Origin of the sequence: Nesterenkonia lacusekhoensis (assembly GCF_017876395.1) — a bacterium.
In the GTDB taxonomy this organism is placed as follows: domain Bacteria; phylum Actinomycetota; class Actinomycetes; order Actinomycetales; family Micrococcaceae; genus Nesterenkonia; species Nesterenkonia lacusekhoensis.
This window is the reverse complement of sequence record NZ_JAGINX010000001.1, coordinates 1,951,358-2,060,336: the sequence shown is the minus strand read 5'-3', so window position 1 is coordinate 2,060,336 and position 108,979 is coordinate 1,951,358. Positions and strand designations below refer to the sequence as shown.

Genomic DNA, 108,979 nt, shown 5'->3' with positions numbered 1-108,979 from the left:
TGCCGATGACCGGGCTGCCGGTGAAGGCTGGACTGCCCGCGACGCCGACGCCGGCTCGCCCCCGAAGGTGCCGCTGGTCCCGCTCTTCGTCCTGGGGTTCCTTGCCATGGTGGCGGTGCGCTCCGTGGCGCCGCTGCCTGAGGAGCTCTTGGACGCGGCGTCGCTCGCCGCCACATGGCTCCTGGCCGGAGCCATGTTCGGCCTCGGAGTGGGCATCGACCTGAAGTCCCTGGCGAGGACCGGCGGCCGAGGCGCCGTCGTCGGGGGTGCGTCCACTGCAGTGATGGGCGCCGGAACGCTGGCTGCGGTGCTGCTGGTGGTCTGATGCTCTGCTGGTGGTGTCAGGCCTCGATTGCCGCGAGCTTTCTGCATTGCCGCGGGATATAACGCGCGGCGGAGTCGAAAGCTCGCGGCAGATCGGCCGCTGCTGCCCGGTGCAGCCGTCCGCTGACGCGCGTCTAGGACTTCACCAGCCGCCTGATCGCGGCGCTGGCCTCGGCGATCTTCTCCTCGGCGTCCTTTCCGCCGTGCTCAACGGCGTGGGCCACGCAGTGGGTGAGGTGGTCATCCAGCAGGGCCAGGGCAACGTTCTCCAGTGCTGAAGTCGTGGCGCTGATCTGGGTCAGGATGTCGATGCAGTAGGTGTCATCCTCGATCATCCGGTGGATGCCGCGAGCCTGCCCTTCGATCCGCCGCAGGCGGGCGAGGTACTTGTCCTTGTCGCTCATATAGCCATGCTCTGAGTCCATGGCAGAGATTATACCCCTGTGGGGTATGAAAATGTACCCTACAGGGGTATATTGAGCGGTGAAGCCACAGACACCCCGTCCGAAGGAGTCCCACATGTCGGAGACACGGCGCTACACAGTCACCGGAATGTCCTGCGCACATTGCGAGCAAGCTATCCGTCAGGAGCTCTCTGAGCTCTCCGGCGTGGAGGAGGTCCAGGTCAGCGCTGCAGACGGCGCCCTCTCTGTGACACTGGACGCTGGCTCCGCCCCTGATGATGCTGAGATCCTGGCCGCAGTGGACGAGGCCGGATACCAGGGGGTGAGAGTTCCATGACGCGTACTGCAGAGCCCCAGCACCTCGAGCTGGAGATCGGCGGCATGACCTGCGCGGCGTGTGCCCAGCGCATCGAGAAGAAGCTCAACAAGCTCGACGGCGTCAGCGCCACCGTCAACTACGCCACGGAGAAGGCCTCGGTCACCGGGGATGCTGAGGTTCAAGACCTCATCGCGGCAGTGGAGAAGACCGGTTACACCGCGCAGCTGCCCACGGCTCCCGATGAGGAGCCTGCTGGGAAGTCCGTGGCCGAGAAGGATCTGTCGCAGCTGCGGCTTCGTCTGGTGATCGCCGCAGTGCTCAGCGTCCCCGTCGTGCTCGTGGCCATGCTGCCGGCCCTGCAGTTCCCCTACTGGGCCTGGGTCTCATTGGTGCTCAGCCTGCCGGTGGTCCTCTGGGCCGGGTGGCCCTTCCATCGCTCGGCTGCGCTGAATGCCCGCCGGGGCGCCGCCACGATGGACACTCTCATCTCCCTGGGCACTCTGGCGGCGCTGATCTGGTCGCTCTACGCGATGCTCTTCGGCCATGCCGGGGACCCGCACCTGCGTCATGAGTTCGTGCTCTTCGCCGAGCCCTACTGGATGTCCGGGGAGAGCGCTGGATCAGCCAACGTCTACTTCGAGGTGGCCACCGCCGTCACCTCCTTCCTGCTGCTGGGCCGTTACTTCGAGAAGCGCTCGAAAGCTCGGGCCGGGCAGGCTCTGCGCTCTCTGCTGACCATGGGCGCCAAAGAGGTCTCCGTGCTGCGTCCGGGCGCGTCAGGGGCGCCGGAAGAGACTCGCATTCCCGTGAAGGACCTGGCCGTGGGGGACGAGTTCATCGTCCGCCCGGGCGAGAAGATCGCGACCGATGGCGTGGTGATCTCAGGAGCCTCGGCGGTGGACATGTCCATGCTGACCGGCGAATCCGTTCCTGTGGAAGTCGCCGAAGACGACAAGGTCATCGGCGCCACCGTCAATGAGTCCAGCAGGCTGCAGGTGCGGGCCACCGGAGTGGGCTCCCAGACTCAGTTGGCCCAGATGGCTCGCTTGGTGGAAGAGGCCCAGTCCGGCAAGGCCGAAGTTCAGCGGCTGGCCGACCGGATCTCGGGCATCTTCGTGCCGATCGTGCTGGGGATCGCCGTGGTGACCCTGCTGGCCTGGCTGCTGCTGGGTGCACCCGCGGAGGCCGCCTTCACCGCCGCCGTCGCGGTGCTCATCATCGCCTGCCCCTGTGCGCTGGGGCTCGCGACGCCGACGGCTCTGTTGGTGGGCACCGGCCGCGGCGCCCAGCTCGGGATCCTGATCAAGGGACCCGAGGTGCTGGAGTCCTCGCGAGGCATCGACGTCGCGGTGCTGGACAAGACCGGGACGGTCACCACGGGGGCCATGCAAGTCACTGCGCTGCACAGCGCCGGACGCACTGACGTCTCCGACGGCTTCGACGACCTGACCGTCCTGAGGCTCTCCGGAGCGTTGGAGTCTTCCTCGGAGCATCCCGTGGCGCGGGCCATCACCAATGCTGCCCGGGAGTCGCTGGGCTCGCGGGCCGGCACCCTGTCCGTGCCCGAGGAGTTCCGAAACCATCAGGGCTACGGAGTCAGCGGAGTGGTCCGCGGCCGGTCGGTGCTGGTGGGCCGGCGTCGCTTCCTGGCGGATCAGGGCATCGAGGTGCCTCCGGAGGTCGGGGGGCTGCTCAGCTATGCCGAGTCCCAGGGCAGCACACCGGTGCTGGTGGGGATCGACGGTCATTTCGCCGGCGTGGTCATCGTGGCCGACACCGTCAAGGACAGTGCCGCCGGCGCGGTGGCCCAGCTCAAGGAGCTCGGCATGGAACCGGTGCTTCTGACCGGGGACAACCAGGGCGCTGCCCGCCGCGTGGCGGATGCCGTGGGTGTGCAGCGGGTGATCGCTGAGGCTCTGCCCGGCGACAAGGTCGAAGTGATCAAGGAGCTGCAGGCCGGGGGTCAGTCCGTGGCGATGGTCGGCGACGGTGTCAACGATGCCGCCGCACTGGCTCAGGCAGATCTCGGCCTGGCGATGGGGACCGGCACCGATGTGGCCATCGACGCCGCCGACATCACCATCATCCGCGGTGACCTGCGGTCTGTGGCCGACGCCGTGCGTCTGTCCCGCCGGACGCTGCGCACCATCCGGGAGAACCTGTTCTGGGCCTTCCTCTACAACACGGCCGCGATCCCGCTGGCCGCCGTCGGGCTGCTCAACCCCATGCTGGCCGGGCTGGCGATGGTGCTCAGCTCGCTGTCAGTGGTGGCGAACTCGCTGCGGCTGCGCCGGTACCAGGGCGCGTGATCCATTTCTCTACCGGGTCAGCGACATCTCACGCGTCACAGCCGGGTGGAGATGTCGCTGACCCGGCAGAGACTGCCTTCAGCGATGGCTGGAGCGCAGTCAGGGCGCAGGGACTGGTCACGTCCGGGGATGCTCATGCCCGCTCCCAGGGCTCGACATCTCCCTCCACCACGCGGAAGAGCGGATGAGCTGCTGGCACTGCATCCTGTGGGAATCCATCGAGCAGATGCGGGGAACGCTGTGCCAACTTCGTGTGCAGGTGGTCACGTTCAAAGGCCAGCTGACCACTGGTGACACTCATCTGCGGCATGGCGCTGAGGGCAGCACTCGGGTCATCTCTCATCAGCTCCGAAGGGGCGGGAGGATGGGCGATGCGTGCGGCATCGAACCGATAGCCTCGACGCTGCGCTTCCGCATGAAGCTGCGCCAGATACGCCCCGATCGCTGGTCCCGGCTCGGAATGCTCCCGGAACCGTTCCAGCTGTGGGTGTCGGGTGTACCCGCGTGTGCGGCCCAGCAGAACTGCCTGCGCGAGGAGCGACTCCCGCCAGCACGCGATGAGCCCCTGGCGGTCCAGCAGGGCCGGGTGGAGAGACCACAGGCGCATGCTCAGATCATCCCCGTGCCGAGCAGCAGCAGGATGGTCAGCGCAGCTCCTACCGCGTAGTTGATCCAGAGGAAGTGCCGCCATCCGTTGTGCGCCAGGTCCGCCTCCCCATCGTGCAGTGAGCGGTAGGGGGCCCCTGCCGCGAGGTAGGGTGCGACCAACACGGCGGCGAGCGACCATGGCCATCCGGTCCCCAGCACCAGCAGGCCGGCTGCCGCCCATAGGGCCAGCGCCAGGCGGACCGTGGTTGCGGCCCCCAACGCTGTAGCGATCGAACTGATGCCGGCCTCACGGTCCGGGCCGATGTCCTGTACCGCCCCGAAGGCGTGGCTGGCCATGCCCCAGAGCAGGAACGCCCCCAACGCGCACACCAGGACCACGCTGGCCTCAGCTCCAGCCAGGGCCGCACCATAGGCCGCAGGGGTGACGAAATGCAGACTCGAGGTCAGCGAATCCAGCACCGGGATCTCTTTGGTGCGCAGCGGGGGCGCTGAGTATGCGACGAGCGCCAGCATGCTCACCGCAAGGATGACCCAGGATGCGAGACCTCCCATCGGGATCAGGACCAGGAGGAGCGGGATGACCAGCGCTACGCTGGCGATCAGGACCGGCCGGTGCAGAGTCGTGTCCAGCAGGGCGCCTTCTGCTCCTCCCTTCCGAGGGTTCGCCATGTCTGACGCGTGGTCGAAGACGTCATTGATGCCGTAGAGGGCGAAGTTGTAGGGGATCAGAAAGAACAGGGTCCCCACGACCAGCGCAGGTTCCCAGCCTCCACCGGCCAGCAGCCATGCGGCCGCGAAGGGGTAGGCCGTGTTGATCCAGCTCAACGGACGTGAAGAGCGCAGCATGTCAGTGATCATTGTTGCTCCTGTCGCTGCGCAGGGGTGCGAGCAGAACCCATAGTGAAGGCAGCAGGATGACCGCAGCGATCGGATAGGCGAAGTCCTCGATCGGCGCCATTCCGAGGCGCAGCCCTGAGATGACCGATTCCGCGTACTCGAACAGTCCGACGGCGATCATCACGTTGTCAAAGACGGCGGTGAGCAGCAGCAGCGCGGCAGCGGCAGCGGCCGCGGAACCAAGCAGACGTCCAGGCCGTTCTGCTCTGCCGCGCACGTGTGCCGCCACAAGCGCCACAGCCACTGCACCTGCGACGAACCCTGCACTCAGGATCAGGTAGGTGTTGGCGCCCATCATGCCTCACCTCGGCTGAACAGGCGTTGGAACCCGAGCACCAGGACCATGGTCAGATGCGAGAGGAAGAGGAGGAAGACCAGTTCCTCCAGGGGGAGTTCCGGAGCCAACATGATGCCGGTCATATAGGGAGCCGGACCGTGGAGGAAGATTCCCAGGGAGATGGCTGCCAGGTCCCACGCGAGGAAGAAGAAGAGACCGGCTGCCAGCACCAGTGCGGCACGAAGCGGATCCCGGAAGAGGAACAGGCCGAAGCGTCGGTCGATGAGGAGCATGCAGCCGAATGAGACGAGAAGAGCCGTGAGGTAGGCCAGGCTGATCAGCGGTTCAGGCATGTCGCACCCCCTGGGCGGCCGTTCGGTGGTCGAAGAGCCGGCGCAGAGATCTCCTCGGGCCTCGGCGAACAGAGGTCCGGACCAGTTCAGCGCTGATGAGGCACATCGGCACGCCGATCCCCGGCATCGTCGTCGAGCCCGCGTAGTACAGCCCATCGAGCTTCGAAGAGCGGATCGGCCCTCTCAGGAAGGCGCTCTGCCGCAGAGTATGTGCCGGCCCCAACGCGCCCCCGCGCCAGGCCCCGAACTCCCGTTCGAAATCGGCCGGTCCGAGGCTGCGTCGCACGGTCACCCGTGACGACAGATCCGGAATGCCTGCCCAGGAGGCGATCTGGTCTATGGCCTCGTCCACGAAGCGTTCGACGGAGGGGGAGCCGGACCCGTCGATGCCCCCCGCTCCGGTATCAGGATCTGCCCGGACGGGAATCAGGACGAAGAGATTCTCGTGGCCCGGCGGGGCGACCTCCGCATCCGTGGCGCTGGGCCTGCAGACGTAGAGGGACCGGGGAGGCCCTGAGGCGGGGAGCCTGCCCTCGATCTCTTCGAACCCCCGTTGCCAGTCTTCGGTGAAGAAGAGCGAATGATGAGCCAGTTCAGGCAGTTCACCCTCAACGCCCAGCAACGCCAACACTGCCCCGGGCCCCGGGTTCCGTCGCTCCCAGGCAGCCGTCGAGCGGCTGCGAAAGCGCGGTGCCAGCAGCGCCGTATCCGTATGGTGGATGTCTGCGCTGGAGACGACGATGTCGGCGGCCAGACTGTTGTGTTCGCCCTCTGGGGTGGTGAACCGCACCCCCGCAGCGTTCCTTCCTTCTGTGATCACCTCCGTCACCCGATGCCCGGTGCGCAGATCCACACCGTGCTGTCGTGCCAAGCGGGCGATCGCTGCGACGACCGCGCTGAACCCTCCGCGCGGATACAGCACGGACTGATTGACGTCCAGATGACTCATCAGGTGGTAGAGGCTCGGTGCTGCTTTCGGCGAGGTTCCGAGGAACACCGCTGGGTACCCGAGGATCTTCTGCACCTGGGGATCCGAGGTGTGCCGACTGATGAAGCGGTCCATCGGTTCGAAGAGCAGGCGCAGCAGCCGGGGCAGACGTCGGAGAAGCCCAGGGTCTGCGAAGTCCCGCAGAGAATCGTAGGAAGAATAGAGCAGTCGGTCCGTCGCGAGCCGGCAGGTCTCCTCTGCGGATCTCATATAGGCGGTCAATGACCCCGGGGTCTGCTCCCACTCCTGAAGTGCGCCGAGGGAGTCCTGGTCTGGTAGGTCGAAGGGCTGGCTCTGCTCCTCGAAGAAGACCCGATAGGCAGGATCCAGCCGAATGAGCTCCAGCTCATCGGCCGTGGTGGTTCCCATCTCTTCGAAGAAGCGATCGAAGACTTCAGGCATCAGATACCAGGATGGGCCCGTTTCGAAGCGGAAACCCTGCTGATGCCATTCACCTGCGCGTCCGCCCACGGACTCGTGGGCTTCGAGAACAGTCACGTCGACACCGTCACGAGCCAGCAGCGCCGCGGTGGCAAGACCGGAAAAGCCTGCTCCGATGACGACGGCGGTGCGGGCCTTGCCCCTGCGCTCCGTCATGGCCGCCCCCTGAAGTTCATCGGCAGCAGTGTCTTCAGCAGAAGGTAGGTCTTCCTGCGCCGGGGGACTGACACACGGCGGTGCAGGATCTCGGCGGCAGGCGTTCGGCGTAGCCGGAGGGCGACATCCTCAAAGAGGTGAGCGGCCAGCAGTGTAGCCCGACGCGGGCCGGGGGGCAGCTGGGCGATGCCGGTCTTCGCTGCGGCCAGATCCTCGTCTATCTCATCGAGGATGTCCGCCTTCTCCCGCTCGCTGAGCTGTCCTGGCAGTGCTCCGGGAAAGTAGGCCCGGCCCAGTTGGGTCGCGTCGTCGCCGAGGTCGCGCAGGAAGTTGATCTTCTGGAAGGCTGCGCCGAGACGAGCGGCGCCATGCTCGACGGGCTGGAGCCGTTCGGCATCCCACGCGTGGCCGCTGAGGAAGACACGCAAGCACATCAGCCCCACGACTTCGGCCGAGCCGTAGACATACTCCTCATACTGTGTGCGGCTCAGGCGTTCGACTGGGCTCAGGTCTCGGCGCATCGAGTGGAAGAAGGCTGTGATCAGGGGCATCTCAATGTCCGCGGCGCGGGCGGTGACGGCGAACGCGTGCACCACCGGGTTGGCGCTGAATCCACGTGCTGTTCCCAGAAGAACTTCCTGCTCCAACGCATCCAGTACGCTGCGCTGCTGGTCCGCCGTCAGTCCTGCCTCTGCGGCTGTCCCGTCGACGATCTCGTCAGCAGTGCGGACAAGAGCATAGATGTTCCGGATCCCTCGGCGGCAGTCAGGCGGAAGCAGATTCGCCGCCATGCCGAACGACGTCGAGTAGGCACTGATCACACGAGCGGCAGCTTCCGTGGATGTGCGGGTGTAGAGTTCCAAACCGTTCATGAGTCAGCAGCGCCGATGGACGGTCGGGCTTGTGTCCTGTACACGTCCATCTGCGGGACCTGGAGCGAGAACCATGGGCTGAACGCCCAGGGAGCATGGTGGATCGCCCGGGAGACATCATCTGGGGCAGACCATGCGATCTCCATCGCTTCGCTCGGGTCCGGCTCGGGCCGGGATGAGGTCACCGCGGTGAACACCGGGCATATTTCGTTCTCGACCACGCCTGAGGCATCGGTGGCGCGATAGCGGAAATTCTGCAGGACGAGGGACAGGTCGGTGAGCTCGAGCCCCAGTTCGTCGAAGCCGTGCCGGGCCACTGCGTCTGCCCAGTCTTCGCCGGGGGCAGGATGGCCGCAGAAGGTGTTGGTCCATACCCCCGGCCAGGTCTGCTTGGTCAGGGCGCGCCGAGTGACGAGGACCTCTCCTGAGGGGTTGAGGACGTGGCAAGAGAAGCCGAGGTGCAGCGGCGTGGCGGCGCTGTGCACCGACCGCTTGGACTGAGTTCCGAGCGGCTCGCCGTCTGGGGCGACCAGCACCACCTGCTGAGAGTCCTTCTGATGCATCTGCTGCCCCTTCTGTAGTTTGCCTATCTAATAACTAGCTTAGGCAACTTTAGTGTGTGTCTCCAGCCAGATCGCACGACGCCGTCAGTGCCGTGCGGGACCTGCCTCCGCCTCCAGTGCGAGCCGCGCGGCCATCTTCCGAAAGATGACCGCGTGGAAGGGCGTCAGCGCCAGCCAATAGATGCGCCCACCCAGTCCAGACGGGAAGAAGACCGCACGCTGAGTGCATACTGAGCCTTCGCCGTCGGGCTCGACGAGGAACTCGAGCCACGCCTGCCCAGGCACCTTCATCTCTGCGCGCAGTCGCAGCCGCTCCCCGCGGTCCAGCCTCTCCACTCGCCACCAGTCCACTGCGTCACCGAGCTGAAGCTGCCGGCGGCTGCGGCGTCCTCGGCCGAGCCCCACTCCGCCGACGAGCTTGTCAGCCAATCCTCTGGCCCTCCAGGCTCGCGACAGGGCGAAATAGCCCCTGTCGCCTCCGATGCTCTCGATGACCGCGAAGACGGCTTCCGGTGAGGCTGAGGAGCGCACCCGGCGCTCATCGGTCAGTACGGTGCGGCCTGCCCAGTCAGGATCGGAGGGCAGCGGTTCCGACGGTGCGTCCAAAGGATGCGATCCGGCCCAGGTCGTCTCCACGCGGTCCGCTGAGATCTTCTCCAGGGCCAGGTCCACTGCCGTCGGATAGTCCGTCAGGCCGGCGTCGGGAGGAGGGAGTAGATCGTCGATGCTGCGGTCCTGGACCACACAGTCGTGCTGCAGGGACTGGACTAGGGGCACGGCCAGAGAGCGCGGGATCGGAGTGACCAGGTTGACCCATTGGGCCGCCAGCCACGGTGTGAGGACCGGCACCGGAAGGACAGTGGGTTCCCGGAGGCCCGCAGCCCGCGCGTAGAGCTTCATCAGGTCCGCATATGTGTGGACGTCCGGCCCTCCGATGTCATACCGCCGGCTCTCCTCCCATTCCACATCCGCGGCTCGGCTCAGGTAGTGCAGCACATCGCGCACGGCGATAGGTTGCACACGGTTGAGCACCCAACGTGGTGAAGGCATGACCGGCAGTACGTCGGTGAGATGGCGGACCATCTCGAAGCTGGCAGATCCGGAGCCGATCACCAGCCCGGCCTGCAGGGTGAGCGTCGGAACGCGGCTGGACTCCAGGATCTCCCCGACCTCGACCCGCGACCGCAGGTGCGGGCTGAGTTCTTCGTCGGGGTGAAGTCCGGAGAGATAGACGATTCCGCCCACCGCGGCCTCCGCGGCGGCAGTGGCCACCGATTCCGCGCATCGCTTGTCCAGGTCAGCGAAGTCTCTGCCGCCGCTCATGGAATGCACGAGGAAATAGACCACATCCACGTCGTCGCAGAGTCTCCGTGCTGCCGACGCGTCCGAGAGGTCTCCTTCAAGAACCTCGACCTCGTCGCGCCAGGGAACATCCCGCAGCGATTCGGCCCGGCGGGTCAGCACCCGGACCCGGTGCCCTGCCTTCAACAGCTGAGGCACCAGGCGTCCTCCGATGTAGCCTGTGGCTCCAGTCACTGCGATGTTGGTCATGGGCTGTCCTCTCGTTCAGCGACCACGATCGTCGGATTCGGCGGTTCGGACTGTGGCCTGGTCGTCAGTTTCACACTATCTCCCCACGGCGACGGTGGCAGCAGGGTGCAGAAACCTCATCCGCCGGGGGAGTGTTCCGCAGGCGTAGTCGTGACGTGATGTCCTTGTGAGGCTGATTTCGCCCGATTCGCCGTATCCACGCCGCTCGAAGCGCTGACCGATGAGTGGGACACCACCGGATCGATTCAACCGGCGAAAAGTGCAGAGGTCGAGTACAGCGCTGACTAGGATGAAGGCATGCCTGATCCGATGAGCCCGTACGCCGCTGCCCGGATCAGCGCAGAGCAGGCTGAGGTTCAGCTACTCGGCACGGAGTATCTGCACCGGGGCAACCCTCGCCAGCGTCGGGCCGCGGCGCTCTTGGAGGAGCTCGGTGTCGGGGATCTTCCGGGATTGCGCGAGTGGGCTTTGGCCGGGACGATCCCGCTGGGGGTGGACCTGCCGGAATCGGATCTGGACGTGCTGGTCTGCACCTCGGAGGTGGCTGCGGCCCGAGAGGAGCTGACCGAACAGTTCGGGCAGCTGTCGCAGTTCGCCGCCTGGGCGCACAGCGCTGAGGCAGGGGCCTGGTGCGTGACCTTCGAATCCCAAGGCTTCCTCATCGAGTTCTTCCTGCAGGATCGGGCGCTGACCGAGCAGCGCGCCTTCCGGCACCTGGTGGCCGAATACGTGCTGCTGCAGCGTCACGGAGCGGCGTTCCGGCAGGAGATCTTCCAGCTCAAGCTCTCCGGTCTCAAGACTGAGCCGGCCTTCGCCCAGGCGCTGAACCTCGACGGCGATCCCTACCTCGCCCTGCTGGACCCGGCGCTGCTGGACTGATCAGCGGGGAGTCCCGCGAGGTTGGGCCCCTCGAGGCAGGCATGACGCACCCTGGGCGGGCGTGCAGGGCCGCCTGAAAATGTGGTCTACTGCACATAGCCTGATCCCGCCCGATGAAGGAGAACTCTGTGTCTGCCGAACCGACTGTGATCGTCGCAGGAGCCCGCACACCCATCGGGAAGCTCATGGGAGGCCTCTCCTCCCTCTCCGCGGCCCAACTGGGATCTGCCGCGCTGAGCGGAGCGCTGGAGAAGGCCGGAACAGAGGCGTCTGAGGTCGAGTACGTGATCATGGGGCAGGTAATCCAGGCGGGTTCCGGCCAGAACCCTGCTCGCAGCGCAGCCCTGGGTGCCGGGATCCCGGCCCACATACCGGCCATCACGGTCAATAAGGTCTGCCTCTCCGGGCTGAATGCAGTGGCCACAGCGGACCAGATGATCCGCGCCGGCGAATGCGAGGTGGTCCTGGCCGGCGGCATGGAATCCATGTCCCAGGCTCCGCACCTGCTGCCCGGATCCCGCAGGGGGTTCACCTATGGGGACACCGCCCTGGTGGACTCCATGGCCTATGACGCCCTGTATGACCAGGCCACCCGCCAGTCCATGGGCGCCTTGACCGAGTCCTGCAACACCGGTGAGGTCCAGGTCAGCCGGGAGGAGCAGGATGAGTTCGCCGCGGCCTCGCATCAGCGGGCGGCGGCCGCCTGGGAGGAGGGTCTCTTCGCTGAGGAGGTCGTCTCCGTCCACGTGCCCCAGCGCAAGGGCGACCCGGTCACAGTCAGTCAGGACGAAGGATTCCGCCCCGGCACCACAGCCGAATCGATGTCCCGGCTCCGCCCGGCCTTCGCCGCCGACGGGGCCATCACCGCCGGAACCTCCTCGCAGATCTCCGACGGAGCCTGCGCCCTGCTGGTCATGTCCAAGCGCAGGGCTCAGGAGCAGGGGCTGAGCTGGATCGCCGAGATCGGCTCCCACGGGATGGTCGCCGGCCCCGACTCCAGCCTGCAGCTGCAGCCGGCCAACGCCATCGTCCAGGCCTGCGCCAAGCAGGGGATCGCCGCAGAATCGTTGGATCTGGTGGAGATCAACGAGGCTTTCGCCGCGGTCGGGCTGGCCTCGTCGCGCCAGCTGGGCATCGACCTGGAGAAGGTCAACGTCAACGGCGGCGCCATCGCCCTGGGCCATCCGGTGGGAATGTCAGGCGCTCGCGTGCTGCTGCACCTCGCACTGGAGCTCAAACGGCGCGGCGGCGGAACCGGAGCCGCCGGACTCTGCGGAGGCGGAGGCCAGGGCGACGCCCTGATCCTGACGGTCTGATCAGATGGTCTGATCAGACCTGGGCGGCCCCGCCCGACGCCGGTCGCTCACCGTGCCGGCTCAGACTTCACCTCTTGGTGGAGCCTCCATCTCCTCCGGCTCCCGCAGGTCCACCCGCTGGTCCAGCTGCAGCTCACGCAGGAACCGTTCATCGTGGCTGACCACCAGCAGCGCACCGGAGTAGGCCTGCAGAGCGTGGGTCAGGTGAGCCACGCTGGCCAGGTCCAGGTTGTTGGTGGGCTCATCCAGGATGAGCAGCTGCGGCGTCGGCTCGGCCAGCAGCAGGCAGGCCAGTGTGGCCCGCCAACGCTCCCCGCCGGAGAGCGACCCGGCCGGCTGGTGGACGGCGTCGCCGCGGATCAGGAACTGGGCCAGTCGATGTCGAGCCTGAACCGGCGTCGTGGTCGGCGCGAAGCCCTGCATATTCTCCAGGACGCTGGCACCGTCGTCGAGCAGCTGCAGATTCTGCGGCAGACAGCGGAACGGCACCGCGACGCCGGCGCTGCCCTCCAGCGGCTGCGCCTCCCCCGTGATGCAGCGCAGCACTGAGGTCTTCCCGACGCCGTTGGGCCCGGTCAGCGCCACGCGCTGCGGTCCGCGCAGGTGGAGGTCGACCACAGCGGTGCCGTGCGGCGGGCGCAGTCCGACCACCTCCAACACCTCGCGACCCTTGGGCACCTCGGCGCCAGGGAGATCGAGATGGATCTGCTGATCCTTACGGACCTGCTCCTCGGCCTGTTCCAGTGACTTCCGCGCCTCTTCCAGCCGGGTGTGGTGGGCCGCCGAGGCTCTGCCGGCGTTGGCCTCAGCCTTGGACCTCCGGGCATTGGCCAGGATCTTGGGCATGCTCTGGGCACTCTGCTTCCCCTGGCGGTCGCGGGCGGCGTGCCTGCGCCGCTGTTCGGTCAGCTCGCGGCGCTGCCTCCTCACGTCAGCCTTGGCCTGGGCCACCTGTTGGGCGGCGGCTTCGGACTCAGCGGCGATGATCTCCTCGTAGAGCGAGAGTCCGCCGCCGAACCAGCGCAGCGATCCGCGGCGCAGCTCCCCGATGGAGTCGACCTCTTCGAGCAGGTCACGGTCATGACTGACCACCAGGACAGTTCCTGAGAACTGATCGAGGATGTCGCTGAGTCGCCGTCGGGCGTGCGCATCCAAGTTGTTGGTGGGTTCGTCCAGGATGAGCAGCGATGGTCGACGCAGGACGAGTCCGGTGAGGCTGAGCAGGATCAGCTCGCCTCCGGAGAGGCTTCTGGCCGTGCGGGAGAGCTCGATCCCCTCCAGTCCGGCACGTGCTAGGGAGGCGAGGATCTGTTCGCGGATGTCCCAGTCGTCTCCGACGGCGTCGAAGTGCTCCTCCCTCACCGATCCGGCTTCGATGGCCGCCAGGGCGTCCAGCGTCTGCTGGACGCCCAGCAGCTCAGCCACGGGGACGTGTTCATCCACGGCCGGGTTCTGCTGAAGGTGGGCGAGGTCGCCGTCGAGCTGGACCGTCCCGGAGGAGGGCGTGAGCTCACCGGTGATGAGCTTCAGCAGGGTCGATTTCCCGGCGCCGTTGTCACCGATCAGAGCGTGCCGGCCGGGCGTCAGTCCGAAGCTGACCTGGTCCAGGACGGTGCGACCTTCGGGCAGGCGATAGGACAAGGAATGTGTGGCAAGTATGGGGGCAGGCATAGGTCTCCACAGGCAGAAGCGGTCGATGACGCGTGGAGACGCTGCGCAGATGCCACGGGTGCAGCCGGAACGGCGGAGAATCGTGAACTTCTGATCGGTCGGAGAGCACAGCGCCGGGCCGGACGCCATCAGGACGTCGCGGGCAGACTGCGCAGGTCTCAGACCTCAGAACTTCAACGGGCACCTCGTGGTCGGGAACAAAGACGCTTTCAACTGTAGCGCAGCCCGGCGGGATTCGCGCCCGCACCACACAACCCGAGCAAGTAGATTCTCCTCATGACCTTTCTGTCGCTGATCCTGTTCGTCGTGGCCGGGGCCGGAACTCCGGGGCCGAACAACACCATCGTGATGGCCTCCGGGGCTGTCTTCGGCTTCCGGAAGTCCGTGCCGGCCATCGCCGGGATCAACGTCGGGTTCCCCGTCATGATCGTGCTGGTGGGTCTGGGCCTGGGCGGGGTCCTGGCCCAGTGGCCCTTCCTGCTGGACATCATCCGCCCGCTGGGCGTGGCCTACCTGCTGTGGCTGGCTTGGAGGATCGGCACCGGCCCCACCGACCTGAAGGCTCGGCGGGAGGGAAGTCCGCCGGGCTTCGTGCAGATGGCGCTGTTCCAGTACGTCAACCCCAAGGCCTGGACTCTGGCTCTGGCCGCACTGTCGACCTTCACCGGATTCTGGGACTCCTTCCTCACCGAAGTCCTGGTGATCGCAGCCTTCGCTCTGGTCTTCGGGGCCCCATGCACCATCGCCTGGACGGTGCTGGGCGTGGGCGCCGGCAGGCTGATCGCGCGGCCGCGTCATATGCGGATCTTCAACATCGTCATGGCCGGGCTGCTGGTGGTGTCAGTGGTCCCTGCGATCATAGAGACATGGGAATCGATCCAGCCGCTTCTTCCGTGATCATCCGTCCCGCCGCGGAGGCCGACGCCGACGCCGCCGCCCGGGTCCTCGCCGGTGCCTTCGGCGATGACCCGCATATCGCCGGACTGCTGCCGCAGGACCGCAGGCAGGACCGTATGGAGCAGATGTTCCGCTTCGAGGCGCTGAGCAACCTGCGCACCGGCGGTCACGTCTACGTGGCTGTGGACGGCGCCGACACCAGCGCGGAACCGCTGGGTGTGGCCTATTGGGGCGCGCCCGGTCAGGAGGCGGGATGGCGCGAACAGCTCACTGAGGCTGTGGCGATGCGACGGATCTATGGCCGCCGGTTCAAGGACGTGAAGCGGACCTACCGCGAGGTCGCCCGCTACCGGCCCAAAGCTCCCCACTGGTACCTGAAGGTGATCGGAACTGCCCCCGAAGCGCGGGGGAGGGGAGCCGGCTCAGCGCTGATCCGCCATGGGCTCGCCCAGGCCGACCGAGCCGGCGTCGGGGTCTACCTGGAGTCCTCCAAGCCGGAGAACGTGCCGATCTATGCGCGCTACGGCTTCGCGGAGATCAGCGAGATCCCAGCGTACGGCACCACGCCGCTGATCGGCATGTGGCGTCCGGCCGGCGGGCAGAGCTGAGGACGCGGCAGAGCTGAGGCTCCAGCAGGGCCGACCGCCCAGCAAGCTCAGCTGATCAGCCCCGCCATGCGGCGTCCCACATCCACCAGGGAGACGCGCTTGAGTCCCTCGATCTGTTCCGGAGTGAACCAGGCGACGTCATCGGTGGACCCGTCCTGCTCCGCGGTCATCTCACCGTCGGTGATCCGTGCCCGGTAGATGATCCGCAGCGCCTGCATGGGCGTGCCCTTCTTCTCCTCGGAGAGGCGGCGGTCGCCCGGGATGACCATATTGTCGATCCCCAGCAGCTCCAGCACCTCTGCCTCATAGCCGGTCTCTTCGCGGATCTCTCGGATCACGCCGTCGGCCGGGTCCTCGCCCGGGTCGATGCCGCCGCCGGGCAGAGTCCATCCGCCGGGCCCCTGGTGCCAATGAGGCAGCAGCATGCGGCCGGCGTCGTCGGTGATCACGGCATAGGCGGCGACTCTGAGATCCACCCGTGCACTGTAACAGGGGTGCATCCTGCATCCCGCACCTCTGCAGTCCTCCCCGCTCAGGGCCTGGTGAACTCTGCCCGCGCCCGCTGAACCGGCTCGCGGAGGATGCAGCCGTGGACGTGGTCGTTGAGCAGGCCCATGGACTGCATGAAGGCGAAGGCCGTAGTCGGCCCGAAGAACCGCCAGCCCCGCCTCTTCAGCTCCTTCGCCATCGCGGTGGAGGAGGGCGAGACCGTCAGCGTCTGCGGCTCGGCCAGCTCCTCGGCCGGCGGCTCGAACCGCCAGAGGAAGGCCGCCAGGGAGCCCTCCTGGGTGATGAGCTCCTCGGCCCGCCGGGCGTTGCCGATGCAGGCTTCGATCTTGGCGCGGTTGCGCACGATGCCGGCATCGCAGAGCAGGCGGGCGAGGTCCTCCTCCCCGAAGCGGGCCACCGCGGAGATCTCGAATCCGGCGAATCCTGCGCGGAAGGCCTCCCGCCTGTTCAGGATGGTCCGCCAGCTCAACCCGGACTGGAAGGACTCCAGGCAGAGCTTCTCGAAGAGCCGCTGGTCCTCGCCCACGGGGAAGCCCCATTCGGCGTCGTGATAGGCGGTCAGTTCCGGGGCGCCGGTGCTCCAGGGGCAGCGCGACAGGCCGTCGGAGGCGGTGGTCTCAGCGGAGAGGCTCATCATCACAGGCTACTGGGCGCAGGCTCTCGGACCCTGCGGATGAGGGCGTGCTCAGGGAGACCTCTTATGCTGGATGGACCATGAGCCTGCCCAGAACCCCGGACCTCGTCGCTGCCCCTCAGGAGCAGCCCTACCGGTTCCCGTGGGGGCGGATCTTCGGCGAGCTGGACCAGCACAGCGAGGAGACCCGCTGGCCGGATCACTTCCACCCCACCCACGAACTGCTGTGGGCCCACGGCGGAGCGATCACGGTGCTGGTGGGCCGCAGGCTCTGGACGGTGGCCGGGTCGCAGGCCCTGTGGATCCCCGCCGGGACCGTCTATTCCGGGACGGTGCCCGCCGGTGTCACCTCCCGGGTGACGTTCTTCGATCCGGAGCACACTCCTGCGCGCAGCGAGGAGCCGGCCAGCGTGGAGATCACCCCTCTGCTGGGTCAGCTGCTGGAGCATCTGCGCACGGAGGACCTCGACGACGGCGAGCGCCACCGTGCTGAGGCGGTGGTGATGGATCTGGTCAAGCCGGTCCCGCAGCCGGTCATCCTGCAGATGCCCACCCATGAGCTGATCGCCGGTGCCGCGGAGGAGATCTTGGCCGACCCTTCGGCCTCCCACGGGTTGGACAGCTGGGCGGAGCGCCTGGGTGTGAGCTCCCGGACCCTGACCCGTCTGTTCCGCAGCGAGACCGGCCTGGGATTCCGCGGCTGGGTGACCACCGCCCGGGTGAAGTGCTCCATCGAGTCGTTGGCCGAGGGAGCCAGTGTGGCCGAGGCGGGCCGCACCGTGGGCTATGCGACGACTTCTGCCTTCGGAGTGGCCTTCCGGAGGGTCACCGGGATGACTCCCGGAGAGTTCCGTCACGGGTGAATGCTCTAATTCAGCACGAGGTTCTACTATGGTCGCCATGACCTACCGCCTCGCCGCTGAGCGGCTCAGCTCCGGCTATGACGAACGTGCCGTCCTCGCGGAGCTCGACATCGTCATCCCGGACGGCTCCTTCACCGTCATCATGGGCCCCAACGCCTGCGGAAAATCCACACTGCTGCGCAGTCTGGCCCGGCTGATCAAGCCCAGCGACGGGCAGGTCCTCCTCGATGGGGCCTCCATCTCAGCAATGCCCACCAGGGAGCTGGCCCGCACAGTGGGCCTGCTGCCGCAGTCGGCCATCGCCCCGGAGGGGATCACCGTCTCTGATCTGGTCTCCCGCGGACGGCACCCGCATCAGAGCATGTTCAAGCGTTGGAGCGCGGAGGATGAGGAGGCGGTCCGCCGGGCCCTGGAGGACACTCAGATGACCGAGCTGGCCTCCCGCGAGGTCGACTCCCTCTCCGGCGGGCAGCGTCAGCGCGCCTGGATCGCGATGGCCCTGGCCCAGCAGACCCCGCTGCTGCTGCTGGACGAGCCCACCACCTACCTGGACATCGCCCACCAGATCGAGGTGCTCGAACTCTGCGCCCGCCTGCAACGCGAGGGCCGCACCTTGGTGGCCGTGCTGCATGACATCAACCAGGTGCTGCGCTACGCCACCCACATCGTGGCGATGAAGGACGGGCGGATCGCCGCGGAGGGGACGGCCCACCAGGTGGGGACCGAGGAGACCATTCGCGAGGTCTTCGGGGTGGACTCCCGGGTCATCGAGGACCCGGAGACCGGCAAGCCGCTGATGATCCCGCGCGCGCCCGCCGCCTGAGGCAGTGGTCGGCCAGGGCCAGCACGGCCCCGTACTGCAGGCCCACCACGTCCTTGACCGGAAGCGGCTGGAAGTCTCCGGACTCGTCAGCATCGGTCTCGGCCAGCCAGCGGCTGAAGACCTCCTCGGTCTCCTCTCCGACGCGGCGCAGCGCCGCGGGGGCGGTGCCGGCGGCGATCTCAGCCTGGACCGCGCGCAGGAAGATCGCGCCGAAGCGCAGCCGCAGCATATGCAGCAAGCCGCGCAGACTGTGCTTCTCGGAGACGGTGGCCGGACGCCGGCTCTCCGGCTGGGCCGCCCGGGCCCGGTGGCCCTCAGCCGCCCGGGTCAGCGTCGGCAGGAAGGAACGGCTGGCGCGGAGGAACGGGGTCTCCATGCTCAGATGCTCCTCGGCCCGGGCCAGCAGCCCGGTCAGGATGTCCCCAGCCTCCTGGAGGGCCACGCTCTCCTGCTCCAGCAGTGCTGAGTAGCTCTCCTGGGTCTCGGCGGTGTCATCGGCCTGGGCATGGGTCCATATGGGCATCTCCGCGATCAGCGAGAGACTGCCGTAGCGGCGGGCATAGCCGGTGGAGGCCTCCCCGGCGGCGCCGGGATGGACGGGGTCCAGGCCCAGCTCTTCCATCCAGTCGTAGACGGCCTCCAGGCTGCCCATGGCGAAGATGCCGTCGTCAAGCTCTTCGAAGTGGCCGGCCTCCGGCTCCCCGCGGTGCAGCGGGATGCCCAGCTGTTCGGGCAGCCGGTGTAGGATCCCGTAGAGCTCGGGCGCAGGTTCGGAGAGGTAGTAGTAGGCGCCTCCGGACTCGGCGTTGTGCAGGGGGACGTAGAAGTCCGGACGGGTCAGGTCGATCGCCCGCTGGAGGGCCTGGGTCTCAGGCATCATGGCGTCGAAGTAGGCGCGCTTATAGGAGAAGGGGAAGGTCCATTCCACCTGCTCGCGCCCGGCGGGGCGGTAGAAGTTCCGGAAATAGGTCTCACGGTCCTCGGGGCGGGCGAACCAGCCCTCGTTCAGCCGCATGGCGTCCGGGTCGGCGCAGGGGACCAGGTGCCAGACCGTCCCCAGCCGGCGGGCCAGGTCCGCGTCTTCCGTCAGCTCGCGGACCAGGTGCACGATGGTCCAGGAGCCGATGGGCTCGTTGGGGTGCACGCCCCCGGCCAGCAGGCCGGAGAGCCGTTCATCTCCCGCCGAGCTGCCCTCTCCGGCGGGGGTGAGGGTATAGAGATGGATGGGTTCGCCCAGCCGGGAGGTGCCGATCCGCTGTGCGGTGAGCTGCTCGGGATGCCGATCGCGCAGCGCCTCCAGCTCGGCCAGCAGGGCGTCCACGGTGGGATAGCCGCTGAACTCCGGGACCGACGCCGCGCGGTACAGTATCTCCTCGATGATGCGGACCTCCTCAGACACAGAGGATGAGACTACCGGAGGGCCAGAGGATGCGGCACAACCCCGACTACGCCGTCGACGGCGCCGAGCTGATCGGCATGGTGAAGGACCTCATCCGGGAGAACCCCTGGTGCACCTTTGTCTCTCACGTTCCCCCTGTTCAAGGGGAGAGCGCTGCCCCGGGGGACGGGCCCGGCCTGGGAGAGAGGCCCAGCCTGGTGGCCTCCCACTACCCGGTCATGCTGGAGGAGGACGTCTTTCCCGAGCGCGCGGGAACGTGCGACTCTGCTGATGAGATCGTGCTGCTGAGTCACGTCGGCCGGCCCGATGAGCAGAGGCACCAGCTGGGCGGACATGAGCTCCTGGCCGTCATCCAGGGCCCGCACGGCTACATCTCCCCGGGCTGGTACGGAACCCGCCCCAACGTCCCGACCTGGAACTTCGCCGTCGCCCACCTCAGCGGGATTCCGGAGATGCTTCCGGACGCCGAGAACCTCGCTGTGCTGGACCGCTTGGTGGAGCACTTCGAGAAGGTGCTGCCCGGTCCTCACCTGCTGCACGCCACCGAGGAGAACAGCGACTACGCCTACCGGATCGTACGCGGCACAGTGGGCTTCCGAATGCGGATCACCCATATCGAGGCCAAGGAGAAGATGAACCAGGACAAGCCGGCCGACTCGGTGCGCAGCGTCATCGGGCACCTGCGCGGAGACGGCCCCTATGCCGATGCCGCGCTCGCCGATCGGATGGAGCGTGTGAACGCCCAGAAGCTGGAGGCCGATGATGACTGATACCCCTGATGCCCGATCCGCCGCACCGGGTCTGCTGCTCAGGGATGCGGCCCTCCCCGGGCGGGAGGGGCGCTATGACGTCCTGGTGGAGGACGGCACGGTCCGCGCTGTCCTCCCCGCGGGGGAGTCTTCCCCGGCCGCGGCGGAGGTCCGTGACCTCGGGGGCCGCTTCCTGCTCCCCGGGCTGTGGGACAACCACGTGCACTTCTCCCAGTGGACCACCCAGCGGCAGCGCCTGGACCTGGGTGGCACCACCAGTGCGGCCGAGGTACTCCAGCTGGTGCGTGAGGCCCTGGCCGCTCCCGAGGCCGGCGGCTCAGGTCCCAGCGCACCCACACCGTTGGTGGGCTACGGCTTCCGCGACGGCCTCTGGCCCGATGAGCCTGGCGTGGCCGAGCTCGACGCCGTCTCCGGTGACCACCCGGTGGTGCTGATCAGCGGGGACCTGCACTGCGGCTGGCTCAACACCGCAGCCTCTCAGCTGATGCAGGCCCAGCCCGACGACTCCGGGCTGGTCCGGGAGGACGCCTGGTTCCCCGCCATGGAGCGTCTGCAGAACGGCACGGCGCTGAGCACCGCCGACTACCGCGCGGCTGCCGAGGCCGCGGCGCGCAGGGGAGTGGTCGGCGTCGTGGAGTTCGAGAACACCGACAACATCACGGCCTGGCCGCAGCGCGTGGACGAGGGCGTGGACCAGCTGCGCGTGGAGGTCTCCGTGTGGCCGGATAAGCTGCAGGACGCGCTGGCCCGAGGGGTCAAGAGCGGCGATCCGCTCGATGAGCGCGGACTGGTCACCATGGGGCCGCTGAAGGTGATCGTGGACGGGTCGCTGAACACGCGCACCGCCTGGTGCTGGGACCCCTATCCGGGGATGGACCCGAGTCATCGGCATGCCTGCGGGGTGGAGGCGGTGCCGATCGCGGAGCTGGAGTCCCTGATGCGGACCGCCCGCGACGGCGGGCTGACCGCGGCCATCCACGCCATCGGCGACCGCGCCAACACAGCAGTGCTGGACACCTTCGAGAGCCTGGGCATGACAGGCGCCGTCGAGCATGCTCAGCTGCTGCGCGAGTCAGACATCCCGCGGTTCGCCCAGTTGGGGCTGACCGCCAGCGTCCAGCCCGAGCATGCGATGGACGACCGCGACGTCGCCGACCGGTTCTGGGAGGGACGGACTGACCGGGCCTTCGCGCTGAAGACGCTCGAGGAGTCCGGAGCTGTGCTGCGCCTGGGCTCGGATGCGCCGGTCGCGCCTCTGGACCCCTGGGTCTCCCTGGCCGCAGCCGTCACCCGCAGCCGCGACGGCCGGGAGCCCTGGCATCCGGAGCAGCGGATCTCTTCCCGCTCTGCCCTGGCTGCCAGCACCCGTGGTCGGGTGGAGGTGAGTGCAGGGGACGTGGCGGATCTGGCCGTGGTCGATGCCGACCCGCTGGACCCGGCGCTGCTGACCGACGGCGGCGCGCAACTGCGCACCATGCCTGTGGCGGCGACCCTGGTGGGCGGCCGGTTCACCTTCGAAGCTCTCTGAGGCCCGTGGCTCAGCGCTCGCGGCGCCCGTCGCTGATCAGCAGGAAGCACAGGTAGGCGCCGCCCAGGATCACCGTCACCATGCCCACCGGGATCGGCTGGGCCAGGGCCTGCTGGGCCACCAGATCGGCTCCCAGCAGCAGGAACGCCCCGGTCAGCGCCGAATGGGTCAGCGGGATGCCGGTGGAGCGGGCCAGCCGGCGGGCGATCTGCGGAGCGGCCAGCGCCACGAAGGCGATGGGTCCGGCCGTGGCGGTGACCAGCGCGGTCAGCAGCACGCCCACCCCCAGGATCAGCAGCCGGGTGGGTTCGACCTTCACACCGTGGGAGGAAGCGACCTCGTCGCCGAGCTCCAGCTGCCGCATAGGCCGTACGCTGGCCAGGAGCAGCGGCAGCGCAGCCAGCACGACGCCGACTGCCGGCACCACATCCGTCCAACTGGTCAGGCCCAGCGAGCCCGCACCCCAGATGGCGGCGCTCATCGCCACCTCGGTCTCGGCGCGGATCAGGATCCATGAGTTCACCGCGTGCAGCGCAGCGGTCACCCCGATGCCGACGATGATCAGCCGATACCCCTGGACGCCCTTGCGGTAGGCCAGCAGGTAGACCAGCAGCGCGGTGCCCAGTCCGCCCAGGATCGCTCCGCCGGTGGTGCCCACGAAGGCCCCGCCGAAGACCACTGTCGCCAGGATGACCCCGGTGTAGGCCCCGGTGGAGAAGCCGATGATGTCCGGAGAGCCCAGCGGGTTGCGGGTCAGCGTCTGGAACAGTGCGCCGGCCACGGCCAGTGCGGCCCCGAAGACCACGGCGGCGGTGATCCGCGGCAGCCGCCATTCGAGCACCACAGTGGAGGAGAAGTCGGGGGAGTCGGAGACCAGCGGCCCGATCAGGGCGCTCAGCACCTCCGCCGGGGAGAGCGGATAGTCGCCCAGGCCCAGCGCCAGGACCACCAGCGCTGCGGTGGCCGCGGCCAAGGCGGCTCCGACCACCGTTGGGCGGCTGAGGGCCGCAGACGTTCGAGGAGTCACAGCCGCAGCGCCTTCCGCCGGCGGATCAGCATCACCAGCACCGGGGCGCCCACCAGGGCGCTGACCAGTCCCACCGGCATCTCCCCGGGCCAGACCAGCAGGCGGGCCAGCACATCGGCGAAGATCATCAGCATCGGGCCGAAGACCAGGGAGAGCCGCAGCACCCAGCGCTGATCCGCGCCGGCGATCCACCGGGCCGCATGCGGGACCATCAGCCCGATGAACGCGATGGGCCCGGCGATGGCCGCGGCCCCGCCGGCCAGAACCGTGATCGCCAGGATGGCCAGCACGCGGGTCCGCACCAGAGAGACCCCCAACGACGCCGCCAGCTCATCACCCATGGCCAGCGTGTTCAGCGATTTGCCCAGCGGAAGGGCGACCAGCAGGGCGAGCAGGATCAGCGGCAGCACGGTCAGCGTGATCTCCAGGTCTCGGCCGGCCAGCATCCCGGCCTCCCAGACCTGCAGCGCATTGAAGGTCTGCGGATCGGACAGGCGCAGCGCACCGATGATCCCGGAGAGCACAGCTGAGAGCGCGACGCCGGCCAGGACCAGTCGGATCGGATCGATGCGGCCGGTGCCCGTCCCACCGATCAGCGCCACCGCCACAGTGGCCACCAGGGCTCCGAAGAGCGCGAACCAGATGTAGCCGGCCGCGCTGGTGATCCCGAAGACGGCTATGGCCATGGCTACGGCGAAGGCCGAGCCGGCGGAGACGCCCAGCAGTCCGGGTTCAGCCAGCGGGTTGCGGGTCAGCGACTGCATGAGCGCACCGGCCACGGCCAGAGCGGCTCCGACGACGGCGGCCGCGACGGTCCGCGGCAGGCGCAGCCCCATCACCGCGTGGTGGTCGGGGCTCGGGACGCTCCCGCCGGAGAAGATCTCCCACAGGGTGCTCGGCGGTACGGCACGGCTGCCCACCGCCACGCTGACCAGGGCCAGGACCATCACCAGAGCCAGACCCGCGCCGAGGGCGAGCCAGTGACGCCGAGGCGCACTGTTCTGGCCGGCGCGGCGCTGGATCCGGCCGCGACGCGCTGAGCCGCGCGGACTGCTCGCGGGAGGGACTGATGGTGCGTTCATGCCTGGATTAGTCTAGCCTTACTTGATAGTCGCATCTTACGCTGACGTTTATTCTTCTCGAGGAGACCGCCTATGTCCGCTGCGCTGACACCCCATACTCGCCTGTACACCGGCCTGGCCGCAGGAGCCGTCGGCCTGCTGGCGCTCAGCGCCTGCGGTGAGGGTGACGCCGGCGGAGCTCAGGACTCCGAGGATGCCTTCGCCACGGTCACCACCGAGTTCGGGGACGTGGTGATCGAGGAGGAGCCCGAGCGCGTCGTGGCCCTGGGCTGGGGCGATGCTGAGATCGCCCTGCAGCTGGGCGTGGAGCCTGTGGGAGCGGCCGACTGGGTCGGCTTCGAGGATGAGGACGGCCTGGGCCCCTGGATGGAGGAGGGCTATTCGGAGTCCCCGGAGATCCTCGGCACCATGGAGCTCTCCTATGAGGCGGTGGCCGAGCTGGAGCCTGATCTCATCCTCGATGTGAACAGCTCCGGGGACCAGGAGCGCTACGAGCGCCTCGAGTCCATCGCGCCCACCGTCGGCGTCGGGCCAGGGGGTGCGAACTACATGACTGATGGTGACGAGCAGCTGAGCATGATCGGTGAGGCCCTGGGCAGGACGCAGGAGGCCGAGCAGATCCAGGCCGAGTTGGACGAGTCCTTCGCCGAGGTCGCCGAGGCCCACCCCGAGTGGGCGGATCGGGACGTCACCGTTGCCACCCGCACCTCCGAGGGCTGGGGCGCCTACACCCATGACGGCCGCGTGGAGTTCCTGGAGGACCTGGGCTTCACGAACAACCCGGAGATCGAGGAGCTCAGCGAGGAGGATGAGTGGAGCGTCGAGCTCTCGGATGAGCAGATCGATGTCTTCGACGCCGACCTCATCGTCGCCTTCCCGATCTGGATCGACACCGAGGAGATCACCGAGGACGCCGGCTGGAACTCCATCGAGGCCGTGGAGGAGGAGCGCGCCGTCGTCGTCGACGGTGAGATCTCCGATGCCTTCTCCCTGGGCACTCCGGCGGCCAAGGAATATGCACTGGAAGAACTGACCCCGATGATCGAGGAAGCACTGGATGACCAGTAGCGCCACTGCGACGGCGGTGACCCCCTACCGCGCCTATTTCACACGCGTGACCGGGATCCGCCGGCTCTCCCCACACTTCATCCGCTTCACCCTTTGGGCCGAGGACCTGCACCTCTTCGACCCGGGCGGCATGGACCAGCGGATCAAGCTCTTCCTGCCCCGCGCGGACGGCACTGTGCCGGACGTGGGCTTCGGGCGGGAGCCTCAGCCCTCGATGATGGAGTGGTACCAGCAGTGGCGTCTGCTGGATGAGGCCGAGCGCAACCCCATCCGCACCTATACGGTCCGGGACATCCGGCCGGCGGACTCGGAGATCGACGTGGACTTCGTGGTCCACGGCACCGAGGGGCCGGCCTCGGCCTGGGCGATCGGCGCCGCCTTGGGTGATGAGCTGATCGTCATCGGCCCTGATGTCCGGGCCGAGCAGGCCGGCGGCGGCATCGAATGGAACCCCGGCACGGCCCGTGAGGTCCTGCTGGCCGGCGATGAGACCGCCGCGCCGGCGATCTGCGGGATCCTCGAAGGCCTGGCCGCCTCCGAGGAGGCCAAGGTCTTCTTCGGGGAGACCTACATCGAGGTCCCCACCGCGGAGGACATCCTCGAGGTCGACGCGCCCTCGGGCGTCGTGGTCCGCTGGCTGCCCCGCGACGGCGCCCCGCTGGGGGAGATGCTCGGCCATGCTGTCCGCGACTGGGGCCGACGCCGCCAGATCATCTTCGAGGCCCGCCGCGCCGCCTGGGCACCTGGGCTCACCCCGGTGGGTGCTCCCGCCGGCTCCTCCGGCTACGAAGAGCTGGGCCCGGACGAGCAGCTCTGGGAGGTCGCCGAGCCCGACGGGTTCCGCGAATACGCCTGGCTGGCCGGTGAGGCCGGAGCCATCACCGGCCTGCGCCGCCACCTGGTCAAGGAGATCGGCCTGAGCAAGAAGCAGGTCTCCTTCATGGGCTACTGGAAGAAGGGCCGAGCCAGCGCCTGAGCCGGATCAGCCCGATCCAACTCAGGAGTCGCGCTGCTGGGCGCGCAGGGCACGCTGCAGCTCATCGCGACCCTCACCCAGCATGCGGGCCAGGGAGGGGTGCTCCTCCTGGACCTCGTCGATGGTGGTCTCCGCCAGCGTCAGCGTCTCCTCCGAGGCAGCCCAGGTGGGGAACAGGGCGGTGACCACGGTCATCGCCAGCTCCTTGGAGGCTTCGGCCCAGACGGTGGGCACCTGCTCGAAGAAGGCCGGAGCGTATTGCGCCAGCAGCTCCTTGTCCTGGACCCGCTTGAATCCGGCCACGGCCCTGCGCTGTTCCGAGTTTGTGTAAGGCTGTTCAGAATCGGCGTCAGGCTGCTCAGAATGTGAGCGGGTCAGCCCGACGACGGCGGCCTCCCAGACCTCAGCCTTCACCTGGGCATCCGGCCGGGCGGCCAGCGCCTCCACCCGGGCCAGGTGCCCGTTGGCCGTGGCGTCCTGCTCTGCGGCCTCAGCGATCAGCTCCTCGGCTCCGTCGATGCCGTGCGAGGCCAGAGCGGTCAGCAGCTCCCAGCGCAGATCCGTATCCGCCTCAGCCCCGCTGAGCGTGCGCCCTGCGATCACGGCTTCACCGGAGGCGAGGTCCTGCAGGAACTGCACCTGCTCACCCTCGGCATGGACCATCAGCGCCTTGAGGTACTGCAGCTGGCGGTCCGATTCCGGCTCGGCGGTCTCCAGCAGCTCCTTCAGAGTCGCGGAGAGCCGACGGCGGACCTGCTGGGTCTTCTCCGGGTGGACGTAGAGGCCCACAGCGGTCTCGGACTGGCGCAGCAGCGTGCGGATCACTGAGGAGTCGGTCTCCGCGTGCAGGTGCCTGATCAGCAGCTCCACGAACTCGCTGGCCGGCATCATGCCGTCGCGGACCGTTTCCCAGAAGGAGGTCCACAGCAGCGTCCGCGGCAGTGAGTCGGCGATCTCGCTGAGCCGCGCCGCCGCTGCCGCGGCCGACTGCTCATCCAGACGGATCCGGCAGTAGCCGAGGTCGCCGTCGTTGGGCAGGATCAGCTCACCACGGTGAGACCCCACCAGCTCGGTCACCTCGGTGAGCGCCCCGTCCACATCGAGCTCGGCATAGCCGGTGCGCACCAGTCGGCCGTGTTCACCGGTTCCGTAGATCCCGACGCCGACCCGGTGCGGACGCAGCAGGCCGTCGGCGGCGTCGGGGAGCTGGCGCAGCCGCAGCGAGGTGATGAGCCCGGCGTCGTCGGTCTCCACCTCGGTGACCACTGTGTTCACACCCGGGGACTGCAGCCAGGCCTGGGTCCAGGTCTCCAGATCGCGGCCCGAGGCCGCGGTGAGGTGGCGCATCAGATCCGGCAGTTCGGTGTTGGACCAGGCGAACTCTTCGAAGTAGCTGCGGACTCCCGCCATGAAGTTCTCCTGGCCCACCCAGGCCACCAGCTGGCGCAGCACGGAAGCACCCTTGGCGTAGGTGATGCCGTCGAAGTTGACCGCCACGTCGTCGAGGTCGCGGATCTCAGCCATGACCGGGTGGGTGGAGGAGAGCTGATCCTGCTTATAGGCCCAGTTCTTCTCCAGGGCGGCGAAGGCGTTCCAGGCCTCGGTGAAGTCCTCGGTTCCCTCGGCCGCTGCCAGGGTGGAGGTGAACTCGGCGAAGGATTCGTTGAGCCACAGGTCGTTCCACCAGCGCATGGTCACCAGGTCACCGAACCACATGTGGGCCAGCTCGTGGAGGATGGTGATCGCCCGGGCATGGACCATGGCCTGCGGGACCGCGGAGCGGAAGACGTAGTTCTCCAGGAAGGTGACCGCGCCGGCGTTCTCCATGGCACCGGCGTTGAAGTCCGGGACGAAGATCTGGTCGTACTTCTCGAAGGGGTACGGGACGCCGAACTGCTTCTCATAGAAGGCGAAGCCCTCGCGGGTGACCTTCAGGATGTCCTCGGCGTCGAGGTGTTCGGCCAGCGAGGCTCGGGCGTAGACGCCCAGTGGGATCTCCCGGCCCTCCGAGTTGGTCAGCGTGGACTCCGTGCCCCGGTAGGGTCCGGCGATGATCGCGGTGACGTAGCTGGAGAGCACGGGGGTGGGGGAGAAGTCCCAGCGGGAGAGCCCCTCGCCCGCGGAGGTGGGGGCCGGCGTCGGGGAGTTGGAGATGACCCGCCAATGCTCCGGGGCGGTCACGGAGAAGCTGAAGTGGGCCTTGAGGTCCGGCTGTTCGAAGACGGCGAAGACCCGGCGGGAGTCCGGCACCTCGAACTGGGTGTAGAGGTAGACCTCGCCGTCGGCCGGGTCGGTGAAGCGGTGCAGGCCCTCCCCGGTGGAGGAGTAGAAGGCGGTCCCCTCCACGGTCAGGACGTTGTGCTCCTTCAGATGTGGCAGCTGCAGGCGGGTGCAGTCGTAGAGTTCCGCCGGGTCCAGCCGCTCCCCGTTCAGGGTGACTTCTTGTAGGGACTCGGCGATGAAGTCGTTCCATGTCCCCGCGGCCAGCGCGATGGCGTCCCCCTCCGCGCAGAACTCCACCGTGGTGCGCGACCCGAAGGTGGTGGTGCCCTCCTCCTGCCGGCTCAGGTCCAGCTCCACGCGGTACTCGCTGACGGTGATGAAGGAGGCCCGCTCCTGGGCCTGTTCACGGCGGATGTTCTCGGCTGCGCTCATGGGATCAGTCTATTGCGCGGGCGGCACCGCGGCGGAGCGGGAGGCCTCCGGGGTCTGACCTCGAGTCAGGTGGGCGAAGAACGCATGAAAGGACGCTGATTTCGGCCGGATTCGTGCGTTCTCCGCCCACACAACGTGAGGACGCCGGAACATGGGACACTGGAAGGGATGTCGACTTCGAAGAACCCGTCGCCCGAGCAGGGCGGCGAACCCCGCATCTCTGCCCCGAAGATGGCCGCTGCCCGCAAGGCGGCAGGCGCTCCCGCACCGGCCGCCCCCTCCCAGGACGCCCGGCCCCAGGTCAGGCCCAAAGCAGAGGGGTGGACGCAGGCGGTCGACGCCGAAGGTCGCCCCAAGCTGCAGTTCGCCCAGTCCAAGCGGGTCAAGCAGCCTCCGCAGCACCTGGCGGATATGACCCTGGATGAGCGGATCGCCAAGGCCAAAGAGATGGGCATCCCCGGCTTCCGGGCCAAACAGCTCTCGGTGCACTATTTCCAGCACTACACCGCCGACCCGGCAGAGATGACCGACCTGCCCGCCGCCGAGCGGGAGAAGCTGGTGGAGGAGTTCCTTCCTCCGCTGCTCACCGAGGTGCGCCGGCTGAAGACCGACGACGGCGCCACCATCAAGTTCCTCTGGCGGCTCTTCGACGGAGCCCTGGTGGAGTCGGTGCTGATGCGGTACAAGAACCGCATCACCCTGTGCATCTCCTCCCAGTGCGGCTGCGGCATGAACTGTCCCTTCTGCGCCACCGGCCAGAACGGGCTGACCCGCAACATGTCCACCGCTGAGATCGTGGACCAGATCGTCCAGGCCAACCGGGTGATCGCCGCCGGCGAGCTGGACGCGCCCAACGCGCAGGAGATCGCGGAGGAGGCCGACCACTCCGGGCTGGGCGAGGAGGCCGACTTCGCCGAAGGCGAGGGCACGCCGTCGTCATACTCTCCCTCCGGTCCTCAGCGGGTGGGCAACATCGTGTTCATGGGAATGGGCGAGCCGCTGGCCAACTATAAGCGCGTGATGAACGCCGTGCGCCGGATGGTCGACCCGGCCCCGGAAGGCCTGGGCATGTCCGCCCGCGGCATCACCATCTCCACTGTTGGCCTGGTCCCAGCCATCCGGAAGCTGGCCGATGAGAACTTGCCGATCACCTTCGCGCTGAGCCTGCACGCACCGGATGACGAGCTGCGTGACGAGCTCATCCCGGTCAACGACCGGTGGAAGGCCGATGAGGCCATCGACGCCGCGTACTACTACTACAAGACCACCGGGCGCCGGGTCTCGATCGAGTACGCGCTCATCAAGGACATGAACGATCACCCGTGGCGCGCCGACCTGCTGGCGGAGAAGCTCAACGCTCGCGGTCGCGGCTGGGTGCATGTGAACCCGATCCCGTTGAACCCCACTCCGAACTCCGTGTGGACCTCCTCCGAGCCGCAGGTCATGCGGGAGTTCCTGCGCCGCCTCAACGGTGCCGGTGTTCCCACCACGCTGCGCGACACCCGCGGCAAAGAGATCGACGGGGCCTGCGGTCAGCTGGCCGCCGCCGAAGACTGAGACACCCTGCCGGCGGATCTGCACCTACAGGCGCCGGCACCGAGCAGAAGGACTCTGATGACTGAGACTGTGACCGAACAGGCCCTTGCCCAGACGGAGGGCGCTGCGCCGGCCGCTGCCCGGAAGGCCCCGCGCGGAGGCCTGGGCTGGCAGAGGTTCATGCGGATCGCCTTCCACGTGGTGGCCATCGTCGAGGCCATCACCTGGACCGGGCTGCTGTACGGCATGTGGATGCGCTACATCGTGGGCGTGGGTGAAGAGGCCGACCCGGTGCCGCTGTGGGGCATGCTCCACGGCGTTGCGTTCATGGTCTTCTGCGGCGTGGTGGTCCTGGCCGCCTGGACCTTCCGGTGGAGGATCAGAGAAGCCCTGGTGGCTCTCGCGGCGGCGGTGCCTCCGCTGGGCACCATTCCGCTGGAGATCTGGTACTCGAAGACCGGGAAGGTCAAGCCCCGGGGCTGATCGGGTTCGGCCAGAATTGAGATCGCCCCGGGCTTTCCCACGGTCAGCTCCTGAGAGGCGCTGGGCGGGAGAAACCCGGGGCGATCTCGTCTCGGTCTCTCCCTCAGAGCACCATCGCGGCGACGATGCCGCCGGCGAAGATCAGCACGTTGTAGTGCAGGAACGTGGGCACGCAGGTGTCCCAGATGTGGTGGTGCTGTCCGTCGGCGTTCAGGCCTGAGGTCGGGCCGAGCGTTGAGTCTGAGGCCGGCGCGCCGGCGTCGCCGAGTGCACCGGCGGAGCCGATGAGCGCAGCCGTGGCCAGCGGGCTGAACCCGACGGTGGCCGCCAGCGGCACGAAGACCGCCGCAAGCACCGGCACTGTGCCGAAGGAGGTGCCGATGCCCAGGGTCACCAGCAGCCCCACGGTCATCATGACCACTGCGGCGAGGATCTGGCTGTCACCGATCCAGCCCGCCGCCGAGGAGACCAGGTCGTCGACAGAGCCGGTCTCGGTCAGCACTGTGGCGTAGCCGGAGGCGACCAGCATGATGAAGGCGATGGTGCCCATCATGCCGACACCGCGGTCCACGATCGGGTCGCCGTCGGTCCACCGCTCGCCGCGCAGCAGGAAGATCACCACGACGCCGGCCAGCGCGGCCATCACCAGGGATCCGTAGACCAGCTGCAGCACCAGAGTCACGGCCAGCCCCAGCAGCACGGCCACGTCTTGGCGAGTCCAGTGCAGCTCCTCCTCCGAGTCCAGAATCTCGAGTGGTGAGCCGTCCATCCCGGCCAGCGGCCTGCCGGGGACGTAGTCGCGGTCCTTGCGGTAGGTCACCAGGATCGCGATGGCCAGGCCCACGGCCATGGCCGCCACGGGGAAGGCCATCGCCAGCGGGATCTGGCCCAGAGAGATCTCCATGCCGTGCTCCTGCATGGAGTCGACGATGATCCCCTGGAAGATCAGTCCGAAGCCCAGCGGCACGATCAAATAGGGCGCCTTCAGCCCGAAGGTCAGTGCCACCGCGATACCGCGGCGGTCGATCTTCATCCGGTCGAAGCCAGCCAGAAGCGGCGGGATCAGGATGGGGATGAAAGCGATGTGCACCGGCACCAGGTTCTGTGAGAAGCAGGCCAGCCCCGCAATGGCGAAGAGCACCACGGCTCGGGGCCCGCGCAGCAGCGGCATGACCCGGCGGATGAGCTTACGGGTCAGCCCGGAACGGGCCACCATGACTGCCAGAGTGCCCAGCAGGATGTAGCTCAGTGCGGTCTCTCCCTGGCCGCCGAGCCCTTCGATCATCGTGTCGAAGGTGCCTTCCAAGGACAGTCCGCCGGTCAGCCCGCCCACGACGGCGGCGATCAGCAGAGCGATGACCACATTGACGCGCAGCAGACTCAGCGCGACCAGGGTGAGGACAGAGAGGATCACGGGGTTCAGGAGATCGAGCACCGAGCAATTCCATCACATCTGAGCCTGCGCTCAGACCTGTCCCTGCTCAGCTGTGATGAGCGCATCCTGCGGGCCCGGGCTGTTGCACCGGCTCGGGGACACTGACTAGGTTCGGGGGAAGGCCCCCTCGCTGTCGCCGAATCCCTTGGGGAGGCGAGGTCCTCCCCGGAAAGGAGCACCATGCAGGCCGAAGCAGCACACGCCAGTACAGGGATCGAACTCAGCAGGTTCCGTCCTGTCTACGAGGCTCAAGGACCCTTCGCCACGGTCTACCTGGAGGCCCGTGACCCCTCTGAGGATGCCGCGGACCAGGTGCGGCTGCGCTGGGACGCCCTGAAGCGTGAACTCAGCGACGCCGGGGCGCACGAGCAGGCCGTGGCAGCGCTGGAGGACGCCCTGCTCATCGAGAACATCACCGAAGTCCAGACCGAGGGGCGCGTGCTGGTTGCCAACCAGGACGGTCTGCTCCTGGAGGAGCACTGGGATGCGGCACTGGGCCGCGGTGACTATGCGGTCCTCGGCGAGCCGGCCGAGCTCGGCTCCTACCTCCGCGAGCGTCTCCGTTCGGTGCGGGCGCTGGTCGCTGTCGCCGACCAGGAGGGCGCGGTGCTCCGCCGTTTCGTGCTGACCTCCTCAGAAGTCCTGCACGAGGGTGCTGAGGAGAGCGTCTCCGGGTCGGCGGTGGAGTCGGTGCACAAGCCTCGTGAAGGTGCACTGAGCCATAAGCAGATCCAACGCACCGCTGATGAAGCCGCCAAGCAGAACATCCGTGATGTCGTCGAGCGACTCTCGTCAGTGGCCAACCGTTGGCAGCCCGACGTCGTGGTGATCGCCGGTGAGGTCCAAGGCCGCAAGCGGCTGCAGGAAGAGCTGCCGGACGATCTGAAAACCATTGCTGAAGAGGTCGAGTCCGGCGGCGGCATCCCCTCGGGAAGCGCCGACAGCGGTGCCGAGGATTCCCTGGTGGAGGATCTCGGCGCTGTGGCGCGTGAGATCGTCATCGCCCGTGCTCAGCAGCAGACCGATCGTTTCCACGAGCTCCAGGCGGCCGGCCGAGCCGTGGAAGGAGCTGAGGAGATCCGCAAGGCCGTGCAGCTGGGCGCAGTCGAGACGCTGCTGCTGCGCTACGGCACCCGCGGTGAGGAGGAGGACGAGCTGCTGCGACAGGCCGCCGAGATCGACGCCCAGGTAGGCCTGGTCGGTGCCTCGGTCAGCGGCGACATCGCCGCCACCCTCCGCTACGAAGCCCCGGTCGACCAGATCAGCTGACTCCCGGACTGTCGAGCCTCTGGCGCAGACCCTCAGCTGCGTTGTGTGGGCACTTTACGGTGTTATGAGCGCCGGCAGCGCTCTCATTCCGTCAGAAAGTGCCCACACAACGTGTCTGCGTATCGCCGGGTGAGGGCCCGACGCCGGTCGGTAGGATGCTGAGATGGTCTGGTACTGGTTGTTCGCCGTCGTGGGGGCGGCTCCATGAGCCTGGCCGAGCGGTTCCAGAGCATCTTCGTCGCCCTGGCTGCCGTCGTCGGGCTCTGCGCGGGCCTGATGTTCCCGCAGGCCCAGCTGGCCGAGCATGTGGTGCTGCCGGCGCTGCTGGTGATGCTCGCTGCGATCTTCCTGCAGATCGACCTGGCGCAGTTCGCCGCGGCGGCCCGGGCGAAGAGCCTGGTGGCGGCCAGTCTGGTGCTGAACTTCGTGGTCACTCCCGGTCTGGCCTGGGCGTTGGGTGCGGGGCTGCTGGGCGCGGAGCCGGATCTGCGGATCGGGCTGCTTCTGCTGCTGGTCACGCCCTGCACCGATTGGTATCTGGTGTTCACTGCCGTGGCGCGCGGCCACACCGGGATCGCCGCTGCTCTGCTGCCGATCAACCTGGTCCTGCAGCTGGCGCTGCTGCCGCTCTACATCCTCCTGCTCGGCGGGGAGGGTGTGGGGTTGGACTGGCGTCTGCTCTTTGAAGCGGTGCTGCTGGTCCTGTTCTTCCCTGCTGTTCTTGCCAGCATCCTGCGTCGCGGCCTGCCACGGATCATCGGACGCCAGGCCATGCAGCGCCGCGTCACGGCCCCAGCCTCAGCCGCGGTGATCCCGCTGCTCTGTCTGGCAGTGGGAGCGATGTTCGCCGCCCATGCTCACACGGTCGCCGAACACTGGGATGCGCTGCTCCTGCTGCTTCCTCCGCTGTTGATCTTCTTCACGGCGCTTCCGCTGCTCTCCGCCGGCGTCGGGAAGGCGCTCCGGCTGCCTGCCGACCGCCGGGTCACATTGATCATGACCACGGTGGCGCGCAACTCGCCCATTGCGTTGGCGCTGGCGGTGGCGGCCTTCCCGGACCGGCCGCTGATCGCCGTGGCTCTGGTGATCGGCCCGCTGATCGAGCTGCCCATCCTGGCGCTGCTGGCTCAGATCGTTCGCGTCAGAGAGCCCGACGCCGCCCGCTGATGCACGCCGGTGCCGATAGGCTGGGCCTATGACCCGCCGCTCTGCCGCCGCCCGTTCTGATGTGCCTGGATTCAAGGTCATGAGCATCGTCGCTCAGCTGGAGCGTATGCGGGCTGCCGGGCGTGATGTTGTCTCGCTGACCGCCGGGGAGCCGGGATCCGGCGCCCCGCCGGCGGTGAACCGGGCGGCCGCACAGATCCATGAAGACAACACGGTGCTCAACTACAGCGCGGGATTCGGGATCCTGCCGCTGCGCGAGGCTCTGGGCGAGCACTACCGCAGCTGGTACGGCGTCGAGCTGCCGGTTGAGCGGATCGCCGTGACCACCGGATCCTCCGGGGCCTTCGTGCTGAGCTTCCTGGCCGCCTTCGACCCTGGGGCACGCGTTGCGCTGGCCCGTCCTGGCTATCCGGCCTACCGCAACATCTTGGCCAGCTTGGGCATCGAAGTCGTGGACCTGGACTGCGGCCCGGAAGTCCGCTTCCAGCCCACGGTGGAGCAGCTGGAGGCAGAGGTCGCCCAGAACGGTCCGCTGGATGGGCTGATCATCGCCTCACCGGCCAACCCCACCGGCACGATGATCGGCCGGGAACAGCTGCGCAGCCTGGCCCAGTGGTGCACAGACCACGGCGCCCAGCTGATCAGTGACGAGATCTACCACGGCATCAGCTTCGGTGAGCCGGCCGTCAGCGCAGCCGAAGTCACCGACGACGCCGTGATCATCTCCTCCTTCTCCAAATACTGGGGCATGCCGGGCTGGCGGCTGGGCTGGACTGTCCTGCCCGAGTACCTGGTGGACCCTGTGGCCCGGCTGGGCGGCAACATCGCGCTGTGTGCACCGCACGGCTCCCAGATCGCCGCCGTGGAGGCCTTCGGCGCAGAATCCATGGACTTCGCGCAGTCACAGGTGGCCGAGTATGCCGCTGCCCGTCACCTGGTCCTGGATGCCTTGGACGACCTCGGATGGGGCCGCGTGGCCCCGGCCGACGGCGCCTTCTACGTCTACGCCCATCTCGGGGAGCATCTTCAGCGCTTCGACAGCTCAGAGGACTACTGCGCGGCGCTGCTGGAGGAGGCCGGCGTCGCCGTGGTGCCCGGCACAGATTTCGACCCGGTCCACGGTGACCAGTGGGTGCGGCTCTCCCTGGCACCGGGCAAGGAGGCGGTGGAGGAGGGTCTGCGCCGGATCAAGGCCTTCCACGCCGCGAGCCGGCCAGCCCGATGACCAGCAGCGCGGCCAGCACCAGCAGCAGCGAGAGTGCCACGGCCGCCTGCGGGTCCGTCTCCCGCTGCAGATAGATCTCCAGCGGCAGTGTCCGGGTGACGCCCTGGAGGCTTCCCGCGAAAGCGATGGTGGCCCCGAACTCTCCCAGGGATCGGGCGAAGGCGAGGATCACTCCCGAGACCAGGCTGGGCAGGATCAGCGGCAGCGCCACGGCACGCAGCACCATGGTCCGCCCGGCACCGTCCATCACGGCAGCCTCGATCATCTGCCGGTCCAGGTCGCGCAGCGCCGTCTCCACAGTGACCACCAGGAAAGGCAGCGAGACGAAGGTCTGAGCCAGCACCACGGCCACGGTGGAGTAGGCGATCTGCATGCCCAGCACCTCCAGGGCACCGCCCAGCAGACCTTGCCGGCCGAAGACGGTCAGCAGCGCAATGCCGCCGACCACCGGCGGCAGCACCAGCGGCAGCAGCACCAGCCCACGCAACAGGCCCACCCCTCTGAAGCGTGCCTGGGCGAGGACCGCTGCCAACGGGACGCCGAGCAGTAGGCAGAGCGCCGTGGCGGAAGCCGCAGTGCGCAGACTCAGCAGCAGAGCATCCACAGCAGACTCTGAAGTCAGCAGCGAAGGCAGATCTGACCAGCTGACCTGCAGGAACATGGCAGCCACGGGCAGCAGGACCAGCAGCGCCCCGAGCCCAGCCGGCAGCAGCAGCCACCGGGGCAGCCCTGAGGGAGTCAGTGGACCGCGAGTCGCTCGCCTGCGTGCGCGCAACGGGCGGTTCGGCGTCGCAGCGGAGCTCACCAGCCGTCTTCACCCGTCCGGAAACCAGCCTCGTGGAGCAGTTCGGTCGCCTCGGGCATGGCCAGGAAGGCGAGGAACTCAGCGGCTTCCTCGGGAACCTCAGCCGACTCCAGCACGGCACCGGGATAGCGGTTGAGGTGATCCTCGGCGTCGTCGATCTCGATGGTCTCCACGTCCTCACCGGCGGCCTGAACATCGCTGGCGTAGACCAGGCCGGCGTCGGCCTCAGCCGAGCGCACTTTGCCCAGCACATCGGTGACCGAATTCTCCTCGCTGGCCGGTACAGGCTCGACGCCGGCTGCTGCGGTCAGTTCCCGGCTCAGCGCCCCGCAGGGGACCTGGGGAGCACAGAGCACGGAGATCACGTCCTCGCGCTCCAGATCCTCCAGGCCGGTGATTCCGGCGGGATTGCCTGCCGGGGTGGCCAGCGCCAGGGTGTTGGCGGCGAAGACCTGCGGAGTCTCGGCCAGCAGCTCGTCCTCCGCGGCTCGGCTCATCGTCTGTTCATCGGCGGTGACCAGCACGTCGGCCGGGGCGCCCTGCTCCAGCTGGGCCAGCAGATCGGCCGATCCGGCGAAGCTGAACTCCACCGCGGTGCCGGTCTCTTCGGTGTAGAGATCGCCGATCTCCTCGAAGACCTCGTGCAGGCTGGCCGCCGCGTAGACCGTGATGCGCTCCTCGGTGGCGTCGGTTCCGCAGGAGGTCAGCGTCAGCGCCCCGGCGCACGTCAGGGCCAGGGCGGTGCCCTTCAGAATCGGCATGACCTCCAGCATAGATCTGCGCTCGAGAAATCGCGTACCGGCGGAATCGTGTACCTGGTCGTTGAGAATGCGGGGGCCGAGTACCCCATTGTCGAGAATCGGGTACGCAATTCCCGCGGGAGCGGGGAGAGAGTGGGGAGGCTCTGGGCAGGCTGAGAGCTGTGATCCTCCTCGGCCTCGGACTCCTCAGCCTGCTCCTCTACGTCGTCTTCCGCCGTCAGGACCGGCGCATGCTGCGCAACGGCGTCGCGCTGGTCGTCGGTGTCCTGCTGGTCCTCGCCGGCACACTGGACCTGCTCTGGGAGGAGATCCCCGCTCTGCAGTGGCTGCTGGCCAAGGCCATCCTCCTGGCGCTGGCCGGCATGCTGCTGCTGGGCGTCTTCCTGATCGTCAACGGCATCACCATGGCCCGACGCGAGGGCAGGAGCCTGGGCAACCTGCTCTCCCTGCTGGCGGGACTCGGCATCTTCGTCTCTCCGCTGGCAGTGATCAACCTGCTCAACGCGGGCACGCACCTGGCCGTGGTCACCGTGCCGCTGGCAGTGCTGATCTTCTTCGGGGTGGGCTATCTGGGCCTGGTCTTCCTGATCTTCCTGACCTACGCGGTGATCTATGGCAGAACTCGGAATAAGACCCGGCCCGCCGCCGTCGTGGTGCTGGGATCCCAGCTGATCGAGGGCAGGGTGCCGCCGCTGCTGGCCTCGCGGCTGGACCGGGCCTTGGACATCTACCGTCAGACTCCTGAGCCCAAGCCCCTGCTGATCCCCTCCGGTGGTCAGGGCGAGGACGAATCCCGCTCCGAGGGTGAGGGAATGGCCGAGTACCTGATCGACCACGGTGCGGACCCCAGCCACATCATCGCTGAGACCCGAGCGGCCAACACAGAGCAGAACCTTCGGTTCTCTGTGCCGATCTATGACGACGCCGTCCGGCGCGGTGCGGCTCAGCCGGGTCCGCTGCTGGTGGCCACCAGCAACTATCACGTGCTGCGCGCCGCCCTGCTGGCCCGCCGGCTGAAGCTCGACGCCGAAGTGGTCGGGGCCCGCACAGCCGGCTACTACGTGCCCAGCGCGTTCCTGCGGGAGTTCGCGGCCATTCTGCGGGGCCACGTGTTCCTGCACGCGCTGCTCTTCGCCCCCTTCATCGCGCTGGCCGTCTACTTCTTCGTCATCTTCCTCGGCTGAGGCCTTTCGGACTGCGGGCGGGGCGGGCGTCGGCTCCGCACCGTTGAAAGAGTCTGACCCACTGTTCAGCGGTGAGGTGCTTGGGCAGGGCCGAGGCTTGGATGCTGGCCTCGCCAAGCCTTCTGCCCGCCTGAACACGGGTCAGACCGTGTGTCCGCTGGAGAATCTGGCCGATTCCTCGTCCGGGTCCGGTGAACAGCCGGTGGACGAATCCCGCGTAGGCGCTGCGATGCTTCCACGGCAGCAGGGGATCGCGCCGGCGGGTGACTGTGAGGATGCCGCCGTCCACCGCTGGGGCTGGGGAGTAGGCCTGCGCGGGAACTCGGCCCTGCAGTTCGAACGAGTAATAAGGAGCCCATTGAGCCGTCATCATCGAGGACCCGCCCACTCCTGCACGACGCCGAGCGACCTCCCACTGTGTGATCAGGACGGCCTGCTCCCAGTGGGGGTGGTGGAGCAGTCTGCGAAGGATCGCTGTGGTCAGGTGGAAGGGGAGGTTGCCGACCACGGTATGCGGCGTCTCGGGGAGCCGGTGACGCAGGAAGTCTCCATGGATGATTGACGTTTCGCCCCCGCAGTGTCGGCTGAGACGCTGAGCGAGTCGTTGATCGATCTCCACAGCGGTCATGGGTCGCCCCAGCTCTTCCAGAGGGAAGGTCAGGGCGCCGCGGCCCGGGCCGACCTCGAGGATCGGTCCCTCAGTTCGGGCGGCCAGATCGGTCATCCGGCGGATGGTCTGTTGGTCGCGGAGGAAGTTCTGGCCGTGCTCATGACGGCCGTCGGTATAGGTGCGCATCGGTTCTCCCGGAATGCTGAAGATGTCCCCGGGCAGGCACGATCAGAGGTGCCGCCCAGCTGTTCGGTGAGCTGGTGCGGCGACGCACGGGCAGGCGAGCACCCCAGGTGTGGGTGCCCCAGAGCAGCGGGAGCCTCAGAAGAGCTCGACTGACGGCGCTGAGAGGCCTCAGCGGCAGATCAGACGGCGAGTGCTCCGGCGGATCGCGGAAGAGAGATCAGCAGTGCGGCGCCGCGGCGTCCGTCCAAGGACGCGCGACCTGCTGAAAGATTGCATGAATGCCCATGACGCTCAGTGTACGAGATCAGGACAGCAGTGTGAGCATTCCGCTATGCTCCGGGGAGAAGGAAAGGGGCTCATATGGGGGACGAGCCGCACAGCGAAGAGGTGCGCCGACGCGTCGAACCGGCGCCGCCTGCTGGCCGTGCTGTCCACGGAGTTCTGGCGGCAGTGACCGGCGTCGGGCTGGTGACGTCGTTCTGGATCGGGTGGCACCACCCCACCGGCATCCCCACCGGCGCCACCTTCGAAGGCGGGATCCCCGCCGGATGGATGCATATCCTCAACCAGCCGGTGCACTTCACGTTCATCTCCGCCGCGATGGTCTTCGCCACCTCTCTGGCGCTGATGCTGCGCCCCCATATCGGCTGTGGCACCCGGTGGGGGACCGCTTTCCATGCACTGCGGCTCTCCGGCATCGTCTGCATGATCCTCAGCGGCTTCCTCTGGAATCTGCTGCTGCGCACTCCGGACCTGCTGGACGGGGTCAAGCTGGTCAATGATTCGATCTACCATCTGATGCTGCCGGTGCTGGTCCCGCTGGTGTGGCTGATGGGCGGGCCCCACGGTCGGATCACCGGCACTGTCGTGCTGCTCTCGCCGGTGCCGCCGACCCTTTGGTTCATCATGACTCTGGTGCGGGGCCCCGGCCTGGACTGGTACCCGTACTCGATCCTCGACGTGCCCCGCCTGGGCTACCCGGCCGTGCTCGGTGTGGCCGCAGGTGTGTTGGCGGTCTTCCTTGCTGTGGCCTGGATCATCTGGAAGGTGGACCGCATGATGTACCGCTATGTGGGCCGCCTGGAGATCCGGCCCGGAGAGACCACCTGAGTCCGACGCCGGCCCCCGCCCTTGCCGAGGCCGACTCCGGATCGCCCTCAGGCTGACTTAACTGTACGATTGGTATAGTTTCTGGGCCCTCTGCAGAGTGCCCGTCCGCCGTCGTCAGTGCCGTGGGTGAGGAGTGTGCGATGAGCGCTGCAGAGTGGTGGGGGATCCTGGGGATCTTCCTGGGCGGAGCGACTCCTTGGCTGGAGGCTCCCATCGTCATCCCCGCCGGCCTGATCGCGGGCCTTCCTGCAGCGCCGGTGCTGCTGGCCGCGATCATCGGCAACCTGCTGACCGTGGGCATCGCCGCGTACTTCGGCGAGGCGATGCGCAGCTGGTTCTCCCGTCGCCGAGAGCGCCGCCGTCGGCAGCTCGACGTGGAGGCGGAGGCACACCGCCGAGCCAAAGCGCTGAAGCGACGGGCTCGGATCGAGAAGGTCATGGACCGCGGAGGGCTCCCGCTGTTGGCTCTGGTGGGCCCGGTGGGATTGGGCACCCAGGTCTCGGCCGTGGTCGCTGTGGGCCTGGGTGTGCGTGCCACCTCGTCGTTCCTCTGGGTCAGCGCCGGCACAGTGCTCTGGTGCGTGGTGGCCGCCTACGCCACCTCGGCCGGCGTCGAGATCCTCGGCTTCGGCGGGTAGCGCAGTCTCGCAGAAGTGCCCGTGGCAGAATCTCCACGTGAGCACCGCTGAGACCACACCGAAACCCTCGCAGAGCACGACGCCGGTCCGTCTGGTCCACGCCGCGGTGGCGCTGCTCTGTGCGGCCGGGCTGACCAGCTCGCTCTACCTCGGGTGGACACGGGGCACCGATCTCCCCACGGGCGCCGGATTCGCCGGGGGATTCTCGGCCGGGTGGGACCATATGCTCAACCAGCTGGCCTACTTCACCTTCGTCTCCGGGCTGCTGGCTGCGGCGACGTCGGCGGTGCTGGCGTGGCGGCCGCAGATCCGCTCAGCCGCGTTCCACGCCCTGCGCCTGGCCGCAGTGGTGTGCGTGATCATCACCGGCGGGGTGTTCAACCTGCTGCTGCGCGGCGATGACGTGCTGCGCGGCGCCCAGTTCTTCAATGACACCGTGCTGCACCTGATTGTGCCGGTGCTGGTCCCTCTGGTGTGGGTGGTCATCGGTCCGCACGGACGGATCGGCGGCCGGGCGATGCTGCTCTCGTTGCTGGTCCCGATGGCCTGGCTGGGCGCGACTCTGGCACGCGGCCCGGCGCTGGACTGGTACCCCTACGAGATCCTCGACGTGCCGCGGATGGGCTATGCCGGCGTCGGGGTCTACCTGGTCTGGATCATCGCGGCGTACGTGCTGATCGGACTGCTGCTCTGGGGCCTCGACCGGTTGCTGTCCCGGCGTGGGACCTGCGATTCGAGCGGGGTTTAGGCCCTTATGAGCCGTCTGGAGCCTCCAAAAGGGCTGAAACCCCGCTCGAATCGCCTGAAGGGCTGAGCCTCAGCGGCTGAACTGCTTGGCCAGCGACGCCGCCAGCCCGGTGTACTGATCCGGGGTCAGGTGCTTCAGCCGCTCCTCGGCCTCGGCGGAGAGACCCAGCCCGGAGACGAACTCCTTGAGCTTCTCAGCGTCCACACGGCGGCCGCGGGTCAGCTCCTTGAGCCGCTCGTAGGGGTTCTCCAAACCTTCGACGCCGGCGATGGACTCGGCACGCATGACGGTCTGGATGGCCTCGCCGAGGACCTCCCAGTTGGAGTCCAGATCTGCGGCGATGACCTCATCGGCCACATCCAGCTGCTTGAGGCCCTTGGTCACATTGGACAGCGCCAGCACCGAATGACCGAGCCCGGTGCCGATGTTGCGCTGGCCGGAGGAGTCGGTGAGGTCGCGCTGCCAGCGGGACTCCACCAGGGTCGAGCCCAGGGCATCCAGCAGAGCGTTGGAGATCTCCAGGTTGGCCTCAGCGTTCTCGAACCGGATCGGGTTGACCTTATGCGGCATCGTCGAGGAGCCGGTGGCGCCAGCCACGGGGATCTGCTTGAAGAAGCCGATGGAGATGTAGGACCAGATGTCCACGCACAGTCCGTGCAGGATCCGGTTGAACCGGGCGATGTCCGCGTAGAGCTCGGCCTGGAAGTCGTGGGACTCGATCTGGGTGGTCAGCGGGTTGAAGGTCAGTCCCAGCGTCTCCACGAACCGCTGGGCGATGCCGGGCCAGTCGGCCTCGGGAGCGGCCGCCAGGTGTGCTGCGTAGGTGCCGGTGGCGCCGTTGATCTTGCCCAGGTATTCCTGCTGTTCGATCCGGCGGACCTGGCGGCCCAGCCGGTGGACGAACACGGCGATCTCCTTGCCCAGCGTGGAGGGAGTGGCGGGCTGGCCGTGGGTGCGCGAGAGCATCGGCACCTCGGCGGCCTGCTCGGCGAGGCTGGAGAGCCCGTCGAGCGCCTGCCGGGCGGCGGGCAGCCAGACCTGCTCGACGGCGTCGCGGATGCCCACGGCGTAGGAGAGGTTGTTGATGTCTTCGGAGGTGCAGGCGAAGTGCACCAGCGGGGTCAGCTCGCCCAGCCCCAGGCCGTCCAGACGACGGGCGATGAAGTACTCCACAGCCTTCACATCGTGGACAGTCTCAGCCTCGATCATGCCGAGCTCGGCGATCTCCTCGGAGCCGAAGCTGGTGACGATCCCGCGCAGCCCATCGATCTGATCCGAGCTCAGCTCCGGCAGCCCGGGCAGCACCTGCTCGCGGCAGAGATGGATGAACCACTCGACCTCCACGTGGATGCGGTTGCGGTTCAGCGCGGCTTCGGAGAGGTGGTCCACCAGAGGCGCGACGGCGCTGCGGTAGCGCCCGTCCAGCGCGCCGAGGGCGATCGTGGGCTCGGCCGCGGCGAGGGAGACGCGGTCCTGGTCAGCAGAGAGAGCAGTGGAGTTGGCCATGCGGCTCATTTTGTCACGTTTCCTCCACACCCCTGGGCTGAGTCACGACGCCGCGCCCGGTCCTCCACAGAACCGGGCGTCTCCGGCTGCGGTCCGGTCCGCGCTCTCTAGCGTGGAGGGCGGAGAGACCAGCGGATCAGGCGCATCGACAGAAGGGGCCAGAGCATGTTGAGCTACGCCGCCACGGAGTTGGACCGGACCGCCTCGGTCTATGAGGAGATGGCCGCTGCTCTGGGGAGGGTGGACGCCTTGGCCGGTCCCTACGACTCGGCGGTGGCCCGGGCGGAGGGCTGCGCCTGGGACTCCAGCGCAGGGGAGGCCTTCAGCGCGGCAGTGGGCTTCGTCAGAGGAGAGGGAGTCTTCGTCGGCGGGGAGGCTGCGGAGCTGGCCCAGGAGGCGCGGACCATCGCCGGGGAGCTGCGCGAGGCTGCCGAGCTGGCCAGAACGGTGGCCCACCTGGTGGGGGCCGCCGTCGGCGTCGCGGTGGATCTGCTGCCCGACGTTGTGACACGGGCTGCTGACGCAGTGGGGGACCCGGTCAGCTTCATCCGTTTCTTGGAGGAGCACGGCGGAGTTCCCCCGGTGCTCTACACGCTCGAGGAACTGATCTCCTCCCTGCCGGGGACCGACTGAACTTCCGGGCCTGCAGGCCTGACCGCTCCACGATGAGACAGGAGAGAGCATGACCGTCGAATACGCCCAGGCGCCCGGAACCGTGATGGTCCCGCACGTTGGGGCCTCCGGGTTCAGCGTCACCAGCTCCGGCGGCCCCACTCAGGTGAATCTCGCCTGGGAGCAGCTGCTCAGTGCCACGACCCATCTGGGCGAGGCCACGCACATCAGCGGTGAGCAGCTCAGCACTGTCCAGAGCGCGGCCGGGCAGCTGGCGACCGCGCCGCTTCCGCTGCATTGGCGCATCCCGCTGTTCGCAACACGGATGAGCCTGCTGGGCGTTCGGATGATCGCGGTCAAGGAGGCGGTGGAGCAGGGGCGCATCGCAGTGGACACCGCCCATGAGGTCTACCGGGGAGCGGAGGGTGCGGCGCGGCGGTGGATGGACCTGGGCGTTCTGGTCAGCGACGCCGGATTCGTCCTGCAGAATCTCGCGGGCGCTCCACTGGGCATGGGTGACCCGTGGGTGGCCTACGACTGGGCCACCGCCGCCACTGTGCTGGGCGGCGGGATGCTCCACCAGCACGCCGGAGGCGCGTGGCCGCTGGTCCGGATGGGGCAGCAGCTGAGTCAGGACGCCTTGGCCCAGGAGGAGCTGGAGAGCCACCATCTGCAGCTGGGTGAGCAGACCACCGCGTTCGAGCATCAGGGTGATCAGTCCATCCAGCACTTCTATCAGGAGATGGGCCAGGTCAGCGCGCAGGGTGACGTGGCCGTGACGGTCACCCGGGATGCGGCGGGCGAACCGGTCTATATGGTCTATCTGCCCGGTCTGGACGTGGACCCCACCGATATCAATCGGGAGGATGGGCGCGGATATCTGGGATACCTCGACGCCGCCCTGAATGATTCTGACCAGCTGGCCGGAGTCGTCGATCAGGCGCTGGCCGAGGTCGGAGCGGATCCGGGCGCGGCCGTGGCGCTGAGCGGCTACAGCCTCGGAGGGATCGGTGCCACCAACTTGGCGGCCAGCCGGACTCTGCGGGAGCGTTACAACCTCCGGGCAGTCAGCACGATCGGCGCCGCGGGGCAGTCCCGCACGCTGCCGGCAGGCACTTCTGTGGTCCATCTCCAGGACAGTCGGGATCCGGTCAATCACATCCTGGGGCAGGCCCATCAGGAGTCCAGCGATCGTCTGGCCATCACCTACGACTTCCACAATGAGGACGTCGGCTGGGCCGGTCCCTTCGGCGGGGCTCACGATTATGGGCACCACATGGAGGCGATCGGACGCCTGGAGGAGACCCCTCAGGAGCACCTGAGTCCGGAGGAGCAGGCCATGCTCGCCGAGTTCGGACAGCTCTACTCCGGTCAGGCGCAGACCTACGTCTTCTCAGCGGACTGGGAACAGGCCGCCGCAGAGACTGAGACGGAACCTGCCGGCTGAAGAAGACGCCTCAGGCTCGGGACGAGACCACGAACCGGTTCAGCAGCGCGGAGACCAGCGCCACGATGATGCCGCCGAGGACGGCGTCCCAGAAGAAGCTGGGCACCTGGAAGGTCGGGATCAGCGAGACCAGAGAGGTCAGCCAGCCGGTCAGCATCAGCATCGCGGCGTTGATCACCAGGGCGAAGAGCCCCAGCGTCAGGCAGGTGATCGGCAGGGCCAGCAGCGAGACCACCGGTTTGATGATCACGTTGACCAGCCCGAAGACTGCGCCCACGGCCAGGTAGGACAGGATCAGGGTCCCGGTGTCGCCCGCACCCTGAGGGATCCCGATGCCGGGAACCAGGAAGGCGGCCGCTCCGAGAGCCAGTGCGTTGAGGATGATCGCCAGTAGGATTCTCACAGGACACATGATCTCACGTGCTGTGTGAGAAGACTCTGAGAAGGAGACCGGCCCATGCCCGTCACCCCGCGGGAGACGCTGAAGACCCTGCCTGCCTACGCCGCCGGAAAGCCGCCGACGCCGGCAGAGGGCCTGACCCCGTATAAGCTCTCCTCCAACGAGAACCCGCTGGGGCCGGTGCCCGCAGTGGCTGAGGCCATCGCCGCCGTGGACACCCTGCACCGGTACCCGAACCCCACAGCGGAGAGCCTGCGGGGAGCCATCGCGACCACCTATGGCGTCGACGCGGAGGACGTGGTGGTCGGCACCGGCAGCCTGGGAGCGCTGAGCCAGATCATCAGCACCTTCGCCGGCACCCGTTCCGACGGCGGCCAGGATGAGGTCATCTACGCCTGGCGGTCCTTCGAGGCCTATCCGATCGTGGTGCGCACCGCCGGTGCCAAGGATGTCATGATCCCGGTCACCGAGGACGGGCGTCATGACCTGGCGGCCATGCTGGAAGCCATCACGGACGAGACCCGGGTCATCCTGCTCTGCACCCCCAACAATCCGACCGGGCCGGCTCTGACTCACACGGAGGTCGCTGAGTTCCTGGCTCAGGTGCCTGAGGATGTCGTGGTGGTCATCGATGAGGCCTATCAGGAGTTCGTGCGGATCGAGGATCCGCTGGACTCTCTGGCGCTCTACCGCAGCCATCCGAACGTGGCGGTGCTGCGCACCTTCTCCAAGGCCCACGGTCTGGCCACGCTGCGGGTGGGGTATTCCATCGCGAACCAGGAGATCACCCAGCACCTGCGCGTGGTGACCGTGCCCTTCACCGTCTCCACTGTGGGGGAGGCCGCCGCCGTCGCCTCTCTGCAGCATCTGGACCAGGTGGAGGAGCGGGTCGCCCACCTTGTAGAGGAGCGACAAAGAGTCCACACTGCCCTGCTGGAGGCCGGGTGGCGGATCCCGGAGGCCCAGGGCAATTTCCTGTGGCTCCCGCTGGGGGAGAGGTCCCTTGATTTTGCGCATGAGGCCGGGGTGCAGGCGCTGGCGGTGCGGGCCTTCGACGGCGACGGCGTGCGGGTCACCATCGGTGAGCCTGAGGCCAACGATCGCCTGATCGCATTGTGCACTGGCTACACACGCGCAGAGTGAACGGAGCTGACAGAATGAACGCTGTGCAGCCCATACAGCTACTCGCGCCCGAGGGGAACCTCGTCGAGGACGAGACCTACAGCCCCTACATCGCCGCGCTCAGCGACGACGACCTCCGCAGCCTCTACCGGAACATGGCCCTGGAGCGTCGTCTCGACGCCGAAGCTACGTCCCTGCAGCGGCAGGGACAGCTCGCCCTCTGGGTCCCCGCCCTGGGTCAGGAGGGTGCCCAGGTCGGCACGATCGCCGCGCTGAAGCGCAGCGACATGGTCTTCCCCACCTACCGCGAGCACGCGATGGCGCTCTACCGGGGCATCACACCGGTGGAGCTGATCACTCAGTTCCGCGCGGTGGCCCACGCCGGCTGGACCCCCGAGAAGTACAACTTCCACCTGTACACGGTGGTCCTCGGTGCACAGACTCTGCATGCGGCCGGCTGGGCCATGGGCATCGCCCAGGACCAGCGCACCGGATCGGTGCCTCGCGGTCGCCAGGAGGATGAGATCGTCCTGGCCTGCCTGGGTGACGGCGCCTCCAGCCAGGGTGATGTCCACGAATCCATGGTCTTCGCCGGCTCCTACGGGCTGCCCATGCTCTACTTCATCCAGAACAACCACTGGGCCATCTCTGTGCCCAGCTCCACCCAGTCCAAGGCTCCGCTGGCCGCCCGCGCCGGCGGCTACGGCTTCGAGGGCGTGCGGGTGGACGGCAACGACGTGCTGGGAAGCTACGCCGTGGCCGCCCATATGGCTGAGCAGATCCGCGCAGGCCAGGGCCCCAAGCTGATCGAGTCGGTGACCTATCGGATCGGCGCTCACACCACCGCCGATGACCCCACCAAGTACCGCAGCGCCGATGAGGTGGAGCGGTGGAAGGCCCAGGATCCGGTGGATCGATACCGGAACTGGCTGACCGCCCACGAGACCGCGGGCGAGAGCTTCTACGACCAGGTGGACGAGGAGGCCGCGGATCTCGCCGCCGAGCTGCGCCGGGCCACACTGGCCATCCAGGCGCAGCCGTTGGAGGAGGTCTTCGACACCGTCTATGCCGAACCGCACCGGCAGGTCGAGGTGGAGAAGGCCTGGCTGAAGGACTATGAGGCGGGCTTCGCCGAGGACGGGGATAAGGCATGAGCGCTGAGCTGAGCACAGAGCAGCAGGCACAGCAGCCTGAGGAGATGGTGCTGGCCAAGGCCATCAACGCCGCCCTGCACGATGAGCTCACCGCCGATGAGAAGACTCTCCTGATCGGGGAGGACATCGGAGCTCTCGGAGGGGTCTTCCGGGTGACCGACGGGCTGCAGGCCCGCTTCGGCACCGACCGCGTGATCGATTCGCCGCTGGCCGAATCCGGGATCGTGGGCACCAGCATCGGGATGGCCATGCGCGGCTACCGGCCGGTCGCTGAGATCCAGTTCGACGGATTCGTCTTCCCCGGCTTCAACCAGATCACGACTCAGCTGGCCAAGATGCACAACCGGTCCAACGGCGCCATCACCGTGCCGGTGACCATCCGGCTGCCCTATGGCGGGTCCATCGGGTCCATCGAGCATCATTCGGAGTCCCCGGAGGCGCTGTTCGCCCACACCGCCGGACTGCGGATCGTGACCCCGTCCAACCCGCATGACGCCTATTGGATGACCCGTCAGGCCATCGTCTGCGAGGACCCGGTGATCATCCTCGAACCTAAGCGGCGCTATTGGCTCAAGGGCCCGGTGGATCGGCAGAACCCGGCCCCGGACGCCTTCAGCGCCCAGGTGGTCCGCGAGGGGACCGATGCCACCATCGCCTGCTACGGCCCCTTGGTCCCGGTGGCTCTGGCCGCTGCTGAGGCCGCCTCCCAGGACGGTCGCAGCATCGAGGTCGTCGACATCCGATCCATCAGCCCCCTGGACGATGAGACGATCGCCCGTTCGGCGGCGAAGACCAGTCGGCTCGTGGTCGCCCATGAGGCACCCACCTTCGGCGGATTCGGCGCAGAGGTCGCAGCCCGGGTCGCAGAGAAGGCCCATGGCCGGCTGCGTTCGCCGGTGCTGCGGGTGGGCGGCTTCCACATGCCGTATCCGCCGTCGAAGCAGGAGCACCGCTACCTGCCGGACATCGACCGCATGCTCGAAGCCGTCGACCGCAGCTTCAGCTACTGAGTCCGCTCACCACCTATCCGAGGAGAGTCCACCATGGCTGAGACCTTCAACCTTCCCGACGTCGGCGAGGGCCTCACAGAGGCCGAGATCGTCGCCTGGCGGGTCGCCGTCGGGGATACCGTGGGCGTCAACGACATCGTGGTGGAGATCGAGACCGCCAAGTCGCTGGTGGAGCTTCCGATTCCCTTCGCCGGCACCGTCGAGGAGCTGGTGGTGCCCGAGGGCGAGACCATCGAGGTCGGAAGCCCGCTGATCCGCATCGCCGCCGAGGGCGAGGTGTCTGCGGCGCAAGACTCGGCATCCCAGGTCCCAGCTGCCGAGGCTGAGCAGGCTCAGCCGGAGCCGAAGGAGCAGAAGCCGCAGAAGGGTCAGCGGAAGGCCTCGGAGAAGAAGGGTCAGCAGCAGAGGAGCGCCGCCAAGGCCGCAGGAGAGAAGCCCGCCGACGCCGAGGGCGACGCCTTGGTCGGCTCGGGGCCGAAGGCCGACGCGGCCGTGCGCCGCCCCAGGACCCGCCATGCTGAGCCGGAGTCGGTGGACGTCTCCGACCTGGGCCTGCCGGACCCCGTGCTTCCGCTGGAGGGCGGGGGAACCAGCTCATCGGCTCCGGATATCGCTGACATCGTCTCCAAGGCGAGCCCGCCGGTGCGGGCGCTGGCCAAGCGACTCGGCGTCGCGGTCTGGGAGCTGGTCGGATCCGGCGGCAACGGCAAGATCACCCGCGACGACGTCGAACGCCAGGCTGAGGAGAAGAAGGCTCGGCGCTCTGCCGGAGGAGCTCCTGCTCGCAGCCTGCCGGTGACCGCCTCGCCGCGGCCTCCGGCTCCGGCCGAGCAGGGACTGCTCTATGAGGGTCCGCGGGAGGAGAAGATCCAGGTCCGGGGGGTCCGCAAGGCCACAGCCGCCAACGTCTCCCATATGGCGGCCAATGTGCCGCATGTCTCGGTCTTCAAAGAGGTGGACGTCACCCGGACTATGGAGCTGCGCGAAGCGCTGAAGAAGGACCCCTCCTTCGAAGGGCTGAGCGTGTCCCCGATGCTCTTCGCCGCCAAGGCGATCATCTGGGCCGCACGGCGGAACCCCCAGGTCAACGCCTCCTGGCATGACACCCACTACACGCTGAAGAACTATGTGAACCTCGGCATCGCCGCCGCCACGCCCCGTGGTCTGGTGGTGCCGGTCATCCACGAGGCACACACCTTCAACACCCGCGGGCTGGCAGCGGCGATCACCCAGCTGACCGTCGACGCCCGCGACGGGCGGACCACTCCGGCCGAGATGCAGGGCGGAACCATCTCCATCACCAACGTCGGCAGCCTGGGGCTGGACGGGGGGACGCCCATCCTGCCCCCGGGCCAGGCCTCGATCGTGGCCCTGGGGCGGGTCCAGAAGAAGCCCTGGGTGGTGGACGGGCAGATCGTGCCTCGGGACATCATGACCATCGGCGGCTCCTTCGACCACCGTCTGATCGACGGCGAGCATGCGGGTCGATTCATCTCCGACGTCGCCTCAGTCCTGGAGCAGCCGGGACTACTCCTGGACTGAGGCTCAGCCGCTCAGAACAGGTGCGTCCACTGGGCATGCTCCAGCAGAACCTCCTCGCGACGCCGTTCGGCCGCCAGGCGGTGTTCGCGCGTCAGGAGGGCGCGCTCCCTGCGCTGCTGTGCACGGAGCTCTGAGCGCTCGGCGCGGGTCTGCGCCCATTCCACCAGCGACGTGCCCAGGGTGACGACGAGCCGGTACACGGCTGAGGCGGGAACAGGGTGACTGCTGATAGACATACGTGTCCTCATGAATGTCGAAAAATGGCAGGACGAAATAGGGTTATGACCCGCAAAAGAATGGGTTATCTAGGTTGATGCATTCCGTGTGACGGACGGAAGAAGGATCGGCTGCTGAGGATTCTCTGCCATGGCCCAGAGCTCTCCGGTCCGGCTGACCTTCAGAAGGTCATGGGTGGATGCGGTGAGGCAGGTCAGAGCGCGAGGGCGCGGTGAGGCGGAGGCTCAGATGCCGAGGAGAGTCCTGTGTCTGTGCGGCTCAGTGGGCGGCGACAGAGAGATGGAAGCGACCGGTGAAGAGGGGTCGGTCCGCAGTGGCGGCGCCTACAGTCCGCAGGATCATATTCTCCGCGGTCTTCATGGATGTGAACTTCATGGTGCCCCTCCTTCCAGCAGGCTCGCTCCGTACAGTGACAATCACGAAACTATCACGGGAATTGCAGGAGCGGAACCCTCAGAAAGGACTTTCTTCTCGAATTGATGAGAACCCTCCGCGGCAGACAGCCCGCGGGAGCCGGGCGGCTTCGGCGTCTATACCGATAGCGATATGCGCGCGTTCAGTGGTGAGTGACCTCGTGGATCTCCAGCGGGGCATCCATCGGAGGGAGGTCGAGCTCTTCGGCCAGGGGAGCGCCGTTGAGCAGCACCTCGCTGACCTCGGCGCCGGTGGCCATGCGGGCGGTGGTCTCCACCTGAGCCAGGACCTGCCAGGATTCGCAACCGCTGCGGGGCGCGGGGTCTCCGCTGAGCTCTACGGTGACGGTCTCGCCGTCGGTCTCCACGGAGTCCACAGCAAAGTCCGCCGAGGCGGCGAGAGCATTGATGAACGCTGGGTCGCCGTGATAATAAAGCGGGTCATTGATCAGGTATTCCAGTGCCGCCTGGGCGGGATCGTCGGTCACCACGGGGACCGTTCGGATCACGCTGGCGGTATCCTCGCAGCCGAACTGGTCTGTCCGCGCGACTTCGATCTGGTGGGTCTTGTCCGGATCGGCTTCGAAGAGCTCGTTGCCTTCTTCGTCCACCGGGGCGCCTGGAGCCTCTGTGCCTTCGAGCGTCCCATCGTCACCGAGTGGCGCGCCTTCGGAATGTCCGTCGGGAGTCACCATGGCCACCGGCAGTCGGATGGTGTCGTCGTCCTCGAACTCAGGCTGCGGAATGGTGTTGGCCGGGCTGTCGTTCTCGGTCTGATCCTCGTCACCCCAGCCGCAGCCAGTCAGGATGAGTGTCAGAGCCGCGGCCGCGCCGGTGAGTCGGAGGGGGCGGGAACTCATCGTTCCAGAATACGAGCTGCGGCTCGCCAGGACGAATCGCAGCTCGGCTGCGGTCAACCGTCCGGAAAGTGCGGGGTCAGCGCCTGTGCCCTTCTCAACACGTCTGAATCGGAAACATAGCGGCCGCGGACGATAGGCTGTGTCTATGCCGATTCGGAACCGTCGCGCCGCCGCACTCCCTGCCAAGCTTTCCCGCTCCTGGCTGCTGATCAACGCCGCCAAGGAAGGGGACTTCGCCCCGAGTCTGGCCAGTGAGGCGGACTCGGTGATCTTCGACCTCGAGGCTTCCGTCCCGGATGACCAGAAGGCCCGTGCCCGGGACTCTGTCATGGAGGCGCTGAACGGCGGTATGACGGCTTGGGTGCGCATCAGTCCCACCACCTCGGAGCACTGGGAGGACGACGTCGCCGCCCTGTCGAAGGCTGACGGTCTGCGCGGCGTCATGCTCGCTGAGACCGAGCGGCCGGACCAGGTGACCTACACAGCGATGCGTCTGAAAGCCGGCACCCCGGTCATCGCTCTGGTGGAGTCAGCTCTGGGCGTGGAGAACGCCACGCAGATCGCCTCGGCCCCGGGCACGTTCCGTCTTGCCTTCGGCACCAACGACTTCCGTAAGGACGTGGGTGTCTCGGCGGATCCCATGGCTTTGGCCTATGCCCGTTCCCGACTGGTCATCGCCTCCCGCGTGGGTGGTCTGCCCGGTGCCATCGACGGCCCCACTCCGGCGGATGCCGACGACGCCGCCACTGCGGAGGCCTGCGAGGTCACCGCATCTATGGGTATGACCGGCAAACTCTCGCTGAACCGTGCTCAGGTCGAAGCTGTGAACCAGGGGCTCAGCCCCTCGGAGGACGAGCTGAAGTGGGCTCGCGAGCTCATCGAGGCGCACGAGTCCGGTGCCTCCATCGGCGACGGCTCCTATCTGCCGCGTCTGACCCGAGCCCGCAAGATCGCTTCCCTCGCCGACTCCTACGGTCTCTGGAACGCCTGAGCAACCCCCTGGGGGCCTGAGAGAACACGCCGACAGGGTTCCCTGATCACCGGCGGCGATCGAGGGCGGCGTGTGAACGCTACCGAGGAGACCGTGCGAGAGGTAACGTCTCTGGCATGGGAAAAGAGACTTTCGCAGGCGATGTGGCCTTCGAACACCGCGGCCGCTTGGGGATCATCACGCTGAACCGGCCCAAGGCTGTCAACTCGCTGACGGAGCTGATGTGTGAGTCGGTCCTGATCCAACTTCAGGAGTGGGCTGAGGACGACGACGTCCTGCAGGTCCTCGTCCGAGGGGCGGGGGACCGCGGACTCTGTGCTGGAGGTGACGTCGTCGGGGTCTATCACGACATGGTGGAGAAGCAGCCTCAGGATGGAGGGGCTCTGCTGCCTGAGGGCACCCCGGCCTATCAGGCTGACTTCGCCGGCGAGCGGTTCTTCTCCGTGGAGTACGCGATGAATCGCTATATCGCCGCCTACCCCAAGCCCTATATCGCCCTGATGGATGGACTGGTCCTGGGCGGGGGCATCGGCATCTCCGCGCATGGTTCCCACCGTCTGGTCACCGAGCGGACCCGTGCCGGAATGCCGGAGACCACCATCGGATTCGCCCCGGACGTCGGCGGGAGCTATCTGCTCGCCCGTGCCCCGCAGAATCTCGGCCTGCACGCCGGGCTGACCGGGGCTCATCTCGATGCTGCCGATGCGCGCGCCCTGGGCCTTGCTGATGCGCAGATCGCTTCCGAATCGATGGACGAGCTGATTCAGGTGCTCTCTGAGGAACCGGTGGAGCAGGCTCTGCCGCGTTTTGTGGTGGAGCCCGAGCAGTCGGCCTTGGCTGAGGCCGCTCCCTGGATCGAGCAGGCCTATTCCGGCGTCACTTTCGAACAGATCCTGGCTCGTCTGGACGAGTTCGGTGCTGACATCCCTGCGGCTGCTGAGGCTGCGGACACGCTGCGGACGAAGTCGCCGACCTCGCTGAAGCTGGCCCTGCGTTCCATCCGCGGTGCCGCTGAGCTGAGTCTGGAAGGCGCCCTGATGCAGGAGTACACCATCGGAGTCCACGCGCTGCGCTCGCACGACTTCCGTGAGGGGATCAGGGCGCAGCTGGTGGACAAGGATCGTGACCCGCAGTGGCAGCCGGCCACGCTGGAGGAGGCGGACGAGGAGCTGATCGACCACTACTTCGTCCCGGTTCCGGGCAGACTCCTCAGCTTCTCCTGACGACGCAGCCGGCGTGTTTCGCTTTGTGTCTGGACCTGGTGCCTTCCCTCTGGTCACGACGTAGCATCAGTGACGCATAAGCATGTCGAACGGTGGACCTGCGGGCCGCCTGACACGGAGGAGAAGCACCGGTATGTCTACTGAGAACGCCTCGCTCGGCGGTATCGACGCCGAGGGTCTCGAGAATCTCGCTGCCAAGAACATCGAGAAGCCCGAGCACGGCCACAAGGTCGTCAAGGCCAAGACCGTCTGCGAGTCAGGCTTCCGCAACCAGAACTACGTCCGGGATCACCAGCCCTTCCTGATCTCCGAGCCTCACAAGCTGCTCGGCGACGACGAGGCTCCCAACCCCACTGAGATCGCCCTGGGGGCTGTGGGCTCCTGCATCTCCGTGGGCCTGATGGCCAACGCCACCAAGCGCGGCGTCACGCTCTCGAAGATCGAGGTGGACGTGGAGGGCGACATCGACATCTCCGCCACCTGGGGTGTGGGCGACCTCGACGAGGACAAGCGCCTGGGTGTGTCCCACCTGCGCATCAACGTGAACCTCGACGGCGACGCCGATCAGGCCACACTGCAGGAGATCACCGATTCCGCACTCAAGTGGTCCCCGGTGCTGAACACCTTCACCCGTCCGGCCAGCTACGAGTCCACCCTGGCCGTGGGCGGATGAGCGTCACCGCGGCTGAGAACCCGCTGGTTGAGGCCGGGATCCCGCATGAGCTGCTGACCCGGGTCAGCGCGGCCGCCGCGGCCGTAGATGCCGGGGAAGCCCATCCGCGTGAGGTTTTCCCGGCGTTGGCCGCCGCGGGTCTGATCGATCTGGGCGCTCCGGCGAACACAGGCGGTGAGCTGCTGCGCCAGGCCGCTGTGGTGGAGGCGCTGGCGGAGCGTTCGCTCTCCACCGCCTTCGCCTTGTGGGGTCACCGGATGAGCATCGAGTACCTGGCGGCCGCCGGCGGCGAGTACGCCGAGGGGCTGTTGGCTCAGCTGCGCACCGGTGAGGTCCCCGGCGTCTCCGGAATGGCCTCTGCCTTCAAGACCTACGCCGGGGCCGGATCGCTGGATCTCACCGTGGACCGGGCTGAAGACGGCGGGCTCACCCTCTCCGGGCGCCTGCCCTGGGCGTCCAACCTGTACCCCGATGCCGTCGTGCTCTCGGCCGCCTACGGGCCCGCCGATGACCTCGACGCCGCGGGGGAGCGCAAGAAGCTCATCCTCGCCTTCCGGATCTCCGATGAGGGCGTGGAGGTCGGTCGAGACCTGAATCTGTTGGCCCTGCAGGGGACCACCTCCACCTCTGTGAAGGTCGAGGGCCTGCGCCTGGAGTCCCAGCAGATCCTGACCGAGGACTTCGACGAGTTCATGGGCCGCTGCCGGCCCACCTTCGCGGTGCTGCAGTCCAGCTTCTGCCTGGGCCTGGCCACGGAGAGCTTCCGTCAGGCGCGCGCCAATCTGCCCGGGCTCAATGAAGTCTTCGAGGAAGACTTCATGCAGCTCGGTCATGACCTCGGCGCGGCCAAGGAGCAGCTGGCCGACTTCGCCGTACGCGTGGCGGGTGAGGAGCCGCCGGGTCGCCGCGACGTGCTGGCCCTGCGCCTGGAGGCCGGTCGGCTGGCCGTCGCCCTGGCCACGCTGGAAGTCAAGACTGCCGGCGGCAAGGGCTTCATCGCCGACTCGGCCCCCAACCGCCGCTTCCGCGAGGCCACCTTCATCCCCGTGCAGTCGCCCTCGGAGGCACAGCTGCGCTGGGAGCTGGCCGAGGGGAAGTAGGCGCTGTCATGCACAGGAGTTCGGCTGCGGCCGTGCCCTCGGTCCGCGCGCTGACACGACGCCGTTTGGTCGGTCTGGGTGCCGGCGCGTCGGCCGCCGCCCTGTTGGCCGCCTGTGGGCGGGCGGGGAGCAGCTCCGCCGTGCACGCGCCCGAGTTCGAGCCCGCGCTGCCGGCGCCCGACGGTCTGGAGCAGCGTGACATCACCATCGGCTTCGTGCCGATCACCTGCTCCTCACCGATCGTCAACGCCGCGGCGTTGCGCATCTACGAGCACTACGGGCTCAACGTCACGCTGCGCCGGTTCACCGGCTGGGCGGAGCTGTGGATCGCCTATGTTGCCGGTGAGCTGGACGCTACGCAGTTCCTGGCGCCTATGCCGTTGGCCATCCATCACGGATTCGCCGACGGCCAGCGCGACACCCGGCTGCCCTATGTCACCAACATCAACGGCAACGGCATCAGCGTCTCCCAGGAGCTGCAGGGCCAAGTGGAGGGACCCGAAGACTTCGCCGGGCTGCGCCTGGGGCTGCCCTTCGACTACTCGGTGCACAACCTGCTGTCCCGGGACTATCTGGCTTCCGGCGGGCTGAACCCGGATGAGGACGTGGACCTGCGCATCATGCGCCCGGCGGATATGGTCACCGCGCTCTCCGTGGGCCAGATCGATGCCTTCTGCCTGCCGGACCAGTTCAACCAGCGGGCCGTGGCCGAAGGTGCCGGGTTCATCCATACCCTCACCAAGGACCTCTGGGGGGATCATCCCTGCTGCAGCTTCGCCGTGGCCGATGATTTCGCGGCGGCCAACCCGAACACCTACACCGCCCTGCTGCGCGCGATCGGGGACTCCGCCCTCTACATCGATGACCCGGACCACCGGGCCGACACCGCCTCTCTGATGGCCCAGCCGGCTTATCTGGGACTTCCCGAGCCGGTGCTGACCGCCGTACTGACCGGTGAGTTCCCCGACGGCACCGGTCAGCAGCGCTCGGTGCCGGACCGCATCGGCTTCCAGCCCTACCCGCATGAGTCCTACGGCGTCTGGATGGTGGATGCCATGCAGCGCTGGGGCCTGACCGGGGATCAGAGCTTCAGCACCGCGGAGGACTACTCCGCCGCCGTCGAAGCGGTCTTCGACGCGGAGGCCGCCCACGAGGTGCTCGAAGAGCTGGGCGGCGTGACTGAGGAACGGGCCGCGGAGACCGTCCTGGGTGAGACCTTTGACCCGCAGAACCCCGCAGAGTGGAATGAGCAGGTGACCCAGTGACCATATCGACACCGCAGGTGCTTCAACAACGCGCCGCGAAGGAGCGAGCCGGCTACCGGCTGAAGACCGCGGGGCTTCTCCTTGCCTTCGCTGTCGTCTTCTTGGGGCTGTGGCAGCTGGTCACTGCGGGATTCGACGACGGTGGGCTGGCGCCCACTCCGGCGGCCAGCTGGGACCGCCTCGTGGAGGTGCTCTCCACCGCCTTCGTGCACAATCCGCCCAATGAGGTGGGTATCTTCTTCCACCTGCTGGCCTCTCTGCAACGGGTGCTGCTGGGCTTTGGCCTGGCCGCGCTGATCGCCATTCCGCTGGGCGTGCTGCTGGGCACCAGTCGGGTCATCAACGACTCCCTGGACCCCTTCATCCAAGTGCTGCGCCCTGTCTCCCCATTGGCCTGGCTGCCCATCGGCCTGGCCGTGCTGCGCGACGCCGAATGGACTGCGGTCTTCGTGATCTTCATGGCCTCACTGTGGCTGATCCTGATCAACACCATCGACGGGGTCCGGCGGGTCAACCCGCTCTATCTGGACCTGGCCCGGTCGCTGGAAGCCACCTGGGCCAATCGGACGCTGAAGGTGCTGCTGCCGGCTGCGCTGCCCGGCGTCGTGACCGGTCTGCGGACTGCACTCTCCACCGCCTGGCTGGTGATCGTGGCGGCGGAGATGATCGTCGGCAGTCGGGGGATGGGAACATTCGTCTGGATTGAGTGGAACGCGATGAACGTCAACAGCATCGTGGTGGCCATCCTGATCATCGGCGTCGTCGGGTTCGTCCTGGACAGGTCCATCGCCCAGCTGCACCGCCTGACCCCCAATGCCTGAGGCATAAGAGGACACATCATGACCGAACAGCTGACCATTGACGCCGTCACCAAGGGGTTCTCCCACCGCAGGCGCGGCTTCCAGCCAGTGCTGGGGGAGATCTCCTTCTCCGTGGAGGAGGGGGAGTTCGTCACCATCATCGGGCCTTCGGGTTCGGGGAAATCCACGCTGCTCAAGATGCTGGCAGGCTTGGAGCAGCCCGACACCGGCAGCGTCTCCCTGGAGGGGCGACCTATCGCCGGGCCCAGCCGGCGGCTCGGCGTCGTCTTCCAGCAGCATGTGCTGCTGCCTTGGCTGACTGCCAAGCAGAACGTCATCTTCGCCCTCACCGCCGATGGGAGCTCCGGCCGCAGTGTCGCGCAGACGGAGGAGTTGGCTGAGAAGTGGTTGGACCTGGTCCACCTCACCGAAGCGGCGGAAAAGAAGCCCGGTCAGCTCTCCGGCGGTATGCAGCAGCGAGTGGGCATCGCCCGGGCTTTCGCTCTGGAGCCCGACGTTCTTCTGCTGGATGAACCGCTGGGTGCTTTGGATGCGCTGACCCGCCACTCCCTGCAGCAGCAGCTTCTCCACCTCTCGGAGCAGGAGAAGCGCACCTTCGTCCTGGTGACCCACGACGTCGACGAGGCGCTCATGCTCTCCGACCGTATCCTGGTGCTCTCCCACGGTCCGGAGGCCCGGGTCCAGCAGGACATCCGGCTGCCCTTCGGCAGGCCCCGCGACCGTGAGGGAGTGGAATGCAGCGAGGATTACCTCGGGCTGCGCCGAGACCTGCTGGAGTCGCTGACCTCGGCGGCGGACTGAAGGGCGAGGTCTCGGCGTCGCGGTGCTGATCGCCCCGGGCTTTTCCTCGTTTCGGGCTGAATTCGGCGATCTGCGGGAAGTGGGCGGGGTGATCCGGGGTGGTGACGCTCCATGCCCACCCATCGGCGAAGGGCTGCCAGGATCTGGCAGGGTGGTGTCCAAGAAGGCTCGGGCGCACAGGAAGGACAGCAGGCATGGGGGAGAAGTCGCAAGGTCTGGGCCGGGAGTTCGAGGGGCGCGATCCAGAGGTGGAGACCAGTTGGACTGAGGCTATGCGGACCGGGAAGCCGTTCCGTGACGACCACGGCACGCTGGTCTACCCTACGGCGAAGTCGCGCCCCCAGCCTGCAGTGCGGATGGATCCCTTCCACCGTGGACTGCTCGCGTCCTCCGTGGCTGTCGCAGTGCTGGTGAGCGTCTACACGCTGCTGCAGATCCCCTCCATGTCGGAGGAGGTTCCCGTGCGGTGGGGGTTCAGCGGTGACGTCACCTATGGCTCCCCGGCGACGATGATCTGGCCTGTCCTCGGACTGCTGGTCGGCACCCTCGGCTGCGCAGTCCTGGCCAGGTATCCGCGGATCTACAACTATCCGCGTGAGCTCAATGAACGCAACGTCCAGCGTCAGTATCGCAACGGTGCCCAGCTGATGGTGTGGACCACCGCCTCCCTGGCGATGACCACTCTGGGGATGGCTCTACCCGCGATCACGGGAGCAGAGACTGCCGCCCTCACCCTCGTAGGGGTCGGGATGCTGATGCTGAGCTCGGGGTACTTCATCTGGAAGATGCTCACGCTGAAGTAGGCAGGAGAGGCTCGTGACAGGTCGACTGGGCGATCCTGCCCCTTCTGGAATACTCTGAAAGCTGTGTTGTTCCTGTGATCCGGCGCCGGATGCGGCAGGATAGATCAGGAGGGAGGCTCAACGTGAGTATTCAAGCGGCAGGCGGGGCGCTGGGCGAAAGCGGCGCACCTGTGTCCCTGCACGTCTCCTCTCCGGTGCTCATCCTGGGCGGTCCGTCCCCTGCTGTCTCTGAGCTGACCCAGCGGCTGCGCGGGCTGGACGTCAAAGTCCTCCACGCTCCCAACCGGGAGATCGCCTCTAAGAGCGCGGAGGAGGATGACCCCGAGATCCTGGTGGTCGATGCCCGGGCCAGTCGGCGCATCCCTCAGTTGGATGACATCGTCGAAGAGTTCCACCGGCTCCGTGAGCACTCCGCGGCACTGATCTGGTTCGACGCCGACGCAGGCCTGGACGAGATCTTCGGACTCTGCCGCCCGGTCGATGACCACATGGTCGGGACCATCGACGTCGATGAGTCCCTCCGGCGCCTGCACTTCCTGACCGGGCGCCTGCCTGAGCGCCGTGAGGGCGAACGCCTGGAGGTCGGTGACCTGGTGTTGGACACCGCCGCGCGGACGGTCCGCCGCGCTGGGAAGGACATCGACCTCTCGGACACGGAGTTCCGTCTGCTGCGCCTGCTGATGCGCCACGCCCGCACAGTGCTCTCCAAATCGGAGATTCTCCAACAGGTCTGGGAGTACGAGTTCGCGGGCCAGGCCAACATCGTTGAGCTCTACATCAGCTATGTGCGCAAGAAGCTCGAGGCCGATATGCCGCGCATGATCCACACCGTCCGCGGGGCCGGCTACGTGCTGCGCCCGGCACCCACTCCTGGTGCGGACTCCGAAGATGCCTCTGCGCAGGAAGGACAGGCTGCCGGGGAGGTTACTGAAGAGTAGCGAATGTGTATAGGCTGGGCCTATGCATGTGATATTCCGCACTCTGCTGATACTGCTCAAGGCCCGTCGGCGCTCCAGGATGACCCCGTGGGAGACGAATGTCATCACTCTGCGGGCGCTGCCCACTGATATCGACATCCTGATGCATATCAACAACGGGCAGTACTTCTCGCTCTTCGATCTGGGCCGCTATGACCTGATGGCGCGATCGGGCATGTGGAAGGGCGCCAAGGAACGCGGCTGGCACCCGGTGGTCCAGGCCGAGCAGATCACGTTCCGCCGTTCGGTCACCTTCATGACCAAGTTCGAGATCCACACCCGGCTGATCGGTATGGACGACCGCTGCTTCTACATCGAGCATCGCGCTGTGGTCGACGGGGAGATCTACGTGCGTGCCGTGGTGGCCGGCCGGCTGGTCGGCAAGCAGGGCCCCGTCAGCAATGAGGAGATCGCCGAGATGATCGAAGACCTGGGCCACCAGATGCCCGAGGACTTCACCGTGAGCGAGGAGCTGGCGCAGTGGCGCCGCAGCAGTGCGCTGCCGTCTGCGAGGAAGCCTGCGCCGAACGTCTTCTGATCAGGCGCGACGGCGGGCGACCATCAGGGCGGCGATGCCGGAGAGCACTGCTCCCAGTACCAGCAGAAGGGCGCTGAGAGTGTTGGCCGAGTCCATCCCTGTCTCGGCGAGGTTCTCCTCGTCCTCGTCCTCGGTCTCTTCCTCGTCAGCTTCAGAGCCCTCATCCTGAGCAGCCTCCTGCGAGGAGGAGTCCTGCGGGGAGTCGCCCTCTGTACTCGGGCTGCCGGGGATGGTGTAGCCCGGCAGGGTCGGGGAGTTCTCCGATGTGGCTGATGGCGTCGAGGTGCCGGCCGGGGACTCCGCTGTGCTGGAGGGGGTGCCGGGCAGGCTGTAGTCGGAACCCGGTGACGACCCGGCACCCGGGTTGGCAGCGCCGTCGGCGTCGGAACTGCCGATCACAGTGAAGGAGACGGTGCAGCTGTCGCCGGCCGCGGCATCCTCGACCACGAAGGTATCGGTGCCGGTTCCGCCGGCGGAGGCGTGGTAGACGACGGAGGTCCCGGAGATCTCAGCAGTTCCGCCGTAGACGCCGGTCGCGCCATTGCTGATCTGCAGTGCGCTGGCGCCGCCGACCTGCACGCTGCCGGTGCCGCCGGCCGGCACCGTGGTGGAGCTGCAGTTCAGCGTCGAGGTTTCGTCATCGTCCGGGCCGGATGCTGGATCCTGCGGTGCCTGCTCAGGACTCTCCGGCGCCTCAGGGGCGCCGGGGTCCGAGGGCTCGTCCTCGGCGTTGAAGTCCTCATCCGGGGCGGGAGAAGGTTCCGGGCTCGGCTCGTCGTCCTGTGGGTCGTTCAGATCGCCGGGAGTCTCCGGCGCGCTCGGGGATTCCGGTGTGTCCGGCTCCTGTGTCTCCTGCCCGGGATCTTCCTGCGTGGAACCTTCCTGCGCAGGATCAGAAGGGGTGGGCTCCTGGGATACCGTCGGGGCGGAGCTGGTGGTCGGACTCGCCGAGCTGGTGCTCTGCCCGGTTTCGTTCTGCTCGATTTCGCTGGGCTCAGAGCCGCCCTGCTCGGCGTCAGTCTCCTCGGAGTCTTCGTCCGTGCCGTCCTCCTGGTCAGCGTCGTCCTGCTGCCCGGCATCGATCGCCGTGGTGGGGGTGGGCGACTCCTCGGGAGCCTGTTCGGTGGCGGCGCTGGCGGGCCCTGTGCCCACAGCGACCAGGCCCCCGGCGAGCACCGCGGCGCAGAGGGTCGTACGGGCGCGCACGCCCAAGGATGCGGTGCCCCGCAGGTCATCGCTGGCGCTGGTCACGCGTCTGCCCTCTGTCATCTCGGAATCTCGGAACTGCGCTCGATTCTACGGGAGCAGGGGCACAGTTTCATAACGATTGTGACGTATCTCAGGTCAGTCGCTGCTCCGGAGACGTCGTCAGCGCGGGGTCGTCCTGGGCCAGATGACTGATCACCGCATCGATGGCAGACATCGTGGAGCTGTCCAGTGTGACCCCGGCGGCGGCCACGTTGGAGGCGATCTGCTCGGGGCGGGACGCCCCCACCAGAGCGGAGGCGACGTTGGGGTTCTGCAGCACCCACGCGATGGCCAGCTGGGCCAGGGTGAGGTTGTGATCCTCTGCGATGGGCTTGAGCTTCTGGACGGCGGTGAGCAGCTCGTCGTCCATATACCGCTGGATGAACTTTCCGGCCTCTTCATCGGTGGCGCGGGACCCCTCCGGCAGCGGTTGGCCCGGCAGGTACTTGCCGGTCAGCACGCCCTGAGCGATGGGCGACCAGACGATCTGGCTGACTCCCAGCTCCTCAGAGGTGGGCACCACCTCAGGTTCGATCACCCGCCAGAGCATGTTGTACTGCGGCTGATTGGAGATCAGCTGTATCCCCAGATCCTGGGCCAGCGCATGGCCGGCGCGGATCTGGTCTGCGGTCCACTCGGAGACGCCGATGTAGAGGGCCTTGCCCTGCCTCACCACATCGGCGAAGGCCTGCATGGTCTCCTCCAGCGGCGTCTCATAGTCGAAGCGGTGAGCCTGGTAGAGGTCCACATAGTCGGTGCCCAGCCGCTTCAGCGAGCCGTTGATGGACTCCATGATGTGTTTGCGGGAGAGCCCGGTGTCGTTGGGGCCCTTGGGGCCGGTGGGGAAATAGACCTTGGTGAAGATCTCCAGGGACTCGCGGCGCTGGCCGGCCAGGGCGTCGCCCAGGACCTGCTCGGCCACAGTGTTGGCGTAGACGTCAGCGGTGTCGAAGGTGGTGATCCCGGCCTCGAGGGCGGCGTGGACACAGCGGGTGGCGACGTCGTTCTCCACCTGGGAGCCATGGGTCAGCCAGTTGCCGTAGGTGATCGATGAGATCTTCAGTCCACTGTTGCCCAGGTATCGGAACTCCATGCTTGCTCGCTCTCTGATCAGTTGCCCGGAAATCGGCCCGGAAGGTGCCCGGGCCGTGCGTGTTCTCACCCTATCCAGGCGGCGTCGGCGGGGCTAGGGTGAGAAGAAGCATCCCAAGTCCCCTCGACACCTCATCCCGTGAAGGAGACGCCTCATGGCACAGCTCACCGGCTCATTGGAGGAGGCTTTCAACGCCCAGGTCACCCTGGAGCTGGAAGCGTCCCTGGTCTACCGTCAGCTCGGCATCGAGATGGACATGCTCGATCTGCCGGGCATGGCCTCCTGGTTCCGTGCCCAGGCCGATGAAGAGGTGGTCCATGCCAATCGGTTCATCGACCATATGACCGACCGCGACGCCCATCCACGCGTCCAGGCCATCGGGGCGGTCAGTGTGCGGGCCGGCGGCGTCCTGGAGGCGTTCCAGGCTGCTCTGGCCCATGAGGAGAAGGTCTCGGAAGCCATCCGCAACCTCTATCGACTGGCCCAGCAGGAGGGCGACATCGACGCCCTGCCGCTGCTGAACTGGTTCATCGAGGAGCAGCTGGAGGAGGAGGCCACGGTCTCCGAACTGATCGGCAAGATCCGCCTGATCGATGACGACGGCCCCGGCCTGCTCAAGCTCGATGAGGCTCTCGGTGCTCGCCAGTCCGGAGGCACTGAGGCCAGCTCCGCCTGATCCGGCGTGGCTGGCGGCGGCATGCGGGTACAGGTGCTGGGCCCGGTCCGGCTGGTCACCGCAGGCGGCGACGCCGTGGAGGTCCCGGAGCGCAAGGTCCGGGCGCTGCTTGCTGCTCTGTCCGCCAGCGCCGGGGAAGCTGTCCCCGCTGAAACACTGATCAGTCGAGTCTGGGGCGAGGATCTCCCCGGAAACCCCTCACGGGTGCTGCAGGCCAAGCTGTCGCAGCTGCGCGCCCTGCTGGATCAGGCGGCCCCGGGTGGGCGGAAGCTGTTGAACAGGTCCTCCGGCGGCTACCGGCTCAGCCTGGGGGAGCAGACCTTCGACGCCGCCGCCTTCCGCTCCGCCGTCGGACGTGCCGCCGAACTGCCTGCCGATGGCCACCGAGTCGAGCTGCTCCAGAACGTCCTGGACCTCTGGCGGGGCGGACCCTACGCCGAGTTCGCCGATGAGCTGTGGCTCGGCGCCGAGATCGCTGATCTTGAGGAGACCAGACTGCGTGGCGTCGAGCTCTGTGCGGAGGCGCTGGTGGAGATCGGCCGGCCGGAGCAGGCCGTGACCTCGGCGGCCCCGCTGCTCACCCAACAGCCCACCCGGGAAGGGCTGGCTGCGCCCCTGCTGCTGGCCTACTACCGGACCCGCCGCCAGCCGGAGGCGCTCTCGGCCTATGAGCGGCTGCGTGGACATCTGGCGGAGGAGTTCGGAGCAGATCCCACCCCTGAGCTGCAGCGGCTGCACCTGCAGATCCTCCGGCAGGACCCCGAGCTCGCCGCGGGGCCAACACAGACCGGACCAGCACAGGCCGGCTCGCCGCAGGCGGGGGCTGTTCAGGAAGGGCAGGGCACCGACGAGGCAGGCAGTCGCCTGCCTGCCTATCCCTCACCCTTCCTGGGGCGCGCGGCCGAGGTCCGGCAGGTCTCTGAGCTGATGGCGGAGAACCGTCTGGTGACCCTGCTGGGGATCGGGGGCGTGGGCAAGACCCGGCTGGCCGTGCGTGCCGCCGAAGGGCAGGCGGAGAACGGTGCGGAGGTGTGGTTCGTGGACCTCGCCGAGGTGGTCGAGGGTTCCACCGTGGGGGAGGCCCGCGCAGAGGATTCCTGCCGGCTGATCGGCGTGGCCGCGGCCGCCCTGGGCCTCACCTCCCCGTGGCAGGAGAGCTCGGATGTCCTGCGGCGTCTGGTGCTGGCGCTGGAGGGCCGGGACGCCCTGCTGGTGCTGGACAACTGCGAACATATCGTCGAGGATGTGGCATTCTTCACCGCGCAGCTGCTGCGGCGAGCCCCTCAGCTGCGGATTCTGACCACCAGCCGCGAACCCCTGAACCTGCCGGAGGAGCAGCGCTTCACCGTGCCGCCGCTGACTGCTCAGGACACCGAGAGTCCGGCGGTGGAGTTCTTCCTGACCCGGGCCCGCGCGGTCGATGCGGCCATCGATGACGATCCGGAGGCGGCAGGCTCGGCCGCCGAGTTGTGCCGCCGCCTGGACGGGCTTCCGCTGGCCCTGGAGCTGGCCGCCGCCCAGACCCATGTCCTCTCGGTGGCTCAGCTGCTGGAGAGGATCTCTGACCGGCTGGATCTGTTGGCGCGTCCGGGCCGGGCCGCTCCCCGCCGGCAGCAGACGCTGCGCGGGATGCTCGATTGGAGCTGGTCTCTGCTCCAGGAGCAGGAACAGATCCTGCTGCGCCGCCTGGCAGTGCACCCGGTCTCCTGGCGCTTGGACGCAGTGGAGGAGATCTGCGCGGATCTCGAGCTGCCCCGGCGCCGGGTGCTGCCGGCGCTGGTCACCCTGGTGGAGCGCAGCCTGGTCTCCACGGTGCGCGCCGACGGTGAGCTTCGCTACCGGCTGTTGGAGACCGTCGGGGCCTATGCTGCGGAGAAGCTGGCGGTCTCAGGGGATCGGGAGGCGGTGGCCGGCAGGCATCTGAACTACCACCTGGCTCTGGTGGAATGCGCCGAGCACTACCTCTTCGGGCCCCGTGCCCGGGACTGGGTGAGACGGCTGGATGAGGCCCGGCCTCATCTGAACCATGCCATCGATGAGGCGCTGCACCGTGGGGACGGGGCCGCCGGCGTCGGGCTGGTGCGCGCGCTCTTCTGGTACCGGTGGATGACCGGACGGGTGGATACGCTGCTCGAGGAGCTTCCTGCCGTGCTGGCCTGCCCATACCAGGGCGAGAGTCCGGAGCAGCGGCGGGCCTATGCTCAGACGCTGGTCCTGGCCCGGACTGTGGCTGACCGCCGGCCGGGCCAGAAGGTCACACAGGTGCTGGCCGCCCTGGAGAGCTTCGCCCCGGATGAGGAGAGCCAGCTGGCGCGCATGCAGGTCCAGTGGTTCGCGGCCTCGGTGATGTTCGCTGACCTGGAGCATCGGGACCAAGGCAGCCGGTTGGCCGATGAGTCCATCGCCCACCTGCTGCAGGCCGGCGACCTGCGCGGTGCGGCCTTCGCCAGCACCCAGCGGGACTGGTTCCTGCTGGATTTCTGGGGCATCCCACCCGCTGGGCTGCCGGAGGGGCACGACGCCGAACAGATCCTCCGTGCCCACGGGGACGTCTATGGGCTGACCCAGGCGCTCGGGATCCAGCATCTCTGGGCGGAGGCCCAAGGGCGCACGGAGGAAGCACAGCAGAGGGCCGATGAGGCGACTGCCCTGTGTGCCGAGCTCAGCCTGGATGGTGAGTCGGCCTTCTGGATGCTGGTGCAGTCGGTGACCAGCCTGCGCAGTAACGATCTGGATGCTGCCGAGGATCAGCTGTCCCGGGCCCGCGCTCTGGCCCAGCGGACCGCCTTCGTCTACTGCATCACGCTCAGCGAGGCTGTGGGTGCCATGCTGGCCGAGCGTCGCGGCGACGTCGATCATGCGCGGCAGGTGCTTGCGGCCTTCTCCGCAGAGGACCGGGAGGATGCCCGCCGCACGCTGGTGCGCTATCTGGGGGAGCACGCGCTGCCTGCCGAGCTGCAGCCGGCAGCCGGCTCGGCCGCGTCCTAGTGCAGCTGCACGTGGCGGCGCAGGACCAGGAAGACCACGGCCAGGCCCAGGAAGACCACCACGCCCACGCCGTAGCCGGCCTGGGTGACTGCGGTGAAGGCGATCTCGCCGGCCTCGGCCAAGCGCTGGCCGGCAGACCCGCCGAGCCCCTCGGCCACAGCGGCCGAGCCGCCCAGGCTCTCCCCGGCGGTCTCCACGGCGTCCTCGGGGACACCGCTGGCCTGGGCCGTGAGGATATAGCGGTAGAAGGCCAGTGCGCCGGCTCCCAGGAAGGCCAGCGAGGAGGCCATTCCCAGGCTGGCGGTGACCTCCTGGAGGGCGGAGGCGGATCCGGTCTTCTCCTCCGACGCAGCGCCGATCAGCATCTGTGAGACCAGGGTCAGGTAGGGCGAGCTCGTCAGAGCGATCAGCGTCAGGGCGATGACCAGGCTGGTCAGATTCGCCTCTGGCAGCAGCAGGATCAGCCCGGCGGTCAGCAGTGCGGACAGCGCCAGCATGGCCGCTGTGGCGTGGCCTTTGTGCTTGGCCTGGGCGAGCAGGGGAGTCAGCATGGTTCCGGCCGTCCCGCCCAATGCGGGGGTCAGCAGCACCATGCCGGTCTCCAGCGGACTGAGGCCCCTGACCAGCTGCATGTATTGGGGCAGCAGCATCTCGGCCACGGTGAGGCTGAAGATACCGACGAAGAGCACCACCAGCATCAGCCGCATGGTCCGGCTGCCGAAGAGCTCCAGGTCCAGCAGCGGGTGCTCGGCGGTGCGCTGGCGGCGGATGAACAGCATGAGCAGGCCGATTCCCACACTGGAGGAGAGCAGCGGCAGCCAGGTGGACTCGCCGGCGGAGAGTTCCTGAAACCCGTAGACCAGGGCGAGGATGGCGGCCACGGAGAGGACCACGGAGGCGGCGTCGAGCTTCACGCTCCGGTCTGCGTTGTTGCGCTCCAGCAGGAGAGGGCCGCCGATCAGCAGCACGGCCGCGATGGGCACGTTGATCAGGAAGACCGCGCCCCACCAGAAATGCTCCAGGATGAGACCGCCGAAGGGCGGTCCGGCCGCAGCACCTCCGGTGAAGGCGGCCATAAAGGCGGCGAAGGCGATGTTGTACTGCTTGGGGTCCCGGAAGGATCGGCGGATCAGAATCATGCCCGCCGGGGTGAAGGCCGCCGCGGCCATGCCCAGCAGGGCGCGGCCGCCGATGAGCATCTCCGGGTTCACCGCGTAGGCGGCCAGCAGGGAGGCTACGGCATAGGCGGCGACGGCGCCCAGCAGCAGTCGGCGGGCACCGATCCTGCGCGCCAGCAGCCCGAAGGTGATCATCGTGGCCGCACTGAGGAACTCGCCGATATGCAGGATCCACAGCTGCTGGGAGCCGGCCGGCAGCAGGTCGGCTGAGATGGCCGGCATCGCCAGGTAGAGCACGGTGACATCAGTGGCCAGCATGAACAGCGGGACCACCATGATGATCAGGCCGAGCCACTGTTTCAGCGTGGCCCGCGGCGGGGACGCAGGGACGGCGTCGTTCTCTGTGCGAGTAGTCATAGCCTCAGGCTGTACCCGGGACGTTCCGGTTCTGTTCCGGGTGTGGGGCGGAGGACCGGAAGGTGACCGGAACGGGAGAGGGGTCAGGGCCCGCCTGACTCTGGTGGTGGGCAGTCGCAGGCGCTAGCGTTCAGCCATGGAGCAGCGCATCTCACTGATCACTCTGGCCGTCTCCGATGTCGGGCGCTCGCGGGAGTTCTATGTCACTGGACTGGGATGGACGCCCGAATTGGAGGCGCCCGGCGTCGTGATGATCCGCACCGGGGAGCACCTGCTCTTCTCGCTCTGGGCGACTGACGAGTTCGAAGAGGAGGTCGGGCCGATCCGCACGGGAGCCGGCGTCGTTCCGCTGACAATGGCGCATAATGTGGCTTCCGAGGAGGAGGTCGACGCCGTGCTGGCTGCGGCAGCGCAGGCCGGTGCGGAGCCGGTCTCCTCGGCGGTGAGACGCAGCTGGGGCGGATATAGCGGATACTTCGGGGATCCGGACGGATACCGATGGGAGATCGCCTGTGCGCCCGGTCCGGTCAACGACATCGTGGTGCCGAAGTCCTGATCCGCGGCCCGCAGCCCAGCCAGACGTCCTTTCGGGCAGCACCCCTGAACCTGGCCCGGCTCATTGTCCGGGTCGGTGATCAGGTGGAGGCGGGGTGTGATGACATGGCGCTCCGCTACGCCGAGGCCGCCGCGGGTGTGAGGTCTGCCGCCTGAACTTCACCGCTGTCAGTGCGGTCTTCGCCGTTGGGCGCCGCCGCAAAGTCCAGCCCCGGGTAGGGACGGCTGGCCCGGGCGTCCCGCAACATCGGGGCCCACCAGGCCAGCTCATCGAGCACTGCTGCTGCCCGTTCGCGCAGCCCCTCGCGGTCCACAGGCGTGCCATCGTGGTCGAAGAGCTTCCAGAAGTCGGGCAGAGAGATGAAGTTCTTCACCGTCACGGAGGGGAACTCGGGGAAGATGCCGCGCAGGTGCTCGATGGAGGTCAGGCCGCCGGTGTTGCCTCCGTAGGAGACGAAGGAGACCGGCCGCAGGGCCCATTCCGCATAGAACCAGTCGATGGCGGTCTTCAGGGCCGCGGAGTAGCTGCGGTTATAGACCGGTGTCACCAGGACGAAGGCGTCCGCTGCGGCCAGGCGCTCGCCGAGCCGCAGGACCCCAGCCGGTGGGGTGGCGGCGGGATCATCGCCAGCGAGCTCCATGGGTAGGGCGTAGTCGCCCAGGTCGATGAGGTCGACGTCGAAGGAGCCGTGGAGCTGCGCCTCCTCGGCGAGCCAGGAAGCCGGCGTCGGGCCGAACCGGTCGGGGCGGATGCTTCCGATGATGATGGCCAGTGTGGGCTTCTCAGTGACAGACATGGTGTCTTCCTCCGGTCAGTGTGGGGAACTGTGCACTGCCAGTGTGGAAGCGGGGTGTTCCGAGAATGCTCCGGAGCTCTTCCTCCCGAGGGCTGATGCCCACGCTGAACCTTCACGTTATGAAGTCGACACTGTGATTCCCCAGCGGTGCGCCCTACGCTGAGGCCATGACAGGCGTGACTCGCCCCACCGAGGTGGCCGAACTGGGTGCTGCCACTGTGGAATACCGGCATGAATCTCGGGGAGAGGACGCGGCCCTGATCTTCCCCGGTGGTCATATGCACGCCGGCTTCGCCGTGGGGGAGGAGAGCTTCGCGGGCCTCGGATACTCAGTGCTCGCGGTAACCCGTCCCGGCTATGGGCGCACGACGTCGGCCCCACCCTCAGCAGACTCGCCCACGGCAGAAGTCGAACGGTTCTGCGATGCCGTGCACTCGCTGTGTGAGCAGCTGAGGGTCCGGCGAGTGGTCGCCGTCGGGATCTCAGCGGGCGGGCCCACTGCCCTGGCGATGGCCCAGCGGCATCCGAGACTGGTCCAGAAGCTCATCCTGCAGTCTTCTGTGGGGCCGGCTCCCTGGCCTGATGCCCGCACCAGGGCCGTGGCTCGGCTGACGCTTGGGCCAGGAGGGGAGCGGCTGACCTGGGGATTCATGCGCGCCATGATGAAGACTTCGCGGCAGGCCGGGCTGGTTTCCTTGGTGGGGCAGCTCTCCACGCTGCCCGGGAAACAAGCGGTGACCGCGCTCACCCAGCAGAATCGTGAAGACCTGGCAGCGGCCGCCTCGCAGCTGCGCTCGGGACGGGGGTTTCTTCGCGACCTCGACCTGCTCCGCAGTCCACGTGCGTGGAGGCCGCAGCAGGATGCGCTGGTCATCCACAGCAGAAGAGACGGTTCTGTTCCCTTCTCGCATGCCGAAGAGCTTGCGGCCATGCTGCCGCAGGCCACCCTGATGGAGACCTCGGCGGAGCATCACCTGATCTGGTTCGCCTCGGACTGGCCGCGGGTGGCATCTCGGATCCGCGCGTTCCTAGCTCCCTGAGGCCTCCCGGCGGGCCACCTGCTTCTCCACGCCGTCGAGCAGCAGGTCGAGGCCCAGCTCGAAGTGCTCCTCCCAGGTTCCGGCGAAGGTGTCTTCGGACAGCGCTGCCATGACCGGGAATCGCCCGCTGGCGAAGATCGCCTCCAGCATCGGGGCCTGGCTCTCCCAGAACTGATCATCAGTCATCCCGGATTCACAGGCCGCTCGGTTGGAGAGGATCTCCTGGCGCACGGCACCGGTGACGTAGGAGTCCAGGGCGACGATCACCTGCATCTTCTGCTGGTCGCTCAGCGGCATCTCGCGCAGCCCGTCGAAGATCAGCTCCATGTCTGCCATCGAGTTCGGGCCCAGCACCGGCTGGGTCCAGTTGACCTGCAGCAGCCAGGGGTGAGTGAGGTACTGGGCGCGTCCGCCGCGGCCCACCGCTTCCAACCCGGCGCGCCACCCCCGCGCGAAGGCGGACTCTCTGGTGGGATCCGGGCCGCTGACGGCATCGAGCATCAGATTCAGCAGCTCGGTCTTCGAGGGAACATAGCGGTAGAGCGACATCGCTCCGACGCCGAGCTTCTGCGCCAACTTCCGCATGGAGACGGCGTCGAGTCCCTCCTGGTCAGCCAGCTCCACACCGGCTTGGACGATCTGTTCCAGCGTCAGTGTGGGTTTGGGGCCCTTCTTGGGCTCTGGAAGGCCTTCCCAGAGCAGCCTCAGACTCTGCACCACCGGGTTCTGCTCGTTCATGGCACCTCGTGGGATCCAGGGGATTGTGTACTGCGGACAGTGTACGGTACTGTTCTGCGTGCATCGTACGCCGTACAACGTACTCAGATATGAGAGGACTTCTGATGCCTTCTGAATCCGCAGTCGAGGCCGAAGGTCTCGTCAAGACATACAAGGAGAAGGTGGCCCTGGACGGGGTCGACCTCGCTGTCCCCAGCGGCACCGTCCATGGGCTGTTAGGGCCCAATGGAGCCGGCAAGACCACAGCGGTCCGGATCCTGGCCACGCTGACCATCCCCGACGGCGGCCAGGCGCGCGTGGCCGGCCACGACGTAGTCTCCCAGCCGCGCCAGGTGCGGCGCAGCATCGGGCTGACCGGACAGCAGACAGCGGTGGACGACCTGATGACGGCGCGACAGAACCTGACCATGTTCGGCCGGCTCTTTCGGCTGCCTAAGGCGCAGGCACGGCGGCGGGCGGAGGAGCTGCTGGAGCTCTTCAGCCTGGAGGAGGCCGCCGACCGTTCGCCCAAGAAGTTCTCCGGCGGTATGCGGCGCCGGCTGGATCTGGCTGCCTCCATGATCCTGGCGCCCCAGGTGCTGTTCCTGGATGAGCCCACCACGGGGCTGGACCCGGCCGGGCGCCGAGAGGTCTGGGAGGCGGTGGAGAATTTGGCCGCTCAGGGCACCACGGTCCTGCTGACCACCCACTATCTCGATGAGGCCGACAAGCTCTGTGACCGGATCAGCGTGATCGACCACGGCCGCAACTTCGTCGAGGACACCCCGGCCGGGCTCAAGCGGCGGATCGGGGAGGAGCGCCTGGAGGTGGTGGCCGCCGACCCTGCTGAGCTGAACCGGCTGGCCGAGCTGGTCGGGAGGGTGGCCGGCGTCGAGGTCTCTGCTGATGCTTCCGCATCGCGGGTCAGTGTGCCCGTGCCGGATGGGGTGGCCGCACTGACCATGGCGGCGGCCGAGATCCGCACCCAGGGGTTGGAGATCGCAGACATCGGCCTGCGCCGCCCCACCTTGGACGAAGCATTCCTGCACCTGACCGGCGGTGGCCAGGGAGCTGCCCCGCAGGCCGTCCAGCAGGACGAGCCGAAGACCCTTGAGGAGACCCGATGACAACGACGACGACACCGAGCTTCTTCGGAAGCCGTACCCCTGAGGCCTCCGGCTCCGGTCTGATCTGGTCGCTGCGCGACTGCTGGACCATCGTGCTCCAGGAGTTCACGCACCTGTTGCGTCAGCCCTCGACCTTCGGGTGGCAGATCGGCTTCCCCGTAGTGATGGTCCTGATGTTCGTCTACGTCTTCGGCTCCGCCATGGACGTCACCGGGCAGGGCGCGGGCGAGGGCTATGTGGACTTCGCGATGCCGGGCATGTTCGCCATGACGATGGCCCTGGGCTTTATGGACACCGCCTATGCGGTCACCCATAACAAGGAGAAGGGCTTCATGGATCGGTTCCGCTCCATGCCCATGTCCACCTCCGCGCCGGTGACCGGCCGGGCCGTCGCTGACGTCATCCGGGCGGCCATGGATCTGGCGGTGATCGCAGGAGTGGCGCTGCTGATCGGCTGGCGCTCGGGCGGGAGCATCGGGGCCACACTGTTGGCCTTCCTCCTGCTGCTATGGCTGCGCCTGGCACTGATATTCGTGGGCATCTTCTTGGGGCTGAGCATCAAGAACACCGAGACGGCCGGATCCCTGTTCGCCGTGGCATTCCCACTGGGCTTCATCTCTGCGGTGTTCACGCCGCCGGAGATGATGCCGGGCTGGTTGGGTGCTGTCGCCGCATGGAACCCCGTCTCCTCCACAGCCACGGCGATCCGCGAACTCTTCGCGACGCCGGGGATCGAGTACCTGGAGCCGGCCTACTGGATCGACGGGCACGCCTTGGCCGGCGCGATCATCTGGCCCGCAGTGATCATGGCGATCTTCCTGCCGCTTGCCGTGCGGCAGTTCAAGAGCCTGAGCCGATAGGTCTGGCGTCTGCGCTCACGCGTGAGGCAGTCTGGCGCGCAGCAACGTCGACCAGAGAGGTGAGGGAGGACGACCTCGGCGGGATTCTGGCGGAGCATCGTGGGCGAGCTGACTCCTGCGCAGTCGGCTGCCGTTCTGTCCTTCGCCGCGGACAGTGCTCTGGGGGTGGGTCTGCGGGCCGTTCGGCGCGCAGGCCCACTCCGCGGAGCGGTGATGGGCTTCCAGGCGTTCGACCTGGTGGGTGGTCTCGTGGCCTTCCAATGCGCCGGGACCCGCAGCAAGTACGCGGACGGCACTGGGCTGAGGCGTCTGGCATTTCCGGTGCTGCATGTTCAGCCCTACATCGTGCCCCTCACCGGAGAAGGTTCCTGGACGGTTGCTGCTGGTCGGCACCTGGCAGCAGTGGCGTCCACTGCTGCCCTCGACCAGGTCGAGATGAAGCCCCGGAGTCGACGGGTGACGGCGAACATCGTGGCGGCGGGTCTCAGCCTATGCGACCTCGCGGTGGCTGATTCTCGTCAACGGTGGTTTGGGCCGGTGTACCTCTTCAAAGTCGTCGGACGTCATGCCAGCCTCATGCCTGGATAGGTCAGTGTGCGGACGGGTCCGCGGCGGCTGCCTTGAGCAGGCTGCGGATCGCCTGCTGCCGGGCTTCGAAGCCGTTGATCCGTCCGCCGGACTCGCCGGGCAGGTGGTGGACCATGTAGAGCATGGCCCACATGGAGCTGCTGAGCCATTCCATGCTCAACTGTGGGTCCATGCTGCCGTCGGCATGACCACGGGCGATCATCGCCCCGATGCGCTGCTCAGTCTCGTCAGGCTCCTCAACGTTCTGCTGCGCGTTCTCTGAGGTGGCCGCCCACCACCAGACGAGCACGGACAGGCTGTCCAGCAGCTCGGTGCACAGTCGCCGGTAGGCCTCAAACCCGGTGCCCTCCTCTAAGCGGGCCCGGTCGGCCACTTCGTCCCAGGCCTGCTCGGCCAGGTCGGTGGCCGAGCTGCGCAGGGCTTCCCGGTCGCTGAAGTATCGATGGAAGGTGCTGCGGGAGACTCCGGCTTTGGTGGCGATTTCGGACAGCGGGGCGCTGGGGTCGGCGCTGAGCACCTCGATGCCGGCCTCCAGGATTGCGCGTCGGGTGCGTTCGGCGGCGAAGCTGTTCTGTGGCATGCCACAAGACTATAGCCAGAACGGCAAGTGAATGTCCCGTAGTGAATCAATCATTGACAAGAATGGTACAGATCTGTCGCAATAATGACTATGACTGACGCATCATCCGTTCCCCTCCAGCCTGCAGGCTCTGCGGCTGATTCCATGCCCACCTCGGCGCGGGTCCGCATCCTCTGGTCCTTCGCCCGGCCCTACCTGCCGGCGCTCGCCGTCGCGCTGCTGCTGGGGCTGCTCACCTCTGCCATGGCCCTGATCAGCCCCCTGGTGACCGAATGGGTGCTCGAAACATTGGAGGTCGGCGGCTCGCTGCTCAACCCCGTCCTGATCCTGCTGGGCCTGCTGGTGGTGGGCGCTGCCGTCGGATGGTATCAGTGGGTCCTGCTGGGAAGGCTGGCCGAGGACATCGTCTATGACGCCCGACGCCGTATGGTGCTGCGCTATCTGGGCAGTCGCGTCTTCGATCTGCTCCGGCACAGCCCGGGGGAGCTGGTCACCCGGACCACCAGTGACACTGTGCTGCTCAACCAGGCCGCCTCCAGTTCGGTGATCGGGCTCATCAACGGTGCCGTCACGCTGGTCGGCTCCCTGGTGATCATGGCCTGGCTGGACCTGCCGCTGCTGCTGGCCACTTTGGGCGCGGTCGCCGTGGTGTTCCTGTGCTTCGCAGTGCTCATGCCGCGGATCGCCAAGGCCGAGGAGAAGGCTCAGGCCGCGCTCGCCGGCCTGGGGACCCAGGTGGAGGGAACCGTGCGTGCGGTCAAGACGGTGAAGTCGTCCTCCGCTGAGGCTTCCCGCTATGAGGCGGTCATGGAGCACGCCGGGGAATCTCGTCGCCACAGCATGCGCTCTGTGCGGACTCAGGCCACAGCGTGGACCATCAGCGGCGGTGCCATGGAGCTGGCCATCGTGGTGGTGCTCGGCTTCGGCGCCTACCGGGTCAGCATCGAGGAGATGGGCGTGCCGACTCTGGTGGCCTTCCTGCTCTACGTATGGGGCCTCATGGGCCCGATGATGGAGCTGACGCAGAACCTGACGACGCTGCAGTCGGGGCTCGCTGCCGCGGGACGCATCGCCCAGATTGAGAAGCTGCCCGCCGAGGATGCCGCTCTGGAGGTACGAGTGACCGGGCGCGCCGATCAGGGCGTCCGCACTGCCGAGAATCGGCTCGCCGCACAGGGCGGAAGTCGGACCGCTGCGCGGGTCCCCACCTCGGGAGATGTCCCCGCCCTGCAGATGCAGGGGGTCACTGCACGTTACGGCGCCGAGGCGGAGCCCGCCGTCGTTGACCTGGACCTCACCGTGCCGCAGGCCGGGCATGTGGCGCTGGTGGGCTCCTCGGGGGCCGGGAAGACCACCGTGCTGAACCTCATGCTGCGCTTCCTGCAGGCCGACCAGGGCCGGATCCTGTTGTCGGGGGTGCCCTATGAGAAGCTGGCCCACGCCCAGGCGCGCTCTGCTTTCGCCTACGTGGAGCAGGAGACCCCGGTGGTGCCTGGGACCATTCGGGAGAACCTGCTGTTCTCGAATCCCGGTGCCTCCGAGGAGCAGGTCCAGGGGGTGCTCGAGCGGCTGCACCTGGCCGAGAAGATCGCCTCGCTCCCAGAGGGGTTGGATGCCGCACTGACCGAGACCAACGTCTCCGGCGGTCAGCGCCAACGGATCTCCCTGGCCCGGGCCCTGCTCGCCGAGCCGCAGGTCCTTCTGTTGGACGAGGCCACGGCCCAGGTGGATGGGATCACTGAGGCCGCCATCCAGGAGACCATCGCCGAGGTCGCGAAGACCCGGGCCGTGGTAACCATCGCCCACCGGCTGTCCACGATCATCGATGCGGACCAGATCCTGGTGATGGACGGCGGCCGGGTGACTGCCCGCGGTACACATGCTCAGCTGCTGGGCAGCAGCGAGCTCTACCGCGATCTGGTCGCAGCGTTGCGGATCGAGACGACCGTATAGCGCTCCAGGGTCAGACGACCTGGTGCCCTGCCGTTCAGTCCAGGCAGAACTCGTTGCCTTCAGGGTCGGCCATGATGATGTGCCCCCAGATCAGCGGCATCTCTGGCTCCTGACGGTGGAGCCTCTGGGCGCCGAGTGCGATCAGCCGGTCGCATTCGGTCTCCAACACCTCGAACCGGTCGTCTCCGAACAGCGGCTCTCCCGCAGCGTCGATTGCGACGTGCAGGTCCACGTGCAGACGGTTCTTGGTGACCTTCTCCTCAGGAACCTGTTGGAAGAACAGGCGGGGTCCGACGCCGGCCGGGTCTTCCAATGCGGAGAAGGCGTTCCAGTCCTCCCGGGGCAGACCGATCTCCTCGAGGAAACCGTCCCAAGCCTCCAAGGGGTCGGTGTTCTCGGGGACGTCCACTCCTGGAGGGGATGGGTGGCGATAGTTCAGGGCATCGCGCCAGAAGCGTGAGAGGCCGCGAGGATCGTGGGCGTCGAAGGTGACCTGGAGTGCAGGGGCGGTGGTTGAGCGGCTCATCGTCTCTCCTGGGATCGAGGGTCGTCCTCTCAGTGTGAGGAAGATTGCGGACAGCTCTGGTCCGGGATCTGAGGAAGAATGACGGTATGGCCACGGAGAGAACAGTGGAGCGGGTCCTGCGGCTGCTGGCGCTGCTGCAGAAGAAGCCGTCCTGGACGGCGTCTGCTCTCGCCGATGAGCTGGCTGTCACCGAGAGGTCTGTGCGCCGCGATGTCGAACGGCTCCGCGCGTTGGGCTACCCCGTCAATGCTGTCTCTGGTGCGGGTGGAGGCTACCGACTGGGCGCAGGTCAGAAGCTGCCGCCTCTGCTGTTGGATGATGAGGAAGCCACAGCTACGGCGATCTCACTGCGTTTCGCCGCGGGCGGGACCGTCTCCGGCATCGAAGAGTCTGCGCTAAGTGCTCTGACGAAGCTCGACCAAGTCATGCCCCCGCGCCTGCGCGGCCGGGTCCAAGCGGTCGGAGAGTCCACCGACTCCTTGGGAGGCGCTGAAGAGGTCGACGTCAGGACCCTGACCGCTATGGCCCACGCGTGCCGTGACCGACTGCGGATCCGCTGCCGGTATCGCCGCCGCGATGGGCAGTCGCAGCAGCGAACAGCAGAGCCGGTGCGCATGGTGGCCGCCGGATGGCGGTGGTATCTGATGGCCTTCGACCTGGACCGGCAGGACTGGCGGAGCTTCCGGCTGGACCGCATGGACCAAGTGGAAGTCACCACGTTCCGATTCGCGCCCCGGGATCACCCTGACCCGGTGCAGTACATCCAGGCATCCATCGCCGAAGCCCCCTATGAGCATCTCGCCAGGGTCCGTCTGCAGGCAGGTGTCGAGGAGCTGCGCCGGGAGATCCCGTCGCACATGGGCAGGATCGAGCCCGACGCCGAGCCCGGGTGGGCCCTGCTCGTCGCTGGCGCCGACGACCTCGACTGGATGGTGGCACACCTGGCCCTGCTGGACGTGGAAGTTGAGGTGCTCGAGCCCCCAGGTCTGCGGGATGCCGCCGCCCGACTGGCTCAGCGCCTGCGCCGCATCTCCCAGTCCCGCATCTCTGAGTCCTGAAGGAGGCTGCGTCACGCCCGCGGGTGCTGCTTGCCGGGGGAGCGGAGGAGGCCGCGCACCGTGCGCATCAGCAGCGGCAGCTGCGTGGCGGCGTCGAAGGTCGGATTCATGGCCGCTTCCAGATAGAGAGCGTTGATCAGGGCGCTGATCCAGGCGACGGCGTCGTCGGAGTTCAGCTCCTGGTCCACCTGTCCGGCGGCCGTGGCACGTGCCAGAAGTCTGCGGATGCCGTCACGCTCTGAGGTCTCGGCTCCCTCCAGAGTGGAGCGGATCTCCGGGTCGCGATGCGCCTGCAGCATGGCCTCGAGGACCAGCTTGGGCACGAACGGATGAGCTGTGGCCGGCTCCGCCAGGTGCTGGACGAAGGTCATCAAGGCCTCGACGGCGTCGGACTGTTCAGCGTCCAGAAGCCCATCGAGCAGCGTGGCGGTGTCCTGCTGATCCTGAGTGAGTACGGCCAGGAAGATCTGTTTCTTGCCGGGGAAGTAGTGATACAGGGTGCCCAGGCTGATCCCCGCCTGGGAGCACAGCTGTGACGTGGTGGTGCGGTCATACCCCTGCTCGGCTATCAGCACTGCAGCACTGTCCAGGATGTGCTGGCGCTTGGCGGCATGTTTCACCGGATCCACGCGTCGTGGCATGACACCTCCGTCCTCGCAGCAGCACATTAGTAGAGTGACCGCTCGGTTTTACACTACTATGAGTTCTGTCGAGGCGGGGCGCAGCCTCAGCACCTCAGGCCGTCGAAGGAGCAGTGCAGATGTCTGATGCGAGCACCACTGTCTCGCTGAACTCCACACTGGGTGTGGTGTTCGCCGGTGTCGGTGCGACTGCAGGGTTCGGAGCGGCCTTCCTCGTGGGGCCGGTGGTGGGTTGGCTGCTGGGGCGGATCGACTCTGCTCCGGGGCCGCTGCGATTGATGGACCAGCTGCCGCTGGCCGCCTCAGTCCCGCTGCTGGCCGTTCTCGGTGCCGTAGCCGGGTGGATCGTCTTCTCGCTCTGGAGCGACGACGTCGGCCGTGTGGTCATCGACCAGCAGGCGGTCCGGCTGGAATCCAAAGTCACGACTGCGGAATATCTCCGTGCTGAGATCGCGCAGATCTTCCTGGACAAAGATGATCTCGTGCTGATCGGCGACGGCGCCCAGGAGCTCTCCCGGACGTCCTCGGACAGCGGCCTGGCGCCCCGATTGGCGCAGGCCCTTGAGCAGTTCGACTACCCGTGGTGTGGGGTCGGGGACCCGCGGGAGACCGAGTTCGCAGACTGGGTGGACCGCAGCGCGGCGCTGAGTGAACACTCCCACACCCTGCTGCGTGCTCGGCGTCGGGCCCTCGCCGACAGTCGCGCCGGTGAGGCTGAGTCCCTGCGGGACCAGTTGGCTGACCAGGGCATTGTGGTGCGCGACCGCAAGGAGCACCAGCAGTACCGTCTGCTCGAGCAGCGCTGAACTTCTGGCGCCTGGGCGCGCTCAGCCCTGTGCTGCGATCAGCTGCCACGCGTGACCATCCGGATCTGTGGTCACAGCCGAGAAGCCCCAGGGCTGCTCGGTGGGTTCGAGTACGATCTCCCCACCGGCGTCGAGCATGCGTTCAGCTGCCGCTCGGACCTCCTCCGCAGAGCCCAGAGTGAGGCTGAGCAGGACTTCGTGGGAGCCGGCAGGCGCAGAGTCTCGCCCACCGAGGACCCAACCGAATCCACCGGTGGGGACGAACATCAGCGTGGTGCCGGTGTCCAGTCGGAACTGCAGCGGCTCCGGCACTCCGTCCTCGGCCGGTTCCCCGACGGAGGCCAGGTTCAGGGCTGTTCGGTAGAACTCATAGGCGCGGACGCGGTCCTCGGTGGGCAGAGCGATGGTGATCTCGTTGGTCATGGTGTCAATCCTTCTGCAGTCGATAGGTCAGGTGGGTGGCATGTGGGGTGACGAGAGCGTCGGCTTGGTGCAGCAGGATCGGCGCCTCAACCAGGTCGAAGAGTCGTGTCCCGGCCCCCAGCAGCACCGGGGAGAGATGGATGCGGAGCACTTCCACCAGTCCCATAGAGATATCTGCGACGACGGTGCTCATGATCCCTCCCGGGACACGTCTAGGATCGTCTTCTGCACTCCGTTCGAAAATGTCTCATGCTCTATCAGCTGGAGCCGGGTGACATCCTTATTCCTCGTGGGGAAGAGCTGCTTGCCCGCCCCCAGCAGCAGCGGGAAGACCAGCAGGTGGTAGCGATCCACCAGGCCGGCCTCGGCCAACGAATGACCCAGGTCTGAGCTTCCCTGGACCAACAGCGGACCGCCGTCGCCGTCCTTGAGCCGGGCCACCTCGTCCAAGGAGCGGAGGATGGTGATCTCGCCCCACCCATCGACGAGGTCCTCCGGGCGCAGGGAGGAGGAGACCACGTACTTCGGCAGCTCGTTGTACCGGGCGAACTCTTCGGCCATCGAAGGCCAGACCGGGGCGAACGCTTCATAGCTGCGGCGCCCCAGCAGCAGCGCGCCGGCCTCTGCCTGTTCCCGCTCTTTGAGCTCGTAGACGGCATCGTCATGAGGGAGCTGATTGAAAGTCCACCCGGCATTCCGATAGCCCTTCTCCCCGCCGGGACCCTCCATGACCCCGTCCAACGACACGAAGGCGGTGATGATCAGGCGCCTCATGCCAGCACCTCGGCTTCCATGCGGGCGTAGCTGGCCTCCATGCCTTCGGCCATGCCGGTGCCCAGAATCATGTCCCGCATCTGCGCATCGGCATAGGTGATGACGATGGTCAGCAGCGTTCCGCCATCCACCGGGGTGAGAGTCTGCTCGTTGAGTGTGGGCGGTCCATCCACCCCTTCCATAGCCTCGGTGCTCACCTCGCGGTGCGGCGGCCGGCTCTCCTGGAGCTCGCCGGTGAAGGCGAAGGCCTCACCTTCGACGCCGACGCTGGGCTCCCAGGCATAGCGGTAGGTCTCGCCCACAGCCTGGGCCACAGTCGCCTCGGTCATGACCCAGCCGTCGGGGCCGAGCAGCCAGCGCTTGAGCAGCTCCGGGTCATGCTGGGCCTGCCACACCTGTTCCACGTTGCCGCGGATGATGCGGCTGGCCCGGATCTGGGTGTCGCTGAGGATCTGGATGTCCACCTCGCGGCCGGCGGCGAAGGAGCGCAGGTCGGCCAACACTGCATCGGCCTGGCCCAGGGCCGCTTCGATGCCCTCGACCTGCCCCATCTCCAGCAGGGTCTCCATGTCCTCGAGGCTGCCGAAGTGTTGGACGATGGTCAGCCGTGACCCCTCGGCGGTCTGCTCGAAGCTGAAGGTCATCCGACCTGCTGGCAGCTGGTCGTTCGGTCGGCCCTGTTCATCGGCGAACCCGTCGATCACCTCGAAGAAGCGTCCTTCCTCCGCGGAGAGGAACTCCCAATAGCCCCCAGCATGCTCGCCGTTCGGCCCGGTCATGTAGTACTCGGACCGTCCGCCCGGATAGAGGTCATGGCGGGTGAAGGTGGCCGGGTAGGTGGGCGGCCCCCAGAACTTCTCGAGCTGCCGCGGGTCGGCATAGGCGTCCCAGAGGCGCCGCACCGGCACTGCGAAGTCAGAGGTGACGGTCAGGGTCAGAGCTTCAGGGTTCTTCTGGATATGGGTGACAGGCATGAGGATTCCTCTCAGGTCATCGTCAGTCCTCTGCCAACAGCGCATCGAGTCGGTCGGTCCGCGCTCGCCAGAGGCGTTCGTAGGTCATCAGAAGAGCTTGGGCCTTCTGGAGGTATTCCGGGTTTCCTCGGATGCGCCGTTCGCGTCCGCTGCGATGGGTGCTCACCAGCTGCGCCTCCTCCAGAACGGTGATGTGTTTGCGGACTGCCGCGAAGGACATCTCGTAGCGGTGGGCCAGCTCCGAGATCGAGGACTCCTCGGTCAGGGTTCGGCCGATGATGTCCCTGCGGGTGGCATCTGCCAGCGCCCGGAAGATCCGGTCGACCTGATCGTCGGGCAGGTCCAGCTGAGCGGCGTGATGTGTAACCATGTGGTTTTATAATCAGGGATGAAAGAGATCGAGTCAAGACTCGGTGCGATGGGGGTTCGGGCAGGTTCGACCGCTTCTGGGCAGGGGAGCGATCAGGTCCCCACCAGGTATTAGACTCGCCATGATGGCTATGCGTGAGCTGCGGATCCACGGCGTCGGAGGGTCTCCCGGGGCCGAGCTGCTGGGGTTGGATGACCCGGCCGAGACCACGCTGATCCGTGGTGATCGCAGCACCCAGCTGATCGCGCGCCGGGAGGACCCGTCTGTCGAGGGGTACCTCTGGGGTGGGCTCACCTCCGGCTCGGCGCTGCAGCCGCTCTGGGTCCTGCTGCTTCCCTTCACCCTGGTCAACGTGGCCGGTTGGGCCCACGGGGCACGGATCGCCCGCTGGCGGTGGATGCTGATCCGCGGCGTCGTCCATCTCGCAGCCGGACTGCTCACCAGCACCTATGTGCTCTGGACGGCCATCATCGCTGTGGATTATCTGGGCTACCAGGCGCTGCGCGAGGCGGACCTGCCTGTCGGTCCGGCGATCGGAGTGCCGGCCGGTCTGGTGGCCACCCTCGCGCTGGTGGTGGTGCTGTTGCGAGTGGCTGAAGTCGGCCGGCGCCGCTTCGAGGCCAGAACCCCAGACGGGACAGCGGTCCCTGAGGAAGAGGCCCCGGCCGAATGGCATCCGGAGGAGGACCTGAGCAGCCGGTCCTTCTTCTCCCACGGCCGGTCCATGACCTGGCTGCTGCGCTGGCACGCCGCAGTGCTGGGAGCCACCGGCGTCGTCGTGCTGGTGGTGGCGGGGCTGAGGTGGGGAAGCACCACGCTCGGACTCGGCGAGATCTTCCTGGTCATAGGACTGCTGCAGATCCTGGTGATCGTGCTGCTGGCCGGTCTGACCTGGCGCGGCGGCGGTCAGCCTGCCGGCGCGCCGGTGCCCCGCGCTCTGCCCGCGGTGGCCGTGACTCTGGTCGTGGCGCTGACCAACGGTGTCTTCTCCGGGCTGACTCTGCTGGCGGCACGGGCCGCCGGAATGGGGCCGGGACGCTGGGGGCAGGAGCTGGCGCTGGTCGAGTCCTTCGTCATCACCGTGGTGCTCTGGGTGCTCCTGGTGATCGGATGGCTGCTGTTCTGGCGTGCCCGCGGCCGGGCCGATGAGCTGCCCGAGCATGTGGAGGATCAGCTGCGCCGTCGTACCGCGGCCTGGCGCGGCATGGCCCTGGGGGCTCACCGGGCCCCGGTGCTGCTGCCGGGCATGGTGCTGGTCGGCGTCGCAGTGGTGTGGCTGTCGATGCGCCTCCGGATGCTGCGCCGCACGGTGGCGATCATCTGGGATGTGCTGACGTTCTGGCCGCGCCGGTTCCACCCGCTGGCTGTTCGGCCGTACAGCTCGCGTGCCGTGCTGGAGTTCCAAGCGGGGATCCGGCACGGCATCCGAGAGGACGGCGGGGTGGTCGTCTCCGCCTACAGCCAGGGCTCGGCGATCGCCTATGCCGCCCTGGCCCCGCTGCCGCAGGAGGAGGTCTCCCGAGTGTGTCTGCTGAGCATCGGCGCGCCCACCACGACGCTCTATGCGCAGGTCTTTCCCGCCTACTTCGGGGAGCTGTCACTGCAGCGCACACACGAGCGGCTGGCCGCGGGGACCGGAGGCTGGCGGAACCTCTACCGCCGCACGGACCCGATCGGAGGGCCCGTGCTGGGTGCAGCTGAAGGTCACGCTGAGGTGGACCAGGAGGTCCCTGACCCGGCCGAGGAGGCAGGGTCAGCGCCGGAGGGGGAGACGCCGGTGCCGCTGGAGACCCCGCGTGAACCGTGGTCGGATCTCGCCGGGCATGTGGACTACCGCCGTGAACAGGCCTACCGCGACGCGGTCGCTGAGTTCCGCACCCGGCTCGGCTGATGCGCAGGTCTCGGACGAGGCGCTGAGATGCCGTCATTCCGGCACCTGCGCGTCAAGAGGATGCCCGTGTCAGAAGACGGCGACAGAAGAAGTGTCAGCCGAACTGTCGATTCTCCGCATGACTCTGCGTCATCATGATGTCGGGCCGTCCGGTCTGACACCCACACCCCGGCGAGGCCGCATCAGTGCGGGCTCCCGGGCAGAGATGAGGAGCGACCATGAAATACGCATTGCTGCTGATGGGCCGTGTGGACGATCCGAACTGCGGAGAGGACGGCGGAGCGAACCCTGAGGAGTTCTTCGCCTTCGACCAGGAGATCACGGCGGCAGGCGTGGTGGTGTCCTCCTTCGCGCTGGAGGATCCCGAGCACGCCGTGAAGGTGGAGACCGACGCCGCCGGGGAGCGGGTCATCTCCAGCGGCCCCTTCGCCGAGGTGCAGGAGTTCCTCGGAGGGACCTACATCATCGAGGCGGCCGACGTGGATGAAGCCATCGCCTGGGCGAAGAAGAGCCCCGGCTCCAAACCCGGCGGACACGTAGAGATCCGCCCGGTGGCCCCCTACTGAGTGAGGGCTGCGGTGACTGAGTCCCCAGAGGTCTCCTCCGCGGAGCAGGTGCACAGCGCCTTGGACCAGCTGGGACCCGAAGGGCGGGCCCGTGTGCTCGCCGTGACGGCCCGGTACTTCTCAGACCTGGACCTGGCCGAAGAGGTGGTTCAGGAGGCGATGGTCCAGGCGCTGCGCACCTGGGGTCAGAACGGTGTTCCACGCGTGCCCGAAGCCTGGCTGATCACTGCGGCCAAGCGCCGAGGGATCGATCTGCTGCGCCGTGACCAGGCCCGTGCCCGGGCCATCCCGCGCCTCGGTGCTCTGCAGGAGCGTGCTCCCGCGCCCGAGGGCACCGGGGATCCGGCGGAGGCGGCCGGGGCTGCGGGTGCTGGCGTCGGGAACAGCGGGGTCGACGAGCGGTTGGGCCTGTTCTTCGCCTGCTGTCACCCGGTGCTGAAACCTGAGGAGCGTGTGGCGCTGACTCTGCGCTTCCTCGCGGGGATGAGCACTGCGGAGGTGGCCCACGGCCTGCTGGTTCCGGTGACGACTATGCAGCAGCGGATCGTACGGGCCAAACGCCGCATCCGAAGCCTCGGCATCTCCTTCGAGATCCCCGCACGCGCGGAGTCGTGGCAGCGGCTGGCCGCGGTCCAGCGGGTGGTCTACATGCTCTATGCCGAAGGTTTCGCGCGCTCAGCAGGCCGGGCTCATACCAGTGACGACATGACCACTGAGGCCATCCGCCTGGCGCGCATGCTGCGGGATCTCTTGCCAGGGTCGGCTGAGGTCACCGGGATGCTCGCCCTGCTTCTGCTGACCCAGGGGCGGCGCCCAGCCCGCACCGACGACGCCGGCCGTCCGGTGCCGCTGGCCGAGCAGGACCGCAGACGCTGGGACCGAGGGCTGATCGAGGAGGGCCTGGATCTGGCTCAGCGGGCAGCCAGCTCTGCCGGGGCGGCGTCGTACGCTGTCCAGGCCGCCATCGCTGCGGTCCATGCGGAGGCCGCGGATGTGGAGTCCACCGACTGGCCACAGATCGCGGTGCTCTACCGGATGTTGGAATCCTATGAGCCGAGCCCGGTGGTGCGCCTGGGCCGTGCGGTGGCTCTGGGGCGGGCACAGGGGCCGCGGGTGGGGCTGGAGCAGATGGAGGGCCTGGCTGAGGAGGAGATGCTGCAGCGGTACCGTCCCTTCCACATCGCCCGCGCGATGACCCTGGAGGAGCTCGGCGAGCAGGAGGCCGCGGCCTCATCCTATCGGCGCGCCCTGCAGCTGCCCGGCAACACCGCTGAGGACGCCTATCTCACTGAGCTGCTGACCGGCTTGGTCGGCGCGCAGGTGCCGGAATAGCGACGTCTCAGAGGCCGGAGCTCACGGAAAGTCAGCCTTTCGGGGGATCTCTGTGCGGTGAACCTCGCCTAGTCTGAAGGAGTCCTCGCCCGATTCGGAAGGCCTGACATGTCAGCCCAGACGCTCCCGCACTCACATGCGCACTCCGCACCTGCGACGATCTGGCAGCGAGTGGAGAACTCGGCGCTCGCCGTCGCCATCCTGGTTGCCATGATCGTCATGGACCACCCCTGGTGGGCGCTGCTGGCTGCGTTCCTCGTCTTCGATCTCTCCGCGCTGGGCTACCTGGTCAGTCAGCGCCTGGGGGCCGTCCTCTATAACCTGGTGCACAACTACACGGGCTCTGCCGCGGCGATCATGCTCTGGGCGGGCCTGCAGCTCGGTCACGTCCACGCTGATTGGTTGGTTCTGTTGGCCGCCTGCTGGGCTTTCCACGTCGCGGTGGACCGGGCCCTGGGCTACGGGCTGAAGCTGGGGCCCTTCCGGCACACCCATCTGGGGCTGATCGGCCGTCACGCCGCTGCCTAGGTAGGGCAGCGGCGAGGGCGCCTCAACGCAGCACGCGGCAATGGCGGGCGCGGATGCCGCCAGGGCGGTGCCCAGGAGGGGTCTCCCGCAGCAGCTCCAGGTGGAATGGGCCCGCTGCTCCCGAGAGCAGGGGAGTGCCGCTGCCCAGCAGCACCGGTGCGACGCCGATGATCACCTCATCCACCACGCCGGCGTCCAGACATTGCCGGGCGAGATCCGCTCCGAGGATGTTCACGACGCCGTCCGCACCGGCGGCCGTCCGCGCTGAGGCGAGTGCGCCGTCGAGCGAGTGCTCCACGCGGAAGCCTGGAGGTAGATCTGGCAGAGCCCGGTGGGTCAGCACCACCTGCGGCCCATCCCACTGACCTTCGAAGGCACCTTCCTTCTCCGTGTCGCCGGCGTGCGGATCGCTGCCCTCGAAGGTCCGGCGTCCCATCAGCATGGCGGTGATCCGCGTCATGGCGCCGGCGATCACCGGGTCCGGCTCCTCGCCCAGGAAGGGCAGCAGCCAGGACATGTCTCCCTCAGGGCCTGCGATGTACCCATCGGCTGATGCCGTGGCGGAATACAGGAATGTCACCATCAGGCTGCCCCTGCGTTGTCCGGGGCATAGGTGACCAGCACCGCGCCGGAGGGGAAGGTCGTCGTCGGGCCGGCTCGGAGGTGAACGTGGGATTCCAGGCCCTGGAACAGGGGAGTTCCGCGGCCCAGCGCCACCGGACTGATCAGGATTCGCAGCTCGTCCAGCAGTCCGCGTTTCAGCAGCTGTGCCGCCAAGGTGGAGCTGCCGAAGACCGCGATGTCTCCGCCGTCGTCCCCCTCCTGCTCTGTGCGCAGCTGTGCCACCAGTGCGGAGAGGTCGCTTCCCTCTGCGGCGCGGGCTCCCTGCCACGAAGGCAGAGATGCCGGCCGGTTGGTCACCACGGTCTTCGGCGTCGTCTCCATGAAGGCCGCGATCTCCGGCTGAGTTCGGAAGGCCTCCGCAGAGGGCCAATACTCAGCGAAATGGTCATAGGTGTTCCGCCCCAACAACATGCTGCCCACATGTGGGGTCTGTCGCGCCCGACGCCGATGCCAGGTGAAGACCTCAGGCTCGCCGGTGCTCCACCCCAGTCCTCGGTGGGCGTCTTCGACTAATCCGTCCACGGAGCAGAAGAGGAAGGCGAAGACCTGTGGGATCCGTGCAGTGCTCATGGTCTCTCCGTTCAGATGGGATCCGATTGCACAGTGCAACCGGTGATCTCATCGCACCATGACTGCATGTAGAATGCAAGCAGTTTCTTGTATTCATTCCGGAGAAGGAGGGGCATGGCAGAGGTGCACCGCTCGGGCTGCCCGATCAATCTCTCTGTGGAGGTGCTCGGCGACAGTTGGTCCCTGGTGGTCGTCCGAGACATCATGTTCGGCAGTCGTCGGCACTATCGGCAGCTGCTCAACGAGTCGGAGGAAGGCATTGCCTCCAACATCCTCAGTGACCGGCTCAAGCGTCTGATCAGCAACGGGCTGATCACCAAGGCCCAGGATCCGACTCACCGGCAGCGTCAGATCTACAGCCTCACCGAGCAGTCGATCCAGCTGGTGCCGGTGCTGGTGCAGTTGGGCAGCTGGGGCAGAAGGTTCCTCCCGGCCAGCCGTGAGCTCAGCATCCGCGCCCAGGTGCTCGAAGAGGGTGGGCCGCAGCTCTGGGAGGACTTCATGCAGGAGCTGCGCATGCTCCACTTGGGTGCAGAACCTGCTGAGGGTGCGGTCTCGGTGATGGAGCGCCTGGAGCAGGCCTACCGCGATGCCCTCGCTACGCCCTCAGGCTGATCTGCCGAGAGAACGGGTGTGACGGGGACGGGCAGTCGCGGCTGTGATTCCGTCATCCCCTGATGAGGCGGTCCAGCGCCTCCTGCATATGCTCCTCGATCTCCGCGACGACGGCGGCCTCATCGCCGGCGGCGATGGCCTCGGTGATGCGGTGGTGCTCGTCCACCTGCTCCTCGGGGTCGAAGTAGGTCTCCTCCAGCGCGGTCAGGCACATGCGGGTCTCCACCATGAGTGTCTCGTGCATCCGGCGCAGCCGCGGACTCGCGGAGGCCTCCACGAGCAGATGGTGGAAGGCGAAGTCGGCGTCGGAGAGCTTGGGGAGATCGCCGGACTCCGCCGCGGTGCGCATGTCCTCCTGGACTCGGCGCAGGCGCTGGAGGGTCGTCGCTGAGCCGTCTCTGGCCACGATTCGCGCCGCAGCGGTCTCCAGGGCGGTGCGTGCCACGTAGAGGTCTCGGATCTCGGCCTCATCCAGCTCTTTGACGAACAGGCCTCGGTTCAGCTCACTGCGCACCAGGCCCTCCTGGACCAGGCGCTGCGTAGCCTCGCGCAGCGGACCGCGGCTGACGCCGAACTCCTGCGCCAGCGAGGCCTCGGAGAGCTGGGCCCCGGCGGGCAGGTGGCCATTCATGATCCCCTCGCGCAGCTGGCGGGTGATGAGGGTCGCGGTGGATTCGCGGTTGACCCGCTGGAAGGTGGGGTCTGTCATAGTCATTCGGTCCTTCTGCTCTTCTGCCAGATTGTTGACAATCATAACAAGCCCTCCTTAGTGTTGCTGCATGCCCGTGATCGCTGTGCTGATCCCTTCCGACACCAGCAGCCCGGAGCGCATGCCGCCCGGGCTGGACGCCTTCGAGGGCCGCGCCGAGGTCAGGATCACGGATCCGGACGGGCTGCCTCAGGCGCTGGAAGGCGCCGATGCCCTCTTCCTCTGGGACTTCTTCTCCGAGGCGGTGGAGAGCGCCTGGCCCCATGCAGATCGGCTGCAGTGGATCCACGTGGCCGCCGCGGGGGTGGACAAGCTCATGTTCGATGAGCTGGCCGCCTCACAGGTCACCGTGACCAACGCTCAGGGTTTCTTCGACCGCCCCATCGCAGAATTCGTGCTCGGCGCCGTCCTGGCCCAGGCCAAGGAGTTCGCGCTCAGCCACCGGTACCGGACTGAGCGCCGCTGGGTCCACCGCGAGACCCGACGGATCCAAGGGCAGCGGGCCATGATCATCGGAACCGGAGCCATCGGACGTGAGACTGCGCGGCTGCTGCGCGCAGTCGGCATGGAGGTCCGCGGCGTCGGCCGCACAGCACGCCGAGAGGACCCCGATTTCGGCGACGTGGTCTCCAGTGAGGAGCTCGCCGAACATGCCGGTTGGGCCGACCACCTGATCAACGCCGCCCCGCTGACCCCGCAGACAGCCGGCCTGATCAGCGCCGAGATCTTGGCCGCGATGAACCCCGAGGCGCACCTGGTCAACATCGGCCGGGGCGAATCAGTGGACGAGCCGGCGCTGATCGAGGCGCTGCAGACCGGCGGGATCGGCTTCGCCTCGCTGGACGTCTTCGCCGAGGAGCCGCTGCCGCAGGACTCTGCGCTCTGGGATCTGGACAATGTGCTGATCTCGCCCCATATGTCCGGAGACGTCGTCGGGTGGAGTGCCGCCCTGGCTGAGCAGTTCGTGGAGAATGCGGAGCGCTGGCTGGCCGGCGAGACGCTGAACAACATCGTGGACAAGGACAGAGGCTACGTGCCCAGACATTGACGGAGCCGTCGCCGAACAGACGGCGGCCCACACACCGGGGAGGGACAATGACGGACCTGGCAGATAAGACCGCTGCTGAGCTGCTGGAGGGGTACCGCGTCGGCGAGTTCACCCCCGTGGACGCCACGGAGGCTGTGCTGCGGCGCATCGGTGAGCGCGACGGCGCCCTCAACGCGTTCGTGCTGGTGGATCAGGAGGCCGCTCTGGATTCGGCCCGCACCTCGGCTCGGCGATGGCGGGCCGGTGAGCCCCTCGGCCCCGGCGACGGTGTGCCCACCTCCATCAAAGACATCTTCCCGACGACGGGCTGGCCCACACTTCGTGGCAGCCTGCTCATCGACGAGTCTGGCCCCTGGAACTTCGACGCCCCCTGTGTGGCCCGGCTGAAGGAGACCGGTGCCGTGCTGTTGGGCAAGACTGCCACACCGGAGTTCGCGTGGAAGGGTGTGACTGACTGTCAGCGCAGCGGCGAGACCTCCAACCCCTGGGACCCTGCCGTCCACGCCGGGGGCTCCTCCGGCGGCTCGGCCTCTGCTGTGGGTGCAGGCATGGGGCCGTGGTCTGTGGGGACCGACGGCGGCGGCTCTGTCCGCATCCCTGCCTCCTTCACCGGAACTGTGGCGATCAAGCCCACCTACGGCACCGTCCCGATGTTCCCCTCCTCGCCGTTCGGCACGCTGGCTCATGCCGGCCCGATGGCCCGCACGGTCCAGGACACCGCCCTGCTGATGGACATCATCTCCGGCTTCGACTCCCGCGACTGGTCCGCACTCCCGACCCCGCGCACCTCTTTCCTGGAGGGGTTGGAGGACGGCGTCGAGGGTCTTCGCATCGCCTATTCGCCCACGCTGGGCTTCGGCACCAACGACCCCGAGGTCGAGCGGCTGGTGGGTCAGGCGGTGCGGACTCTGGAGGAGCTGGGTGCAGTGGTCGACGAGGTGGATCCGGGCATCGAGGACCCCATCGAGCCCTTCCACGTCCTGTGGTTCACCGGGGCGGCCAAGGTGCTGGAGGCCTACGGGCCCGGTGCGCTGGATCGGGTGGACCCTGGGCTGCGCGCCGGCATCGAGCAGTACATCGACTCCTCTGCCCTGGACTACTTGGACGCCACGGCCGTTCGGATGGCCATGGGTGTCACCATGGGCGCCTTCCATGAGACCTACGATCTGCTGGTCACACCGACGATGCCGATCACCGCCTTCGACTGCACACGTCAGGCGCCGGAGGGGTGGAGTTCGCAGATGTGGACCGCCTGGACCCCCTACACCTACCCCTTCAACATGACCCAGCAGCCGGGGGCGTCGGTGCCCTGCGGTGTGGCGGGCGGGCTGCCGGTGGGGCTGCAGTTCGTGGCCGCCCGGACCCAGGACGCGCTGGTGCTGCGGGCCGCCCGGGCCTATGAGAAGGCCATCGGTGAGCAGTTCTCGCGGCCGGTGGACGTCCCGGCCACCGCCTCGGCGCTGGACGGGTGACCTCGGCACCTCCTGTGGGGAGGCAGGTGGGCGGCCTCGAGGCCGGCGTCGGCGGCTTTGCGCGCAGGTGCGCAGCTGAGCTAGCATAGACAGTCGGCCGAGCTGTGCTGTGCCCGAAGACGCCCAGGATACTGTCCTGAGCAGGGGGTGCGGCGCCCGGAAAACAGTGAAGCCGCGTGAAGCATCACCGTCAAAAAGGCACTTCGGTTGGATCTCACCCAGCCTGGTCGTCCTCGTACGTCACGGTGTGAAGGATGCATTCATCTACGTACTGAAACAAGAGGAGTGATCATGGCAGCACGTTGCCAGGTGACCGGAGTGGGGCCGCAGTTCGGCAATCAGATCTCCCACTCGCACCGCCGCACGAAGCGTCGGTTCGACCCGAACATCCAGAAGAAGACCTACTGGGTTCCTTCGCTGGGTCGTAAGGTGACGCTGAACCTGTCCACCAAGGGCATCAAGACCATCGACGCACGCGGCATCGACGTCGTCGTCGCCGAGCTGATCAAGAAGGGTGAGAAGCTCTAATGGCAAAAGATAAGGACGTACGTCCCATCATCAAGCTGAAGTCGACGGCCGGCACGGGTTTCACCTACGTGACCCGCAAGAACCGCCGCAACAACCCCGACCGCATCGTGCTGAAGAAGTACGACCCGGTCGTCCGTAAGCACGTCGACTTCCGAGAGGAGCGCTGATCATGGCCAAGAAGTCCAAGATCGCAAAGAACGAGCAGCGCAAGGTCATCGTTGAGCGCTACGCCGAGAAGCGTGCTCAGCTGAAGAAGACCCTGGTCGACGAGAACGCCACCGACGAGGAGCGCGAGGCAGCACGCGTGGGCCTGCAGAAGCTTCCCCGCGACGCTTCCCCGGTCCGCGTCCGCGGTCGCGACAGCATCGACGGGCGCCCCCGCGGCACCTTCCAGAAGTTCGGCATCAGCCGTATCCGCTTCCGCGACATGGCGCATAAGGGCGAGCTGCCCGGCATCACCAAGTCTTCTTGGTGATCCTGCGCCACTGAGAGAGTGGCCAGCCTTCGGGTCTCGGTGCGGCGGCAGTCGCGCTGAGGCAGGCTAGGAGCGCTGACGCTTGAGAAGGGCGGCATCCCCAGTACGGGGGGTGCCGCCCTTCTGCGTGTCTGTCGGAGTTCGGGCCCGGGGCCTGAGCAGCATGTGTGACACGCGTTGCAGAACCCGTCGGCTGGTGGCTGAAAAGCTGTGAGATCCCTGGAATTGCCCGGGATCATGCGGGTTTCGGCTCAGCACCGTGGTAAGTTGCCTTTCTGAAAGCCCCGAGCTGGGGACTGAGTGGCCGGCTGATCGGCCGGTATTCGATTTGAGTCCAGGAGGACAACACATGGCACTGAACCGCAGCGAGCTCGTCGCCGCAGTCGCAGAGAAGTCGGACAACTCCCAGGCCGCCGTCAACGGCGTGCTGGATGCCGTCTTCGAGGTCTTCACCGAGCAGGTCTCCCAGGGCGAGAAGGTCACCATCCCCGGCTGGCTGGCTGTGGAGCGCACCGAGCGTGCAGCTCGCACCGGCCGCAACCCGCAGACCGGCGAGACCATCCAGATTCCGGCCGGCTACTCCGTGAAGCTGTCCGCAGGCTCCAAGCTGAAGGCCGCCGCCTCCAAGTGATGCCGCGCCCGGAGCTGCGCACAGCTCCGGACACCGACGACGACCCCTTTCTCCCCGCGGGAGGCAAGGGGTCGTCGTCGTCTGGTGGGGGCGTTTTCTACAGGTTGTAGAACAAGAGTAGAATTCTGCTCGGCAGGAGGTGATCCCATGGAGACGATTCCGAGCGCACAGCGCCGGCAGGTCCGTGGGCTGGCACGCCTTCTGCGCGGCCTGCTCTCAGGCGGACTCGCCGTGGGATTCGCCGCCGCCGCCCATACCGCCGCCGGCCATCATGGCCCGCACCTGCTGGTGATCGTCCTGGCCCTGGCCGTCAGCATCCCGCTGTGCACCGCCCTCTCCGGAGTGCGGCTGAGCAGAGCCCGTCTGATCGCCGCCGTCGTCTCCAGCCAGGCCGTGCTCCACGGGCTCTTCGAGCTCTTCCCCGCTCAGCAGGCCGGTGCCGCAGCGTCCGGCGCCGGGCCCGCTCACCTCGACGGTCATCGTCACCATGCCGGTGCCCACGGCCAGCAGATCGCAGTGGACCTTCCTGTGGGGACCTCGGAACACCTCCACAGCGGTCTCAGCGCAGGTCCCGACGCCGCCATGGCGGCCGCCCACATCGGTGCCGCAGTGCTGACCTACGCCCTGCTGCGCCGCGGAGAGACTCTGCTGACCGCCTTGGGTGCGGTCCTGACGCTGCGCCCGGTGCTTCTGCTGCTGGTCGGCGTCGTTCCCCTGACCGATGACCGCAGATGCCGGCGGCGTCCGGACTGGCCGGCGCGCCTGGGCACCGACGTGTGGAACGGAGCCGGCCCCCGGACGGTGCGTGGCCCTCCTGCTGTCGATCTGGCCTGCTGAGACAGTTCGGCTCACCTGCTGTGTCAGCGGCACATGCCATGCTGACTGACAGATCGATCGCATAAGGAAGATTCCCCATGACACCAACTGCTGGTGCCCGCAGAACACCCCGCCTCCTGGCTCTCTCAGGAGCGGCCGCCCTCGGCCTGACCGCGGGCGTGGCCGCCCCCGCATGGGCCCATGACACGCTGATCTCCTCCACTCCGGAGGCCGACGAGGTCCTCACCGAGAGCCCCGAGGAGATCGTCCTGGAGTTCAGCGGCTCCGGGCTGACCCAGGGGGAGGACATCCCCAACGAGATCCTCGTCCGTGATGAGGACGGGCAGAGCTGGGAGTCCGAGGACCCGGCCGAGGTCGAGGGCAACACGATGACCACCGACCTGCAGGAGCCCCTGCCCAACGGTGAGTACACCGTCCTGTACCACGTGGTCTACTCCGACGGGCATGACGAAGAGCTCAGCTTCGAGTTCGAGGTGGATGACCCGGCCGCGGCCGTGAGCGAGCAGGCCGACGCCGATGAGGCCGAAGACCTCACCGAGGAGGAGATGGCTGAGGCGGACACCCCCGATATGGTCGACCCCGCCTCCGAGGAGGACCCCGCTGCCGAGGAGAGCTCTGCCACAGAGGACGCCGTCCCGATCTGGGCTCCGATCCTCTTCGCCGGTGCCGGTGTGCTGGTGGTGATCACTGTGCTGGTGCTGGTCCGGCAGAAGATGAAGCAGGCCGAGAACTGGCAGGACCGCAGCGACGAGTCGGATGAAGGAGACGGGGACCACCGGTGACCCGAACTGAGAAGGCGCCCGCCAGGGGCCGCGGCACACAGAAGAACCGCACCGCACAGGTGTGGGCGGCGCCGCTGCCTCTGGTGGGTGCTGCCCTCAGCGCAGGACTGATCGCTGTGGCCGTGGCCGGATGGCTCACCGGCCTCGGCGAGGCTGGCGAGATCGCCGACCCAGGCGCGGTGACCCGGTGGGGCCTGCCGGCCTCCCGCTACATCCACCACATCGCCATGGCCACGGCCGTGGGTGCTGTCATCCTGGCCGCGGTGGCCATCCCTGCGCGGGTGGGGCCCCGTTCCCGCCAGCGCCGCAGAGACCACAAGGCCGCCCGAGAGCAGGGCGACGCCGGCGATGAGCACCCGCTCTTCGCCCGGGCGATGCAGATCGCAGCAGTCGCCGCAGTGGTCTGGACCCTCGCCGCCATCGCCGTGCTGGTGCTCAGCTATTCCTCCCTGGCGGGCCAGCCGCTGTCCACCTCTGATGGCTTCTCCACCGGTTTCCTCGGCTATGTGCAGTCCATCGCCACAGGTCAGGCATGGATGGCGATCGTGGTCATGGCCGGAATCTTCGCCACGCTGGTCTCCGCCGTGCGGAACCAGGCTGGGCTGTTCTTCACCGCGGTGCTGGGTCTGACCGCCATCGTGCCGATGGCCTTGGTGGGTCATTCCGCCTCGGGCGACGACCACATGGCAGCGGTGAACTCGCTGGGACTGCACCTGCTCGGCGTCGTGATCTGGGTGGGCGCGCTGACTGCGCTGGTCCTGCTGGCCCCGGAGATCAGGCGCCAGGCCTCAGCTCTGACGGCGAAGGACCAGGGCGGACCTGAGCTGGTGGGAACTCTGCTGCGCCGCTACTCCGTGCTGGCGATGTTGGCGGTGATCACCGTTGCGCTCTCCGGAATCATCAACGCGGACCTGCGCATCGAGTCCCTCGGTCAGCTCTTGGCCAGTCCCTACGGCCTGATGCTGACCCTGAAGGCGGCCGCCACGCTGGGACTCGCCGTGATCGGCTGGATGCACCGCAGCTGGATCATCCCGCGTCTGGCCGGCGCCCACGCCGGTCCCGGGGCCTCTGCCCGAGGTCTGGAGAAGCCGGCCCAGCCCGCTGATCCCCGCCGGACCACGCGTCTGCTCTGGCAGCTGATCCTGGTGGAAGTGGCCATCATGTCGGCGGTGATCGGCATCAGCGCCGTGCTGGGCAGGACCTCCCCACCGGTCTCCGAGGAGCTTCCTCCGGATGCGACGCCGGCCCGCACGCTGACCGGCTACGATCTCCCTCCGGCGCCTGAGCTGGCGAACTACTTCACCCTGTGGCGCCCCGACTGGCTCTGGGTGGGCCTGATCGTCTTCCTGACCGCCTGGTACGTGACAGCGATGGTCTCGCTGCGTCGCCGCGGGACCCGCTGGCCCATCGCCCGGGCGCTGAGCTTCCTCCTGGGCCTGGCCATCCTGCTCTGGGTCACCTCCGGCGGCCCCGCGATCTATGGGATGGTGCTCTTCAGCGGACACATGATCCAACACATGACGCTGACCATGGTGGCGCCGATCTTCATCGTGCTGGGCTCACCGGTGACGCTGGCGATGAAGTCGCTGCCCACCCGCTCCGACGGCACCCGAGGTGCTCGGGAATGGATCCTGTGGCTGGTCCACTCCCGATTCTCCCGGGTGGTGGCCCATCCGCTGGTGGCCGCGGCGAACTTCGCCGGGTCCATCCTGCTCTTCTACTTCACCCCGATCTTCGGGCTCTCCCTGGAGTATCACCTCGGGCATCAGTTCATGATCGTCCACTTCCTGCTCACCGGGTATATCTTTGCTCTGGTCCTGGTGGGCGAAGACCCGCTGCCCCGGCGCCCGCCCTACCCGTTCCGACTGATCATCCTGCTGGCCACGATGGTCTTCCACGCCTTCCTGGCCATAGGACTCTCCAGCCAGGAGGCACTGATCGAGGCCTCCTGGTTCGGCAACATCGGCCACGACTGGGGCTTCTCCGCCATGGAGGACCAGCACCGCGGCGGCGAGCTGATGTGGGGCCTGGGCGAGGTTCCGGCGATGCTGATGGCGGTCATGGTAGCCGTCCAGTGGTCCCGCAGCGATAAACGGGAGACCAAGCGTCTGGACCGGGAGGCCGACCGGACCGAGGACGCTGAGCTGCACGAATACAACGAGATGTTCGCCGCGATGGCTGAACGGGAGGAGCGCCGATGAGCACTGCACGTCACCCCGGAGGGAAGGCGCTGGCCGCCGTCGCCGTCGGTCTTCTGGCCCTGACCGCCTGCGGTGAGGATGAGACGGACGCGGTGGAGGGCGACGACAGCCCGCCGGCCGGCAGCGACCGGCTGATCGAAGCCGCCGAAGCCGGGTTGGACCGTGCCGGCAGCTTCGGCTTCGGTTCGGCAGGCTTCGCCACCGAGGACCAGCTGGAGACCACCCGCGCCGAAGCCGCGGACATGCTGCCCGGCACCAGCGAGGAGGACATCCGTCCTGCCGAATGCGCCGAGCCTATCGCGAACGTGGACTTCCAACCGATCATGCTGGAGGAGGACGCGGCGCGGGCCGACTTCGTCTCCGAGACCTTCACCGGGACCGGCTCCCTGGAGATCGCCACGCTCTCCGACGATCAGGACCGTCAGCTGGTGGAGGATCACATCGGCCACGTCACCGAGCTGGTGGAGTCCTGCGGCGACATGGAGATCACTCTGGAGGACATGGACTACCGCTATGAGATCGGCCCGGTGGAGCTGGAGTCTTTGCCGGCGGAGACCAGCGTGGGCTACACCCGCACCCAGCGGATGGGAGAAGACGGAGAGGACGGAACAATCGCCGCTCAGATGCTGTTCACCCAGTCAGGCGACGACGTCGTGATGGTCTCCTTCATCGGTGAGGAGGCGGCGAACTCCGAGGAGTTCACCCAGATCGGCGAAGCCATCACCACGGAGATCGTGAGCGCACTGGACGAGGAGCAGTAGATGACCACAGAGACAGCAGTCACCGGTCAGACGGCGGCAGACATCCGCCGCACAGACCGCATCCGAGCCTCGGAGCTGACCGGCCGCGGCTGGCTGAACACCGGCGGTCAGCAGGTGTCGTTGGAGGACCTCCGCGGCAAGATCGTCATCCTGGACTTCTGGACCTTCTGCTGCATCAACTGCCTCCATGTGCTCGACGAGCTGCGTCCCCTGGAGGAGCGGTTCCACGACGTGCTCGTCACCGTGGGCGTGCACTCGCCGAAGTTCGAGCACGAGGCGGACCCGGACGCCCTGGCCGCCGCCGTGGAGCGCTACGAGATCGAGCACCCGGTGCTCGACGATCCCAACCTGACCACCTGGCAGGCCTACTCGGCCCGCGCCTGGCCCACGTTGGTCGTCGTCGATCCTGAGGGCTACATCGCCGCCTCGCTCTCCGGGGAGGGCCATGTGGCCGGACTGACCTCTCTGGTGGAGGAGCTGGCCGCCGAGCATGAGGCCAAGGGCACTCTGCACCGCGGCGACGGCCCCTACGTCCCGCCGGAGCCGGTCAGCCGCACACTGCGCTTCCCGGGCAAGGCTGTGCCGGTGACCCGGCAGCTGGCCGGCGAGGGATCCGCCGTCGGGAACTTCCTGGTGGCCGACACCGGCCACCACCGCATCGTGGAGCTCAAGGACGACCTCGAGACGGTGCTCCGCTCCTGGGGCACCGGCGAGAAGGGCTACGCCGACGGCGAGGGCTCAGCCGCAGGCAACGACGCCGCCCAGTTCACCGAGCCGCAGGGCCTCACCCTGCTTCCGGCGGAGCTCGCCGAGCAGGTGGGCTATGACATCGTGGTGGCCGATACGGTCAACCACCGGCTGCGCGGCATCAGCACCTCCACCGGTGCGGTGAGCACACTGGCCGGCAACGGGGTCCAGCGGCTCATCGACTCAGAACGTGTATCCAACGCCCAGGCCGACGAGCTGGGCAGCCTGGGCACCGACGCGCTGAACGTCTCGCTGTCCTCCCCCTGGGACGTGCTGTGGTCGGAGAAGACCCAGCGGGTCATCGTGGCGATGGCTGGAACCCACCAGATCTTCACCTTCGACCCGGCCACCGGAGAGATCTCCATCTGGGCCGGAACCGGCTTGGAGGGCCTGACCGACGGAGAGGCAGGTGAGGCCTGGTTCGCCCAGACCTCCGGGCTGGCCGCCGATGCCCAGGGCGACATCTGGATCGCCGACTCCGAGACCTCCTCGCTGCGCGTGCTGCGCCTGGGCGGGGGCTTCGGCGCCGCAGGGGAGAAGGGCACCCCCGAGACCCCCTACGTGGAGACCATCGTGGGGGAGGGGCTCTTCGACTTCGGCTTCCGCGACGGCGACCCGGCCCAGGCCCGGCTGCAGCACCCGCTGGGTGTGACCGCCCTGCCCGACGGCTCCGTGCTGGTGGCCGACACCTACAACGGTGCGATCCGCCGCTTCCACGCGGAACACTTCGCCGCCGACGGCACCACGGTCCCGGCAGAGGTCTCCACTGTGGCCCGTGGGCTCAAGGAACCTTCGGACGTGCTGCTGGACTCGGACGGATCCACGCTGCTGGTAGTGGAGACCAACGCTCACGAGCTGGTGCGCATCGCGGTTCCGGAGGAGTACCTCACCGTGGATGAGGGTGCCTCCCAGACGCAGCGTCCGGCCACGGCCGTCTCACCCGGTGAGTTCTCCCTGACCGTCGGCTTCTCCGCGCCCACCGGCCAGAAGCTCGACGACCGGTGGGGCGATCCCACACAGCTGAAGATCTCCTCCTCCCCGGAGAATCTCATCCTGGAGGGCGGCGGCAACTCCGAGGGTCTGGAGCGTACGCTGCGGCTCAACCCCGAGGTGACCGAAGGCGTCCTGCACATCACCGCCCGGGCGGCCGCCTGCGACGGCGCCCCCGGTGAGGAGATTCCGATGCACGCCGCCTGCCACCTCTACCAGCAGGACTGGGGCATCCCGGTCACGCTGGAGGAGGGTGCGGACACCGGCCTGCAGCTGGACCTGCGCGGGGTCCGCTGATCGCCCATAACCTGGCAGGCCGCTTCTGAACAGACCCGCCGACGAGGACCTGAGGTTCTTCGTCGGCGGGTCTGGTCGTCACAGCAGGGAAATCTGCGTCACAGGTAGCGTTCCACCATGGACGAACCCGATTCTGTGACCTCAGCTGAGTCTGCCCGCCCCACGCTGTGGCGGCGCTACCTGGAGATCTCTCTGATCTGGAAGCTGTCGGTGGCCCTGGTGCTCGGCATCGTCGCCGGGCTGGTCTTCGGGCCCGGCATCAGCGTGATCCAACCGTTGGGCGACATCTTCCTGCGTCTGCTGATGATGCTGGTGATGCCCCTGATCCTGCTGACCCTGATCGCCGGCGTCGCCTCCGTCTCACCGAAGACGCTGGGCCGGATCGGCGGCAAAGCCTTCATCTACTATCTGGTGACCACAGCCTTCGCCATGTCCATCGGCATCGGCCTGGCGCTGCTGATCTCACCGGGTGCCGGCCTGGACATGCCCGGCGGAGCAGAGGAGGAGGGCGAGACCGCCCCGCCGCTCTCCGAGGTGCTGGTGGACATCGTCCCCGAGAACATCTTCGGCGCCCTGGCCGAGGGTCAGGTGCTCGCAGTGATGTTCTTCGCACTGTGTGCGGGCATCGCGCTGGCGTATCTGCAGGACTCCAGCGATGAGCGCCTGGCCGGGATCGCCGCCGACATCCGCCGCTTCGTCGACGGCGGCGTGGAGCTGGTCTTCCTGATCATCCGCGGTGTGCTGCAGTACTCGCCCATCGGCGTCTTCGCCCTGATCGCCGTCGTCGTGGGGGAGACCGGCAGCGATGCGCTGCTGCCGCTGCTGCAGCTGACCGGCTCGGTCTATGCCGGCATCTTCGTCCAGATCCTGGTCTATGCGCTGCTTCTGCTGGTCTTCCGCGCTCCGGTGATCCGCTTCTTCCGTGAGGCCAAGGAGCCCATGGTCACCGCCTTCGTGAGCCGGTCCTCCGGCGGCACGCTGCCGGTCTCCACCCAGGCCGCGGAGCGCCTGGGCGTGAAGAAGGGCGTCTATTCCTTCACCCTGCCGCTGGGCTCGACCATCAACATGGACGGCACTGCCATCTATGTCGGCGCGGCCACGGTGTTCGTCGCCAACGTCACCGGAACTGAGCTCTCCCTGATGCAGATCGTCACCGTGGCCGCCGTCGGAGTCCTGGCCTCGGTCGGCACCGCCGGAGTGCCCGGGGCCGGTCTGATCATGCTGACTATGGCGGTGACGGCCGCCGGACTGCCGATGGCTCCGGTGGCGCTGGTGGCCGGCATCGACGCCATCCTGGATATGGGGCGCACCATGTGCAACGTCACCGGAGACCTGGCCGGCACGCGGATGATCGCCAAGACAGAACCGGGCATGCTGGAGGACCCGGAGCGACCTCCAGCCGGTAAACTCGAGGACAGTACTCAAGACGGGCGAAAGGCGGATGACCTATGACCACGATGGTCGTTGTGGCGAGCAAGCACGGTTCGACGGCGGAGATCGGTGAGCGCATCGTCTCCACCCTGAGCGCCCGGGGAGTGTCCTCCCACGTCAAGGACATCTCCGAGGCCGGCAAGTGGCTCTACGAGACGGACAACGTGGTGGTCGGCATCCCGGTCTACCGGCAGGGCCTGTGGGGCCCGGGCAAGCTCTTCCTGGACGGTCACCGCACTGAGCTGGGCGGCAAGCCGCTCTTCCTCTACGCCGTGGGCGGCAGCCCCCGCCTGGACCCGCAGATCGAATCCACGATGCGCCAGTACCCGCACCGCGAGATCGCCTACTTCCGGGGTGCCGTGGACAGCGAGAAGCTCAGCTTCCTGGAGAAGCTGCAGCTGAAGGTGGCCCGCCAGCCGGTGGACGCTGATTGGCGCGACTGGCCCGCTGTGGAGGACTGGGCCAACGGCCTGCTCGCCTACGGCGTGAGCTGACCTCCGGCGCGCTGACGCCACAGAGACAGAGAGGCCCGGTTCCCTGGAATGGGAACCGGGCCTCTCTGTCTGTGTGAGGAGGATCAGCGGGCGGAGCCGAAGAGCTTACCGTGCTTCTCGCGGTGCTCATCCTCGACCACGTGCAGACGGCTGATCATCAGGAACGCGCAGCCGTAGAGAGCCACGAACACCCACACCGTGATGGAGTTGACCGTGAAGGCGTCCTGCAGTCCGATCAGATCGCTGACCTGACGCACCACCCAGACCACGGCGGTGCCCAGGAAGATCGCGCCGCCGGCAGCCGTGGTGTACATGGCCATGGCCGCGCCCTTGTGGTCCGGGGTCAGGGCCGGCATGATCGCGCCCATCGGGACGAAGCCGGCCAGCATGCAGCCGAAGAGGCAGCCGGCCACCACAGCCACCAGGTAGCCCCAGGTGGTGTCCTGGGGCAGCAGGTGTGGCACGTACCACCAGGCCAGCAGGCCCAGCGCGGAGCCGCTGATGCCGAACCACTTCACCGTCCGGCGCCAGCCCCACCGGTCGCCGATGGCGCCGAAGACGGCGTTGACCAGGATGTTGGTGGCGAAGACCGCCACAGTCATGGACAGGTACTGCGACTGGGACCAGCCGAGGCTCTCATCCCCTGCGTACATGACCGCGGGCAGCACGATGAACATGCCGAACTGCGGGGCGGTGTTGATCAGGCGGATCAGGAAGCCCATCAGGATCTTGGAGTTGGTGGCGGTCAGCCGTACACCTGCGGTGAGCACCTGGGCTGCCGACTCCCCGGCCGGTGCCAGACGCCGGGTGCCGCGCTTCTCCCGCACGCCGAAGTGGGCGATGAGGAAGCCGAGCACTGCGACGCCGGTGGCCAGCCAGAGGGCGCCGGTCTCGCCGGGGCCGCCGACCCCGCCGCCGCCGAAGGCCGGGATGGCACCGATGGCGATCAGCGAGCCCAGCGTGGGCAGTCCGCCGGTGTACATCACGTAGAACCAGCCGATGGCGGTGGAGCGCCGCTGGTTCGGTGCCACAGCTGCGATCCACACGATGAAGGCGAAGGCGAAGAGGGGGAAGCCGAAGCCGCGGGCGAAGTAGGCGGCCGCGGCCAGCTCCATGGAACCGGCTTCCAGCGCCATCAGGAACAGCACGTGGAAGAGCACCCACAGGGCGGCTCCGAGCACCATCACACGCTTGGGGCCGAAGAGGTCGGCCAGTGCGCCGCCCAGGTAGGAGGCGATGGCCACGGCCAGATTGTGCCAGGTGACGATGGCCGCCACAGTGGTGCCGCTGACGCTGAGCACCTGGGACATATGCGGCTCGAGGAAGTTGGACTCGATGCCCACTGCCGTCATCAGCAGGAGCAGCCCCAGGAAGCCGAAGCGCAGTACGTGGGGGATGCCGACCCGGTCCAGTGCGGTGGTCCCCGGCGCTGAGGCGGGTCCGATGTCGGTCTCAGCGGAGGGGCCCGGCTGGGGGCCTCCGGCGGACACTGATGTGCTCATCGAAAGTCGTGCTCCTTCGGTCTTCGGGCTTCCTTGCCTGAGGCAGCTCAGCTGAGAATGAGATTCAGCTCATATGAGCGGGCCGAAGACAACAATAGGGCAAAAAGTCGAGCGCGTCATCTATGTCACAGATGAGGCCTTCCGGAAGGTGCTCCGGAAGGCCTCATCTCGGTGGGAGCGCGGCGTCTCAGTCTGAGGAGGACAGCGCTGCCTTCAGGGAGACCCGCTGGCCGGTCTGCAGCAGCGAGCGGCTGTAGATCTTCGCCGCCAGAGCTGTCATCAGCAGCGTGGCCAGGGCCAGGACGCCCAGGGCCAGCAGAGGCTCGAACCACTGGGCCTCGTTGAAGAACATCCGCGCAGGCATGGCCACCGGAGCCGAGAACGGCACATAGGAGGCGATGGCCATCGCCGTGGGGTTGTCGCCGAAGAAGACCACCACGAAGTAGGGCGCCATCAGCAGCATCATCGTGGGGGTGACCACCGTGCCGGAGTCCTCCTGACGGGAGACCAGGGACGCCCCGGCGGCGAACATCGAGGCGATCAGCACGAACCCGGGGATGAAGAACAGCACGAACCACAGCATCGGCACCGTGAGGATGTCGAGCATGTCCTGCTGGCCTGTGATCAGCAGCCCGACGACGGCGGCGGCGCCCAGCACCACGGCCTGGCCCAGGGCCAGCACGGAGTTGCCCAGGATCTTGCCGCCCAGCAGCGCACGGGCTGAGATGGCCGCCAGCAGGATCTCCACGATCCGGTTCTGTTTCTCCTGGATGGTGTTCTGTACGATCATCATCCCGGAGCCGATGCCGACGAACATGAAGACCGCACCGAAGGCCGCGGCCACCAGGAACCGCATCGTCTCATCGGTATCGCTTTCCTCCAGGACCTCCACAGTGGGGGTGATGGCCAGCAGCTGGGTGACCTCGGTGGGTTCGCTGTCCAGTCCGATCACCCGGATGCCGGCTGGTGAGTCTGCGTCGGAGACGATGATCGCCTCGACCTCCTCATCACGCAGCAGCTGCTCCGCCTCGTCCATGCTCGCCGAGGTGGTGGGCTCGACGCCGGCCTCCTCCAGGCCCTCGGCCGCGGCGGGCTCCAGTCCGACCACGGCGGCAGGGACCGCGTCCTGATCGTCGTCGCCGCCGAAGAAGCTCATCGCGACGATGCCGCCGACGACCACTGCGACCAGGACGACCAGGCTGATCAGAAATGCCTTGCTGCGCACCTGGGTGCTGATCTCGCGTTCGGCGACCAGCAGAGTGGCCGAACCGGTGCTCAGCGGGGCGCGTGTGTTCGTCGTCGTCATCGTGGTGTCCCCTCTGCTGACTGGTTGTAGGAATCTGCGGTGAATTCGCGGAAGATCTCGCTGAGATCGGGCAGCGCCGGTGTGAAGCTGTGCACTGCTCCCTGGCCCACTGCCCGGCCGAGCACCGACTGAGCGGTCTCGGGCTGGGAGCGGAAGAGCACCCGGTCTGCGGCGAACTCGTCCACCGCGACGCCGGGCACCTCGCGGACCCAGCCGGCGTCGGCCTCGGTCCGCAGCTCATAGCGCAGCGTTCCGTGGGCTCGGCGCAGCTCATCGCGGCTGCCGGAGGCCAGGATCCGCCCGTCACCGATGATGACCAGATCGTCGCAGAGCCGTTCCACCACATCGAGCTGATGGGAGGAGAAGAGCACCACGGCTCCGGTGGCCGCCTGTTCGGTCAGGACGCTGAGCACTTCGTCCACCGCGATGGGATCCAAGCCGGAGAAGGGCTCATCCAGAACGAGCACGTCGGGGTCATGGACCAGCGCGGCGGCGATCTGCACGCGCTGCTGGTTTCCCAGCGAGAGGGTCTCCAGCGGGTCGTTCAGCCGCTCGCCCAGGCCCAGTCGGGTCAGCAGGGATTCGGCGCGGTCGGCGGCCTCGCTGCGGCTGTATCCGTGCAGCCTGGCCAGGTAGCCGATCTGCTCGGCCAGCCTCATCTTCGGGTAGAGGCCCCGCTCCGAGGGCATATAGCCGAACCGGGTGCGGGAGGCTGGGGTCAGGTCCTGCCCGTCCAGGCGCATGGTTCCGGATTCGGCGGCCAGCACGCCCAGGATGATGCGCATCGTGGTGGTCTTGCCGGCGCCGTTGCCGCCGACGAACCCGGTCAGCTGCCCGCGGCCCGCCCTCAGGGACACATCGTGCAGCACCCGCCGCCCGCCGAAGGATCGGCAGATGTCGTGAAGTTCCAGCATGGGATCCTCTTCCTCGGATCAGTGATGTCAGCTCTCTGCACTGAGCCTAATGACGCCTGATCCGGCAGAGATCCCCCGGGCGGGGGAGATGCTGGGACTATTCGGGGGAGTCGGCGACGATCCCCTGTCTGTGGGCGTAGGCCACCGCCTGGACACGATTGCGCAGCTGCAGCTTGGCCAGCACCCGGGACATATGGGTCTTGACCGTCTCGGCTCCGATGAACAGCCGCTCACCGATCTCACTGTTCGACAGCCCCAGGGCTGCCTGAGCGAGGACGTCACGCTCCCGCTGGCTCAGCGGCTCCACGGTGGAGTCCCGCGCGGGAGAGCTCTGAGTGGCGGAGTCCTGAGCAGCGGATTCGGCGTGGACGGTGCGCCGGATCAGGGCCTGTGTCATCTCGGGGGCCAGCAGGGCTTCCCCGGAGGCCACTGTGCGGATGCTCTCGGCCAGCTGCTCCGGAGTGGCGGTCTTCAGGAGGAACCCGCTGGCTCCGGCCTGCAGCGAATCCACCAGGTAGTCCTCCCGGCGGAAGGTGGTCAGCATGACCACCTGGGTCTCCTGCCGGGAGAGGATCTCTCGGGTGGCCTCGATCCCATTCATCACGGGCATCTCGATGTCCAGGCAGGCCACATCCGGCTGGGTACGGGCCACCAGGTCCACTGCCTGCCGTCCATCGGCGGCGGTGCCCAGAACTTCGATGTCCGGTTGGGCGTCGAGGATCGCCGCCAATCCGGCCAGCATCAGCGGCTCGTCATCGGCCAGCACCACGCGCGTCGGCCTCTCTGCGCCGGTCATCAGTGCTGATCACCCTCCGGGGCCACCGGCAGGTCCGCACGGATGAAGAACCCGGTGGGTTCCCGCTGGCCGTATTCGAAGCTTCCGCCCAGGGCCGCGGCGCGTTCGCGCATCCCGGGGAGCCCGTGCCCGGAGGAGGGCTGGTCTGTGCTGTGGTCGCGCCGGCCGCCGCCGTCGTCGAGGATCTCCAGCTCCACTGAGGCCGAGCGCCAACGCAGCCGTACGTCGGCGCAGGCGCCCGGGCCGGCGTGCCTGCGGGTATTGGTCAGAGCCTCCTGAGCGATCCGGTAGAGGGTCAGCGACTGCAGCGGACGCAGGGCACGGGGCTCGCCGTGGACCTCGCAGCGGACCTCCAGACCGGCAGCGCGCACAGTCTCCAGGAGGTCCGGGATCTGGTCGAGGCCCAAGGAACTGACCGGTTGTTTCGGCTCGGCGGCGCCGTCGCGCAGCACCCCCAGGATCGACTGCATCTCGGAGACCGAGCTGCGGGCGGAGGACTCGATCTGGCGGATGAAGTCCTCGGCCGTGGCGGCGTCGGTCTTCAGCAGGGTGCGGGCGGCCCCAGCCTGGACGCCCATCAGCGAGACGTGGTGGGCCACCGAGTCATGCAGCTCCCGGGCGATGCGCAGGCGCTCCAGGGAGACCGCTTGGCTGGCCACTGTGGCGCGCTCGGCCCGCAGCGCCTCAGCCTGTTCCTCGAGTCTGTCCTCAGCCCGAGCCTTGGTCCAGGCGTGGCGGCCGAACCACACGGCCCCGACGAAGTAGAGCAGGTTCACCAGCAGCTGCCACAGCCAATAGGCCAGTGCCGGAGTCATAGCCCCTGCCACGAGCTCCGCCTCCGGGTCGAGCGATTCGCGGAAGAACGCGCTGAAGAGCCAGATCAGCATCGCGGCGATGATCACGATCTGCACTCGGGCGGCCCGCTGACGGTGCTGAGACCATGCGCCGACGGTGTAGAGGGCCATGAACAGGGCGATGTTGATCATCAGAGTCTCGGGGACCTGAAGCTCACCGATCAGGATCATGGCTGCGGAGACCACCACCGCAACGGTGCACGGGTAGACCCGTCGCAGTGCCAGTGGCAGGGTTCCCAGGGCGATGCACAGCAGTGAGACGACCGGACCGGCCGGCTCCTCATAGAACTGGAGCACGCGGAACAGGGTCAGGGCGAGGACGCCCAGACAGAAGATGCCCGCGGCGATCAGTGCATCGGCGCGGACCTCATCCGAGGTGGGGCGACGCCGCACCCACCGGTGCTGGTCAGGTTGGTGCTGAGCCGTCTGGTTCTGAGCCGCCGGGTCCTGACCAGTGGTCCTCCCGCGCTGGCCCAGTTCCTGCTCAGTCGGCATGGTCGGCCAGCTGGTCCTGGATCCATTCCTCGAAGTCCTCAGAGGTCTCCCACCGTTCCTCCCCGACGTAGACCGTCGGCGTTCCGCGCAGGCCCTCTTCTCGGGCGAGGTCCGTGGTGTACTGGGCGAAGTCGAGGTAGGTGCCCTCCTCGATGCAGCTGGAGATCTCGGCGTCGTAGTCGTCCTCGGCGATCTCGGCCAGCTCCTCCGGGCTCAGCGCCTGAGCAGACGCCGTGACCTCACTGAGGTAGGGCAGGTAGTCCTCCGGGGACTCCTCAGTCATACAGGAGAACGCGTTGGAGGCCTCTGGGGAGGCCTCCGCATCCACGAAGGTCATGGTGCGGTACTCCACGGTGATGGTGCCCTCGTCGAGCTCGTCCTCGAGGAAGTCGCCATACTGCTCCTCGAAGTCGGCGCAGTGTGGGCAGGAGGGGTCGCTGTAGATGACCACGTGCAGCGGTTCGCCCTCCTCCGGGGTGCGCAGGCCGCCGGGCAGGCCGGGCTCCTCAGAGGTCGGAAGCTCCTCCAGGTCCACCTCCTCCGGGGCGGTGCCGGGCTCCAGCTCCGTGGGGGAGCTCAGGACGAAGCCGCCCTGCTCAGTGGCGGCGGAGGGAGCAGGGGAGAGGTCGGCGTCGTCCTCCGGCTCCTCGGAGTCGCCCACGCTGGCGCATCCGGAGAGCACCAGCGACAGGGCGGCCACGGAGGTCAGGGCAGTCAGCCAGCGGCGAGGTGTCCGGTTCATCATGGGCCTCACTCTATGACATGGGTTCAGCGGTGCGGGAGGGCCACCAGATGCGCCGGCCGAGCTCCACGCACAGCGCAGGGACCTGCAG

At 67.5% G+C, this 108,979-nt stretch carries 113 protein-coding genes (2 of these 113 cut by a window edge); 66 read left to right on the top strand and 47 right to left on the bottom strand.

Features of this window, described 5'->3' with window-relative positions; all coding sequences use genetic code 11:
* A protein-coding gene (locus tag JOF45_RS09720) for a YeiH family protein (RefSeq protein WP_210049367.1) crosses the window boundary here: on the top strand, positions 1-325 show its 3' portion. 731 nt of this gene lie to the left of the window's left edge; only the last 325 of its 1,056 coding nucleotides appear in the window; the start codon falls outside the window, past its left edge; the stop codon is at positions 323-325.
* A gap of 133 nt (positions 326-458) precedes the next feature.
* On the opposite strand, the gene JOF45_RS09715 is transcribed toward JOF45_RS09720, so the two are convergent.
* Positions 459-749 (bottom strand): metal-sensitive transcriptional regulator, encoded by a 291-nt coding sequence (locus JOF45_RS09715; protein ID WP_210049365.1) that lies wholly within the window; start codon positions 747-749, stop codon positions 459-461.
* Positions 750-843: 94 nt separating this feature from the next.
* On the opposite strand from JOF45_RS09715, the gene JOF45_RS09710 reads away from it, so the two are divergent.
* Positions 844-1,065, top strand: a complete 222-nt coding sequence (locus JOF45_RS09710) for a heavy-metal-associated domain-containing protein (protein ID WP_210049364.1) — start codon at positions 844-846, stop codon at positions 1,063-1,065.
* A complete protein-coding gene (locus JOF45_RS09705) occupies positions 1,062-3,356 on the top strand; it encodes a heavy metal translocating P-type ATPase (RefSeq protein ID WP_245324198.1) in 2,295 nt (764 codons plus the stop codon). Before JOF45_RS09710 ends, JOF45_RS09705 begins: the two co-directional genes overlap by 4 nt.
* A gap of 133 nt (positions 3,357-3,489) precedes the next feature.
* On the opposite strand, the gene JOF45_RS13345 is transcribed toward JOF45_RS09705, so the two are convergent.
* The 8 genes from JOF45_RS13345 to JOF45_RS09670 form a co-directional block, all read right to left on the bottom strand.
* Entirely contained in the window at positions 3,490-3,963 is a 474-nt protein-coding gene (locus tag JOF45_RS13345) for a pyrimidine dimer DNA glycosylase/endonuclease V (protein WP_245324197.1), read from the bottom strand.
* Between the two features lie 2 nt (positions 3,964-3,965).
* A complete protein-coding gene (locus JOF45_RS09700) occupies positions 3,966-4,823 on the bottom strand; it encodes a prenyltransferase (RefSeq protein ID WP_210049362.1) in 858 nt (285 codons plus the stop codon).
* A complete protein-coding gene (locus tag JOF45_RS09695) occupies positions 4,813-5,157 on the bottom strand; it encodes a lycopene cyclase domain-containing protein (protein WP_210049360.1) in 345 nt (114 codons plus the stop codon). The genes JOF45_RS09700 and JOF45_RS09695 overlap by 11 nt, the downstream gene beginning before the upstream one ends.
* Positions 5,157-5,492: a lycopene cyclase domain-containing protein gene (locus JOF45_RS09690; protein WP_210049358.1), complete on the bottom strand. Its 336-nt coding sequence runs from the start codon at positions 5,490-5,492 to the stop codon at positions 5,157-5,159. Before JOF45_RS09690 ends, JOF45_RS09695 begins: the two co-directional genes overlap by 1 nt.
* Positions 5,485-7,077, bottom strand: a complete 1,593-nt coding sequence (gene crtI, locus JOF45_RS09685) for a phytoene desaturase family protein (RefSeq protein WP_210049356.1) — start codon at positions 7,075-7,077, stop codon at positions 5,485-5,487. The genes JOF45_RS09690 and crtI overlap by 8 nt, the downstream gene beginning before the upstream one ends.
* Positions 7,074-7,949 carry a phytoene/squalene synthase family protein gene (locus JOF45_RS09680; RefSeq protein WP_210049354.1) on the bottom strand — a complete coding sequence of 292 codons (876 nt, stop codon included), beginning with the start codon at positions 7,947-7,949 and terminating at the stop codon, positions 7,074-7,076. Before JOF45_RS09680 ends, crtI begins: the two co-directional genes overlap by 4 nt.
* Positions 7,946-8,512, bottom strand: a complete 567-nt coding sequence (gene idi / locus JOF45_RS09675) for an isopentenyl-diphosphate Delta-isomerase (protein ID WP_210049352.1) — start codon at positions 8,510-8,512, stop codon at positions 7,946-7,948. The genes JOF45_RS09680 and idi overlap by 4 nt, the downstream gene beginning before the upstream one ends.
* Positions 8,513-8,596: 84 nt before the next feature.
* Positions 8,597-10,063 carry an SDR family oxidoreductase gene (locus tag JOF45_RS09670; RefSeq protein WP_210049350.1) on the bottom strand — a complete coding sequence of 489 codons (1,467 nt, stop codon included), beginning with the start codon at positions 10,061-10,063 and terminating at the stop codon, positions 8,597-8,599.
* A gap of 297 nt (positions 10,064-10,360) precedes the next feature.
* Here JOF45_RS09670 and JOF45_RS09665 point away from each other — a divergent pair, with 297 nt between their 5' ends.
* Both JOF45_RS09665 and JOF45_RS09660 read left to right on the top strand, forming a co-directional pair.
* Positions 10,361-10,942 (top strand): DUF4269 domain-containing protein, encoded by a 582-nt coding sequence (locus tag JOF45_RS09665; protein WP_210049348.1) that lies wholly within the window; start codon positions 10,361-10,363, stop codon positions 10,940-10,942.
* Between the two features lie 113 nt (positions 10,943-11,055).
* Positions 11,056-12,258 (top strand): acetyl-CoA C-acetyltransferase, encoded by a 1,203-nt coding sequence (locus JOF45_RS09660; RefSeq protein WP_210049347.1) that lies wholly within the window; start codon positions 11,056-11,058, stop codon positions 12,256-12,258.
* Between the two features lie 60 nt (positions 12,259-12,318).
* Here the strand turns inward: JOF45_RS09660 and JOF45_RS09655 are convergent, their stop codons facing one another.
* Positions 12,319-13,929 (bottom strand): ABC-F family ATP-binding cassette domain-containing protein, encoded by a 1,611-nt coding sequence (locus JOF45_RS09655; protein ID WP_210049345.1) that lies wholly within the window; start codon positions 13,927-13,929, stop codon positions 12,319-12,321.
* Between the two features lie 276 nt (positions 13,930-14,205).
* On the opposite strand from JOF45_RS09655, the gene JOF45_RS09650 reads away from it, so the two are divergent.
* A complete protein-coding gene (locus JOF45_RS09650; RefSeq protein ID WP_210049344.1) occupies positions 14,206-14,826 on the top strand; it encodes a LysE family translocator in 621 nt (206 codons plus the stop codon).
* Entirely contained in the window at positions 14,796-15,434 is a 639-nt protein-coding gene (locus JOF45_RS09645) for a GNAT family N-acetyltransferase (RefSeq protein ID WP_210049343.1), read from the top strand. The genes JOF45_RS09650 and JOF45_RS09645 overlap by 31 nt, the downstream gene beginning before the upstream one ends.
* 47 nt (positions 15,435-15,481) lie before the next feature.
* Here JOF45_RS09645 and JOF45_RS09640 read toward each other — a convergent pair whose 3' ends face one another.
* The gene (locus tag JOF45_RS09640) at positions 15,482-15,910 is read right to left on the bottom strand and encodes an NUDIX hydrolase (protein WP_342591455.1); all 429 of its coding nucleotides are present in this window, start codon (positions 15,908-15,910) and stop codon (positions 15,482-15,484) included.
* Positions 15,911-15,966: 56 nt separating this feature from the next.
* Positions 15,967-16,578 (bottom strand): DNA-3-methyladenine glycosylase I, encoded by a 612-nt coding sequence (locus tag JOF45_RS09635; RefSeq protein ID WP_210049341.1) that lies wholly within the window; start codon positions 16,576-16,578, stop codon positions 15,967-15,969.
* 80 nt (positions 16,579-16,658) lie between these two features.
* Between JOF45_RS09635 and JOF45_RS09630 the strand changes: the two genes are divergently transcribed.
* The gene (locus JOF45_RS09630; protein WP_210049340.1) at positions 16,659-17,441 is read left to right on the top strand and encodes a helix-turn-helix domain-containing protein; all 783 of its coding nucleotides are present in this window, start codon (positions 16,659-16,661) and stop codon (positions 17,439-17,441) included.
* A gap of 37 nt (positions 17,442-17,478) precedes the next feature.
* On the top strand, positions 17,479-18,264 hold the full coding sequence (locus JOF45_RS09625) for an ABC transporter ATP-binding protein (RefSeq protein WP_210049339.1): 786 nt from the start codon (positions 17,479-17,481) through the stop codon (positions 18,262-18,264).
* Here the strand turns inward: JOF45_RS09625 and JOF45_RS09620 are convergent.
* Positions 18,206-19,663: a M14 family zinc carboxypeptidase gene (locus JOF45_RS09620; protein ID WP_210049338.1), complete on the bottom strand. Its 1,458-nt coding sequence runs from the start codon at positions 19,661-19,663 to the stop codon at positions 18,206-18,208. The genes JOF45_RS09625 and JOF45_RS09620 overlap by 59 nt on opposite strands.
* A 5-nt stretch (positions 19,664-19,668) precedes the next feature.
* Between JOF45_RS09620 and JOF45_RS09615 the strand changes: the two genes are divergently transcribed.
* A complete protein-coding gene (locus tag JOF45_RS09615; RefSeq protein WP_245324196.1) occupies positions 19,669-20,433 on the top strand; it encodes an FMN-binding negative transcriptional regulator in 765 nt (254 codons plus the stop codon).
* Positions 20,426-21,961: an amidohydrolase gene (locus JOF45_RS09610; protein ID WP_210049337.1), complete on the top strand. Its 1,536-nt coding sequence runs from the start codon at positions 20,426-20,428 to the stop codon at positions 21,959-21,961. Before JOF45_RS09615 ends, JOF45_RS09610 begins: the two co-directional genes overlap by 8 nt.
* A gap of 10 nt (positions 21,962-21,971) precedes the next feature.
* Here the strand turns inward: JOF45_RS09610 and JOF45_RS09605 are convergent, their stop codons facing one another.
* Both JOF45_RS09605 and JOF45_RS09600 read right to left on the bottom strand, forming a co-directional pair.
* Positions 21,972-22,988, bottom strand: coding sequence for a FecCD family ABC transporter permease (locus JOF45_RS09605; RefSeq protein WP_210049336.1), 1,017 nt, complete (start codon positions 22,986-22,988; stop codon positions 21,972-21,974).
* Entirely contained in the window at positions 22,985-24,070 is a 1,086-nt protein-coding gene (locus tag JOF45_RS09600; RefSeq protein ID WP_210049335.1) for an iron chelate uptake ABC transporter family permease subunit, read from the bottom strand. The genes JOF45_RS09605 and JOF45_RS09600 overlap by 4 nt, the downstream gene beginning before the upstream one ends.
* 72 nt (positions 24,071-24,142) lie before the next feature.
* On the opposite strand from JOF45_RS09600, the gene JOF45_RS09595 reads away from it, so the two are divergent.
* Both JOF45_RS09595 and JOF45_RS09590 read left to right on the top strand, forming a co-directional pair.
* Positions 24,143-25,138, top strand: a complete 996-nt coding sequence (locus JOF45_RS09595) for an iron-siderophore ABC transporter substrate-binding protein (protein WP_210049334.1) — start codon at positions 24,143-24,145, stop codon at positions 25,136-25,138.
* On the top strand, positions 25,128-26,114 hold the full coding sequence (locus JOF45_RS09590) for a siderophore-interacting protein (protein WP_210049333.1): 987 nt from the start codon (positions 25,128-25,130) through the stop codon (positions 26,112-26,114). Before JOF45_RS09595 ends, JOF45_RS09590 begins: the two co-directional genes overlap by 11 nt.
* 21 nt (positions 26,115-26,135) lie before the next feature.
* Here JOF45_RS09590 and pepN read toward each other — a convergent pair whose 3' ends face one another.
* Positions 26,136-28,769, bottom strand: a complete 2,634-nt coding sequence (gene pepN, locus JOF45_RS09585) for an aminopeptidase N (protein WP_210049332.1) — start codon at positions 28,767-28,769, stop codon at positions 26,136-26,138.
* Positions 28,770-29,000: 231 nt separating this feature from the next.
* Between pepN and rlmN the strand changes: the two genes are divergently transcribed.
* The gene (rlmN, locus tag JOF45_RS09580) at positions 29,001-30,326 is read left to right on the top strand and encodes a 23S rRNA (adenine(2503)-C(2))-methyltransferase RlmN (protein WP_210051413.1); all 1,326 of its coding nucleotides are present in this window, start codon (positions 29,001-29,003) and stop codon (positions 30,324-30,326) included.
* A gap of 57 nt (positions 30,327-30,383) precedes the next feature.
* The gene (locus JOF45_RS09575; protein ID WP_210049331.1) at positions 30,384-30,788 is read left to right on the top strand and encodes a DUF3817 domain-containing protein; all 405 of its coding nucleotides are present in this window, start codon (positions 30,384-30,386) and stop codon (positions 30,786-30,788) included.
* A gap of 103 nt (positions 30,789-30,891) precedes the next feature.
* Here JOF45_RS09575 and JOF45_RS09570 read toward each other — a convergent pair whose 3' ends face one another.
* Positions 30,892-32,223 carry a Na+/H+ antiporter family protein gene (locus JOF45_RS09570; RefSeq protein WP_210049330.1) on the bottom strand — a complete coding sequence of 444 codons (1,332 nt, stop codon included), beginning with the start codon at positions 32,221-32,223 and terminating at the stop codon, positions 30,892-30,894.
* Positions 32,224-32,403: 180 nt separating this feature from the next.
* Here JOF45_RS09570 and JOF45_RS09565 point away from each other — a divergent pair, with 180 nt between their 5' ends.
* The 3 genes from JOF45_RS09565 to JOF45_RS09555 all read left to right on the top strand — a co-directional run bounded on the left by JOF45_RS09565 (position 32,404) and on the right by JOF45_RS09555 (position 35,884).
* Positions 32,404-33,492 carry a baeRF2 domain-containing protein gene (locus JOF45_RS09565; RefSeq protein ID WP_210049329.1) on the top strand — a complete coding sequence of 363 codons (1,089 nt, stop codon included), beginning with the start codon at positions 32,404-32,406 and terminating at the stop codon, positions 33,490-33,492.
* A gap of 204 nt (positions 33,493-33,696) precedes the next feature.
* The gene (locus JOF45_RS09560) at positions 33,697-34,659 is read left to right on the top strand and encodes an arsenic resistance protein (RefSeq protein ID WP_210049328.1); all 963 of its coding nucleotides are present in this window, start codon (positions 33,697-33,699) and stop codon (positions 34,657-34,659) included.
* Between the two features lie 28 nt (positions 34,660-34,687).
* Entirely contained in the window at positions 34,688-35,884 is a 1,197-nt protein-coding gene (locus JOF45_RS09555) for a pyridoxal phosphate-dependent aminotransferase (protein ID WP_210049327.1), read from the top strand.
* Here the strand turns inward: JOF45_RS09555 and JOF45_RS09550 are convergent.
* Positions 35,847-36,659: an ABC transporter permease gene (locus JOF45_RS09550; protein WP_378578422.1), complete on the bottom strand. Its 813-nt coding sequence runs from the start codon at positions 36,657-36,659 to the stop codon at positions 35,847-35,849. The two genes, JOF45_RS09555 and JOF45_RS09550, sit on opposite strands and share 38 nt — an antisense overlap.
* Positions 36,660-36,685: 26 nt before the next feature.
* The gene (modA, locus tag JOF45_RS09545; protein ID WP_210049326.1) at positions 36,686-37,450 is read right to left on the bottom strand and encodes a molybdate ABC transporter substrate-binding protein; all 765 of its coding nucleotides are present in this window, start codon (positions 37,448-37,450) and stop codon (positions 36,686-36,688) included.
* Between the two features lie 161 nt (positions 37,451-37,611).
* Between modA and JOF45_RS09540 the strand changes: the two genes are divergently transcribed.
* A complete protein-coding gene (locus JOF45_RS09540; RefSeq protein WP_342591454.1) occupies positions 37,612-38,634 on the top strand; it encodes a YdcF family protein in 1,023 nt (340 codons plus the stop codon).
* Here the strand turns inward: JOF45_RS09540 and erm are convergent.
* A complete protein-coding gene (gene erm, locus JOF45_RS09535; protein ID WP_210049325.1) occupies positions 38,618-39,430 on the bottom strand; it encodes a 23S ribosomal RNA methyltransferase Erm in 813 nt (270 codons plus the stop codon). The two genes, JOF45_RS09540 and erm, sit on opposite strands and share 17 nt — an antisense overlap.
* 360 nt (positions 39,431-39,790) lie before the next feature.
* On the opposite strand from erm, the gene JOF45_RS09530 reads away from it, so the two are divergent.
* From JOF45_RS09530 to JOF45_RS09520, 3 genes are all read left to right on the top strand, one after another.
* Positions 39,791-40,540, top strand: coding sequence for a Pr6Pr family membrane protein (locus JOF45_RS09530; RefSeq protein ID WP_210049324.1), 750 nt, complete (start codon positions 39,791-39,793; stop codon positions 40,538-40,540).
* 140 nt (positions 40,541-40,680) lie between these two features.
* Positions 40,681-41,178, top strand: a complete 498-nt coding sequence (locus JOF45_RS09525) for a small multi-drug export protein (RefSeq protein ID WP_210049323.1) — start codon at positions 40,681-40,683, stop codon at positions 41,176-41,178.
* Positions 41,179-41,215: 37 nt separating this feature from the next.
* A complete protein-coding gene (locus JOF45_RS09520; protein ID WP_210049322.1) occupies positions 41,216-41,926 on the top strand; it encodes a Pr6Pr family membrane protein in 711 nt (236 codons plus the stop codon).
* A gap of 69 nt (positions 41,927-41,995) precedes the next feature.
* Here the strand turns inward: JOF45_RS09520 and purB are convergent, their stop codons facing one another.
* The gene (gene purB, locus JOF45_RS09515; RefSeq protein WP_210051408.1) at positions 41,996-43,432 is read right to left on the bottom strand and encodes an adenylosuccinate lyase; all 1,437 of its coding nucleotides are present in this window, start codon (positions 43,430-43,432) and stop codon (positions 41,996-41,998) included.
* A gap of 165 nt (positions 43,433-43,597) precedes the next feature.
* Here purB and JOF45_RS09510 point away from each other — a divergent pair, with 165 nt between their 5' ends.
* Entirely contained in the window at positions 43,598-44,065 is a 468-nt protein-coding gene (locus tag JOF45_RS09510; RefSeq protein WP_210049321.1) for a hypothetical protein, read from the top strand.
* 49 nt (positions 44,066-44,114) lie between these two features.
* Entirely contained in the window at positions 44,115-45,491 is a 1,377-nt protein-coding gene (locus JOF45_RS09505; RefSeq protein ID WP_210049319.1) for a hypothetical protein, read from the top strand.
* 10 nt (positions 45,492-45,501) lie between these two features.
* Here JOF45_RS09505 and JOF45_RS09500 read toward each other — a convergent pair whose 3' ends face one another.
* Positions 45,502-45,894: a phage holin family protein gene (locus tag JOF45_RS09500; RefSeq protein ID WP_210049317.1), complete on the bottom strand. Its 393-nt coding sequence runs from the start codon at positions 45,892-45,894 to the stop codon at positions 45,502-45,504.
* Positions 45,895-45,948: 54 nt separating this feature from the next.
* Between JOF45_RS09500 and JOF45_RS09495 the strand changes: the two genes are divergently transcribed.
* Genes JOF45_RS09495 through JOF45_RS09480 form a run of 4 tightly spaced genes read left to right on the top strand, consistent with a single transcriptional unit; the run spans position 45,949 to position 50,719 of the window.
* Positions 45,949-47,034: a histidinol-phosphate transaminase gene (locus JOF45_RS09495; protein ID WP_210049315.1), complete on the top strand. Its 1,086-nt coding sequence runs from the start codon at positions 45,949-45,951 to the stop codon at positions 47,032-47,034.
* Positions 47,035-47,057: 23 nt separating this feature from the next.
* A complete protein-coding gene (locus JOF45_RS09490; protein ID WP_210049313.1) occupies positions 47,058-48,167 on the top strand; it encodes a thiamine pyrophosphate-dependent enzyme in 1,110 nt (369 codons plus the stop codon).
* The gene (locus JOF45_RS09485) at positions 48,164-49,177 is read left to right on the top strand and encodes an alpha-ketoacid dehydrogenase subunit beta (RefSeq protein WP_245324195.1); all 1,014 of its coding nucleotides are present in this window, start codon (positions 48,164-48,166) and stop codon (positions 49,175-49,177) included. The genes JOF45_RS09490 and JOF45_RS09485 overlap by 4 nt, the downstream gene beginning before the upstream one ends.
* Before the next feature lie 33 nt (positions 49,178-49,210).
* Positions 49,211-50,719 (top strand): dihydrolipoamide acetyltransferase family protein, encoded by a 1,509-nt coding sequence (locus JOF45_RS09480; RefSeq protein WP_210049310.1) that lies wholly within the window; start codon positions 49,211-49,213, stop codon positions 50,717-50,719.
* A gap of 11 nt (positions 50,720-50,730) precedes the next feature.
* Here JOF45_RS09480 and JOF45_RS09475 read toward each other — a convergent pair whose 3' ends face one another.
* Positions 50,731-50,955 carry a hypothetical protein gene (locus tag JOF45_RS09475; RefSeq protein WP_210049309.1) on the bottom strand — a complete coding sequence of 75 codons (225 nt, stop codon included), beginning with the start codon at positions 50,953-50,955 and terminating at the stop codon, positions 50,731-50,733.
* 557 nt (positions 50,956-51,512) lie between these two features.
* The gene (locus JOF45_RS09470; RefSeq protein WP_210049307.1) at positions 51,513-52,229 is read right to left on the bottom strand and encodes a GerMN domain-containing protein; all 717 of its coding nucleotides are present in this window, start codon (positions 52,227-52,229) and stop codon (positions 51,513-51,515) included.
* A gap of 145 nt (positions 52,230-52,374) precedes the next feature.
* Here JOF45_RS09470 and JOF45_RS09465 point away from each other — a divergent pair, with 145 nt between their 5' ends.
* From JOF45_RS09465 to JOF45_RS09420, 10 genes are all read left to right on the top strand, one after another.
* Positions 52,375-53,220, top strand: a complete 846-nt coding sequence (locus JOF45_RS09465) for an HpcH/HpaI aldolase/citrate lyase family protein (protein ID WP_210049305.1) — start codon at positions 52,375-52,377, stop codon at positions 53,218-53,220.
* 116 nt (positions 53,221-53,336) lie between these two features.
* The gene (locus JOF45_RS09460) at positions 53,337-54,443 is read left to right on the top strand and encodes an enoyl-CoA hydratase/isomerase family protein (protein ID WP_210049303.1); all 1,107 of its coding nucleotides are present in this window, start codon (positions 53,337-53,339) and stop codon (positions 54,441-54,443) included.
* Positions 54,444-54,576: 133 nt separating this feature from the next.
* Positions 54,577-55,116: an OsmC family protein gene (locus JOF45_RS09455; protein WP_210049302.1), complete on the top strand. Its 540-nt coding sequence runs from the start codon at positions 54,577-54,579 to the stop codon at positions 55,114-55,116.
* On the top strand, positions 55,113-56,216 hold the full coding sequence (locus JOF45_RS09450; RefSeq protein WP_210049301.1) for an acyl-CoA dehydrogenase family protein: 1,104 nt from the start codon (positions 55,113-55,115) through the stop codon (positions 56,214-56,216). Before JOF45_RS09455 ends, JOF45_RS09450 begins: the two co-directional genes overlap by 4 nt.
* Before the next feature lie 8 nt (positions 56,217-56,224).
* Positions 56,225-57,481 (top strand): CmpA/NrtA family ABC transporter substrate-binding protein, encoded by a 1,257-nt coding sequence (locus JOF45_RS09445; protein ID WP_210049300.1) that lies wholly within the window; start codon positions 56,225-56,227, stop codon positions 57,479-57,481.
* The gene (locus JOF45_RS09440) at positions 57,478-58,302 is read left to right on the top strand and encodes an ABC transporter permease (RefSeq protein WP_210049299.1); all 825 of its coding nucleotides are present in this window, start codon (positions 57,478-57,480) and stop codon (positions 58,300-58,302) included. Before JOF45_RS09445 ends, JOF45_RS09440 begins: the two co-directional genes overlap by 4 nt.
* Positions 58,303-58,320: 18 nt before the next feature.
* Positions 58,321-59,103 (top strand): ABC transporter ATP-binding protein, encoded by a 783-nt coding sequence (locus tag JOF45_RS09435; protein ID WP_210049298.1) that lies wholly within the window; start codon positions 58,321-58,323, stop codon positions 59,101-59,103.
* Between the two features lie 194 nt (positions 59,104-59,297).
* Positions 59,298-59,906, top strand: a complete 609-nt coding sequence (locus JOF45_RS09430; RefSeq protein ID WP_210049297.1) for a DUF1648 domain-containing protein — start codon at positions 59,298-59,300, stop codon at positions 59,904-59,906.
* A gap of 122 nt (positions 59,907-60,028) precedes the next feature.
* Positions 60,029-60,844, top strand: a complete 816-nt coding sequence (locus JOF45_RS13635) for a winged helix-turn-helix transcriptional regulator (protein WP_210049295.1) — start codon at positions 60,029-60,031, stop codon at positions 60,842-60,844.
* A gap of 22 nt (positions 60,845-60,866) precedes the next feature.
* Positions 60,867-61,421 (top strand): acyl-CoA thioesterase, encoded by a 555-nt coding sequence (locus tag JOF45_RS09420; RefSeq protein WP_210049293.1) that lies wholly within the window; start codon positions 60,867-60,869, stop codon positions 61,419-61,421.
* Here the strand turns inward: JOF45_RS09420 and JOF45_RS09415 are convergent, their stop codons facing one another.
* Positions 61,422-62,672: a hypothetical protein gene (locus tag JOF45_RS09415; RefSeq protein ID WP_210049291.1), complete on the bottom strand. Its 1,251-nt coding sequence runs from the start codon at positions 62,670-62,672 to the stop codon at positions 61,422-61,424.
* Between the two features lie 88 nt (positions 62,673-62,760).
* Positions 62,761-63,762: an aldo/keto reductase family protein gene (locus tag JOF45_RS09410; RefSeq protein ID WP_210049289.1), complete on the bottom strand. Its 1,002-nt coding sequence runs from the start codon at positions 63,760-63,762 to the stop codon at positions 62,761-62,763.
* A 154-nt stretch (positions 63,763-63,916) separates the two neighbouring features.
* Between JOF45_RS09410 and JOF45_RS09405 the strand changes: the two genes are divergently transcribed.
* Both JOF45_RS09405 and JOF45_RS09400 read left to right on the top strand, forming a co-directional pair.
* Entirely contained in the window at positions 63,917-64,438 is a 522-nt protein-coding gene (locus JOF45_RS09405) for a ferritin (RefSeq protein WP_210049287.1), read from the top strand.
* 21 nt (positions 64,439-64,459) lie between these two features.
* Positions 64,460-67,426, top strand: coding sequence for an AfsR/SARP family transcriptional regulator (locus tag JOF45_RS09400; protein WP_210049285.1), 2,967 nt, complete (start codon positions 64,460-64,462; stop codon positions 67,424-67,426).
* On the opposite strand, the gene JOF45_RS09395 is transcribed toward JOF45_RS09400, so the two are convergent.
* Positions 67,423-68,961: an MFS transporter gene (locus JOF45_RS09395; protein ID WP_210049283.1), complete on the bottom strand. Its 1,539-nt coding sequence runs from the start codon at positions 68,959-68,961 to the stop codon at positions 67,423-67,425. The genes JOF45_RS09400 and JOF45_RS09395 overlap by 4 nt on opposite strands.
* Before the next feature lie 136 nt (positions 68,962-69,097).
* Here JOF45_RS09395 and JOF45_RS09390 point away from each other — a divergent pair, with 136 nt between their 5' ends.
* A complete protein-coding gene (locus JOF45_RS09390; RefSeq protein ID WP_210049281.1) occupies positions 69,098-69,517 on the top strand; it encodes a VOC family protein in 420 nt (139 codons plus the stop codon).
* A 115-nt stretch (positions 69,518-69,632) separates the two neighbouring features.
* On the opposite strand, the gene JOF45_RS09385 is transcribed toward JOF45_RS09390, so the two are convergent.
* Positions 69,633-70,313, bottom strand: coding sequence for an NADPH-dependent FMN reductase (locus JOF45_RS09385; RefSeq protein ID WP_210049279.1), 681 nt, complete (start codon positions 70,311-70,313; stop codon positions 69,633-69,635).
* Between the two features lie 167 nt (positions 70,314-70,480).
* Here JOF45_RS09385 and JOF45_RS09380 point away from each other — a divergent pair, with 167 nt between their 5' ends.
* Positions 70,481-71,353, top strand: coding sequence for an alpha/beta fold hydrolase (locus JOF45_RS09380; protein ID WP_210049277.1), 873 nt, complete (start codon positions 70,481-70,483; stop codon positions 71,351-71,353).
* Here JOF45_RS09380 and JOF45_RS09375 read toward each other — a convergent pair.
* Complete coding sequence (locus tag JOF45_RS09375; protein WP_210049275.1) at positions 71,342-72,091, bottom strand: TetR/AcrR family transcriptional regulator; 750 nt, start codon at positions 72,089-72,091, stop codon at positions 71,342-71,344. The two genes, JOF45_RS09380 and JOF45_RS09375, sit on opposite strands and share 12 nt — an antisense overlap.
* Positions 72,092-72,195: 104 nt before the next feature.
* On the opposite strand from JOF45_RS09375, the gene JOF45_RS09370 reads away from it, so the two are divergent.
* From JOF45_RS09370 to JOF45_RS09360, 3 genes are all read left to right on the top strand, one after another.
* Positions 72,196-73,197 carry an ATP-binding cassette domain-containing protein gene (locus JOF45_RS09370; protein ID WP_210049274.1) on the top strand — a complete coding sequence of 334 codons (1,002 nt, stop codon included), beginning with the start codon at positions 72,196-72,198 and terminating at the stop codon, positions 73,195-73,197.
* Positions 73,194-74,057 (top strand): ABC transporter permease, encoded by an 864-nt coding sequence (locus JOF45_RS09365; protein WP_210049273.1) that lies wholly within the window; start codon positions 73,194-73,196, stop codon positions 74,055-74,057. The genes JOF45_RS09370 and JOF45_RS09365 overlap by 4 nt, the downstream gene beginning before the upstream one ends.
* Positions 74,058-74,156: 99 nt before the next feature.
* Positions 74,157-74,645 (top strand): hypothetical protein, encoded by a 489-nt coding sequence (locus tag JOF45_RS09360; protein ID WP_210049272.1) that lies wholly within the window; start codon positions 74,157-74,159, stop codon positions 74,643-74,645.
* 1 nt (position 74,646) lies between these two features.
* Here the strand turns inward: JOF45_RS09360 and JOF45_RS09355 are convergent, their stop codons facing one another.
* On the bottom strand, positions 74,647-75,225 hold the full coding sequence (locus JOF45_RS09355; RefSeq protein ID WP_210049271.1) for a TetR/AcrR family transcriptional regulator: 579 nt from the start codon (positions 75,223-75,225) through the stop codon (positions 74,647-74,649).
* Between the two features lie 90 nt (positions 75,226-75,315).
* On the opposite strand from JOF45_RS09355, the gene JOF45_RS09350 reads away from it, so the two are divergent.
* Positions 75,316-77,178, top strand: coding sequence for an ABC transporter ATP-binding protein (locus JOF45_RS09350; RefSeq protein WP_245324194.1), 1,863 nt, complete (start codon positions 75,316-75,318; stop codon positions 77,176-77,178).
* 34 nt (positions 77,179-77,212) lie between these two features.
* Here JOF45_RS09350 and JOF45_RS09345 read toward each other — a convergent pair whose 3' ends face one another.
* Positions 77,213-77,704, bottom strand: a complete 492-nt coding sequence (locus JOF45_RS09345) for a VOC family protein (RefSeq protein WP_210049269.1) — start codon at positions 77,702-77,704, stop codon at positions 77,213-77,215.
* An 86-nt stretch (positions 77,705-77,790) separates the two neighbouring features.
* Here JOF45_RS09345 and JOF45_RS09340 point away from each other — a divergent pair, with 86 nt between their 5' ends.
* Positions 77,791-78,762: a helix-turn-helix transcriptional regulator gene (locus JOF45_RS09340; protein ID WP_210049267.1), complete on the top strand. Its 972-nt coding sequence runs from the start codon at positions 77,791-77,793 to the stop codon at positions 78,760-78,762.
* 11 nt (positions 78,763-78,773) lie between these two features.
* On the opposite strand, the gene JOF45_RS09335 is transcribed toward JOF45_RS09340, so the two are convergent.
* On the bottom strand, positions 78,774-79,403 hold the full coding sequence (locus JOF45_RS09335; protein ID WP_210049265.1) for a TetR/AcrR family transcriptional regulator: 630 nt from the start codon (positions 79,401-79,403) through the stop codon (positions 78,774-78,776).
* A 119-nt stretch (positions 79,404-79,522) separates the two neighbouring features.
* Between JOF45_RS09335 and JOF45_RS09330 the strand changes: the two genes are divergently transcribed.
* Positions 79,523-80,209 carry a YqeB family protein gene (locus tag JOF45_RS09330; RefSeq protein ID WP_210049263.1) on the top strand — a complete coding sequence of 229 codons (687 nt, stop codon included), beginning with the start codon at positions 79,523-79,525 and terminating at the stop codon, positions 80,207-80,209.
* A gap of 21 nt (positions 80,210-80,230) precedes the next feature.
* On the opposite strand, the gene JOF45_RS09325 is transcribed toward JOF45_RS09330, so the two are convergent.
* The 5 genes from JOF45_RS09325 to JOF45_RS09305 are packed head-to-tail and all read right to left on the bottom strand — an operon-like array spanning position 80,231 to position 82,750.
* On the bottom strand, positions 80,231-80,632 hold the full coding sequence (locus tag JOF45_RS09325; RefSeq protein WP_210049261.1) for a VOC family protein: 402 nt from the start codon (positions 80,630-80,632) through the stop codon (positions 80,231-80,233).
* 4 nt (positions 80,633-80,636) lie between these two features.
* A complete protein-coding gene (locus JOF45_RS09320) occupies positions 80,637-80,825 on the bottom strand; it encodes a dihydrofolate reductase family protein (RefSeq protein WP_210049260.1) in 189 nt (62 codons plus the stop codon).
* Positions 80,822-81,406 (bottom strand): dihydrofolate reductase family protein, encoded by a 585-nt coding sequence (locus tag JOF45_RS09315; RefSeq protein ID WP_210049259.1) that lies wholly within the window; start codon positions 81,404-81,406, stop codon positions 80,822-80,824. The genes JOF45_RS09320 and JOF45_RS09315 overlap by 4 nt, the downstream gene beginning before the upstream one ends.
* The gene (locus JOF45_RS09310; protein ID WP_210049258.1) at positions 81,403-82,380 is read right to left on the bottom strand and encodes an SRPBCC family protein; all 978 of its coding nucleotides are present in this window, start codon (positions 82,378-82,380) and stop codon (positions 81,403-81,405) included. Before JOF45_RS09310 ends, JOF45_RS09315 begins: the two co-directional genes overlap by 4 nt.
* 22 nt (positions 82,381-82,402) lie before the next feature.
* Positions 82,403-82,750, bottom strand: a complete 348-nt coding sequence (locus tag JOF45_RS09305) for an ArsR/SmtB family transcription factor (RefSeq protein WP_210049257.1) — start codon at positions 82,748-82,750, stop codon at positions 82,403-82,405.
* A gap of 124 nt (positions 82,751-82,874) precedes the next feature.
* Here JOF45_RS09305 and JOF45_RS09300 point away from each other — a divergent pair, with 124 nt between their 5' ends.
* The 4 genes from JOF45_RS09300 to JOF45_RS09285 all read left to right on the top strand — a co-directional run bounded on the left by JOF45_RS09300 (position 82,875) and on the right by JOF45_RS09285 (position 87,067).
* The gene (locus JOF45_RS09300) at positions 82,875-84,641 is read left to right on the top strand and encodes a hypothetical protein (protein ID WP_210049255.1); all 1,767 of its coding nucleotides are present in this window, start codon (positions 82,875-82,877) and stop codon (positions 84,639-84,641) included.
* A 218-nt stretch (positions 84,642-84,859) separates the two neighbouring features.
* Entirely contained in the window at positions 84,860-85,207 is a 348-nt protein-coding gene (locus JOF45_RS09295) for a YciI family protein (RefSeq protein WP_210049253.1), read from the top strand.
* A gap of 12 nt (positions 85,208-85,219) precedes the next feature.
* A complete protein-coding gene (locus JOF45_RS09290; protein WP_342591452.1) occupies positions 85,220-86,539 on the top strand; it encodes an RNA polymerase sigma factor in 1,320 nt (439 codons plus the stop codon).
* A gap of 108 nt (positions 86,540-86,647) precedes the next feature.
* Positions 86,648-87,067: a DUF4260 family protein gene (locus tag JOF45_RS09285; RefSeq protein WP_210049251.1), complete on the top strand. Its 420-nt coding sequence runs from the start codon at positions 86,648-86,650 to the stop codon at positions 87,065-87,067.
* Positions 87,068-87,089: 22 nt separating this feature from the next.
* Here JOF45_RS09285 and JOF45_RS09280 read toward each other — a convergent pair whose 3' ends face one another.
* On the bottom strand, positions 87,090-87,650 hold the full coding sequence (locus tag JOF45_RS09280; RefSeq protein ID WP_210049249.1) for a dihydrofolate reductase family protein: 561 nt from the start codon (positions 87,648-87,650) through the stop codon (positions 87,090-87,092).
* Complete coding sequence (locus tag JOF45_RS09275) at positions 87,650-88,261, bottom strand: dihydrofolate reductase family protein (protein WP_210049247.1); 612 nt, start codon at positions 88,259-88,261, stop codon at positions 87,650-87,652. The genes JOF45_RS09280 and JOF45_RS09275 overlap by 1 nt, the downstream gene beginning before the upstream one ends.
* A 114-nt stretch (positions 88,262-88,375) precedes the next feature.
* Here JOF45_RS09275 and JOF45_RS09270 point away from each other — a divergent pair, with 114 nt between their 5' ends.
* Complete coding sequence (locus JOF45_RS09270) at positions 88,376-88,876, top strand: winged helix-turn-helix transcriptional regulator (RefSeq protein WP_210049245.1); 501 nt, start codon at positions 88,376-88,378, stop codon at positions 88,874-88,876.
* Between the two features lie 52 nt (positions 88,877-88,928).
* On the opposite strand, the gene JOF45_RS09265 is transcribed toward JOF45_RS09270, so the two are convergent.
* Positions 88,929-89,591 carry a GntR family transcriptional regulator gene (locus JOF45_RS09265; protein ID WP_245324193.1) on the bottom strand — a complete coding sequence of 221 codons (663 nt, stop codon included), beginning with the start codon at positions 89,589-89,591 and terminating at the stop codon, positions 88,929-88,931.
* 64 nt (positions 89,592-89,655) lie between these two features.
* On the opposite strand from JOF45_RS09265, the gene JOF45_RS09260 reads away from it, so the two are divergent.
* The 13 genes from JOF45_RS09260 (at position 89,656) to JOF45_RS09200 (ending at position 102,279) form a co-directional block, all read left to right on the top strand.
* Complete coding sequence (locus JOF45_RS09260) at positions 89,656-90,633, top strand: D-2-hydroxyacid dehydrogenase (protein WP_210049243.1); 978 nt, start codon at positions 89,656-89,658, stop codon at positions 90,631-90,633.
* Between the two features lie 47 nt (positions 90,634-90,680).
* Complete coding sequence (locus JOF45_RS09255; RefSeq protein ID WP_210049241.1) at positions 90,681-92,105, top strand: amidase; 1,425 nt, start codon at positions 90,681-90,683, stop codon at positions 92,103-92,105.
* A gap of 291 nt (positions 92,106-92,396) precedes the next feature.
* Positions 92,397-92,633 carry a 50S ribosomal protein L28 gene (rpmB, locus tag JOF45_RS09250; protein WP_210049239.1) on the top strand — a complete coding sequence of 79 codons (237 nt, stop codon included), beginning with the start codon at positions 92,397-92,399 and terminating at the stop codon, positions 92,631-92,633.
* The gene (gene rpmG / locus JOF45_RS09245) at positions 92,633-92,800 is read left to right on the top strand and encodes a 50S ribosomal protein L33 (RefSeq protein ID WP_022872124.1); all 168 of its coding nucleotides are present in this window, start codon (positions 92,633-92,635) and stop codon (positions 92,798-92,800) included. Before rpmB ends, rpmG begins: the two co-directional genes overlap by 1 nt.
* Before the next feature lie 2 nt (positions 92,801-92,802).
* On the top strand, positions 92,803-93,108 hold the full coding sequence (rpsN, locus tag JOF45_RS09240; protein WP_210049237.1) for a 30S ribosomal protein S14: 306 nt from the start codon (positions 92,803-92,805) through the stop codon (positions 93,106-93,108).
* A gap of 349 nt (positions 93,109-93,457) precedes the next feature.
* A complete protein-coding gene (locus JOF45_RS09235; protein ID WP_210049235.1) occupies positions 93,458-93,739 on the top strand; it encodes an HU family DNA-binding protein in 282 nt (93 codons plus the stop codon).
* A gap of 147 nt (positions 93,740-93,886) precedes the next feature.
* Positions 93,887-94,576: a hypothetical protein gene (locus JOF45_RS09230; protein ID WP_210049234.1), complete on the top strand. Its 690-nt coding sequence runs from the start codon at positions 93,887-93,889 to the stop codon at positions 94,574-94,576.
* 77 nt (positions 94,577-94,653) lie between these two features.
* A complete protein-coding gene (locus tag JOF45_RS09225) occupies positions 94,654-95,358 on the top strand; it encodes a copper resistance CopC family protein (protein WP_210049233.1) in 705 nt (234 codons plus the stop codon).
* Positions 95,355-97,559, top strand: coding sequence for a bifunctional copper resistance protein CopD/cytochrome c oxidase assembly protein (locus JOF45_RS13335; RefSeq protein ID WP_342591450.1), 2,205 nt, complete (start codon positions 95,355-95,357; stop codon positions 97,557-97,559). The genes JOF45_RS09225 and JOF45_RS13335 overlap by 4 nt, the downstream gene beginning before the upstream one ends.
* The gene (locus JOF45_RS09215) at positions 97,556-98,320 is read left to right on the top strand and encodes a hypothetical protein (protein ID WP_210049232.1); all 765 of its coding nucleotides are present in this window, start codon (positions 97,556-97,558) and stop codon (positions 98,318-98,320) included. The genes JOF45_RS13335 and JOF45_RS09215 overlap by 4 nt, the downstream gene beginning before the upstream one ends.
* Positions 98,321-100,354 (top strand): NHL domain-containing thioredoxin family protein, encoded by a 2,034-nt coding sequence (locus tag JOF45_RS09210; RefSeq protein WP_210049231.1) that lies wholly within the window; start codon positions 98,321-98,323, stop codon positions 100,352-100,354.
* Positions 100,355-100,471: 117 nt separating this feature from the next.
* A complete protein-coding gene (locus JOF45_RS09205; RefSeq protein ID WP_210049230.1) occupies positions 100,472-101,806 on the top strand; it encodes a dicarboxylate/amino acid:cation symporter in 1,335 nt (444 codons plus the stop codon).
* Entirely contained in the window at positions 101,803-102,279 is a 477-nt protein-coding gene (locus JOF45_RS09200) for a flavodoxin domain-containing protein (protein WP_210049229.1), read from the top strand. The genes JOF45_RS09205 and JOF45_RS09200 overlap by 4 nt, the downstream gene beginning before the upstream one ends.
* Before the next feature lie 83 nt (positions 102,280-102,362).
* Here the strand turns inward: JOF45_RS09200 and JOF45_RS09195 are convergent, their stop codons facing one another.
* The 7 genes from JOF45_RS09195 to JOF45_RS09165 form a co-directional block, all read right to left on the bottom strand.
* On the bottom strand, positions 102,363-103,781 hold the full coding sequence (locus JOF45_RS09195) for an RbtT/DalT/CsbX family MFS transporter (RefSeq protein WP_210049228.1): 1,419 nt from the start codon (positions 103,779-103,781) through the stop codon (positions 102,363-102,365).
* A gap of 187 nt (positions 103,782-103,968) precedes the next feature.
* Entirely contained in the window at positions 103,969-105,087 is a 1,119-nt protein-coding gene (locus JOF45_RS09190) for an ABC transporter permease (protein WP_210049227.1), read from the bottom strand.
* Complete coding sequence (locus JOF45_RS09185) at positions 105,084-106,001, bottom strand: ABC transporter ATP-binding protein (protein WP_210049226.1); 918 nt, start codon at positions 105,999-106,001, stop codon at positions 105,084-105,086. The genes JOF45_RS09190 and JOF45_RS09185 overlap by 4 nt, the downstream gene beginning before the upstream one ends.
* 97 nt (positions 106,002-106,098) lie before the next feature.
* Entirely contained in the window at positions 106,099-106,797 is a 699-nt protein-coding gene (locus JOF45_RS09180) for a response regulator (RefSeq protein ID WP_210049225.1), read from the bottom strand.
* On the bottom strand, positions 106,797-108,146 hold the full coding sequence (locus JOF45_RS09175; protein ID WP_210049224.1) for a sensor histidine kinase: 1,350 nt from the start codon (positions 108,144-108,146) through the stop codon (positions 106,797-106,799). Before JOF45_RS09175 ends, JOF45_RS09180 begins: the two co-directional genes overlap by 1 nt.
* Positions 108,136-108,891: a thioredoxin domain-containing protein gene (locus tag JOF45_RS09170; protein WP_210049223.1), complete on the bottom strand. Its 756-nt coding sequence runs from the start codon at positions 108,889-108,891 to the stop codon at positions 108,136-108,138. The genes JOF45_RS09175 and JOF45_RS09170 overlap by 11 nt, the downstream gene beginning before the upstream one ends.
* Positions 108,892-108,901: 10 nt before the next feature.
* Positions 108,902-108,979, bottom strand: partial view of an MMPL family transporter gene (locus tag JOF45_RS09165; protein WP_210049222.1) — the end only. Its footprint extends 2,070 nt past the window's final position; 78 of the gene's 2,148 nt are visible here — the last part of the coding sequence; the start codon falls outside the window, past its right edge; it ends in the stop codon at positions 108,902-108,904.

Excerpts from the sequence above, each read along its gene's own strand:
- JOF45_RS09715 (WP_210049365.1), bottom strand. The coding sequence starts at position 749 with ATGGACTCAGAGCATGGCTATATGAGCGACAAGGACAAGTACCTCGCC.
- JOF45_RS09710 (WP_210049364.1), top strand. The coding sequence starts at position 844 with ATGTCGGAGACACGGCGCTACACAGTCACCGGAATGTCCTGCGCACAT.
- JOF45_RS09705 (WP_245324198.1), top strand. The coding sequence starts at position 1,062 with ATGACGCGTACTGCAGAGCCCCAGCACCTCGAGCTGGAGATCGGCGGC.
- JOF45_RS13345 (WP_245324197.1), bottom strand. The coding sequence starts at position 3,963 with ATGCGCCTGTGGTCTCTCCACCCGGCCCTGCTGGACCGCCAGGGGCTC.
- JOF45_RS09700 (WP_210049362.1), bottom strand. The coding sequence starts at position 4,823 with ATGATCACTGACATGCTGCGCTCTTCACGTCCGTTGAGCTGGATCAAC.
- JOF45_RS09695 (WP_210049360.1), bottom strand. The coding sequence starts at position 5,157 with ATGGGCGCCAACACCTACCTGATCCTGAGTGCAGGGTTCGTCGCAGGT.
- JOF45_RS09690 (WP_210049358.1), bottom strand. The coding sequence starts at position 5,492 with ATGCCTGAACCGCTGATCAGCCTGGCCTACCTCACGGCTCTTCTCGTC.
- crtI (WP_210049356.1), bottom strand. The coding sequence starts at position 7,077 with ATGACGGAGCGCAGGGGCAAGGCCCGCACCGCCGTCGTCATCGGAGCA.
- JOF45_RS09680 (WP_210049354.1), bottom strand. The coding sequence starts at position 7,949 with ATGAACGGTTTGGAACTCTACACCCGCACATCCACGGAAGCTGCCGCT.
- idi (WP_210049352.1), bottom strand. The coding sequence starts at position 8,512 with ATGCATCAGAAGGACTCTCAGCAGGTGGTGCTGGTCGCCCCAGACGGC.
- JOF45_RS09670 (WP_210049350.1), bottom strand. The coding sequence starts at position 10,063 with ATGACCAACATCGCAGTGACTGGAGCCACAGGCTACATCGGAGGACGC.
- JOF45_RS09665 (WP_210049348.1), top strand. The coding sequence starts at position 10,361 with ATGCCTGATCCGATGAGCCCGTACGCCGCTGCCCGGATCAGCGCAGAG.
- JOF45_RS09660 (WP_210049347.1), top strand. The coding sequence starts at position 11,056 with ATGAAGGAGAACTCTGTGTCTGCCGAACCGACTGTGATCGTCGCAGGA.
- JOF45_RS09655 (WP_210049345.1), bottom strand. The coding sequence starts at position 13,929 with ATGCCTGCCCCCATACTTGCCACACATTCCTTGTCCTATCGCCTGCCC.
- JOF45_RS09650 (WP_210049344.1), top strand. The coding sequence starts at position 14,206 with ATGACCTTTCTGTCGCTGATCCTGTTCGTCGTGGCCGGGGCCGGAACT.
- JOF45_RS09645 (WP_210049343.1), top strand. The coding sequence starts at position 14,796 with ATGGGAATCGATCCAGCCGCTTCTTCCGTGATCATCCGTCCCGCCGCG.
- JOF45_RS09635 (WP_210049341.1), bottom strand. The coding sequence starts at position 16,578 with ATGAGCCTCTCCGCTGAGACCACCGCCTCCGACGGCCTGTCGCGCTGC.
- JOF45_RS09630 (WP_210049340.1), top strand. The coding sequence starts at position 16,659 with ATGAGCCTGCCCAGAACCCCGGACCTCGTCGCTGCCCCTCAGGAGCAG.
- JOF45_RS09625 (WP_210049339.1), top strand. The coding sequence starts at position 17,479 with ATGACCTACCGCCTCGCCGCTGAGCGGCTCAGCTCCGGCTATGACGAA.
- JOF45_RS09615 (WP_245324196.1), top strand. The coding sequence starts at position 19,669 with ATGAGACTACCGGAGGGCCAGAGGATGCGGCACAACCCCGACTACGCC.
- JOF45_RS09610 (WP_210049337.1), top strand. The coding sequence starts at position 20,426 with ATGACTGATACCCCTGATGCCCGATCCGCCGCACCGGGTCTGCTGCTC.
- JOF45_RS09600 (WP_210049335.1), bottom strand. The coding sequence starts at position 24,070 with ATGAACGCACCATCAGTCCCTCCCGCGAGCAGTCCGCGCGGCTCAGCG.
- JOF45_RS09595 (WP_210049334.1), top strand. The coding sequence starts at position 24,143 with ATGTCCGCTGCGCTGACACCCCATACTCGCCTGTACACCGGCCTGGCC.
- JOF45_RS09590 (WP_210049333.1), top strand. The coding sequence starts at position 25,128 with ATGACCAGTAGCGCCACTGCGACGGCGGTGACCCCCTACCGCGCCTAT.
- pepN (WP_210049332.1), bottom strand. The coding sequence starts at position 28,769 with ATGAGCGCAGCCGAGAACATCCGCCGTGAACAGGCCCAGGAGCGGGCC.
- rlmN (WP_210051413.1), top strand. The coding sequence starts at position 29,001 with ATGGCCGCTGCCCGCAAGGCGGCAGGCGCTCCCGCACCGGCCGCCCCC.
- JOF45_RS09575 (WP_210049331.1), top strand. The coding sequence starts at position 30,384 with ATGACTGAGACTGTGACCGAACAGGCCCTTGCCCAGACGGAGGGCGCT.
- JOF45_RS09565 (WP_210049329.1), top strand. The coding sequence starts at position 32,404 with ATGCAGGCCGAAGCAGCACACGCCAGTACAGGGATCGAACTCAGCAGG.
- JOF45_RS09560 (WP_210049328.1), top strand. The coding sequence starts at position 33,697 with ATGAGCCTGGCCGAGCGGTTCCAGAGCATCTTCGTCGCCCTGGCTGCC.
- JOF45_RS09555 (WP_210049327.1), top strand. The coding sequence starts at position 34,688 with ATGACCCGCCGCTCTGCCGCCGCCCGTTCTGATGTGCCTGGATTCAAG.
- modA (WP_210049326.1), bottom strand. The coding sequence starts at position 37,450 with ATGCCGATTCTGAAGGGCACCGCCCTGGCCCTGACGTGCGCCGGGGCG.
- erm (WP_210049325.1), bottom strand. The coding sequence starts at position 39,430 with ATGCGCACCTATACCGACGGCCGTCATGAGCACGGCCAGAACTTCCTC.
- JOF45_RS09530 (WP_210049324.1), top strand. The coding sequence starts at position 39,791 with ATGGGGGACGAGCCGCACAGCGAAGAGGTGCGCCGACGCGTCGAACCG.
- JOF45_RS09525 (WP_210049323.1), top strand. The coding sequence starts at position 40,681 with ATGAGCGCTGCAGAGTGGTGGGGGATCCTGGGGATCTTCCTGGGCGGA.
- purB (WP_210051408.1), bottom strand. The coding sequence starts at position 43,432 with ATGGCCAACTCCACTGCTCTCTCTGCTGACCAGGACCGCGTCTCCCTC.
- JOF45_RS09510 (WP_210049321.1), top strand. The coding sequence starts at position 43,598 with ATGTTGAGCTACGCCGCCACGGAGTTGGACCGGACCGCCTCGGTCTAT.
- JOF45_RS09505 (WP_210049319.1), top strand. The coding sequence starts at position 44,115 with ATGACCGTCGAATACGCCCAGGCGCCCGGAACCGTGATGGTCCCGCAC.
- JOF45_RS09495 (WP_210049315.1), top strand. The coding sequence starts at position 45,949 with ATGCCCGTCACCCCGCGGGAGACGCTGAAGACCCTGCCTGCCTACGCC.
- JOF45_RS09485 (WP_245324195.1), top strand. The coding sequence starts at position 48,164 with ATGAGCGCTGAGCTGAGCACAGAGCAGCAGGCACAGCAGCCTGAGGAG.
- JOF45_RS09480 (WP_210049310.1), top strand. The coding sequence starts at position 49,211 with ATGGCTGAGACCTTCAACCTTCCCGACGTCGGCGAGGGCCTCACAGAG.
- JOF45_RS09475 (WP_210049309.1), bottom strand. The coding sequence starts at position 50,955 with ATGTCTATCAGCAGTCACCCTGTTCCCGCCTCAGCCGTGTACCGGCTC.
- JOF45_RS09470 (WP_210049307.1), bottom strand. The coding sequence starts at position 52,229 with ATGAGTTCCCGCCCCCTCCGACTCACCGGCGCGGCCGCGGCTCTGACA.
- JOF45_RS09465 (WP_210049305.1), top strand. The coding sequence starts at position 52,375 with ATGCCGATTCGGAACCGTCGCGCCGCCGCACTCCCTGCCAAGCTTTCC.
- JOF45_RS09460 (WP_210049303.1), top strand. The coding sequence starts at position 53,337 with ATGGGAAAAGAGACTTTCGCAGGCGATGTGGCCTTCGAACACCGCGGC.
- JOF45_RS09455 (WP_210049302.1), top strand. The coding sequence starts at position 54,577 with ATGTCTACTGAGAACGCCTCGCTCGGCGGTATCGACGCCGAGGGTCTC.
- JOF45_RS09450 (WP_210049301.1), top strand. The coding sequence starts at position 55,113 with ATGAGCGTCACCGCGGCTGAGAACCCGCTGGTTGAGGCCGGGATCCCG.
- JOF45_RS09445 (WP_210049300.1), top strand. The coding sequence starts at position 56,225 with ATGCACAGGAGTTCGGCTGCGGCCGTGCCCTCGGTCCGCGCGCTGACA.
- JOF45_RS09435 (WP_210049298.1), top strand. The coding sequence starts at position 58,321 with ATGACCGAACAGCTGACCATTGACGCCGTCACCAAGGGGTTCTCCCAC.
- JOF45_RS09430 (WP_210049297.1), top strand. The coding sequence starts at position 59,298 with ATGGGGGAGAAGTCGCAAGGTCTGGGCCGGGAGTTCGAGGGGCGCGAT.
- JOF45_RS09420 (WP_210049293.1), top strand. The coding sequence starts at position 60,867 with ATGCATGTGATATTCCGCACTCTGCTGATACTGCTCAAGGCCCGTCGG.
- JOF45_RS09410 (WP_210049289.1), bottom strand. The coding sequence starts at position 63,762 with ATGGAGTTCCGATACCTGGGCAACAGTGGACTGAAGATCTCATCGATC.
- JOF45_RS09405 (WP_210049287.1), top strand. The coding sequence starts at position 63,917 with ATGGCACAGCTCACCGGCTCATTGGAGGAGGCTTTCAACGCCCAGGTC.
- JOF45_RS09400 (WP_210049285.1), top strand. The coding sequence starts at position 64,460 with ATGCGGGTACAGGTGCTGGGCCCGGTCCGGCTGGTCACCGCAGGCGGC.
- JOF45_RS09395 (WP_210049283.1), bottom strand. The coding sequence starts at position 68,961 with ATGACTACTCGCACAGAGAACGACGCCGTCCCTGCGTCCCCGCCGCGG.
- JOF45_RS09390 (WP_210049281.1), top strand. The coding sequence starts at position 69,098 with ATGGAGCAGCGCATCTCACTGATCACTCTGGCCGTCTCCGATGTCGGG.
- JOF45_RS09385 (WP_210049279.1), bottom strand. The coding sequence starts at position 70,313 with ATGTCTGTCACTGAGAAGCCCACACTGGCCATCATCATCGGAAGCATC.
- JOF45_RS09380 (WP_210049277.1), top strand. The coding sequence starts at position 70,481 with ATGACAGGCGTGACTCGCCCCACCGAGGTGGCCGAACTGGGTGCTGCC.
- JOF45_RS09375 (WP_210049275.1), bottom strand. The coding sequence starts at position 72,091 with ATGAACGAGCAGAACCCGGTGGTGCAGAGTCTGAGGCTGCTCTGGGAA.
- JOF45_RS09370 (WP_210049274.1), top strand. The coding sequence starts at position 72,196 with ATGCCTTCTGAATCCGCAGTCGAGGCCGAAGGTCTCGTCAAGACATAC.
- JOF45_RS09365 (WP_210049273.1), top strand. The coding sequence starts at position 73,194 with ATGACAACGACGACGACACCGAGCTTCTTCGGAAGCCGTACCCCTGAG.
- JOF45_RS09355 (WP_210049271.1), bottom strand. The coding sequence starts at position 75,225 with ATGCCACAGAACAGCTTCGCCGCCGAACGCACCCGACGCGCAATCCTG.
- JOF45_RS09350 (WP_245324194.1), top strand. The coding sequence starts at position 75,316 with ATGACTGACGCATCATCCGTTCCCCTCCAGCCTGCAGGCTCTGCGGCT.
- JOF45_RS09345 (WP_210049269.1), bottom strand. The coding sequence starts at position 77,704 with ATGAGCCGCTCAACCACCGCCCCTGCACTCCAGGTCACCTTCGACGCC.
- JOF45_RS09340 (WP_210049267.1), top strand. The coding sequence starts at position 77,791 with ATGGCCACGGAGAGAACAGTGGAGCGGGTCCTGCGGCTGCTGGCGCTG.
- JOF45_RS09335 (WP_210049265.1), bottom strand. The coding sequence starts at position 79,403 with ATGCCACGACGCGTGGATCCGGTGAAACATGCCGCCAAGCGCCAGCAC.
- JOF45_RS09330 (WP_210049263.1), top strand. The coding sequence starts at position 79,523 with ATGTCTGATGCGAGCACCACTGTCTCGCTGAACTCCACACTGGGTGTG.
- JOF45_RS09325 (WP_210049261.1), bottom strand. The coding sequence starts at position 80,632 with ATGACCAACGAGATCACCATCGCTCTGCCCACCGAGGACCGCGTCCGC.
- JOF45_RS09320 (WP_210049260.1), bottom strand. The coding sequence starts at position 80,825 with ATGAGCACCGTCGTCGCAGATATCTCTATGGGACTGGTGGAAGTGCTC.
- JOF45_RS09315 (WP_210049259.1), bottom strand. The coding sequence starts at position 81,406 with ATGAGGCGCCTGATCATCACCGCCTTCGTGTCGTTGGACGGGGTCATG.
- JOF45_RS09310 (WP_210049258.1), bottom strand. The coding sequence starts at position 82,380 with ATGCCTGTCACCCATATCCAGAAGAACCCTGAAGCTCTGACCCTGACC.
- JOF45_RS09305 (WP_210049257.1), bottom strand. The coding sequence starts at position 82,750 with ATGGTTACACATCACGCCGCTCAGCTGGACCTGCCCGACGATCAGGTC.
- JOF45_RS09300 (WP_210049255.1), top strand. The coding sequence starts at position 82,875 with ATGGCTATGCGTGAGCTGCGGATCCACGGCGTCGGAGGGTCTCCCGGG.
- JOF45_RS09295 (WP_210049253.1), top strand. The coding sequence starts at position 84,860 with ATGAAATACGCATTGCTGCTGATGGGCCGTGTGGACGATCCGAACTGC.
- JOF45_RS09285 (WP_210049251.1), top strand. The coding sequence starts at position 86,648 with ATGTCAGCCCAGACGCTCCCGCACTCACATGCGCACTCCGCACCTGCG.
- JOF45_RS09280 (WP_210049249.1), bottom strand. The coding sequence starts at position 87,650 with ATGGTGACATTCCTGTATTCCGCCACGGCATCAGCCGATGGGTACATC.
- JOF45_RS09275 (WP_210049247.1), bottom strand. The coding sequence starts at position 88,261 with ATGAGCACTGCACGGATCCCACAGGTCTTCGCCTTCCTCTTCTGCTCC.
- JOF45_RS09270 (WP_210049245.1), top strand. The coding sequence starts at position 88,376 with ATGGCAGAGGTGCACCGCTCGGGCTGCCCGATCAATCTCTCTGTGGAG.
- JOF45_RS09265 (WP_245324193.1), bottom strand. The coding sequence starts at position 89,591 with ATGACTATGACAGACCCCACCTTCCAGCGGGTCAACCGCGAATCCACC.
- JOF45_RS09260 (WP_210049243.1), top strand. The coding sequence starts at position 89,656 with ATGCCCGTGATCGCTGTGCTGATCCCTTCCGACACCAGCAGCCCGGAG.
- JOF45_RS09255 (WP_210049241.1), top strand. The coding sequence starts at position 90,681 with ATGACGGACCTGGCAGATAAGACCGCTGCTGAGCTGCTGGAGGGGTAC.
- rpmB (WP_210049239.1), top strand. The coding sequence starts at position 92,397 with ATGGCAGCACGTTGCCAGGTGACCGGAGTGGGGCCGCAGTTCGGCAAT.
- rpmG (WP_022872124.1), top strand. The coding sequence starts at position 92,633 with ATGGCAAAAGATAAGGACGTACGTCCCATCATCAAGCTGAAGTCGACG.
- rpsN (WP_210049237.1), top strand. The coding sequence starts at position 92,803 with ATGGCCAAGAAGTCCAAGATCGCAAAGAACGAGCAGCGCAAGGTCATC.
- JOF45_RS09235 (WP_210049235.1), top strand. The coding sequence starts at position 93,458 with ATGGCACTGAACCGCAGCGAGCTCGTCGCCGCAGTCGCAGAGAAGTCG.
- JOF45_RS09230 (WP_210049234.1), top strand. The coding sequence starts at position 93,887 with ATGGAGACGATTCCGAGCGCACAGCGCCGGCAGGTCCGTGGGCTGGCA.
- JOF45_RS09225 (WP_210049233.1), top strand. The coding sequence starts at position 94,654 with ATGACACCAACTGCTGGTGCCCGCAGAACACCCCGCCTCCTGGCTCTC.
- JOF45_RS09215 (WP_210049232.1), top strand. The coding sequence starts at position 97,556 with ATGAGCACTGCACGTCACCCCGGAGGGAAGGCGCTGGCCGCCGTCGCC.
- JOF45_RS09210 (WP_210049231.1), top strand. The coding sequence starts at position 98,321 with ATGACCACAGAGACAGCAGTCACCGGTCAGACGGCGGCAGACATCCGC.
- JOF45_RS09205 (WP_210049230.1), top strand. The coding sequence starts at position 100,472 with ATGGACGAACCCGATTCTGTGACCTCAGCTGAGTCTGCCCGCCCCACG.
- JOF45_RS09200 (WP_210049229.1), top strand. The coding sequence starts at position 101,803 with ATGACCACGATGGTCGTTGTGGCGAGCAAGCACGGTTCGACGGCGGAG.
- JOF45_RS09195 (WP_210049228.1), bottom strand. The coding sequence starts at position 103,781 with ATGAGCACATCAGTGTCCGCCGGAGGCCCCCAGCCGGGCCCCTCCGCT.
- JOF45_RS09190 (WP_210049227.1), bottom strand. The coding sequence starts at position 105,087 with ATGACGACGACGAACACACGCGCCCCGCTGAGCACCGGTTCGGCCACT.
- JOF45_RS09185 (WP_210049226.1), bottom strand. The coding sequence starts at position 106,001 with ATGCTGGAACTTCACGACATCTGCCGATCCTTCGGCGGGCGGCGGGTG.
- JOF45_RS09180 (WP_210049225.1), bottom strand. The coding sequence starts at position 106,797 with ATGACCGGCGCAGAGAGGCCGACGCGCGTGGTGCTGGCCGATGACGAG.
- JOF45_RS09175 (WP_210049224.1), bottom strand. The coding sequence starts at position 108,146 with ATGCCGACTGAGCAGGAACTGGGCCAGCGCGGGAGGACCACTGGTCAG.
- JOF45_RS09170 (WP_210049223.1), bottom strand. The coding sequence starts at position 108,891 with ATGATGAACCGGACACCTCGCCGCTGGCTGACTGCCCTGACCTCCGTG.